The organism is Ferrovum sp. JA12, from assembly GCF_001431705.1.
Lineage (GTDB): Bacteria > Pseudomonadota > Gammaproteobacteria > Burkholderiales > Ferrovaceae > PN-J185.
In genome coordinates this window covers 1-115343 of the sequence record NZ_LJWX01000002.1, presented here as the reverse complement: position 1 = coordinate 115343, position 115343 = coordinate 1, and the positions used below count along the sequence as shown (strand labels likewise).

The window sequence follows — 115343 nt, the reverse complement described above, 5'->3', positions numbered from 1 at the left end:
ATGAATATAACGATACCGTTTTCTACTCCGACTCTCTTAATGACCTGCCTTTACTCGAAAAAGTCAGTTGCCCTATAGCCGTAGATCCTGACGAAACGCTGTTAGCTCATGCGCAATATCGAGGATGGCAGATTATTTCATTACGTTAAATTATGATAAAAAAGTTTATTGCCAAAGTATTTAAACGTCCTAAGACTCACTCTTCCGTGACAGCAACGGTTATTCATGCTGGCACCCACCAAATAGATAAATCACACATTAGTCAGTGTGCTCTGTCTGTGATTAAACAATTACAAGAGTCGGGACATCAGGCTTACATAGTGGGTGGGGCGGTTCGTGATTTACTGCTGCAACAAACGCCAAAAGACTTTGATGTGGCCACTAGCGCAACCCCAGAGCAAGTTAAAAAATTAATACGCCGCTCTCGGATTATTGGCCGCCGCTTTCAAATTGTTCATGTTCAATGTGGCCAAGAAATCGTCGAAGTATCCACCTTCCGAGCAAAGGCCGACCTCAATTCACAACATCAACAAGCCGATGAGCATGGGCGCCTCACACGAGATAACGTATTCGGAAGTCTTGAGGAGGATGCAGAGCGACGCGACTTTACTATTAACGCCTTATTTTATGATCCCCAAAAAAATATAGTGTTAGATTACTTTAATGGCGTAAAACATCTTAAACACAAACACATCACCATGATCGGGGATCCCACTCAGCGCTACCGTGAGGATCCTGTCCGAATGTTAAGGGCTGCGCGCTTTTGTGCCAAACTTAATTTCACTCTTGATCCATCCTGTAAAGCGCCCATTAGCGAGCTTAGCGAATTATTACTTAATGTTCCCGAGTCACGCTTATTTGATGAGCTATTAAAAATTCTATTGTCAGGGCACGCCACCAAAAGCCTTGAGCAGTTAAGTTCGCTTAACCTTCTTAACTATTTGATTCCTTCTCTGGATAAGTCTCTCCTTAATGAGAAAAACAAACTCTTTGTGCAACAGGCACTGAGTAATACGGACTTACGTATTAAAGAAGATATGGGGGTATCCCCTAGCTTTTTAATGGCTACTTTATTGTGGCCTAGCCTTCACGAACGCTGGCAAAATTATCTGAACAAAGGGGAAAAAAACTTACCCGCCTTGTTTGCCGCCACACAGGATGTGCTAACCACGCAAGACGAAGTGTTGATGATTCCAAAACGCTTTGAAGGCACCATGAAAGAAATCTGGGGATTACAACCCCGTTTTGAACAGCGCTCAGGACAACGTCCCTTTAGATTATTGCAACACCCCCGTTTTCGTGCAGGGTATGACTTTTTAGTACTGCGCAGCCAATCAGGTGAGGTGGATGCCTCGCTAGCACAATGGTGGACAGCCTTTCAACAGGCCCCAACTGAGGGGCGTGAAGCGCTATTAATCAAAAGCGATAAACCCCACTCCCGTCAACGCAGGAAGCCCAAGGCATGAGTCAGGTTTTTATTGGCCTTGGCAGTAACCAATGCCTACCAATGGACCAGCTAAAAAGAGCGATTCACAGTTTAAGTGCTCTACCACATAGTCAATTGGTCCATGTTTCTCCATTTTATGTCACCAAACCAGTAGGTTACTTACATCAACCTGATTTTATTAATGCCGTCATTGAAGTAAACACCACCCTCGAGCCCAAAGAATTACTTAAACATATGCAACATATTGAAGAGCAGCATGGGCGTGTCAGAACATTTGCCAATGCTCCACGCACCTTAGATTTAGATATTTTAGCCTATGATCAGTTAAGTTATCACGATGACGAGCTCACCATTCCTCATCCAAGAATGTTTAATAGGGCTTTTGTATTGGTGCCTTTCAACGATATTGCCAAGGACTTCATGATTCCAGGACTCGGTAAAGTGAGAGAGCTTGCTCTGCAATGTGAAAAAAATGAGATGGTGAAATTAGAGGGCTGTCACCTATGAATACCCTTGGTGAACGTTACCGCTATATTGCAATTGAAGGGCCCATTGCTGTGGGAAAAACAACACTGGCCAAGCTATTGGCCACCACACTCAATGCTGAGATTATGCTTGAGGATGCTGAATCAAATCCTTTTTTAGAGCGTTTTTATCGACAACCAGAGCGCTACGCCTTTACCACCCAAATGTTTTTTTTATTACAAAGATCTTTGCAGGCTTCCACCATTAAACAACGAGATTTATTTGAGTCTCCTACGGTGTCTGATTTCTTACTGGACAAAGATTTATTGTTTGCCAAACTCAATCTGGCTAATGATGAGTTTGAGTTATATCAGCACATGTATCAGCACTTAAGGCCGGCCACCCCAACTCCAGACTTGGTTATTTATCTTCAAGCTTCAGCGGATGTGTTAATCGAACGCCTTGATCGCCGCGGATGGTTTGTTGAAAAACCGATTTCAGAAAAATACATACGATCAGTAGCAAGTAGTTATGCACAATTTTTTCATGATTACGAGGCGTCACCATTATTAATCGTCAACAGTGATAATCTCAATTTTGCAGACGAACCTCAAGACTATCAACTGTTGTTATCACGCATACAGCAAATAAGAAGTCGTCGAGAATTCTTTAATCGTGGTTAAAGGCATGAGACAATATGACAAATTATGTCAATTGAAAAGCTATGGATGTTATTACTACTGTTAAACAATTACGTGAAAGACTAGCCCATGAAAAAAATGTTGCCCTGGTCCCCACCATGGGTAACCTTCATGCAGGTCATATTCAACTTATCAAAGAAGTCAAACCTCATACTCATTGTTTGGTAACCAGTATTTTTGTTAACCGTTTACAATTTGGACCAAGTGAAGATTTTAATCGTTATCCCCGCACTTTAGAGAATGATTGTAAATATTTATTGGATGCAGGTTGCGATGTAGTCTTCGCTCCAGATGAAAAGGAAATCTATCCTACCGTTCAAGAATACACGGTGGATCCTTCAGGATTACAGCATCTCTTAGAGGGAGCATTTCGTCCCGGACATTTCCGGGGTGTGGCCACGGTAGTCCTCAAACTATTTAATATGGTACAACCCCAAATCGCTATTTTTGGTAAAAAAGACTACCAACAGTATTTGGTTCTAAAAGACATGGTGACACAATTAGCGCTTCCCATTGAAATAGTACCGGCGGAAACGGTAAGAGCTCCTGATGGGCTTGCCTTAAGTTCTCGCAACAGTTATCTCAATCCCACAGAAAGAGAAGAAGCCGTGCAACTCTATGGGCAGTTAATGGCCATTAAAAAAGCCATTCTTGCAGGCTACAAGGATTATACTACTTTAGAAAAAGTAGCCACTGCTTATCTCAACTCACGGGGATGGCATACAGACTACATCGCCATTCGTGCTCAAGATCATTTACGTCTCACTACCCCCGATGAGACACAACTGGTAGTGCTAGGTGCGTCTAGGCTAGGAAAAACTCGACTCATTGATAATCTAGAAATTGCATTAAATTAAAAAAGGAGTGTGATGATGCTAACCACTGACTATATAAAATCACTAAGAGATCAGCATCTTCACCTTGACCAACAAATCCATGTCCTTATGCAACATTCTAATAATGAGTTAGAAATCCGACGGTTAAAAAAATTAAAATTGAAATTAAAAGACCACATTGATCAGTTAGAGCGTTCACAAACCCCTGATATTCCAGCATAAGGTCCTTACAATGTTAGTCAGCACATTCATGGTAGGTATTCACCATCTTAATGACGCCAAATTAGCTCGGCAACACGGGGCCCAATTAATCGAGGCCATTCATCCCACTGATAGCCAATCCTGCATGTCCTTAAGTGAATTACGTTTAATCACTAAAGAGTTTGAGGACGTGTGTCCTGTGGGAGCTTTTTGTGGTGAAATCCCCTTAGAGAGCGCGCGCTGGATTGAGGCCATTGAAACTCTGTCAGCGGCGGCCGTTGACATCATCATGCTCCCTATTCGCCCACCAGGAAACCTGGTCAGTGTGTTGGCTGACACGAGTCATCTCACCGATCTGTATCCTACCTGCGCTGTAATCAATCCCGATCATCTGCCCACAGAGTTGAGTATGGAAACATTGATAGCTGCCATTGGCGGTTGTCACTGGATGGGAATATGTATTGAGCTTGATCACACACTGAATGAGGCTGAGTTAAGGGCATTGCAAGGTTGGATTGAGTTAATCCATGAATCAGACTTAATGGCAGGCTTATCAGTTAAACAGCGTGATGAAGAACTTAATACGCTAGAGGCAGACTTTATTCGCCTGCCTTTAGCACAACTGATCAGTTAAAGCTGGCCTTCACACCAAGCGTAGACAGATTCTAAAGCGGTATTCAACCCTTCAGGTTGGGTCCCGCCTGCCTGAGCCATATCAGCCCGCCCCCCTCCTTTACCACCCACCTGCATCGCAACACTGTTAACCAACTCGCCAGCCTTTACTTGATGAACCAAATCAGCCGTTACGCCGGCAATCAGAGAGACTTTACCCTGCGCTCTTGAGCCGAGCACTATAATGGCAGGGGATAAACGGGATTTCAACACGTCCAACGTCTCTCTCAGGGTTTTAACATCGGCATCAGGAATCTCAGCACTTAACACCTGAACACCTTTGATCAACCTCACTTGATTAACCAGTTCAACACCCTCAGAGTGGGCAAGTTTGGCTTTTAACTTTTCTAATTCACGTTCAAGCTGTTTTACGTTATCTAATAGGTGTGATAGTTTTTGAACTAATTCTTGCGGTGGAGCTTTAAGTTTCAATGCTGCTTCAATTAATTCATCTTGCTCTTGATGAGTATATTCAAGTGCCAAGCGACCTGTCACAGCTTCAATGCGACGAATCCCTGAAGCCACACCCGATTCACTTACAATTCTAAATAAACCAATATCTCCTGTTCTTTGTACGTGAGTGCCACCACATAATTCAGTGGAAAACTCAGCCATCCCCACGACTCTGACTTCATCACCATATTTTTCATCAAACAAGGCCATTGCCCCTTTATTGATGGCGTCATCATAGGACATGATACTCACTGATACCAAATGATTATTGCGAACTTGTTGATTCACTAATTCTTCAATACGCCGCTTTTGTTCTGGTGAGAGAGGTTTGTCATGGGAGAAATCAAAACGTGTTTTCATGGGGTCCACCAGCGAACCTCGTTGATGCACATGCTCACCCAGAACCTGACGCAACGCTGCATGCAATAAATGGGTAGCCGAGTGATTCAATTGGGCAGCGTGGCGTAAGGGCATATCGACCTCAGCGCGCAGTGTATCTCCCACCTGAATTTTACCAGTGAGGACATGGCCACTGTGACCAGATACCCGCGCCTGAATTTTACGTGTATCACTGACCTTAAAGGTACCGTGGGAGCTGATCAGTTGACCTTGATCACCTACCTGCCCCCCGGATTCCGCATAAAAAGGGGTTTGATCTAACACCACCAAACCTTGTTCACCATGGTGTAACTCTCTGACAGCCACTCCCTCATGGTAGAGTGCTATAATTTCCGCTTCACAGTTGAGCTGTTCATAACCCACAAACTCCGTTCCAGATCCTTGGTAATCAATGTGATGTTGGCTGGTAAATTTGGAAGCTGCCCTAGCCCGCTCACGCTGGGCCTCCATAGCCTGTTCAAAACCCGCTATATCCAAATTAATGCCTCTTTCACGAGCGATGTCAGCGGTTAAATCCATAGGAAAACCAAAGGTATCATAGAGCTTAAACACCGTTTCACCATTGAGCATTTTATCCTCTTGGTGAAGAGCTTCCTCAAGAACGGCCATACCATTTTCTAGAGTTTCAGCAAAACGTTCCTCTTCTTGCAAAAGAACTGCCTTCACTTGCTCTTGCTTCACTAACAATTCAGGATAAGCCACACCCATAATACGAGCTAAATCAGCCACTATGAGATGAAAGAAAGGTTGGTTTTGTCCTAATTTATAACCATGACGAATAGCGCGACGAATAATACGGCGCAAAACATAACCACGCCCTTCATTACTCGGAATCACTCCATCTACAATTAAAAACGAACAAGCGCGAATGTGATCAGCAATCACCTTAAGTGAGTTATGGGTTAAGTCCGTTGCGTGTGTTTCACGGGCTGCCGCTTGAATTAATTCTTGAAAGAGGTCAATGTCATAGTTACTGTGCACATGCTGCATAATCGCTGAAATTCTCTCTAACCCCATGCCCGTATCCACTGAAGGTTTAGGTAAGGGGTGTAATACTCCTTTTTCATCACGATTAAACTGCATAAAAACCAAGTTCCAGATCTCTATATAGCGGTCTCCATCCGCATCAGCAGTCCCGGGTGGACCGCCCGCCACTTCAGGTCCGTGGTCATAAAAAATCTCACTGCATGGCCCACAGGGCCCCGTATCGCCCATCTGCCAAAAGTTATCAGAGGTACTGATTCGGGTGAAACGGGCTTCAGGTACGCCAATCTCCTTTAGCCAAATATGAGCAGCCTCTTCATCGTCATGAAAAACAGTGACCCACAATTTGTCTTGAGGTAGCTTTAACTCTTCAGTTAAGAATTGCCAAGCAAAATGTATGGCATCATGTTTAAAATAATCACCAAAACTAAAGTTACCCAGCATTTCAAAAAAAGTATGATGGCGTGCTGTATAACCGACATTCTCAAGATCGTTATGTTTTCCACCTGCGCGAACACTTCTCTGGCTGCTAGTGGCCCTCGTGTAAGTTCGCTTGTCAGTACCGAGGAAAACATCTTTAAACTGAACCATGCCAGAGTTGGTAAAAAGTAAGGTTGGGTCATTAGCAGGCACAAGAGGACTGGAGGGTACGATGGTGTGCCCATGGCGCTCAAAAAACCTTAAAAAACGATCTCGAATCTCAGCAGATTTCATGATGATTATCTAGTCTTTATAAATAAAATTGAATAAACTATTCTACCAAAAACCAAGCTCATCAAAGAGACAGAATCACGGGGAAGTATTCATTGAATGATCCGATTGGTCATTCTTTTAAACTGTACTGACTAATCCTCTCCTCTAAAAAGAGCTTGGATCACTGCCATACTAAAGCCTCTGTTTTGCAAATATCTCCCTTGCTTAGCCCTCTCCTGGGCATTAACCGGTAACTGATCAAAGCGTTTTGCCCAGACTTCTTTCACCTGTGAGAGCTCATCCTCCTTTACTTCAATAAGGAGCGATTGAATAATCGTGTCGGGAATGCCGTGCTGTTGTAAATCTTGCCTGATGCGTAAGGCGCCATGCTTTCCTTGTCTTGCACGAACAATAGTCTCAGCAGTTCTTCTATCAGACTGTAATCCCTCCTGTTCAAGTTCATCTAATAGAGTATAAACCTCATCATCAGATACGGCTAAAGGCAACAGTTTCCTCAACAACTCACGCCGAGAATGCTCTCGGCGTGCTAGATATTGAAGCGCTTTATGTCTTAAGGAGACCTCAGCCACAATAATTAGTCTTCATCGACTACAGGGACTGCAACAGCTAACTTAACCCTATTGGATTCACGGATTTTATTTTCTATCTCATTGGCAATTTCAGGACGTTCTTTTAAATATTCTCGAGCATTGTCTTTACCTTGGCCAATTTTTTCACCTTGATAGGAGTACCAAGCCCCCGCCTTTTCTACGATTTTTCCCAACACTCCTAATTCGATGATTTCACCTTCACGGGAAATACCTTCACCATACATAATATCGAAATCGGCCACCTTAAATGGAGGGGAAACTTTATTTTTCACAACCTTGACACGTGTTTCACTTCCTACCACCTCATCACCGCGTTTAATTGAGCCCACACGACGAATATCAAGACGAACGGAGGCGTAGAATTTCAAAGCATTACCACCTGTGGTGGTTTCTGGGTTACCAAACATTACCCCGATTTTCAAACGAATTTGATTAATAAATATAACCAGACAATTTGAGCGCTTAATGTTACCCGTCAACTTTCTTAAGGCTTGAGACATTAACCTGGCGTGGAGCCCCACGTGAGAATCTCCCATTTCACCTTCAATTTCTGCACGGGGTGTTAAAGCCGCTACAGAATCTACCACCACTATATCCACCGATCCAGAACGTACCAACATGTCTGCAATCTCAAGGGCTTGTTCACCAGTATCAGGCTGGGAAATCAATAGATCGCTAACATTCACTCCTAACTTTTGTGCGTAAACAGGGTCCAGGGCATGTTCTGCATCAATGAATGCAGCAATGCCTCCTTTTTTTTGCATTTCCGCAATCACTTGTAAAGTTAAAGTGGTTTTTCCTGATGACTCTGGGCCATATATTTCAACAATCCTTCCCCGTGGTAACCCCCCTACACCGAGCGCTAAATCTAGCCCCAAAGAACCTGTTGACACCACATCAAAGTCACGCTCAATCTCGGTTTCACCAAGACGCATAACGGCCCCTTTACCAAATTGCTTTTCAATCTGAGAGAGTGCCGCCGACAAGGCTTTACTTTTATTATCGTCCATAATCAATATCCTGAAATATCTATGCATTGAGGGCGCCAGGTCATCCCAAGAAGTGGGGTTGTTGGCGGACTTAGTCTAAGCCGACCAAGTACTGTAATTATATCCAGTTATCATTCTTTTGCAATAACTAAATCAGCGATTGCCAATTATTCGACAATATACCCGTCTGTCAGATTTTTATTAAGCAGTAAAAGGACAATTTTAGGCATTAAACCGCTTCCCCCTCCTCAGTAATAAGGAAGGGGAACAAGGATAGATTAATCTTGTTTTTCTAATCGATGGTTTAATATCAAGGCCAATAAGGTGGTGACAACCCCAGACAAAAGATATAACCCCACAAAGGCCAATCCATAATGACTGGTTAGCCACAAGACAATTAAGGGAGAGAAAGCGGCACCCAATAACCAGGATAAATCTGCGCTCAACGCCGCACCCATGTAACGGTATACCGCAGGAAAGTTGTTTGCAGTAGCCCCTGATGCCTGACCATAGGAGAGCCCTAGTAAAATAAACCCGACAAAAATATACAAGTTTTGTCCCCATTGCCCACTACCAATTAAAAGCGGAGTGGAAACACTAAATACTCCAATTAATATGGCCACAGCAGCCAAGGTATGGCGGCGCCCAAAGTGATCGGCAATCACTCCAGAGGCAATCATGCCAAGTACCGCAAAACCCGCACCGATCATTTGAATCAAAAGAAAATCATTAATTGAGCGGTCTGTGTTTAACACAATATAGGACAGCGGGAAAACGGTGACCACATGAAAAAGGGCGTAACTTGCTAGCGCTGAAAGAGCGCCCAAAAGAATATTGCGCTTTTGACTCACCACTAATTCAGAAAACTGAGGTGGGGGAACTAATGCAGACGTATCCAGAAGACGCGTATATTTCGCTGAAGTCACCAATCTAAAACGTAAAAAAAGTGCCATCATATTCAGAACAAAAGCAACAAAGAATGGATAACGCCAACCCCATTCAAGAAAATCCTGCGCTGACAGCTGTGAATGAAGATACCAAAACACTCCTGTGGCAATAGCAAAGCCAAAAGGCGAGCCTAACTGTCCGAGCATGGCATACCAGCCCCGTTGCTTAGCTGGAGCATTCAACGCCAAGAGCGAGGGAAAACCATCCCAAGATCCGCCCACAGCGATACCTTGTCCAATACGCAAAATAGCTAAAAGAACGATAGCCATCACGCCTAAAAATGAGTAACTAGGAACAAAAGCCATGCCCGCCGTTGAAAAACCCAATAGGAACAACGCCACAATTAATTTCGTTGTTCGATTGGAGCGCTTTTGGACATACATCAATAATGTTGTTCCAATGGGACGCGCGATAAAGGCCAAGGAAAACATAGCAAAAGAGGCTAAGGTCCCTTCCAGCTGCGATAAGAACGGGAAAAAAAGTGAAGGGAAAACCAACACCGACGCTATGGCGTACACAAAAAAGTCAAAATGCTCTGAACAGCGTCCCATAAAGACTGCCGCTGAAACCTCACCGAGATCGATTTTCTGTACATCTTGATTAATACGTCCACGGGAATCTAATCCGCCAACGTTTAATTGCTTTAAGTCCCCTGTCACCATACTCTCCTCCTCCTAAATCTGATCATTTTCTATGTTTTTATGGTTTATTCTTATTATTATTATTTGTTTTAGTCTATCAGAAAAAAATCTACTGACAACTTTATTACTTAGTCGTGGTCTTTTTTTAAGGAAAGTCTCGCTTGGGGTTAGTTTAAGTTATTGGCTTAATCCACCCTTCATGGGGGTCAATGATCTAGACGAGTGATCAATCCTTGTAGAGCGTAACGGGTTGTTTGAGCTCTAACTTGTTGACGGTCTCCGTCGAAATGGTAGGTTTGTACTTCGCAGGGGCCACCCTGATGGGCCCAAGCAACACATACCGTCCCCACGGGTTTTTGCGAGCTCCCGCCAGTGGGGCCTGCCACACCACTCACAGCAACGGCCCAATGGGCGACGCTATGTAGCAGCGCTCCTTCGGCCATCGCCTTAACCACCTCTTCGCTGACAGCACCATATTGGCTAAGCGTGGCAGCGGGAACACCCAATACCTGCTCCTTACTTAAATTACTATAGGTGACAAACCCTCGCTCAAACCATTGGGCCGAGCCTGAAATTTCGGTTATCAGTGCTGCGATCCCACCACCGGTGCAGGATTCGGCAAGCGCCAAGAGTTGTCCTTGGTTTAATAACAATAAGCCCACACGCTGGGCTAACTCAATATCTTTAGAATCCAACTATTAGTCCCTCCAAGCTATACCAAACACCCACTGCAAAAAACATGGCCAACAGATCATCTAACATAATTCCTAAACCACCTTTAATGTGTCGATCTGCCCAACATATGGGATAGGGTTTCCAAATATCAAATAAACGAAATAACAAAAAGGCCCACAACAATCCGATTCCTTGAGGTTTCACCCACAATAACATCATTAAAAACGCAACAATCTCATCCCATACCACTGCGCTAGGATCCTCCACGTCTAACTTTGATGCCGTGAAGTGACAAATATAAATCCCTACTAATAACGATAATCCGGTAATGAACCAGCCAAGGGGAGCGTTGAACTGACGTATTAAAAAATAAAACGGCAAAGCCACCAGCGTGCCCATTGTTCCGGGAGCTTTAGGTGACAAGCCTGACCCTAAGCCTAGGGATAAAAAATGGCGCCAATCACTGAACAAAAGCTCTCTTAAATTGGGTGTCATGACAGTGTTCTAAAATGATCAAATCCTTGCCAAGAGGGCTGACCTACCCCTTGCTCTGGATAGTTTAATAATGTTCTTTGTTCAGCATCGCTGACAATCTTACCAATCCGCGTAACTGATAAATTCATTTTTCTTGATAGCTCTATAATGGTGTGATCATGATGGGGAGGGGCTGTAAAACACAGTTCATAATCATCACCGCCTCTTAAGACTGCTTGCCAAAATGAGGGGTCAAGTTGATGCTCAGACAATAACTTTGAGACGGGAATCTGGTCCGCCTTCAAGATTGCCCCCACCTGTGAAGCCACTAAAATATGATTTAAATCTGCCAACAATCCATCAGAAATATCAATAGCACTATGGGCTAGCGATAACAGGCTACGCCCCAACTCAACTCGCGCAGTGGGATTGTCTAAACGAGCACGAAAATACTGCTGAGCCTCCATCCCAAGCTCCACTTGCCCTTGGAGAAAAGCCAGCCCCCAGGCCGCATCGCCCACGCTCCCTGACACCCAAATGTCATCATCCACCTTAGCTCCAGACCTTTTTAGTCCTTTACCTGAAAGCACTTCACCCATGATAGTTACAGCAAGGTTAAGGGGACCTCGAGTCGTATCCCCCCCTACCCAATCCACCCCGTGTTCAGAGAGGGCCTGATAAAAGCCATCGCAAAAATCTTTTAGCCATCCCTCATTCATCCCTGGGATACTCAATCCCAGAGTAGCCCAACGAGGAGTGGCGCCCATGGCAGCCATATCAGACAAATTCACGCTGGCAGCTTTTCTACCCAAAGAAAAAGGAGAAACATCAACAAAAAAATGATTCCCTGCCACCAACACATCAGTGGAGACGGCCAATTGGTGGCCGGGGCGAACAGTCATCAGCGCTGCATCATCACCCACCCCAAGATCAGTATGAGCGGTTAAACGTTGACAATATTGCTGTATCAAATCGAACTCAGAGGGCACTCAAGAGCTCCTTATCTTTGGGCTAACTTGACTTCCTTAGAGCGGACATCCAACGCCATCTTATCTACCACACCATTAATATATTTATGGCCATCGGTGGCACCGAAGGATTTTGCAATCTCTACAGCCTCGTTAATGATTACACGAAATGGCGTGTCTAATGCGTAGCGCAGTTCATAGGCCGCCAGCCAAAGAATAGCCTTTTCAACGGGACTAACATTCATCAAATCACGATCAAGATAAGGCGCAATAAAAGTATTTAATTCATCGACAGCGCCATAAATGCCTTGTAAATAATGATTTAGTAAGGCGGCATCCGCACGGCCCATGTGATGTTGTGCTAAAACATGTTGGCTAATGTGCGTCAAGGTATCGCCGTTCATCTGCCAAGCGTAGAGTCCTTGTACTACCCCTTCACGTGCTAGTCTTCTGGCTGATTTCACATTTCACCTGATCTGATTTCTGCTAATAATCGTGCCATTTCTATGGCCGCCATGGCACAGTCTAGGCCCTTTTGTTCAACCCGTGCAAAGGCTTGAGCATCGTTCTCTGTGGTTAAAATACCATTGGCAATGGGGACCCCCGTATCCAACTGCACAGCAGTAATTCCTGCTGCACTCTCGTTGGCTACAATCTCAAAGTGATAAGTTTCACCTCGCACAATTGAGCCCAGTGCAATTAAAGCATCAAAGCGCTTGGTTACAGCCAGCGTCTTAAGTGCTAAAGGAATCTCCAAGGCTCCTGGTACACGAATCACCGGAATATTCTTCTCCAGTACCCCATGCTCAATTAAAGCTTTGCCTGTGGCGGCTAACAAATGCTCACCAATCGCCTCATTAAACCGTGAAATAACAATAGCAATACGCAACCCTTTCCCGTTACTTGAAATATCAGCCATACTGGTATTTCGCGGACTACTCGTTGGGTGTAACATAACCTACAACCTCCAATCCAAAACCTGCCATACTCGGAATTTTACGTAATCGAGATAATACTCTCATTTTAGTGACTCCTAGGTCTCTGAGAATCTGTGCACCGACTCCATATAACCTTGAGTCCCATTTTCTTTGCGGTAATTCTTGATTAGGGCTTGCCCAAGCGATGAGATCTTCAGCGCTTTCCTCCCCTTGCAATAATACCAACACTCCCTGCGGTGCTTGGGTAATACGTCTTAGGGCGCTTTGAATTCCAAAAGAATGCTGATAGGCCTCCTCGTCAAAAATATCTACCAAAGAAAAAGGTTCATGAACCCGTACCAACGTCTCCTGTTGCGAATCAATGTGGCCATGAATTAATGCTAAATGAGTTTTATTGGCAATGGCGTCATAATAAGCAGCCACTTTAAATGTCCCGTAGGGAGTAATTAATTCACGCTCTCCTGCCCTTTCAACCAGTTTTTCATGTTGATTGCGATAATGAATGAGATCAGCAATAGTGCCCACTTTCAGATGATGTTGTTGAGCAAATTCTATTAAATCTGGGAGTCGAGCCATCTCCCCGTCATCCTTGAGAATTTCACAAATCACAGAGCAAGGTTCGAGATTAGCCAGCATGGCAAGATCACACCCTGCTTCAGTGTGGCCAGCACGAATTAACACTCCGCCACGACGAGCCATTAAAGGAAAGACATGCCCTGGTTGCACAAGATCCTCAGGACGGGCAAAGCGGGCCACCGCCGCTTTCACCGTTTGCGCTCGGTCTGCGGCAGAAATGCCTGTTGTGACGCCCTTAGCCGCTTCAATTGAAACGGTAAAGTTAGTCGTCATACTAGAACGGTTGTCAGACACCATTAAAGGTAAGTTCAACTGACGACAACGCTCTTGAGTTAAAGTTAAACAGATAAGACCGCGACCATATCGCGCCATGAAGTTGATGGCTTCAGGGGTAACAAATTCAGCCGCTAAGACCAAGTCGCCTTCGTTTTCTCGGTCTTCATCATCAACCAAGACCACCATTCGGCCCGCTTGAATTTCTTCAATAATCTCTGCAGTAGGAGAAATACCAGGTAGCACTGACCGTGACGTACTAGTGGGGATCATGGACTATTCCTTAGGATCAAATTACTATTTTAACTTATTTCTCACTCACTCTCCCATAATCGAGAGCGTTCAATGTAACGAGCGATTAAATCAATTTCTAAATTTACAGAGTCTCCCACAGACAATTCTTTAAAGTTAGTCACCTCACGAGTATGCGGGATGACATTAATGGTGAAGAGATCTGCGTCAACGGTATTGGTGGTCAAGGAAATCCCGTTGACGGTAATAGAGCCTTTTTTAGCGATATAACGTGATAACTCATGGGGCGCTTTAATTTCTAAAAACCAGCTCTCCCCTATCGCACGGTAATCCATAATCTCACCTATCCCATCCACATGTCCTGACACCAAATGCCCTCCTAAGCGGTCTGACAACCTCAATGCCTTTTCTAAGTTGACGATACGCCCCAACTCCAGACCTACTGTAACATCCAGGGTGTGTCGTGAAACATCCATTAAGAACCCTAAATTAACCAACTTGACTACCGTCAAACACACGCCGTTGACGGCAATGGAGTCCCCCACGGCCACATCAGACAAATCCATTGACGTGTCAATGTGTAATCGTTGCCCTTGCTCCAGTTTTTCACTACCAGCGATTTTACCGGTAGCTGCAATGATACCTGTAAACATATTCATACCCTATTTAACCATTCTAAAGAATGGGGTTGTCTCAAAATAATACGTAAGTCTTCCTTGAAAGGCTTAACTTCCACAAACTTTAAATCTATGCGCTGCGTCAAGTCTGCTAAGGGCCCAAATTGCGCTAAGCCTGCACCGCCTAGACCAAGAAAACTCGGAGCCACATAACATATCCATTCATCAACCAAGCCTGACTGCAAGAACACCCCATTAAGTCGCTGACCTGTCTCAATCAATACTTCATTTAACTGCAATGAATGTAAGGCTTTGGTCACCGCCGGCATGGAGACGCGACCATTGAGATCAGGCTCTAACAGCATTACTCTGACGCCACGCTCTAAAAAAGGTTGGGCCAGCTGCCGAGAGGGATTCACCGTAAAAATCACTGCATGGCCCTCTTCATACACCTGAGCATGAGGGTCAGTGTCAAGCTGGTTGTCAATAACAATTCTTAAGGGTTGGCGCGAGCTATCAATGGAGCGAACCGTTAAACGTGGATTATCCACTCTCACCGTTCCCGCCCCCGTTAACATGGCACAGCTTCTGGCACGCCACAAATGACCATCAGCGCGAGCCAAATCATGGGTTATCCACTGACTTTGACCGGTGGCGAGCGCACTCACCGCATCCATACTGATGGCCACTTTCGAGCGGATCCAAGGGCGCTGGCGCTCCATACGGGAGACAAAGCCAATATTCAATTCTCTGGCTTCACGCTCTTCGAGTCCCACCGTCACGCTGATTCCATGGCTCTTTAATTGTGCAATACCTTGGCCCGCCACCAATGGATTAGGGTCTTGCATGGCGATGACGACCCGTTTTATCCCAGCGTCAATCACACTCTTCACACAAGGGGGGGTGCGGCCAAAATGACTACAAGGCTCAAGGGTCACATACAAGGTAGCCCCTTGAGTGAAGCCCTCTGCCTGCCGCAGAGCCAATACCTCCGCGTGGGCCTCCCCTGCCCGACAATGAAAACCCTGCCCCACCTTTTGTCCTGCATTGACCACCACAGCCCCTACTCTAGGGTTGGGCATGGTGGTATGTAAGCCCCGCTGTGCTAAGCCTAGCGCTTGACGCATCCATACGCCATCTTCCGGAAGATTAGTACTATAAGTCACGAATGACATCCCTAAAGTCATCCACATCTTGGAAACTTCGGTACACTGAAGCAAATCGAATATAAGCGACTTTATCCAAGCGTCTTAACTCCTCCATCACCATCTCCCCCACGCGCAGCGATTGAACTTCTCTATCCCCTTGGGCGAGAAGTTTTTGATTAATCCTATTCACTGCCTCATCTACAAGCTCTGCTGAGACAGGACGCTTATGTAAAGCGCGTAGGAAACTTGAACGAATTTTATCAATAGAGAAATCTTCACGTTTTCCGTTTTGCTTGACTATTTGCGGGTAACGAACATCTGCCATTTCATAGGTAGTAAAGCGTTTGTTGCAACCCACACAACGACGTCGACGGCGGACGCTATCGCCCAATTCATTTACCCTTGAGTCAATCACTTGTGAATCGAGCGTACCGCAGAAGGGACATTTCATCTCTATATCCTTAGCTATTCTCCAGCAATAGTCATATGGTCAATCAAAATAGAGCCAGTAATTTTAGACCCTCGAATTAATACATCATTACCCACTCCAACAATTTGCTTAAACATCTCTTTTAAATTACCCGCTATCGTAATTTCCTGAACCGGAAACTGAATTTGCCCATGTTCCACCCAGAAACCAGCAGCGCCTCGGGAGTAGTCTCCGGTCACAGAATTAACACCATGTCCTAGTAACTCAGTGACCCATAAACCCGTACCCATTTGTTGTAGTAAGTCCTCAAAAGACCCACCAAAGGGCTGAATGATCAAGTTATGACTTCCTCCCGAGTTACCGGTGGTTTGCATGCCCAGTTTTCGAGCAGAATAACTGCTCAAGAAATAACCTTGCAGAACGCCATTTTCTACCACCTGTCGTCGACGTGTGGCCACTCCCTCATCATCAAAGGGGGTGCTAGCCAACCCCCTAATTATAAAAGGATCTTCAATAATATTGACTTGCGAAGCAAATATTGTTTGCTCAAGCGAATTGAGTAAAAATGAGGATTGACGGTATTGCGCCCCACCACTCACCGCCCCCACAAAATGTCCCAGTAGCCCTGAAGCGAGGGTTGCATCAAAGAGTACGGGAGCTTTACATGTTTTAACCCGTCGAGCATTAAGACGTCTAACCGTTCTGCTACCGGCCTCATAACCCACTTTCTCGGGACTATCCATATCTTTAGCGTTGCGCGCGGTGGTATACCAATAATCCCTTTGCATACCATCATCTATTCCAGCAATGACAGAACAACTGATACCGTGGTTAGAGCCGCTAAAGCCCCCTAAGAAACCCGCCGAATTACCGTAAACAAATTGGGACTCTTGCGTATATACGGTAGCGCCTTCAGAATTTTGAATCGCCTTATCCACCTTTAGCGCTTCTTTTTCACAGGAGGTAGCCAGAACCACTGCTTCTTCAACGGGTAAATGCCAGGGATGATATAAATCCAGTTCAGGAAAAGGATGATGGGCGAATAACTGCGCATCCGCCAGTCCCGCAAATTCATCAGCCGCTGTATATTTGGCAATGGTGGCAGCTTTCTGAACAGTGTCTTTCAATGCCTGTAAAGATAAATCAGAGGTACTGGCATGACCCTTTTTTTGCCCAAAATACACCGTGACACTCAAATCCTTATCGCGATTATATTCAATGGTTTCAACTTCATTAAGTCGTACTGTCACAGAGTAACCAAATCCCTCACTCACTTCTGCCTCAGCAGCTGATGCGCCATTGATCTTCGCTTGCTTTAACGCTTCCTCGACAAGTTGAGACAAATGCTCCGGACTATTAGAAAAACTTGTATTGTTCATGACTGATCCCAATGGTGACTCGATTGTCTATTAATTACCTAGTCTAACGGCTTACTCTCTAAGCCTCAATCCGGTATCATATCAAGATTAGCACTAGCTGGGAAAAACCGTGTCTTTAGAAGAACCAATTAGTAAAAGTCAACGTAAGCGTGACATGCATGAACTGCAAGCTTTAGGAGAAGCCTTATCCGAACTCAGCAATGATAAAATCAGGCATCTTTCTTTGCCCGAGAGTTTGGAAAAAGCACTGCTAGATATCAAAACTTTCAAGGCACATGGCGCCATTCGTCGACAACTTCAATACATCGGAAAACTCATGCGCGAGGTGGATCCAGAGCCCTTGCAAGCCTATCTCGATCAGCTCAAAGGGGTATCTAAGGAAGTGGTAGCGCTGCAGCATCTTGCCGAACAATGGCGTTTAAAAATCATGGATGACATTCGTTTGCTGGACGAATTCTGCCAAAGCTACGCCATGGCTGATCGCGCTCAATTGAGGCAGCTTGCAACCAATGCTCTGAAGGAACAGCAAATGCAAAAACCACCCCGAGCTTTTCGACAATTATATCGACTCATATTTGAATATATCACTGCTAAAACCTTACCCATTAACCCAGATTATTCTGAACATGACTAATACAGAACTCTTACGTATAGGTATCCTCTCTATCAGCGACCGTGCCTCAATGGGGGTGTATGAAGACAAAGGCCTTCCTGCACTCAAAGAATGGTTTGATAACACACTTGAAAATCCCCTTCACTTTGAGAGTTGTTTAATTGCTGATGAACAGGAGTTAATTGAAAAAAACTTAATTCATCTCGCCGACCACTTACATTGCTCACTCATCGTGACCACCGGCGGAACGGGGCCTGCTAAACGTGACGTTACTCCGGAAGCCACTTTAAATGTAGCAGAAAAGGTGCTCGACGGTTTTGGTGAACAGATGCGCCGCACTAGTCTACAATATGTTCCCACCGCTATTTTGTCTCGACAAGTAGCCGTCATCCGCGGTCACTCATTAATCATTAATCTGCCCGGTCAACCCAAGGCTATTAAAGAAACCCTAGATGGAATTTTTGCAGCAGTACCCTACTGTATAGACATTATTAGTGGACCTTATATCACTACCAAGCCTGATACCGTTACTATTTTTCGTCCAAAATCTGCCCTGCGTCCTGGGAGTAACCAATGAGTATTAATCTCTCCTGTCATATTGTTGAGCCTCCTCTGACGGCGCAATGGAGCGTCATATGGCTGCATGGTTTGGGTGCTGACGGTTATGATTTTGCTCCCATTGTCAAAGAGCTCGGTCTCCCTGAAAACCACTCTATTCGCTTTGTTTTCCCTCACGCCCCTCAGCGTCCTGTCACAATTAATAACGGCATGGTCATGCGTGCATGGTACGACATTGCCTTTGATGGCTTAAACCGACAAATTGATATGCAAGGGGTAGAGGAATCTGTCAAGGCCATTACCTCTTTGATTGACGGACAAATAGAACAAGGCATAGGAAGCGAGAAAATAATTATCGCTGGTTTTTCTCAAGGTGGGGCCATCACTCTCACTCTGGCCACACAAGCGCGTTATCCCCTGGCGGGCTTCATGGCTCTCTCCACTTATCTGCCACAAGTGGATAGTCAACCTCTGGTCAAGGATGTGAACAAACATTCCCCCATTTTGATGGTTCACGGCACTTTAGATAATGTTGTTCCCTTGACTCTTGGTAAACAGGCTGCTGAGTATTTATCCTCTTCAGGCTGTCAGCTTGAATGGCGCCAGTACGCCATGGGACACTCTGTCTGTTGGGAGGAGATTCAACTAATTGGGCAATGGCTGAAAAAACGTATTACCTCTACTGCCGATAAACCTGAGTGACCCCTTTAACAGCGGAGACTATTTTAAGAGCACGCCCCAATTGTTCTAGTGCATAGATTTGAACGGTAAATTTCATATGTGCCTGAACCCCCCTAGATAGCGTATTCACTGCCGTAACATTGATATGCTCTCTGGTGAACGACTCGGAAATATCTCTTAATAATCCCTGTCGGTCTTGAGCTTCTACCACTACATCCACACTATAAAGACCCTCTGTTGATTGCCCCCACTGGGCCGGCATCATTCGCTGCCATTGAGTGCCAGTTAACGCTGCCAAGCTGCGACAATTAGCCCGATGAATGCTGACTCCGCGCCCTCTGGTTACAAAACCCACAATAGGTTCTGGCGGGACTGGCTTACAGCATTTGGCAAAAAATGTTGCAATATTGGTAACGCCTAGCACCAATACCCCACCTGAGCCTTGGTCCAGAGCCGGATGAATCATTTGCTCTGGCGTGACAGAATCATGTTGGGTCTCAGGAATCAGTTGCAATTCAATTTGATGTTGAGAAATATCTCCTCTAGCGAGCCCAATTAAAAAATCTTCTACGCGGGAGTAGCCTACCTGTTGCGCTAAACGTTCAATATTAACTGGAGTTTTACCGATACGTTGCGTCAGTTTTTCAAAGATGATTTTGCCTTGGGCAATATCTTCTTCCTGATGTTGCTGTTTAAACCACTGGCGAACCTTGGCTAAGGCCCGAGAGCTTTTTAGGTAGCCATACTCAGGATTCAGCCAATCACGACTTGGCCCTCCTTGCCGTACCGTGATAATCTCAACCCGCTGAGCATTATCAAGGGGATGGTTTAAATTTACGATCTGCCCATCCACTTTAGCCCCCCGGCAATGGTGACCCAGATCCGTATGAACGTGATAAGCAAAATCAATAGGCGTAGCGCCTCGAGGCAAATCAATGACGCGTCCCTGCGGAGTAAAAACATAAATCACATCGTCTAACACTGGGACAGCAGTGCGTGCAGAGTTGGTCATGGTCACTTCATACTGCCAGGCCAGCATCTGGCGCAACCAAGCCACTCTCTCATCAAAATGTTTATCGGTTTTCGTAGCTCCCTCTTTATATCGCCAGTGAGAGGCGACTCCTAACTCAGAATCGCGATGCATTTCCTGGGTTCGAATCTGTATTTCTAGTGCCTTATCCTCCGGGCCAATCACTGCCGTGTGTAAGGAGCGATAAAAATTACCCTTGGGTCTTGCAATATAATCATCAAATTCACCCGCAATGGGGATCCATAGGTGGTGAACAACACCTAGCACGCTGTAACAGTCACGAATTTCTTTGACCACCACTCGAACTGCTCTAACATCATACAAATGCTCAAAATCGAGATTTTTAGAACGCATTTTTTTGACAATGCTATAAATATGTTTGGGTCTTCCATGAAGCATGGCTTCAATGCCAGCAGTCTGGAGCTCTTTGTCAAGTGCTTTAATGACGTTATTAATGTAATGTTCGCGATCAACTAATTTTTCATCAAGTCGCTGGGCAATTAATTTATAGGTATCCGGCTCTAGAATACGAAAGGATAAGTCCTCCAGCTCCCATTTCAAATGCCACACGCCTAAACGGTTAGCAAGAGGGGCATAAAGATCCATCGTTTGATGAGCGAGGCGTAATTGATCTGACCGGTCTAGCTCACTGGCAAAGCGCATTAACCAGACTTGTTCAGCGAGGGCCACAATCACTACGCGTATGTCTTGCGCCATAGCCAGTAATAGTTTTCTGATCCCCTCTAAGCGCTGCTGATCATGTTGTTTGGCTTGCGGGACAGCCTCGATAGCATTGATGGTTTGGTCAATACGATGTAAATCATGAATAATAGTGACCACCTCACCACCAAACTCTTCCCTGAGCGCCATTTTTTCTAGTCTTGACCAAGGTAATGAACGGAGTAACGCGGCGACAATACAATGAGGATGAGCTTCGATATCGCTCAGTAAACGAGCAATACTGAGGGCTTTTTGTGTTGAGGTAGTGGTAAGCTCTTCCTCTTGATCCGACTCAATAGCTAACTGGAAAGCTTTTTCAATAAGTTGAGTTTCACTTTGACCATAACGCCCACCTAAGGCAAGCAGGGAAATACCCTCTGCATAGTCAAAATGCTTAGGTGTACGAGTGCGTGAAACCATACTTAAATCCTTATTTAAACATCTTTAGTATAACTCAAAGAAACACCTCATTAAGCACCACTTAGGTGCATTCCTGATGCCTACAAATTGTGCGAACTCGCACCAAAATGGCTATTATCCTCATGAGATACCGATACTACTTGATCTTTCAACCCCTATCGGGGTGGCATGGATATTGCGTGCTTTAGAACAACATACATAAGGATGCATTATGACTATCCATGATGAAATGTACGAAAAAAATGGCGTCATTACTCCGCTATATCAGAATTATCAAAAATGGCTTGCAAAACAAGATCCTGATTTGCTAAATAAAAAGCATCGGGAAGCTCAGCTACTTTTTGCACGGCTCGGTATCACTTTTGCGGTGTATGGAGATGGCATGGGCAATGAACGCTCCATTCCCTTTGATGTTATTCCTAGGTTACTTAGCCAATCTTCATGGAATACGGTAGCGCTGGGTTGTATTCAGCGTATTAGGGCACTCAATCTTTTCCTCAAAGACATTTATCACCAACAAGAAATCATTCAGGCAGGCATTATTCCTGCTGAGCAAATCATAAATAATAGTCAGTTTAGACCAGAAATGAAGCATATTTATGTGGCTCACGATATTTACGCACACATCGCGGGTATAGATATTGTCAAAGTTAATGACAATGAATTTTATGTTCTTGAGGACAATTTAAGAACTCCTTCCGGTTCCTCTTATATGATCGAGAACCGACGAATGATGATGCGTCTGTTTCCAGAGCTTTTCTCAAAACTCAATATTGCCCCTGTTGATCATTATCCGGAAATTTTAGTGGAAGGATTAAGAGCGGTGAGTCCTCAGCAAGTAAAGCAACCCACGGTGGTGTTATTAACACCAGGCTCCTATAACAGTGCTTACTTTGAACATGCTTTTCTAGCACAAGAAATGGGCATCGAATTAGTTGAAGGAGCCGATTTATTTGTTAAAAACGATCAAGTATTCATGAAAACCACAGAAGGGCCTCAACAAGTTGATGTGATCTATCGCCGCATTGATGATGACTTCATCGACCCAGAGGCATTCAGAGCAGACTCTATGTTGGGGGTACCAGGGCTATTAAGACCTATCCGAGCAGGATCGGTGACCCTTGCCAACGCCATCGGCACTGGGGTCGCGGATGACAAATCCACCTATGTCTTTGTCCCTGAAATGATACGTTTTTACTTAGGGGAAAAACCTATTCTTAATAATGTACCGACTTTTCGGCTCACTATCGCCGATGACTTTATGTATGTGCTAGCCAACTTAGAGAACTTGGTAGTGAAAGAAGTTCAGGGATCTGGAGGTTATGGCATGTTAATTGGGCCGCAAGCCAGTCGAGATGAAATTGATACCTTCCGTAAAAAAATCATGGCCCATCCTGAAAAGTATATTGCTCAACCCACGCTTTCACTATCCACATGTCCCACGCTAGTGGAAAAGGGCATCGCACCACGCCATGTAGACTTAAGGCCATATATTGTGAGTGGTAGAGAGGTTAAAATTACCCCTGGAGGATTGACTCGTGTTGCACTCAATGAGGGCTCGCTCATTGTCAACTCCTCACAGGGTGGTGGCACCAAAGATACCTGGATAGTGGGAGAATAAACATGTTAAGCCGAACCGCAGAGAATCTTTATTGGATGGCACGGCATATAGAACGCGCAGAAAATACTGCACGACTTTTGGATGCGACCTATCACAGTCTATTAATGCCAGGTCATAATCAAGAGAGTCCTAATGCCCCCTCTTGGGAGGTCCCTCTCATTTCCATGGGTTTGATTGAACATTTTTATGAACTCTTCACACAACTAACACCAGAAAATATCCTACAATATTTAGTCACCTCCAGTGACAATCAATCAAGTATTTTCAGTAGCCTCGCCGCTGCCAGAGAAAACGCAAGGACAGTTCGTGGAGCGATCACTTCAGAAATGTGGGAGAGTATTAACAGTACTTGGTTAGAGTTTAAAGACATGAGTGATCTTCAACTAAATCCGTCTCAGGTTGGTAAGCTGTTTGACCGAGTAAAGCGACGCTCACATGTTTTTCGTGGAGTAACAGTTGGCACCGCCCTGCATGATGAAGCCTATCACTTTATTAGACTGGGCAGTTTTATGGAACGAGCTGACAACACGGCACGCATTCTTGATGTGAAATACCATATCCTCTTACCTACAATTGATGATATTGGGGGTGCTGTTGACTATTATCAGTGGGGAGCATTATTAAAGTCTGTTAGCGCTTTTGAGGCTTATCGAAAGATTTATCGCGATGTCATTGACGCTCAGAAGGTGGCTGAATTATTGATTTTAAGAATGAATATGCCCCGCTCTCTTCATGCCTGCTTAGATGAAATTGATGGTATTTTAAATATTATGATTACCCTCAATAATTACGAGGCGAGACGTCTCTCAGGAGAGATTCATGCGAAATTACACTACGGACAAATAAAAACCATTATTAAAAGAGGATTACATGAATATTTAAGTGAATTCATTAATGATATGGCCCTATTAAGTACAGAAATCAATCGTAGCTTCTTCGCTATTAATCATGATTGGTTTAGTGACCGCCCGTATTTTTCTTAAGTATGGTATGTTTTATATATAAATTTCAGGAAATCTTTAAATGACCTATTGTGTGGCCACGAATTTATTACAAGGAATGATTTTTGCCTCGGATTCGCGAACCAATGCAGGAGTCGATAATATCGCCAAATTCTGTAAATGTCGTATTCTTGAGAAACAAGGCGAAAGAGTTATTGTTACCTTAAGTTCAGGCAATCTAGCTATCAGTCAAGGAACCATCAGTTTATTATTGCAAAGAGGGCGAGATAACGACCAAAAAAATGTGTGGAATTGCCATTCCATGTATGACGTAGCTATTTTAATTGGTGATTGTTTACGTGATATTCAAGAACGTGACGGAGAGTATTTAAAACAACGAAATATTGATACCGCAGCTAATTTTATTGTGGGCGGGCAAATCAAAGGAGAAGGTCCGCGTTTATTTCTTATCTACAGCGAAGGAAACTTTATCGAAGCCTCTGAGGGTACTTTGTTTTTCCAAATTGGCGAAACCAAATATGGCAAACCCATTCTTGACCGCGTATTAACTCCCGCCACCTCGCTTCCTGTGGCCACTAAATCAATCATTGTTTCATTTGATTCAACCATGCGTAGCAACATATCGGTGGGACCGCCCATTGATTTAGTGATCATTGAAAAAGACACATTTAAAATAGCCGTTCATCAGCGCCTAGAGGAAGGAGACCCTTACCTGAACCTTGTTCATCATCAATGGGGGGAAGGTCTTAAGAAAGCCTTTACTGAACTGGCTGATATGCCATGGGAGACTAACGGCAACTCTGTTTATCCGTTAGTTCAAACGCCAGACAATTAAACTGCTAAGGAGTCTATTTGATGTAGTTCTCCATCCCGTAATTGATACTGAATATCCGCTCGCGCTGCTAACTCCAAATCATGGGTCACCATAATTAAAGCAGCGCCTTTTTTCCGGTTTAATTGCATCATCAAATCAAAGACATGTTGAGCGGTGAGTCGATCTAAGTTCCCCGTGGGTTCATCAGCGAGCACAATCCGTGGTTGATTGACGAGTGCGCGGGCCACAGCAGCTCTTTGTCGTTCTCCACCCGAGAGCTCCGCTGGACGGTGACCTAAGCGATGACCGAGGCCCACAGCCTCGAGCATGAGACTCGCTTGTTGCTCACTGGACTCCCTGTCCTGTCGGCCAATCCATAAAGGCATGGCAACATTTTCCAGCGCACTAAATTCTGCTAACAAATGATGAAACTGATAAACAAAGCCCAATTTCTGGTTGCGTAGGAGACCCACCTGTTTATCGTGGAGTTGACTTAACACCTGCCCATCGAGGATCACCTCCCCTTCAGTGGGACGATCAAGCCCGCCTAACAAATGTAATAAAGTACTTTTACCACTGCCTGAGGCACCAATAATGGCCACATGTTGCCCAGCGTGGACGGTTAAGTTGATTTTTTTTAGTACCACAATAGAGCTTTGCCCTTGAGTAAATACCTTACTGAGGTTACGCACCTCCAAAATCACCTGACTATTCATAGCGTAAGGCCTCCGCAGGTTGAATACGTGATGCACTATAGCTAGGATAAAGAGTTGCGAGGAGCGTTAGAAAAAAGGATGTCACGGCGATAGTCCATACATCTGACCATTCTAATTTAGAGGGTAGTTCAGAAATAAAATAAATCTGAGGGGATAGAAAATGGACACCAAAAAGATGCTCAATAAAGGGAACAATAGAATGAATATTTAAGGCTATCAACACGCCAAATATCATGCCTCCCAGAGTACCCACCAGACCTATTAACGCTCCTTGAATAATAAAAATTTGCATAATGCTTTGTGAAGAAGCGCCCAGTGTTCTCAGGATAGCAACGTCCGCTTGTTTATCAGTCACCGCCATCACTAAAGTAGAAACAATATTAAAAGCTGCAACGGCCACGATTAATAAGAGAATGATAAACATAACATTTTTCTCAAGGGCCACCGCGCGAAACAAGTTAGCGTGCTCCCTTGTCCAGTCGCTGACCCACGCATCAATGGGTAAAGACTTAACTAGCTGATCCGCAACATGTGGCGCCAACATCAGGTCATCCAGTTTTAAACGAATCCCTGTGACGTCTTGCCCCAAGCGGAACAGCTTTTGTGCATCATGAAGCTCAATCAAGGCTAAACCACTATCATATTCGTACATCCCAACACTGAAGATCCCCACCACGGTGAATTGTTTTAAGCGGGGTAACATGCCGGCAGGAGTCACCTGTCCTTGTGGCGTGATTAAAACAACCTTATCCCCCATCCCCACATGCAAGTGATCAGCCAGAGCACTGCCTATAACGACCCCAAACTGTCCAGGCTGTAAATTATCCAAACGTCCAAGTTTCATGTGTTGACCTAAATCAGCCACCGTATCTTCCTGTTGTGGAATAATCCCCCGCACAATGGCGCCTTGTGCCCGGTTATCGCTGGTTAACATTCCTTGCCCCATGATATAAGGCGCTGCTGCACTGACATGAGGAACACGGATAGCTTGATCCATAATCTGTTGCCATTGGCTCAGCCCTGTATCCTCATTGGCATAAATCTGTACGTGGGAGGCTACGCCAAGAATGCGCTCACGCATCTCACTTTGAAAACCGTTCATCACGGAAAGCACTATAATAAGAGCAGCGACACCAAGACCGATGCCAGCCATGGAAATCATGGAAATAAAGGAGATAAAGTGATTTTGACGCTGGGCACGCGTATAGCGCAAACCTACGATATGTTCAAAACGTTGCACGATTTAGTCTTTATACTTGATACAAAAATACATTGTAACCTTTAACGCGAAGATTATGAACCATCTTACTTATATTGTGCCAGGCTTAATCCCCGAGAGATTCTCAGGGTCAGTGCCTGAACTACCCTATCTTGAACAGCTATTAGCCCATGCTAAGGTGAATTCTCTAGCCTATCGCCTCACTCGAGAACAATGCTCCACAACCCCCCTTAATACCAGTCAGGCTCGTGAAACTGCCGAGCGAGCAAACCTAACTTCACGCTATCCACACTGGTTACTGTCTACCCCCATTCATTTACATGTAGAGGGCGATGGCTTAGTCTTGATGGATGCCCATACTTTCCCGATCGCTCGTTCAGAGTCCGAGGCGTTGGTGACCACCTTCAATCAACATTTTTTATCAGAGGGGCTTGAGTTTTTTATACTCTCAGAATCTCTGTGGTTGATTGGGAGTCATCATCCGCTGACAACCAATATCCCCCATCCCTTGAGCCGCGCTGGGCGGAGTATAGCGCCTTATCTCCCGCAAGGAGAGCAAGACAAATTCTGGCGCCAATTATTTAATGAATTACAGATGCTCTGTCATGAACACAGCGTAAACCTTAAACGTGAACAAGACCGTCTTCGTCTTATCCATGGGGTTTGGTTTTGGGACAGTCTCACACAACTCTCATTGCCTACCATAGAGGTCATCACCCATTTAGAGGCTCATGCCGCTTATGGAGATTGGGAGAGGTGGAGTGAGGAGTTAATTAATTTGGATAACAGTTTGTTCAAACAAATATACGAACAACTCAAGCTCTCTCAAGGAGAGATCCGGTTATTTGCAACGGATCATCCCAACAGCCGAGAAATTATTTTTAATCCAGTGAATAAATGGAAATTTTGGCGCCGCCCTATCTCTTTATCAACTTTAATTTAACTCTATGAGCTATATTCGTCCAGAACAACTCAAACAAAGAGTATTTGATCAATCTGTGGTCAATCAACTAGTGAACCAAGGATTATCTCCTCTTCACGCTCAACTTTTAGCGCAAAGAGGAATTCACTCAACGACTGATCTGAAACAATCTTTAAAAGAATTACCTCACTGGTCGCAACTCAAAGGGATACATGAAGCAAGTCAGGCTTTAGTGACAGCCATTCTTGAACAAAAAAAAATTGTTATTATTGCAGACTACGATGCTGATGGCGCCACAGCCTGTGCTGTCGCTGTGAGAGCGTTACGCCAGCTAGGGGCCAGAGTGGATTACGTGGTCCCCAATCGCATGACCATGGGCTATGGACTGACGCCGGAGGTGGTGAATCTTGCTGTTCAGAAGCAAGGGCAAGTACTTGTTACCGTTGACAACGGGATTGCCAGTATCAAGGGCGTAGAGTACGCCAATCAGTTAGGTTTAACTGTGATTATTACCGATCACCACTTGCCTGGCGACACCTTACCCAAGGCCAGCGCCATTGTGAATCCCAACCAACCCTTTTGTCCTTTTCCAGCGAAAGCCTTAGCCGGTGTTGGAGTTATCTTTTACGTCATGTTGGCAGTGAGACATGCCTTAAAAGCTCATGGCGTCATAACGGAAGAAACCCAGCCTCATCTTGCTAAGCTTCTTGATTTAGTGGCCCTTGGGACGATAGCGGACTTGGCCTCACTGGACGCGGATAATCGACTCTTAGTTCAAGAGGGCTTGAACCGTATACGGCAAGGAAGCATGCAGCCTGGAATCAAAGCCTTGTTGCAATTGGCGGGCAAGGACTTTCGTCGTATTCAAAGTAATGATTTAGGGTTTGCTTTGGGTCCTAGGATTAATGCGGCGGGAAGAATGGATGATATGACCGTTGGGATTGAGTGCCTAATCACCGAGCGGGCAGACCATGCTTTGCTGTTAGCAGAACAATTAAATAACTTTAATCAGGATAGAAAGTTTGTTGAAGAGAGCATGCAGCAAAATGCTCTAGAACAACTCGATACGCTCGATATTAAAGATCAATTAACCCTCTCTTTATATAATGAAGCGTGGCATCCTGGGGTAGTAGGTTTAGTGGCATCACGTCTCAAGGAGAAATATCACCGCCCTGTCTTTGCTTTTGCTAACAATATTGAGAACTCAACCATCCGCGGCTCAGGGCGCAGTATTCCAGGCTTTCACTTACGCGATGCCCTAGACATCATTAGTAAACGCTACCCCAATGTGATTGAGCGCTTTGGGGGGCATGCTGCGGCAGCTGGCGCCAGTATTTATAAAGATCAATGGACTGTATTTTCAGAGGCATTTGAAGAGGTTGCAAAAGTATATTTAAACGAGGAGGCTATGACGCAAACAGTGTTTTATGACTCAACACTTAACGTCGACGATATTACACTTGATCTCGCCGAACTGTGCGTGCAAGAAGTATGGGGGCAAAACTTCCCTAACCCGTTATTTATGGGTGAATTCCTGATTCAAGAACAGCGTTTAGTGGGAGAAAAACATTCCAAGTTGGTGTTAACTATGGGAGAGAAAAAATTCCAAGGTATTTATTTTAAATACTCAGATCCGCTACCCAAACAAATCAGGCTATTGTTTCGCGTCACGAATAATGAATGGAATGGTCGCCATCAATTACAACTCGAAATCAACCATTGGTGTCATGTATAATACAAATTTTTGAATTAAGACAGGCTATGGAAGCAGAACAACTCAATACTCTTATCCATTTACAACAGGATCTTGAAACTCGGATTGCTGCGCTTCGGGGGTATCTTTGACTACGATAATAAAATCGTACGTCTCGAGCAAATAATCTCTCTCTCTGAAGACCCTCTTGTATGGCAAGACAGTAAAAAAAGCCAAGAACTCGGCAAAGAAAGGAAGCTACTTGAGGAAACCATTGATCAAATCGATCGTTCTACCATAGCTCTTAAGGACGCCAAAGAGCTTAGCGAATTAGCCTTATCTGAACAAGATGATGAATCGCTGGAAGCTGTTTTTTCGGATATTCGGCAATTAGAAAAAGATGTCGTGCAGATGGAATTCAGAAGAATGTTTTCTCATCCCATGGACGCCGCCAACTGTTTTGTGGATATTCAATCGGGCTCGGGTGGGACTGAGGCACAGGATTGGGCTTCTATGCTATTGCGAATGTATTTGCGCTATACGGAAAGAAAAGGATTTGGTGTTGAGATTTTAGAAGAGTCTCCTGGTGAGGTAGCTGGCATAAAAAGTGCCACACTAAAAATCAATGGATCCTATGCCTACGGGCATTTGAGAACAGAAACTGGGGTTCATCGTTTAGTACGTAAATCTCCCTTTGACTCTGGTAACCGCCGCCACACCTCCTTTGCCTCAGTCTTCGTTTATCCTGAGGTGGATGAAACCATAGAAGTGGAAATTAATCCTGCTGACTTACGTATTGATACCTTCCGTGCATCAGGAGCTGGTGGCCAGCATATCAATAAAACCGATTCTGCCGTTCGCATTACTCACCTGCCCTCAAATATTGCCGTGCAGTGTCAAAGCGATCGTTCTCAGCACAGAAACCGGGCTGAGGCCATGGCAATGCTTAAATCTCGTTTATATGAAGTGGAACTTCGTAAACGCAATGAAGAAAAGCAAGCGATGGAAGAGAGTAAAACTGATATTGGATGGGGACATCAAATTCGTTCCTATGTTCTCGACCAATCGCGTATTAAAGATCTTAGAACACAAGTTGAAATGGGTAATACACAGGCTGTATTAGATGGCGATTTAGATATTTTTATCGAAGCCAGTTTGAAACAAGGGGTTTAACCTACGTTAAGGATGAATTATGTCTGAAGAAAGTAACCAAATCATTGAGGAACGTCGCCAAAAACTGAAAGCCCTTCGCGAAAAAGGCGTTGCCTTTCCCAACGACTTTAACCGACAACATGAGGCAGGGCCACTGCATGCTCAATTTGGACAAAGCAGCGCTGAACAACTGGCAGAACCCCGCCAACAGGTGGCTATGGCAGGACGCATGGTACTCAAGCGCGTCATGGGTAAAGCCAGCTTCGCTACCCTACAAGATGGCACAGGGCGCATGCAAATCTATGCGCAACGTGATGAAGTGGGTGAAGAGATTTACCAAGATTTCAAACATTGGGATTTAGGCGACATTATGGCGGTGGAGGGCTATCTCTTTATCACCAAAACTGGGGAACTGACTATCCACGCCACAGCTATTCGTTTGTTAACTAAAGCCTTGCGTCCTTTGCCTGAAAAGTTTCATGGACTCAACGATCAAGAACAAAAATATCGTCAACGTTATCTGGATTTAATCACCAATGAACACTCACGGCATGTTTTTGTAACACGCAGCCGTATTATTCAAAAAATTCGTGAGTTTTTAGTGAACCGCCATTATCTTGAAGTGGAAACCCCCATGATGCATCCAATTCCAGGTGGGGCTGCTGCTAAACCTTTTGTTACCCATCACAATGCCTTGGATATGCCTCTTTATTTAAGAATCGCTCCAGAGCTCTACTTAAAACGGCTCGTGGTTGGTGGGATGGAGCGTGTCTTTGAGATTAATAGAAACTTCCGTAATGAAGGCATTTCCACGCGACACAACCCTGAATTCACCATGATTGAATTTTATGAAGCCTATCGTGACTATCGTTATTTAATGACTTTAACCGAGGAAATGTTCCGTTTTGTTGCCGAATCGGTGTTAGGGACGACACTCATTACCTATGATGAAAAAACCATCGATTTGGCACAACCCTTCCACCGCCTCACCATTATAGAGGCGATTCAAAAATACCATCCTCATTATAGCGATCAACAATTAAAGGATAAGACGTTTCTAACCGAAGAAGTGAAACGTCTAGGGGGACACATTCGTCCCAATGAGGGGTTAGGGGGATTACAACTTCTGTTGTTCGAAGAAACCACTGAATCTTTATTGTTTGAACCTACCTTTATTATTGACTACCCCGCTGAGGTGTCTCCTTTAGCAAGACGCAGCGATCAATTCCCAGAGATTACCGAACGCTTTGAATTATTTATTACCGGTCGTGAGATTGCTAACGGGTTCTCTGAGCTGAACGATCCGGAAGATCAGGCGCAACGCTTCCTGGATCAAGTGAAACAAAAAGAGGCTGGGGATCAAGAAGCAATGCATTATGATGGGGATTATATCCGTGCGTTAGAACATGGACTGCCCCCCACGGCCGGAGAAGGGATAGGTATTGACCGCTTAGTCATGTTACTCACTAACAGTCCAACCATTCGAGATGTACTGCTGTTCCCACAAATGCGGCCTGAATAATCTGGGGTGATGAGAGATAGCAAAAATTGTTAAATAATAGCCACATTGCTATTGATGGGTAGGCCCTAAATCTCGATTTTGAGTATGATAGAATCTGTTTTATTTAAGAAAGGTTTTTTATGCAAACTCGACTCTCTCTAGAACTCAATGATGCAAAACGTATTGCCGAGGCAGCTCGCCTCACTGCAGAGTCTAATCAATGGAATGTGGTCATTTCTATTTTAGATGAGGGTGGCCATTTGATTTATTTGGAGCGCATGGATGGAACCCAAAAAGGCTCTGTGGTCGTGTCTCAAGAAAAAGCCAAAACCGCCTATTTATTTAACCGTCCCACTAAAAAACTCGAAGAAGTGGTAGCTGGTGGTCGCACAGTCATGCTCAAGCTGACTGGTTCCACTCCCATTGAAGGAGGGTTACCGCTGGTATATCAAGGCCAATTAGTGGGAGCCATTGGTATTTCAGGTGTCCAATCTTCGCAAGATGGCATTATCGCGCAAGCGGGAGCTGATTACCTCGCACAGCTTTAGATGGATGTAAAAACGCCATACTGGCATTGCTTTTGTCAAGTCATCGATAATTTTGGTGATGCCGGAGTGGCGTTGCGTCTTTGTCGCGAGTTATCCCTCAGGCAAGAGTATTTGGTCACATTGTTTATAGATGATCTGCCTCTCATCCTCAGCCTAATGGATGAACAAGATCGGCAGTTGTTTACTGTTCGGGCATGGTCGGCTGTAGATACTCTTGAGGAGACTGCGCCAAGAATCGTGAGTTTATTTGGTTGTTCTCTTCCCCTTGGGTACATAAAACTCATCGACCCTAATACGCCAATTCCCCTATGGGTAAATATAGAACATCTCAGCGCAGAAAAGTGGATTGAGTCATTTCATCTCAAACCCTCACCGCATCCACCACTCACGGAGTTTTTTTTCTATCCAGGCTTCACAAGAGGGAGTGGGGGACTGATTCACGGTGATAACAATGATTCTAAAGAACTTGAGGCTCCTCCTCCTTCAATCAGAGACTGGCAACAGCAACCTTTTAAAATACTGTTATTTTATTATCACAACCCTTCAGTCTTAAGCCTGCTTAATAGCCTTAAGACTCTATCTATCCCTTGTCTACTCTATATCCCTACGGCTTTGAGGCAAGCCGAAGAAATCAGAGCCTGGCAGAAACAATATCTCAGGCATACAGCTCTTAAAATTATTTGGTTGGAGCGTATGGTTCAGAGTGCCTTTGATGACATGATGAGGCAATGCGATCTTCTCTTTGTCCGTGGTGAAGACACTTGGGCACGGGCTCAATTGATGGGGAAGCCCCTTCTCTGGCAGATTTACCCCCAGGAAAAAAACGCTCACTGGCCCAAGCTTGAAGCTTTTTTAGAACGTTACACTGAAAACATTCCTCAACCAAAGATAAAACAAATGATTATCACCCTTCACCATCAGTGGAACCAAGGCGTTCCCATTACTCCTATGGAATGTGAGGAGTTGGTGACCCACTGGCAGAATTTAATAGAACATGCTGACCGTTGGCAAAAAGAGTTACTGCGGCAAAATGATCTGATCCATCAACTTATCCAATTTATAGAAAACCACCGTGAAATTTGAGTATAATATGCGGTTTATTGAATCACATTGAGACCCATTATGAAACAAGCTCAAGAATTACGTCCCGGTAACGTCATCATGGTAGGCAAAGACCCTATGGTGATCCAAAAAGCCGAATACAACAAAGGCGGCCGTAGTTCCGCTGTTGTGAAAATGAAATTAAAGAATCTACTCACAGGCGCCGCAAGCGAAGTGGTTTACAAAGCAGATGATAAATTAGATCAAGTGATTTTAGAGCATAATGAAGTGACCTACTCTTATTTTGCAGATCCTTCATATGTCTTTATGGATAGTGAATACAATCAATTTGAAGTGGATCAGGAAAACATGGGGGAGGCACTCAACTATCTAGAAGATGGGATGGCCTGTGAAATTACACTCTATGATGGTCGTCCTATTTCGGTACAGTTACCTAACTCTGTGGTCCGTGAAATTGAATACACAGAGCCTGCTGTACGCGGAGACACCTCTGGTAAGGTATTAAAACCTGCCAAACTTAAAAATGGTTACGAAATTGCTGTACCGCTTTTTGTGAACCCGGTGACAAGATTGAAATTGACACCACGACGGGTGAATATCGTCGTCGCGTTAACTCTTAAGCGAGACACTTAGTGCTTATCTCACGTCCAGATATTCAACCTGGACGTGTATTTTTTCTTGAACATCATTCACAGGTCTTGCACAATAATCCTCTGCAAGATAGCGCCACCCGACTTCACCCTGTTTGGGTTCCCCCAGGCTTTTCAGAAAAACAACAACAGGGGCAACGTTTCTCCTTAGTATTTGAATTAGCAGGTTTCCTTGGCTCAGGACTGGGACGCATTGCTTGGCGACCCTTTGATGAGAGTATTGTAGAGAGACTAAACCGTCTGTATCATGAGCAACGAATTCCTGACCTGATTGTAGTGTTTCCAGATGCTTTTACGCGTCTTGGAGGTAATCAATATATCAATTCAAGCGCTGTAGGTAATTATGGCGACTATATTAATCAGGAGTTACTCTCCTTCGTAGACAGATCCTTGCCCACTATTAGCCATCCCGACAAACGCATTATTTATGGAAAATCCTCAGGCGGTTATGGTGCTTTCATGGCAGCCCTACTCTACCCTGACACCTGGGGCAATGTGGGAATGCTCTCTGGGGATTGTTTCTTTGATGCGCTCTACCGTCATGATTGGCACAATACCCTAACCACTCTTTCTCAATATGCGCCACAACCCCTGCTGGCAGAAAGCTCTAACCTGCCAAACGAGCAGTCACAAGCGCTGCTATGCCAAGGAATAGATGATGGTCGGATTAGCGCTTTCCTTAGTGCCATGGGCCATAAGGAGCGCCCCAGCCAGCAAGAAAGTCATGCCTTAATGAACCTTTGCATGGCGGCGACCTATGACCCCGATCCTGACGTAGCGAATGGGTTTCGTATTCCTTTTGATGCTTATACAGGGGAACCACTTCATCAACGATGGCAACACTGGCTATCTTGGGATCCTATTCACCGTATGACAGCTCATGGCGAGGCCCTACAAAAACTAAATCATTTATATTTAGATTGTGGCTGGTCGGATCAATACCACATTCACTATGGGATGAGACAACTTTCAAAACAATTAACAGCTATCCATGTTACTCATTCCTACCATGAGTTTTCGGGGACTCACTCAGGTATTGATCACCGCATCGATAAAGCTCTTGCCGTGTTAACTTCTTAAGCGCAAACAACGGTTAAAAATCCTGTCATATGAAAAACCCCAACAGTTAGGACAGATGTCCCACTGTTGGGGTGACGTTTATACAATAAAAGCTTGGTTGTTTAACTTAAGCAGGAATGTGCGACAAAATTGCATCCACACTCTTTTTCGCGTCACCGAACAACATGCGCGTATTGTCTTTAAAGAATAAGGGATTCTCTACACCAGCGTAGCCAGTTGCCATACTGCGTTTAAAGACCACAACTGTTTTAGCTTTCCATACCTCCAGCACGGGCATCCCAGCAATAGGACTACCTGGATCTTCTTGGGCAGAGGGATTAACAATATCATTGGCTCCCACTACCAGAACCGTATCTGTTTCCATGAAGTCGGCGTTGATTTCATCCATTTCAAGGACAATATCATAGGGTACCTTCGCCTCAGCTAGGAGTACGTTCATGTGGCCAGGCAGGCGTCCTGCCACAGGGTGAATGGCAAAGCGAACCTTCACTCCTTTAGCACGTAATCGCTTGGTAATCTCACTGATCACTCCCTGTGCTTGAGCCACAGCCATGCCATAACCTGGAACAATAATCACTTCCTTAGCGTCCATCAACGATTGGGCGGTCTCCTCTGCACTGATTGATACAGCCTCACCTTCTACGGCCGCGGCGCTGGAAGTTCCACCTCCTGTTCCAAAACCTCCCAAAATCACACTGATAAAACTGCGATTCATGGCACGACACATAATATAAGAGAGAATGGCACCGCTGCTACCCACTAAGGCACCGGTCACGATCAAGAGATCATTTGATAACATAAATCCGGTGGCTGCGGCAGCCCATCCTGAATAGCTGTTGAGCATTGACACCACTACGGGCATATCCGCTCCACCAATAGCCATAACAAGATGAATACCTAACAATAGAGCAATCCCTGTCATGATTAGTAAGGGAATAATGCCCGTTGTCGCTGACGCATTTAAAAAGACGTGACCCAAGTAAACGGTCACAATAATACCGAAGAGGTTAAGCCAGTGGCGTAATGGCAGAGTTAACGGTTTACCAGAGATCATGCCACGCAATTTACCAAAGGCAATGATGGATCCGGTAAAGGTCACAGAGCCAATGAACACCCCAATGTAAATCTCTAACTCATGAATGGTGTGTTCAGCGCCCACATAGTGGGCATTGGGATCTAAAAAGCTAGCGTATCCCACCAGCGTTGCAGCCAGACCGACAAAGGAGTGGAGGACGGCAACGAGTTCTGGCATTTGCGTCATCTCCACTCTGACTGCCAGCATCCAACCCACCGCCCCGCCCACTAGAATGGCAGGGATGAGAAGCCATTGACTAATACCTGTCCCAAGAACCGTGGCCAAAATGGCGATGGCCATTCCCGCTGCACCATAGAAGTTTCCTCTACGCGCGGTATCCTGACGTGACAGACCACCTAAACTTAAAATAAACAATATCGCAGAGGCGATATAGCAAACAGTGATTAATCCTGAGTTCATGGGTCAATCCTCAATCTTTACGAAACATATTAAGCATGCGCTGAGTCACTCTAAAGCCACCAGCAATATTTATGGTTGCAATCAACACTGAAAACAGTGCGAGGATCATCACCACGCCATCGGAAGAACCCACCTCAAGCAGGGCACCAATCACGATAATACCGCTAATGGCATTGGTGACACTCATCAAGGGAGTATGAAGGGCTGGAGAAACATTCCAGACCACCATATAGCCCACAAAACAGGCCAATACGAATACCGTAAAATGCGGCAAGAAAGCAGCCGGGGCATAGAGTCCGATGAAGGCAAATAAAACAGCGCCAATCAACAACACACTAGCCAAGGTAGAGACCTTCATAGGTCCTGAGGCGTCACCGTGTTTTGGGGGGGGCGCTGGCATAGCGGCTTGTGCCTTAGCAGGGGCGATGGCAGGCACCTTAAGAGGCGGGGCTGGCCACATTAACTGACCATCATGCACAATGGTAGCGCCGCGAATGACATCATCCTCAAGATTAAGAGTTATTTGCCCATCTTTACTTGGGGTTAAATCCGTTAACAAATGTCTTAAATTGGTCGCGTAGAGTTGACTGGATTGCTGAGAGAGCCGTGACGGAAGATCGGTATAACCGATGATTGTGACGCCCTCTACATGAGCGACTTGCCCCGGTATGGTCCCTTCACAATTGCCACCTTGCTCTGCAGCCAAATCAACAATCACACTACCTCGTTTCATGGAGGCCACCATTTCTTTGGTGATTAATTTGGGGGCTGGTTTACCAGGAATCAAAGCAGTGGTCACAATAATATCCACTTCTTTAGCTTGATTAGCAAAGAGCTCCATTTCCGCTTTAATAAATTCAGGGCTCATTTGTTTAGCATAACCCCCGGTACCAGAGCCTTCCTCCTCAAAGTTAAGCTCTAAAAACTCAGCGCCCATACTTTCGATTTGTTGTTTCACCTCTGGGCGCGTATCAAAAGCGCGAACAATGGCGCCAAGGCCCCTGGCCGTTCCAATAGCAGCTAAGCCTGCCACTCCCGCGCCAATGACCATCACTTTGGCTGGAGGCACTTTACCTGCTGCAGTAATTTGTCCGGTAAAAAAACGTCCAAAATAGTTGGAGGCTTCAACAATGGCACGATATCCTGCGATATTAGCCATGGAACTCAACGCGTCCATTTTTTGTGCCCGTGAAATACGTGGAATGGTATCCACAGCCAGAGCCGTGACACCCTGCTGAATAAAGAGCTCTAATAATGCACTATTTTGGGCTGGCCAGACAAAACCAATGATGACAGTTTTAGGACGTGCGAGGGTCACCTCATTGATACCCGTGTTGGGATCAATTTGTGGCGCGCGAACTTTAAGAATAATGTCAGCTTTTTGCCAAAGGCTATCTCGATCAACCACTTCCACGCCCACAGCGCGGTAATCTTCATCCTGTAGGGATGCCAATTCACCGGCACCACTTTCAATCATGACAGAATAACCCAACTTCATCAGTTGAGAAGCAGATTCAGGGGTGGCAGCTACGCGTCGCTCACCTGGGTGGATTTCCCGAGGAACTCCAATCATCATGGCCATGTACTACTCCTATAAATCGTTTTACGAGACAGTATTCTTTCCAAATTGAGGCATTGTATCCTAGGATCGCGCTTTTATATAGTGACCTTGGTCAAGAGAGCGCTTTAATAATCCTCTCGCAATTTATTTACTCGCTGCCAATCAAAGAAGGGACCAGGATCCTCCTTTCTACCAGGTGCCACATGTTCGTGACCCACAATGTCTTTAATTGGATAATGTTTTTTAAGTAATTCTATAAGCTCTATCAATGTTGTATATTGCTCCTCAGCAAAGGAAGTATCGATGGCTCCTTCTAATTCAATACCAATTGAGTAGTCATTACAATTGGTTCGATTCCGCCATAGGGATTCCCCCGCATGCCAAGCACGATCTTTGGACGAGACATACTGAATCAACGTACCATTACGACGAATCAAAAAATGTGCTGAAACCTCTAACCCCTTTAAAGACTGATAGTAAGGATGAAGAGAGTAATCCAGCTGGTTTAAAAAAAGTTGGGTGATGGCTTCTCCGCCAAACTCCCCCGGAGGCAGGCTAATTGCATGAATAATTAACAGCGACACATCGCAATCTTGTGGTCTCGCATTAAAGTTAGGGGAGTGCATTCTCTGCGCACCCCACACCCAACCTTGGTGATCCATCTTGAAACTCATTTACTGACCCGATTGATCCTGTTGTTTATGGGCAAGGGAGCAGTAGTATCTGCCTCTTACTGCAACCGCCTCTTGGCGCACCACAAAAACGCCACATTTAGCACAACGAACCATTTCTTGAGTATCCTCCAGAGGAGGCTCTTGCGCCTTATTGAGGCTATTTTTCTGTCTTTGCCAGAGTGGATAAACGTACTTAACGCCGAGGTAGAGAATAATCAGCCAGAGCAACAATTTCATCTTACTAGGTGCCCTTTTATTAAAGTTGAAAAAAAGTTCATTAACTCTACAGGAATAAAGTCTTTTACAGTATTATAAAACATTTGCTTCCTAATCATGTCTATTAACCCAACAACTCCGCGCTGGCAAGGTTATCTTGCCGCTTTTACCGTTGTCTGCTGCTGGACAGGATTCAACGTTGTCTCTCGCCTTGGCGGTAAAAGTGTTCTTACCCCCTTTGATGTGGCGGCCCTGAGGTTTTTAGTGTCCGGCATAGTGATGGTACCGGTTTTCTTTATCTTTGGTAACCAACTTAAACGACGACAACTGTTGACGATTGGAACCGTAGGAGGCTTTGGCTATGCCCTATGCGCTTATTCAGGCTTTATGTTCGCTCCCGCCGCTCACGCCGGAATCATTATTAATGGCGGCATCCCTCTTGCCACCGCTGGAATCGCCTGGTTGTTTTTAAAAGATCGACCAAAACCCTTATCGCTGTTAGCTCTTTGCCTCGCCGCCCTAGGCGTTGCCATTATCAGTTTACACAGTTTACATCATCATAATAACGACACGCCCCATGTGATTTGGGGTGACATTTTCTTTATACTGGCCGCCTTAGCCTGGTCAACTTTTGGTATTCTGGTACGTATTTGGCGCATTAGACCTGTAGATGCCATGAGCGGTATTGGAGTGACCTCATTACTGATTTATATTCCTATTTATTTGCTTTTTCTTCCTAAGGGTATCCACGAAGCTTCTCTGTCGACTATCGTATTGCAAGGCTTTTATCAAGGCATTATTGCCGCCTTGGTAGCAGGCTTTTGTTATACCTTCGCCACCTTGGTATTAGGAAGTGGAGCAGCCTCATTAACCTTAGCCATTGTGCCGGGGACTTCAGCGCTTCTTGCTGTTCCTTTTTTAAATGAGGCAATCACTTGGACTACGGGGGCTGGAGTCTTGTTGGTCAGTATTGGCGCCTTGTTAGGCGTTCGAGCGAAAAAAGAAAAAGGCTGAGGAAACAAATCAATAAAACATGATTAATAACCAAATCACTGCCACATTAATTAAACTAATTAACACCGCCGCACTGCCAATATCCTTAGCCCGTTTAGATAAACGATGATTTTCTAAAGAAACCCGATCCACGGCAGCCTCCACCGCAGAATTCAATAATTCTACTAACAGTACCAATAAGACACTGCCTACCATGAGGGCATGACCGACACCGGAGGTTTTTAAAAACAGAGAAATAGGTATCAGTAAAACCGATAACATCACCTCCTGACGAAAAGCACTTTCATGATGATAAGCGTCTTTTAACCCTTGTATAGAGTAGCCCAAAGCATTAATAATTCTGCGCAGCCCTGATTTGCCCTTATGCGGGCTTTCATTAAGATGCTCTGGTGATGGCTTCATTAGCTGCATTGACCTTTATGGACTCGGGAAGAGGTTTTAAGTAACTCACAAACTGTTCGGTGGCCTTAGCCCAGGAAAAGAGTTCGGCATGGGCGCGGGCTTTTTCACGGGAGATGAGTAGCGCATCAAGACAGGCTTGACGAAGATCATGGTTTAATGCACCGGACCCCGATCCACCGATCACATCAAGCGGTCCTGTAACGGGATAGGCCGCCACAGGACAGCCACAGGCCATCGCCTCCAGAAGAACCAATCCAAAGGTATCCGTTTTACTCGGAAAGACAAAGACATCCGCAGAGCCATACACGTTAGCTAACTGCGCCTGACTTAATACACCCAAATAATTTACATGGGGATATTTTTTACGAATCTCAGCCATAGCAGGACCATCTCCCGCAACCCATTTAGAGCCAGGAAGATCTAATTCCAAAAACGCCTCAACGTTCTTCTCAACAGCCACCCGTCCCACATATAAAAACACTGGTGGGGTGGTGGGTAGCTCAGTTCCCTTTACTTTTTGAAACTTAAAAATGTCCAAATCCACACCACGGGTCCACAGCACTACATTAGTCATACCAAAGCGTTGTAGGTCATTAATCACAACAGGGGTTGGCGCCATGACTGCATGGGATGGGCCATGAAACCAGCGTAAAAACGCATAGGTCCAGGATAAGGGAACAGCAAATCGGGCCCTCACATACTCGGGAAAACGGGTGTGATAGGCAGTAGTAAAAGCCAATTGCCTCTTGACGGCAAAGGCTCGAGCCGCAAGCCCCAAAGGTCCCTCCGTAGCAATATGAAGTGCATCAGGATTAAACTCTTGTATTCTCTGCCTAACCTTGCCCCCTGGAAAAAGAGATAAACGAATGTCAGGATAAGTTGGACATGGAATGGTGCTGAACTCCTGAGGCGTCAACATCTCCACTTGGTGACCTAGTAACTCTAATTCTTTACGGGTATTTTTAAGTGTTCTCACCACACCATTAACCTGTGGATCCCAAGCATCAGTGACAATCATTATTTTCATGAAACAATCCCCTCTGTAAATAGTTCTTCTTGATGAACAGGGCCAAGATTCAAGGGCGACTCTACGCGTGTGCGCCACTCTATAATTTTTAATTGCCCTTCATGGGTTTCAACTAAGGCAGTCAATGATTCAACCCAGTCTCCGTCATTGCAATACAATAAACCGTCTATTTCGCGCATTTCAGCACGATGAATATGACCACACACTACGCCCTGGCAGCCACGACGTTTAGCCTCTGCCACCATGACCTCCTCAAAGGAAGCGATGTAATTAATAGCGTTTTTAACTTGATGTTTGAGATACTGAGATAAAGACCAATAGGGCAAACCCATTCGTACACGAACAGCATTAAACCATTGGTTAAACTTTAAGATCATCGTGTATAGGGTATCGCCAAGATGGGATAACCATTTGGCATGTTCAGTGATACCGTCAAAGAGATCACCATGAACAATCCACAATTTTCTACCATCCCGAAGGGTATGAATAGCCTCGTCACAGACCTTGATTTCACCAAAAGCTAAACCGATAAATTGGCGCGCCAATTCATCATGGTTACCAGGAATATAGACAACATGAGTTCCTTTTCTGGCCTTTCTGAGTAACTTTTGTATCACATCATTATGAGTTTGTGGCCAATACCAGCCTTTTTTAAGCTGCCAGCCATCAATAATGTCTCCAACCAAGTAGATTGTATCCGCTTCATGGGTTCTGAGAAATTCGAGAAGATAATCCGCCTGACAACCGGGAGTTCCAAGATGAGTATCTGAAATCCAAATTGTTCTATAGTGGTAATGGGTTTCTAAGTCGTTTGTTTTCACGTAAATCATTAAGCCATGTGGTCATTAATGATACGTGACATATTTATTAAATTTTTATGACTGTCAATGGGAAAAATCCATCAACAACTCGAAGATAGCTGTTAATGATAGATACCTTACTAACGGAATTAGGGATGAAAACCGCTTTGGAATGCCAGGGCATTCATACTCCCTTCTTAGTGATTTCTGTCCACAGACAAATTCGCCAAACTTTCCAACGCCTGCCGATAAGGGCTATCAGGCAATTGTTGAATAGCATCTATGGCTTTATCAACTTCAAGTTGTGCGCATTGCTTCGTGTAAGTTAAAGCATCCGTAGTATTGATAATGGACATCACTCGGTCAATCTGAGCAGTCCCTCCCTCAATGATCACCGAACGCAAAAAATCCCGGTCTTCATCACTGGCCACTTTCATTGCCTGAATGAGTGGTAAGGTGGCTTTCCCCTCAGCCAAATCATCACCAAGGTTTTTGCCCATTTCGCTGCTGTTACCCGAGTAATCCAAAGCATCATCGATGATTTGGAATGCATTACCTAAATATGTACCATAGTCTCTTGCGAGAATTTGTTGCTGGATATCCTGATCAGCAATCAGGGCTCCCAGTTGCCCTGCTGCGGAAAAGAGTTGCGCGGTTTTATACTGTATCACTTGACGATAACGCGCTTCATCCACCTCTGGATCATGACAATTGAGAAGTTGTAACACCTCACCCTCAGCGATAATATTGGTGGCGTTAGCGAGTATTTCCATCACCGACATCCTCTCAATACTTACCATCATCTGAAAAGCTCTAGAATAAAGAAAATCTCCTACTAACACACTGGCCGCATTACCAAACAATTCATTAGCTGTTTTTTTACCGCGCCTCATGTCTGACTTGTCCACCACATCATCATGCAAAAGAGTGGCGGTATGAATGAACTCCACCACTGCAGCCAAAACATGATGGTCATTTCCCTGATAACCAAAGGCCTTGGCCATTAATACTGTAATCAACGGTCTGAGACGTTTGCCTCCACTATGAATAATGTATTCTGCAACTTGGCGAACCAATACCACGTCAGAGTATAACTGCTTGCGAATCACTTCATCCACCGCAGCCATATCCCCTAGGGATAAGGTTTTTATATCTTCAAATTTCATGCAAAATCATCACTGGTTAATAGTTGAACAAACGATAATAGAGTTAGGTTTATCTAATAGTCAACAGTAACAATTAGATTTATCTCTTACTCACTTGTCAGCCGCGTTAAATAAATGACTTCCTGAGCTCATCAAATCAGTAAAATTCATTGTGACTATTAAACTAAAGCATCAAGGGACAATGTTTTACGCTGTCAACCCATGGATAACCCTTACCCTATACCTATAATTATATCTAAATTTTCTTTATTTTATGTTACAGGGACTCTACCCCTACAAAGTTTTGACAAAAACCACAAAAGGCACCTATAATTGCAGATTATGTTTTATTGATCTATTTACAGGAGCGTCACATGTACGCTGTGATTAAGACAGGTGGCAAGCAATACCGCGTGCAATCTGGTGAAAAATTAAAAGTTGAGTTACTTGCTGTGGAAGTTGGTTCAACCGTTGACCTTGACCAAGTGCTATTAGTTGCAGATGGGGAAGAGATTACGTTTGGGCGTCCTCTCGTGGCGGGTGCTAAAGTTACTGCTAAAGTATTGTCCCACGGCCGTCATGATAAAGTGAAAATCTTTAAAATGCGTCGCCGTAAGCATTATCAAAAACATCAGGGGCACCGCCAAGGTTTCACTGAAGTCCAAATTGATAGTATTGTTAAAGGCTAAGGAGTAAAGACACATGGCACATAAAAAAGCCGGTGGTAGTTCACGCAACGGTCGTGATTCAGAATCAAAACGCTTAGGGGTCAAGGCTTACGGTGGTGAATTAGTTAGCGCTGGAAGCATCATTGTTCGTCAACGTGGAACACGCATTCATCCTGGTGCAAACGTAGGGATGGGGAAAGACCATACTTTATTTGCTAAGGTTGATGGCCACGTGGCTTTTCGCACTAAAGGACCTCTTAAAGACAAGTTTGCAGTGATTGAACCCATTGAAGCCTCTGCTTAAGGGCTTGAATTACTTTTTAAGGAAAGCCCTATCTAACGATAGGGCTTTTTTGTTATGAAATTTATAGATGAAGCAACAATTCAGGTACTTGCCGGTAAAGGAGGCGACGGCTCAGCGAGTTTTCGTCGCGAGAAGTATATCCCCAAGGGCGGACCAGATGGTGGGGATGGAGGTCGCGGGGGCAGTATCTGGGCACGAGCTGATCGCAATGTGAATACTCTGATAGATTACCGCTACGCCCGTATTCACCGTGCTAAGAATGGTGAACCAGGGCGTGGTTCCGATTGTAATGGAAAAAGTGCTGAGGATATAGAATTAAGGGTTCCCGTTGGGACCTTAATTAAAGAAAAAGAAACCGGTGCTACCCTCGCTGACCTCACCCATCATGATGAGCGAGTATTAATTGCTCAAGGTGGCAAGGGTGGGCTGGGTAACTTACATTTCAAATCCAGCACCAACCGAACCCCACGCCAATTTACACGGGGCGAAGAAGGAGAAGAAAAAGAGTTGCAATTAGAGCTTAAAGTGCTGGCTGACATTGGTTTACTGGGTTATCCCAATGCTGGCAAATCTACTTTTATTCGTTCAGTGTCGGCAGCGCGACCCAAGGTTGCAGATTACCCTTTCACCACATTACACCCAAATCTAGGTGTGGTTCGTGTGGATGAGAATAAAAGTTTTGTTATTGCCGATATCCCTGGCTTAATCGAGGGCGCCGCTGAGGGGGCAGGTTTAGGCCACCAATTCTTACGTCACTTAACTCGTACACGGTTAATATTGCATCTGATTGATTGCGCTCCTCTTGACGAGTCGATTAATCTTGTTGAACAGGCAGAAGCGCTCATTACCGAGCTTAAAAAATATGATGAAGAACTATTTCAAAAGCCACGTTGGATTCTACTCAATAAAATCGATCTCTTAGATAATGATGCACAACAGGCCATTCAACACATTATTAAAGAGCATTTTCAAGATATGCCTATTTTCTCCATCTCAGCGCTAACAGGAGATGGCACTAAAGCCGTCACCTACGCAGTCATGAACTATTTGGATACGCTCACTCCCCGGGAGGAAGAGCATTTAACAACCCCAAGACGATGACATAGAAGAAACCAATCACAATAACAATGAGTAACTCTTTTGTACAACACGGCTCACCGCTAGTCATAAAAATTGGTAGTAGTTTATTGACCAACGATGGCCAAGGGCTTGATCGCTCTGCAATCGGTCAATGGGTTAAACAGATGGTGCAGTTGCACCAACAATTAGGAAAGACGGTGCTCTTAGTCTCATCAGGAGCCGTTGCTCAGGGTATGAAACGGTTAGGGTTAAGTGATCGCCCCCGTGAACTTCCACTCCTTCAAGCTGCTGCTGCCGTAGGCCAAATGGGGCTTGCCCAAATGTGGGAGAGCTGCTTTTCGGAGTATGGTCTTACCACAGCCCAAGTTTTACTGACTCACGAAGATTTTTCAGATCGCACACGCTATCTTAACGCCCGCTCCACTCTCCTGACGTTAATGAGTATGAAGGTGATTCCTATCATTAACGAAAATGATACGGTAGCCACTGAAGAAATTCGTCTTGGCGACAACGACACCTTAGGCGCCTTGGTGGCGGGTCTTGTGGACGCCGAAGGGTTAATCATTCTAACCGACCAACTGGGGCTTTTTAATAAAGACCCTAGACACCATATTGATGCGCAATTAATCAGGGAAGCTGAGGCGGGGGACCCCCAGTTAGAATCGATGGCGGGGGGAGCTGGCTCATCTCTGGGCAGAGGGGGAATGTTAACAAAAGTGTTAGCAGCCAAACGGGCCGCCATGCGGGGGGTACATACTGCTATTGTGAGCGGTCGCGAACAGAATGTATTAACTCGTCTTGCAACAGGCGAATTATTGGGCACTCAATTAATGGCAAGAACCCAAAAACTCAATGCTAAGCAACATTGGTTAGCTAGTCAGTTACAGGTAAAGGGCCAACTCACTCTCGATCAAGGTGCGGCGTATGCGGTGAGTCAAGATGGAAAAAGTGTCCTACCCATAGGAGTACAATCCATCACAGGACAATTTAATCGGGGTGAACTGGTTTCCTGTGTCAATGAACAGGGTCTTGAAATTGCTCGTGGATTAATTAATTACAATTATCAAGAAGTCCAGAAGATCATTGGTAAGGCCAGTGATCAGATTGAAGTCATCTTAGGCTTTGTGAGTGACGAGGAACTCATTCATCGAGATAACCTATTGCTCGTTTAGGCTCTCACCCTTAACTTGACACCCTCATCATGCTGTCTGTTTTTCTATGGGCATCTAATACCTCTTTGTACAACCAAACTAAAGTTAATGAAGCCCTTAGGATAGAGTAAAATACTGTTTTACTTTTTTTGAGCTACCCATGCGCGCTACACAATTTTTCATCTCAACACTTAAAGAAGCTCCTCAGGAAGCAGAACTCATTTCTCATCAACTCATGCTGCGTGCGGGGTATATAAGACGACTGGGTAGCGGTTTATACACTTGGATGCCATTGGGTTTGAGAGTGCTTAGAAAAATCGAAGCCATTGTCCGGGAGGAAATGAATAAAGCTCAGGCACTTGAACTGTTAATGCCCTCAATTATTCCCGCTGAGCTGTGGCAGGAAACTGGTCGCTGGGATAAATTTGGCCCACAAATGCTAAAAATAAAAGACCGTCACGAACGAGAGTTTTGCTACGGGCCTACTCATGAAGAAGTCATTACGGATATAGCCCGTCGTGAAATCAAAAGTTATCGTCAATTACCGGTTAATTTTTATCAAATCCAAACTAAATTTCGTGATGAGATTCGTCCTCGTTTTGGGGTGATGCGTGCCAGAGAATTCTTGATGAAAGATGCCTACTCCTTCCATGCGGACTTTGAGAGCCTTGAACAAACCTACGCATTAATGAAGGATACTTATCAGCGTATCTTCAGCCGTCTTGGAATTAACTTTCGAGCAGTAGCCGCGGATACCGGAGCCATTGGAGGGTCTGGCTCACATGAATTCCATGTCTTAGCAGATTCTGGCGAAGATGCTCTGGCTTACAGTGATCAATCAGAGTATGCCGCCAATGTGGAACTCGCCCAAGCGCTGCCCCCACAAGGACAACGCCCCACCGCTAGCGCCGCAGTCACTGAGGTGGAGACTCCCTCCGTTAGCTCCTGTGAGGAAGTGGCTCAGTTCCTGAATATCCCTACTCAAAATATCCTTAAGTCACTCCTGTTGATTGATCAAGATCATCAACCTCACCTTTTATTACTGAGAGCAGATCACGAACTCAATTGGGTAAAAACTGAAAAAGTCATTCCAGGCGCTCGTTTAGCTACAGCTGAAGAAGCTGCCCAGTTAGGACTTATTCCTGGATTTATGGGACCGGTTAATCTTCCTGAGACCATCAGTGTGATAGCCGATCATAGCGTATCAGTCATGGCTAACTTTGTGTGTGGCGCTAACCAGACAGACAAACATCTGAAGCACGTGAATTTTGGTCGTGATTGTCCAGAGCCCTCAGAGTATATTGACCTGAGAAATGTGGTAGACGGTGACCCATCCCCTGATGGACAGGGCACTTTAAAATTGTGTCGGGGTATTGAAGTGGGACATATCTTTCAATTAAGAACCCAATACGCACAAGCTATGAATTTAACCTACCTGGATGAAGAAGGTAAAAGCCAAGTGGTGGAAATGGGTTGTTATGGTATAGGGGTCAGTCGTATTGTGGCAGCGGCTATTGAACAGCACCATGATAAAAACGGTATCACTTTGCCCTTAGCCATGGCTCCCTTTTCAGTGAGTTTAATTTCTATTGGTCTAAAAAAGAGTCCCTTAGTTGAAGAAACCTCCAGTCAAATTTATGATTTATTAACCCATCAAGGTATTGATGTGTTGTGGGACGATCGCGATGAGCGTCTTGGGGTCATGCTCGCTGATCAAGAATTAATGGGTATTCCCTTTAGAATTATTGTGGGCGAGAAAGGCCTTCAAGAAGGAACCGTTGAAGTGAGGGGTCGCCATGATAATGAATCAAGGAAGATATCATTTACCGATCTTGCGCATACTTTACGCCAATGGATTATGCCTAACGCATTAACCTAGAGTTTCATTTTCCATTGTGGCAGACTGGCCGTTAATACAGCACAAAAAAGTACTACTGCCCACGATAACTGAATCCATAACAAAAATATGGGCAATGCTGTAAAAGCACCATAAATCATTTTGTACGCTGAAAAATGAATAATAAACCACGTTAACCCATTTTTTAGCGCCTCAAAGGCACCGGCTGCCACAACCCCTCCTATTAGGGCATGACTTTTTTTAACGGCTTTACCTGGAATCACATAATAGGCGGTGCTGAGAATTAGGACGAGAATACACAATGAACTCCATTGCACTGCGTGATTAATTAAATGATGACTCTCCCCTGCCCAACCAAGGGATCTTTTAATTAGGGTAGTAAACGCCCATAAAGTAACTCCCAACATAATGGGACCGCCCACTACCACAATTAAATACATCATTAAACGGGCATACCATTGATGCCGTGGGGTCGTTCCCCATACTGCATTAAATGCATGATCCACAGTAATCACTAAAGAAAGTACCGTCAACAACAGTACTCCCAAGCCCACTAAGGTTAATTGCTCTGCATGTTGAGAAAACTGTAAAGTGTAAACACTGATCATTCGTGAGGCCACATCAGGCAACAGATTCGCCATGAGAAAACCACGGACACTTTTACTTAAATACGCCGACCCCGGCAACAGAGAGTACACACTCAAAGATAACGTGACAACAGGAATAATTGAAAAAAGGGTGGTAGTGGTTAAACTAGAGGCTGTTTGAAGACAACGGTCACGATGAAACTTCTTGAGCACAAACCATAAAAACCCCAGTGTGGTGATCACTGGGGTCAACGGATACAACCAAAGACGAAAACCCTTCACACCGCCTCGTGGGACTGAGGACTCATCCGTTGTGCTTTACTATCCAACTTATTTAAGGCACTTAAATAAGCTTTAGCAGAGGCCACAACAATATCCGTGTCGGCACCCAAACCATTCACAATTCGTCCACCACGACCCAGACGCACAGTGACTTCTCCTTGCGACTCAGTACCGCTCGTGATGTTGTTAACTGAATAGAGTTGTAATTCAGCACCACTGTTAATTACTGCTTCAATAGCTTTAAACGTTGCATCAACAGGACCGCTTCCAGTGGCTTGGGTTTGACTCTCTTGACCATGATGAGTAATCACCAACTTAGCGAAAGGAGACTCTCCCGTCTCGCAGTGGGCAGTCAGAGAGATGAGTCCATACAATTCGGCTTCAGGTTCCGTTAACTCTTCACTGACTATGGCATGAATATCTTCATCAAAAATATCATGTTTTTTATCAGCTAAATCTTTAAAACGTTGAAATGCCGTATTCAAAGCAATTTCCGAACCCAACTCAATACCCAATTCAGTTAAACGTGCTTTAAAAGCTGAACGTCCTGAATGCTTGCCTAAAACTAATTTATTAGCGTTCCAACCCACGTCTTCAGCACGCATGATTTCATAGGTTTCTCGGTGTTTTAATACCCCATCTTGATGAATCCCTGATTCATGGGCAAAGGCGTTAGCCCCCACCACCGCTTTGTTAGGTTGAACTGGAAAGCCGGTAATGGTTGACACGAGACGGCTGGCAGGAACAATTTGCGTTGTATCAATTCTTGTCTCCACCGCAAAGACATCATGGCGAGTTTTAATGGCCATCACGATTTCTTCTAAAGCGGCATTACCAGCTCGCTCACCCAAACCATTAATCGTACACTCTACTTGACGCGCGCCGGCCAATACTGCAGATAAGGAATTTGACACAGCCAACCCCAAATCATTATGACAGTGCACTGAAAAAACTGCTTGATCTGAGTTAGGAATACGTCCAATTAAAGTCTGAATTAATTCACCATACTGAAAAGGAATAGCATAACCCACCGTATCAGGAATATTGATGGTCTTGGCTCCTGCACGAATCACCGCTTCAATCACACGACACATAAAATCCGTTTCAGAACGTACCGCATCTTCACAGGAAAACTCCACATCATCAGTAAATTGTCTCGCCAAAGTCACTGCTTTCACGGCAGCCTCTAACACTTGCTCTGGTGACATACGTAATTTTTTTTCCATATGAATAGGTGAGGTGGCGATAAACGTATGAATGCGACCCCGTTGGGCAAGTTTGATCGCTTCTGCTGTACGCCGAATATCCCCTTCCTGTGCTCTAGCGAGACCACATACCGTACTGTCTTTAATCACCGAGGCAACGGCTTTTACTGATTCAAAATCTCCTTGACTGGCGGCCGGGAACCCTGCCTCAATCACATCCACCCTTAACTTTTCCAGTTGACGGCCAATGCGGATTTTTTCCTCGCGGGTCATAGAGGCCCCGGGACTTTGTTCACCATCCCGCATGGTGGTATCAAAAATAATCAATTGTTGTTTCACGATCAGCTCCTAACTATCTGATTTAAATAACAGAAGTGCCTCCATTATATAGAGACAAGAATACATCGAATTGTGGGGATTGAATAGTTTTAGCGCGCAGAGCGCAGTAGTGGAAGACGTAGATTTCCACCGACAGAAAAGAAAAATAAAACAAATTGTTTAATATGGCTCATGAATTTAATATAAAAGTTTTTCTCCTTTTTAGCAAGTAGTTTGTACTGCAGCCATGAAGCCCTGAGCTCTCTTGCTCTGGTCATCAGCTATCCTCCTATTACACAGGACCTATGCATATCTCAAGACTCACTCATTCACTTGAGCATGAGTTGTTTCAAGTACATTCGGTTATTAAGATTCAGTTAAGAATGATGTGTTGCAATACATAAAGACAGATGCAGGTCATGAATAAATATGATTATGGCTGTCTCCCCCCTTTAGGTGGTCTTCTTAGACCACCTTTTTTTATGGTCTTAAGAGTTAAGGTGGCATTAAGATTAAAAGGCTATGATAAGTTATCAATAACTGGAGAAAAGTCATGGAACACTACCAATACGAAAGACGTAAAGTGTTTGATCCTTTGTTACGTCTAACTCATATGTGGTTGGGGAGTTTAATTGTCATTCAAATCTTTACAGCCTTAATTTCAGACTATATAGAAAAAGGGGTACCCCGAGACACACTCTGGCATATTCATGTATGGATTGGCTACGGTATTACAGGAGCTCTGACCCTTCGAATTCTATTGGGCTTTCTCGGCAGTACTACGGCTAAATTCAGTGATCTCTGGTATCCTGGAGCCTGGCTTAATGTACTCAAAACCAGACGCTGGATTGATCCCCCTCGCTGGGGTCACGCCACGTTAGCGAGTGCCGCCTATCTGCTATTTTACCTACTGTTGGTTGTCATGGTACTAACAGGCTTAAGTCTGGCAGCCATTAAACTTAATATGGGTCCCTTCGAGTCTTGGCTAGGTGGTAATAAAGCGTTGAAAGGTTTATTTCATGAACCTCACGAATTGCTTTATAACTTTTTCTGGGCCTTTATCATCGTTCATATCAGTGCTTTAATTTGGCATGAAATAAAAGACAAAACACCCCTAGCGCAAGCCATGGTCAGTGGTTATCTCTACCGATTAGTTAGCAAGAATAAACAAGATTAAACTCTCTTGTGGATTGTCCATGATTAGAAGATACTCACTGAAATAATTAACAATATCTGTTTACCTCGAAGAGGCTATTGTTTTCATTATGCGAATATTACTGGTTGAAGATGATTCTATTCTGGGTGATGGTATCCGCGCTGGTCTGAAGCAAGTAGGATATGTGGTGGACTGGGTCATGGATGGAATGGCGGCTGATCATGCCTTGAAAACAGGAGATTATGGCGCCATGATTCTTGATCTTAATCTACCCAAAAAATCGGGCTTAGAGGTTCTCTCGGATTGCCGTAAACAAAATAACCCGATCCCTGTTTTAATTTTAACAGCACGCGATACCTTAACCGATAAGATTAAAGGATTGGATACTGGCGCCGATGATTATTTAATTAAACCGTTTGATCTTGATGAGTTACTGGCTCGGCTTCGAGCCTTGGTCAGACGCAGTAACGGACAAAGCTCTCCCATCCTAAAACGAGGAGAACTTATGCTAGATCCAGCCGCCCATAGTGTGACGCTTAACCATCAAGTTATCGCCATCTCGGCCAAGGAATTTAATATTCTGGAACAACTATTACTTAATCAAGGGCGAGTCTTTTCCCGGGAACACTTAGAGGAAAAACTCTACGGCTGGGACGATGAAATAGACAGTAATTCTGTAGAGGTACATATTCATCATTTACGAAAAAAACTCGGTAATGAGTTAATTCGGACCATTCGCGGCATTGGCTATGTGATTGACAAACTATGACCTCTATTCGTAGACGTTTGATTTTTTTACTGATCGCGCTCTTATCCAGCGCATGGTTAGTCACTGCACTGTTAACCCGTTATGAAACGGGAGATGAAATTGATACTATCTTTGATGCAGAAATTACTCAAGCAGCCCACATACTCCTTGGCATGGCAAGGCATGCGAAAGAGGAAATCATTGAGCATGGTATAAACAACAATGACGGTAGCCAACCCTATGCCCAAACCATGCTCTATCAAGTTTGGGACAGTCATGGCATTGTCATGCGCTCCCTTCACGCTCCAGAGCAACCTCTTAATCAAGGTCATCAACTTGGTTTCCAAGAAATTAATTACTTGAATCAGAAATGGCGCCTACTTAACCTGTGGGATGAAAACCATGTATTTCATATTGTTATCGCCGAACCCCTTGTGACCCGCGCTAAATTAGCGCGTCATATTACTTATCAAATTTTATTGCCCACCCTGACCTTTTTTCCTTTTTTAGGTTTTCTGATTTGGTTCACTGTACGTATGGGCCTCACTCCCCTACAAAAACTTCGCCAAGCCATTTTACAAAGAAATGCCTCACGCCTGGAGGCCATACCCTTGGCCGCTGTTCCCGAAGAAGTACTGCCACTCGCCGTCTCGATTAATGATCTGTTAAATCGTTTAAAACGATCCTTAGACAGTGAAAAACAATTTACTGGTAATGCTGCGCATGAGCTCAGAACGCCCCTGGCTGCCATCAAAACTCAGGCCCAAGTAGCCATGAGAGCTGATAACCTTGAAGATCGAATGCATGCCCTGCAACAGGTCATACAAGGGACTGAACGCTCCACCCACCTTATTGAGCAACTGTTAATCCTCGCCCGCGTAGATCCTGACAATGCTCACAACGAAATGACTCAGGTTGATCTGAGCCAAATAGCTCACAAAGTCACTGCAGAGCTGATGAATTATGCCCATCAGCGCCGCATTCATGTAGAAAGCGATCTGGATCATCACTTAACGGTCATTGGTAATCCTTGGCAACTAGAGATTGTTTTACGTAATCTTATTGATAATGCTTTGCGGTATGCTCCTCAACCTTCCACTATTCAAGTTCTCCTCCGCACAGTTAAGGGGAAGATTGAATTATCGGTTATTGACCAAGGAAAAGGGATAGGAATAGCGGAACAGGAAAAAATATTTAACCGTTTTTACCGACTGGATGGTACCGTTGAACAAGGTAGCGGTTTGGGCTTATCTATTGTCAAGCGTATCCTTGAATTACATCAAGCCACCATTTCCCTCACGCAATTAGCTGATGAGAGCGGATTTAAAGTGAGTATTTTCTTTCCCAAATAATACTATTTTTCCCTCCAAGCGGATTAAGGCTATGCAATCCAACACCTTTACCCATACTGCCTTGACCGCTTCCGAGTTCGCCTCCATTCAGCGCGCCATTGATATTAGCGGTTTACCTGCCCCGGTATGGGTAAAACATACATTACTTTCCCAACAACCCTCCACTTTGAACGTTGAATGTTTTTTATTTGAGTTACATCATATAAAACTACTCTTAAGCCAATGGCACCAACAACGCTTAACAACCCATTCTACTGCTCTAATGTTCAATGATTTGTATATGAAACTCAATACATTACTGGAGGAAATTCATTACTTTTATCAATGTCAAGGATAAACCTCTGGATTTTATCTGGCGAGAGTTTAAACACTCATTACTCTTTTGAGAATATTCTCCTCTATCTCACACGTGACTATTATGAAGACGACAAGTGGGCTATTAGTCAAGGGCTAATGGGTATAAACACCTTAGATTTTCCACTGTATCAAAAAAGTGATTTATTAAGTTTGGCTCAGGTACTCAGGCGTTCCTACTTGCTTTCTGATAAGCCATTCACTCTGCATCATGCGGTACTCAGCTGGCAGGCATCTACCGTTAGCTATTACAGTATTAAACAAGAAATCAATTCCTTCTTAGCACGCCATCCACATAGCTACCAAGAAGCACTGTGGTTTATTCATACCGATACCAACCACCCGCATGTGCATCTTTTGCTGATATCTAAGACTGCAGAGTTGGCGCTTAAAAAACAGCTGAAAAAAGAAATCTTGCAATATAATCAAAAAGATACCAACGTCAGAAATGTATCGCAGACTCCCTTTCATTCAGAATTACTTCATACCCAACCCTTATCCTTTTATCAATGGATACGTTTTTACTTAAAAAAAAACTTAATGAAAGTGATTGAAGAGGAGGGAAGTCAATGGCGCTCTTTATTGCAAACACTTAACTTTTGTCAGATAAGCATCCACCCGCGCCATCAATCATTTGTCTGGTCAACTCAATTAAATGGTAGACCCATCTATATCAAACCCTCGGTGATTGATAAACAGCTCAGTGCCACCTCACTGATTAAAAAATGGGGACCAGTGACGCCAGATAACTCCATCAACAGGCAAAGCTTAGTGAGTTATCAACAATATTACTCATTATTCTCCCCTAAGAAAATAGCTGATCTAAACGCAACACAACACAGCTTTAATCATTATTCCTTGCTGCAACTTCAACAAAACTATCTGTACTCCACTACCACAACTATTTCTTTAATACAGAGAAAAAGTAAAGATGTTGTCAAGCAACAGTCCATTATTGAACAACTACACAGGGATTTTTTATTAACTGAAAAAGAGGTCAAACAGCTACATCAACTACTACACAATCGCCCTAATACCTTAAAAGCATTACGCAATAAGGTCATTAAAAAGAAACCCTCTTGGACACAATTTCTCATTAATGAAACTTATTTAAACAATACCTTGGCCAAGCAATTACTCCATCATATGTGGCAGAGCCAGTTAAAGCAAACGCAACGTCTCAGTGAGTACGTCAATAGTGTTCATGCCGTTGCTGTCAGACAATTGGCTCACGTTAATCATAACTTTACTCATGATATCAGCGTGACAGATAACACTAAAAACAAAAGTATTAATAGATGATCACATGTACACGGTAAGGCCCATGTGCACCGATGATGATGGTTTGTTCGATGTCAGCAGTTCGCGATGGACCAGATATAAAGTTAACGGCTCTAGGTAGTGTTTTGTGTTCAGAGAAATAAAGAGTCCAGGCATCTTCCATATAATTGACTACTCTTCTTTTATCTAACAGAGCAATATGTGTCTCAGGGAGAAGACTGACGGTGGAAGGTGTATGGCTTCCAGAGGGCATCATTAATGTTGCGGTTTCTGCAATGGCACAGTAGGCACCCGTTACCCCTACTAAATCCCCTTCTTTAGCGCTGCCCGTACGAATATTTAATCCAGCGCTTTGCCATGAAAGATACTCCAACTCAGGCCAGATGACCATGTCATGAGGCAACTGATGCTCTGTTAAATAGTTGGCCACAGCCTGTGGAATAGCGCTCTTATCACTCACTTGATCTGTGGTGGTAGATAATTGTTCACATCGCTCAATGAATCGCTCTATAGGGTCTTGCCATACTTGACTGGGGTGAGGTCCACGAGGTTTATCTCGTAGTACCTGTAAGGCTTCCTCACGCTCTTCTGGTTCAGGAGTGCCTGGTAAACCTAAGCCACGGCGAATACGAGCAAAAATATTATCTCTTGCGCTCATTGCGTTGTGCCTTATATTGATCGCGGAAAGTGGTTCCGGCGGGGGCTGGCATATCTCGTCCTTCAGTCCATCCGTCAAGACCTGGTAACCAATGAATTTGCCCTGATTTGCCTCCTAGCCATTGTAATAATTTAACCACTAGACGAGTAAGAAAACCGTACAACTTAGGATGGTTGGCCGTATATCGCCATACATGCACAGAGACTCTTTCATACCAAGGACGAAGACCCTGTGAAAAAGAGTCCTCGCGTAATACACGCATCAACTCAGGTAAGGGAATTTTTACGGGGCACACTACTTGGCAAGCCCCACAAAGCGTTGAAGCTTGTGGTAGGTCAAGAGCTTCTTTTAATCCCACATAAGATGGGGTGAGCACAGCACCAATGGGACCTGGGTAAACCCAGCCATAGGCGTGACCACCAATATTTTGATAAACAGGGCAGTGATTCATGCATGCCCCACAGCGAATACAACGCAAAGCCTCTTGTAGGCGACTGCCTAATAAACGTGATCGTCCGCTATCCACCAATATGACATGGGATTGCTCAGGACCCTCTGCATCAGGTCCATCTTTAATACCCGTTAAAACAGAAACATAATTGGTAATAGATTGCCCAGTAGCGGAACGTGTTAATAATCTTAAAATGGTAGAGAAATCATTTAAGGTACCCAATACTTTCTCAATACCTGTTATGGCAACATGAATACGCGGCATGGTGGTGACCATACGCCCATTCCCCTCGTTGGTCACAATGGCGACCGAACCTGTTTCAGCAATTAAAAAATTGCCTCCCGAAATCCCCATGTCAGCTGATAGGAAATGGGGGCGAAGCTGTTCTCGGGCCTCGCGACACAAAGCCGGAATATTAGTACTTTTAGGCGTATGGTGATGCGCTGAAAAAAGTTCAGCCACTTCCTCTACGCTTTTATGAATAGCTGGAGCGATAATGTGTGAGGGAGGTTCCTGGGACAACTGTAAAATATATTCTCCCAAATCCGTCTCAATGGCCTCAATCCCCGCCTTGATCACAGCATCATTAAGACCAGACTCTTCGCTGACCATGGATTTTGATTTAACAATCTTTTTAACTTGATTGGCTTTGGCGATCTCAATAACAATGCGGTTCACATCATGGGCTGTCTCGGCAAAGTGAACAATAGTTCCTCTTTGTCGAGCTTGCTCTTCGAAGAGGATCAGGTAGGTATCCAAATGTGCCAGAGATCGATCACGTATGGCGGCAGCGGCCACTCGAATATCCTCAAGGTTATCCACCTCCTGCATTACTTTTGCACGCGCCTCAACAAAACGTCCTCCAAAACGACGCATATTGTTTTGTAATGACGCATCTGCGAGTTTATTTTTAACGTTTTTCTTAAACGTAAAAGAGGTGAGTTCCATGATTATTTGGCTTTAACAGTCAGAATTTCCGCGATATGCTTAACTTGAGTAGTATTATCTCCTCTCCGTCTTAACCGCCCCTCGATATTAAGTAAACAACCCAGGTCTCCACCCGCAATCACCTCAGCACCACTTTGTTGTGCGTAATGACATTTATTGTCAGACATACGTGTAGCAATATCTCCTAACTTAACCGAAAAGGTTCCACCGAAGCCACAACATAATTCGGCTTGGTCCATCTCCTTTAGTGTGAGAGTCTCTATGGAGTTGAGAAGCTTTCTGGGTTGCTCTTTAATATTGAGTTCTCTTAATCCAGAGCAAGAGTCGTGATAAGTGACCGAACCTTTAAAACCACTCTCCACACGATCAACTTTGAGTATATTGACCAAAAAGTCGGTTAACTCAAAGGTACGCTGAGCTAACAAATGAATTCGTTCCTGCAGTGCAGGGTCTTCGGGGAACAAATCCTGATAATGGAACCGAATCATACCCGTACAAGATCCACTGGGGGCCACCACATAGTCACAGTGATCAAAGAGTTCAATAAAACGTTTAGCGAGGGTTCTACCCGATTCACGGTCCCCGGAGTTAAAACCAGGTTGTCCGCAACAGGTTTGATTATCAGGAACCACCACTTCACAACCTGCTTGACTTAATAACTCTATGGTAGAAAAACCCACTGCAGGACGCATCATGTCAACAAGACAGGTGACGAATAGACCAACCTTCATACTTCTTTCCTGATTTAAAGCTGTCCGACGGTGGTATTGGTTGTTCTTGAGCGATACTCTAACCACTGCCTAACTCGGCGTGCGTCATTAATACGCGCCTGGTGTCCGTGGGAATCCAGTAAAACGATCACCATAGGGCGCCCTGTAATAGTGGCTTCCATTACCAAACATTGACCTGACTCATTAATATAGCCCGTTTTTGATAATCCTATTTCCCAATCCTGCTTTGCCACTAAAGGATTGGTATTTTTAAAGCGTACCATCTGATGGTGGTAACCTACTGGCAAAGTCACCTCTGCAGTGGTGGTGATTTTATGGATAAGAGGAATTGTTCTGGCCTTTTCCACTAAACGGACCAAGTCCTCAGCTGAAGAGACATTCTTGCCATTCAGCCCCGACGAATCAGCAAAATGACTATGCACCATCCCTAATTTCTTAGCTTCTTCATTCATTTTGAGGACGAAAGCGCTAAGACCGCCAGGATAGCTTCTTCCTAGTGCACTAGCTGCCCGGTTCTCTGAAGCAATTAAAGCCATTTTCAAAAACTCTAGTCTTGATGCTTGAGCACCAACTCGAAGATGTGAGCTACTAAAGCGCAGCATATCCACATCATCTTTTGTAACCGTCAGTTTTTCGTCGAGATTTTGCTGTGACTCTAGCACCACCACCGCCGTCATCAATTTAGTAATTGAGGCGATAGGCTGGATGGGGTCTGGATTTTTGGAAAAAACCACATGATGATCTAACTCATCAATCACTAAAGCAGAACGTGACAATAAATTAATTTGTGACGGATTAAAGGAAAGACGATGCAAGTGACGGTGATGTTTATGCTTGTTTTTATGTTGTGCATCAGCGGCAAAAACTGAAGAGGAAACACAGCCAGTAACAAGAAACAAGACAGCGGAAGCGCAACTTAAAAGGCTTTTTGTCAGCACGTTCAAGACCCTTTTATTGTAATGATCTTACAATACAAAAAAAAGGCCTTGAACGCAAGTGAAATTTACAAACATTCTTCAAATCCGTCAATTGTTTAGCGCATTTTTATAAGGTAATTTGCTTCATGCTTCTATTTTTGTTTGTTCCTTTTGTTGCAACACCCACATTCTTCGGTAAGCACCATGTTCTGCCAACAGATCTTCATGGCGACCACGTTCTATGATTCGGCCTTGATCCATCACAATAATTTCATCGGCATGAACCACTGTAGAGAGGCGGTGAGCAATAATGAGGGTGGTATGGGACTTAGCCAAAGCAGTAATTTCCTGTTGAATCTCTTTCTCTGAATGTGAATCCAGTGCTGAAGTAGCCTCATCAAAAATAAGCACATGAGGACGTTTGAGTAATGTTCTGGCAATCGCTACACGTTGTTTTTCTCCACCGGAGAGTTTTAGTCCACGCTCGCCAACAATGGATTCGTAACCCTCAGGTAGACTCTCAATAAATCCATCAATATGGGCAGCTTTAGCCGCCGCAATAACTTCTTCGCGACTGGCGTCAGGGCGACCATAGGCAATATTGTAGAACACCGTGTCATTAAACAGCACCGTATCTTGTGGAACAATACCTATGGCAGCACGCAAACTTTGTTGCGTCACATCACGAATATCTTGGTGATTAATGAATATTGATCCACTTTGAATATCATAAAAACGAAACAATAAGCGCGAGAGAGTCGATTTACCGGCACCGCTATGGCCCACTACCGCAATGGTTTTACCTGGATCAATAGTAAAACTCACTTGGTGAAGGATGGGACGTCTTTCGTCATAGGCAAAATTAACCTCTTGAAAAGTGACTTGAGGAGCTTCATTTAAGGTTAACTCGGTGGCACTGTCTTTATCTTTCACCTCTGCATTGACAGATAATAAACGAAACATACGATCCATATCAGCCAATGATTGTTTGATTTCTCGATAGATCACACCCAAAAAATTTAAAGGGATATAAAGTTGCAGCAACAACGAGTTAATTAAGACCAAATCGCCGATGGATAGATGACCTTGATAAACCCCTTGCGCCGCACGATACATTAGAATGGTGGCACCAAGACCAATAATTAAACTTTGTGATGCATTAAGGAGCGTCAAAGAAGTCTGACTTTTAACGGAGGCACTCTCCCATTTTTCTAAATTTTCGTCATAGCGCTTAGTCTCCCAAGCTTCATTACCGAAATATTTGACGGTTTCGTAATTAATTAAACTATCAATTGCCCGCGCATTTGCTCTAGAGTCCAATTCATTCATGCGCCGTCTAAAATGAGTTCGCCACTCTGTGATCACAACCGTAATACCAATATAAACCACTAAGGTAATTAAAGTGATTAAAGCAAACCAAACATCATACTTCCAGGCCAAGATACTTGCCACCAGAAGAATTTCCACCAGAGTAGGCATAATACTAAAGAGGGTGAAACGCATTAATGACTCGATGCCTCTCGTTCCTCGTTCAATATCACGTGACATTCCGCCTGTTTGACGCTCTAAATGGAAACGCAAATTCAGCGAATGTAAATGTTTAAAAACTGTTAAAGCAATACGACGAATAGCACTCTGCGTTACTTTAGCAAATACCCCATCCCTTAACTCATTAAACAAAGTGGTAGAAAAACGCAGTAACCCATAGGCCACAATCCAGGCTATCGGAAACATGATGATTTGATGCTTGGGATCAAGACCATCAATAATCGATTTTAATGCCAAAGGAACAGCCACATTAGTGACCTTAGCTATGATCAAACATAAGAGGGCAATGAATACCCGCCCTTTAAAGGCCAATAAATATGGAGCTAAGGACTTGATCGCTTTAAAGTCGTTGGCGTTAAATAAATTAGGTGATGGTTGGGTCCCGCCTGGCGCGTGATGCCGCATAATAAACTCTCTTTTAAGAAGCCGTTGCCATTAATCGAATGGGTCGTAAAACATGCTCTTGAGTTAATTCACATAACCCTAGAAATTGATTCAGTGTTGTATAAATACGATATAGCCCTGCACTCCCACCAGTAGATTGTGCTAGACGGGCACTACGGCCGTGCGTGATGTCCTGTGCCATTTTATCCTCTACAACTAAGCTTGGTAGACCAGACAACAAAGAGTCCACGGGTAATAAACAGGCTCGTCTTTGTACTTCATCTAACTCCATTAAATCTTCTAATCCGATTGAGTTGTCGAGGCTATAAGGGCCCGTACTCACCCGCTCCAAAGCCATTAAATAACCACCGCAACCCAATTTCATCCCTATATCTGAGGCCAATACGCGAATATAAGTTCCTTTACTAACCAAGCATTCAATAGTCAATACCTCTTCAACCAGTGAGAGGATAGTGCAGGAAAATATCTCAATATTGCGCGCTTCCCGGTGCACCGTCTGCCCTGATCGCGCATAACTATAAAGTGGCTTACCATGCAGTTTTATGGCCGCATGCATCGGTGGCGTTTGTTGCTGAGGCCCCACAAAAGTGAGCAATACTCTATCTATTAACTCACGGTCGGAGGGGGGAGCAGCTTGCTGCACAATATGTCCCTCGCCATCCAAAGTGTCGCTCACATAACCCAGTTTAATGGTTGCAATATATCCTTTTGGCGCATCCAGTATCCATTGGGAAAACTTCGTCGCCTCCCCCAAACAAAGGGGTAACAAACCTGTAGCATGGGGATCAAGAGTACCGGTGTGCCCCGCTTTTTTAGCCCGTAATAAATGTCGCGCTCGTTGTAAGGCCGTATTAGAACTCAAGCCAAAGGGTTTGTTGAACAGTAGCACCCCTGAAACCTCTTCAAGGGGAGCTTTGATGTGGGGAGTAGAATTAGTCTTTGGGGTGTTTACTGTCATCAGCGATAGCTTGATCAATCAATGAACTTAAACTGATAGCTCGATCTAGCGTGGTATCTGCAACAAAATGCAATTGTGGCAGGACACGTATGGACAGTCTTTTGCCCAACAGGGAGCGTAAGTAACCCGCTCCGTCTGTGAGGGCTGACACAGAGTCGGTCAACACCTCATTGCCTTGTAGTGAGCTAATGTAGATGGTGGCATGTGAAAAATCACGGGAGACATCCACATCGGTGATAGTGACCATGCCCAGACGGGGGTCACGGAACTCTCGTCTCAGAATGTCAGACAGGTCACGTTGTATTTGATCACCAATTCGTCTTGAACGCGGAAAATTCGCCATAGTCGTTAAAGTGAACGAGCCACTTCGACTACTTCAAAAACCTCTAATCGGTCACCCACATGAATGTCGTTATAGTTTTTCAAGGACAGGCCGCATTCAAAACCAGACTTCACTTCACGCACGTCATCTTTAAAGCGTTTGAGTGAGTCAAGTTCACCGGAATGAATCACCACGTTATCACGTAACAAACGCACTCCTGAACCACGTTTAACAATCCCCTCCAGCACGTAACAACCGGCCACTGCACCCACTTTAGAAATACGGAATACTTCACGAATTTCCACTAAACCAATAATATTTTCCTTCCTATCAGGCGAGAGCATACCCGATAACGCCAGTTTCACATCATCCACTGCAGCATAGATAATGTCGTAATAACGAACATCCACACCACTGCTAGCAATCAATTTTCTGGCTGTTGCATCAGCGCGCGTATTAAAGCCAATGACCACAGCTCTTGAGGCTAAAGCCAAATTCACATCGGACTCTGTAATTCCACCCACCGCAGCATGAACCACATTGACCCTCACCTCATCGGTGGAGAGTTTCTGTAAGGATTGCGAAAGAGCCTCATAGGAGCCTTGAACATCTGCCTTGATAATGACGGACAGTACCTTTGTACCTGCTTCGCCCATTTGTTCAAACATGTTCTCTAATTTCGCCGCCTGTTGCTTAGCGAGTTTCACGTCGCGGAATTTACCTTGCCTAAAGAGTGCAATTTCACGGGCTTTTCTTTCATCATTTAAGACAATCAACTCTTCACCTGCCACGGGAACCTCAGTTAACCCCTGAATTTCAACGGGAATGGAGGGGCCGGCCTGATCAATGGGGTGACCCGTCTCATCTAACATGGCACGTACACGACCAAAGGATGATCCTGCTAACACCATATCGCCACGAATTAAGGTTCCTGATTGAATTAATACTGTGGCCACCGGGCCGCGACCTTTGTCTAATTGCGCTTCAATCACAATTCCCTTAGCTGGGGTATTGCGCGGAGCGGTTAACTCCAACACCTCAGCTTGTAATAATATAGCATCCAGTAAATCATCAATACCCTGACCTGTCTTCGCAGACACCGGAACAAACTGGGCATCGCCACCATATTCTTCAGGAAGAATTTCATGAGTCACTAACTCTGATTTGATTCTGTCATAATTCGCTTCTGGTTTATCAATTTTGTTTACCGCTACCACAACCGGCACTTTAGCAGCCTTGATATGATGGATAGCCTCAATGGTTTGCGGCATCACGCCGTCATCTGCTGCTACCACTAAGATAACTATGTCAGTGACCTGTGCACCCCGTGCACGCATGGCAGTAAAAGCTTCATGGCCAGGAGTATCTAAGAAGGTAACAATACCTTTAGCCGTATTCACATGATAGGCGCCAATGTGTTGGGTAATCCCCCCCGCTTCACCGCTAGCAACTCGAGTTCGTCTGATGTAGTCCAAGAGCGATGTTTTACCATGATCAACGTGACCCATCACGGTCACAACAGGAGCCCTAGGTTCTAATATTGCGTTGTCGAGCTCTGTCCCTGTTTCGGCTAATAAGGCTTCAGGATCATCTAATTTGGCAGGTTTTGCCACATGGCCCAGATCTTCTACCACAATCATTGCCGTCTCTTGATCTAGCACTTGGTTAATGGTCACCATCATACCCATCTTCATCAGTGCTTTAATCACTTCCGCAGCCTTGACTGCCATTTTTTGAGCTAAGACAGCAACAGTGATCGTTTCAGGAATCAATACCTCATGGATCATAGGTTCCGTGGGAGCTGAAAAGGCATGTTGGTTATTATCATGATGTTTTTTGGCATGACGAGCCTTGGGATCACGCCAACCTGATGTGCCGGACAATACATCCCCGCGGGTTTTAATTGTACGTTTTTTAACCCCCTCGTCCATCCATTGAGCAGGCTTATCTGATACTCCTTTTTTTCCCTTTTTAGGAACTGGCTTTTCAGTCTCCGAGATAACGGGACGATGTAATGTTCCAGTTTTATCTTCTTTTGCTTTTTCAGGTTTAGGAGCGGGTTTATTCTTTTTCTCGGCCGCAGCTAATAATGCTGCCTTGGCGTCAGCCTGAGCCTTTTCTTCCGCTTCACGTTTGGCTCTCAAACGCTCTTGTTTTGCTTGCTGATCCGCCGTTTGTAACGCACGAAGTTCAGCTTGTCGCTTGGCTTCCGCTTCACGAATAGCTAACTGGTCGTCATCAACTGCTGAAAAGACTTTCTTAATCATCTTACCTTTAGCCGGAGCAAGGGGAACAGAAGCAGCAGGAACAGGAGCAGCAACCACTTCTTCCACAACTGTCTCAACGCTCTCTGGCATGAATTCCACAGATGGGGCGGGCTCTTCAACAGGCGTCTCCGCGACTACTTGGACTTCAGCGATAGGCTCAACCACAGGAGGATCCTCTTGCATCATTGGAGCCTCCACCACCTCAGGGATTGCCGCAGCACTCTCAAGAGGAGCAACAACTGTTTCAGCAGGAGTCTCAGCAACTAACGAGCTGTCTTCGTCAGTATTAATGTCTTTGACATCGCGTTTAACTAAAACACGCTTTTTTCTGACCTCAACCTGGATAGTCCTCGCCCTACCAGTGGTAGCGTCAGATTTTTTAATCTCAGTGGTTTGTTTTCGCGTCAGAGTGATTCTCGTTTTAGGTTCACTGCGTCCGTGTTGCTCACGCAAATATTCCAACAATTGAGTTTTATCTTTTTCAGTTAAAGGGTCCTCTGCAGAAGTTTTCTCAACCCCTGCAGCTTTCAACTGTTCGATCAACGTCTCAGGTGTGACTTTAAGTTCATTTGCAAAATCCAGAACATTTGTTTTTGCCATTCAAGGTCTCCATGGCCTTACTCAAATAAAGGAGCACGCGCCGCGATAATTAATTCTCGGGCACGTTCTTCATTTAGTCCAGTTAATTCAGATAATTCATCAGTAGCAAGATCTGCCAACTCTTGAATCGTGGTAATACCATTATTTGCAAGAAGAAGAACAGTTTCACTATCCATTCCCTTCATGTTTTGCAAATCCTCTGCCGCATGCTCTACTTTCTCCTCTGACGCAATAGCCTCTGTGAGTAACGCATTGCGAGCTCGCGCACGTAACTCATTAACAGTGTCTTCATCAAAAGCTTCTATTTCAAGCATTTCATTAAGCGGTACATACGCTACTTCCTCAAGAGAACTAAATCCCTCTTGAATCAAAATATCAGCCACTTCCTCATCCACATCTAGGCGAGAGACAAACAAATCCCTCAAGTGGGAGGATTCTATATCATCTTTTTCTCTGGCTTGATCTTCAGTCATGATGTTCAATTCCCAACCAGTGAGCTCGGAGGCGAGGCGCACATTTTGCCCGCTACGACCGATAGCTAAAGCTAGCTGTTCTTCGTCTACCACTACGTCCATGCTATGCTTTTCTTCATCCACACGAATGGAATTGACTTCTGCAGGAGCTAGGGCATTAATCACAAATTGTGCAGGGTCCTCTGACCACAGCACTATATCAACCCGCTCACCACCAAGCTCACCGGTCACCGCTTGTACCCGTGAACCCCTCATGCCTACACAGGTGCCAATTGGGTCAAGACGGCGATCATTAGATTTCACAGCAATTTTTGCACGAATACCAGGATCGCGAGCTGCTGATTTAATCTCTAAAAGACCCTCTTCAATTTCAGGGACTTCCAACTCAAAAAGTTTCACAATAAATTCGGGAGCAATTCTAGATAAAATCAGTTGCGGTCCTCGCCCACCTCGGTCTACCCGCATCAAATAACCACGGACGCGATCACCGATACGTAAGTTTTCTTTTTGAATCATTTGATCACGAGGTAATATCGCTTCAATTCGTCCCGACTCCACAATGGCGCTACCACGATCCATACGCTTAACGGTACCGGTCACTAAAAAGTCTTTGCGCTCAAGAAAATCATTTAAGATTTGTTCACGTTCAGCATCACGGATTTTTTGGAAAATAACTTGTTTTGCAGCCTGCGCACCAATACGACCAAAATCAATCGACTCCAAGGGTTCTTCGATGACATCTCCCGCTTCAATATCGGGATACTGCAGTTTTGCCTGCGAGATGGGCATTTCTTGGAACTCAGATAACCAGTCAGCATCATTCACCACACGCCATACCCGAAACGAGGAGAAATTACCTGTTTGTCGATCCACACTTACTCGGACGTCAAAGTCTTCTTCGCCGAATCTTTTTCTTGTGGCGGAAGCCAATGCCAATTCAAGCGCAGTAAAAACAATATCGGGCTCAACATTTTTTTCTCGAGCCAGAGCATCAACTAGTAATAGTACATCTTTGCTCATATTTCCCTCACTAAAATTCCGGTACTAAATTGGCACGCTCAATATCAGCATACTCAATGACTATTGGCTCTAAGGAACCCTCAACCAGCAGACCAATGGATGATCCATCGGCGCTCACTAATTGACCCATAAAATTTCGTTGACCATTACGTGGCACACGAACTTTCAACTTCACTTCACATTCTAAAAAACGTTGGAAGTCACTGGGTTTTTTTAACGGCCGATCCATGCCCGGTGAAGACACCTCTAACCGATCGAAATCCACCCCTTCCACCGCAAAGGTGCGCGTTAGTTGATTACTAACAAGAGCGCAGTCCTCCACCGTAATACCTTGGGGAGCATCTATAAACACTCGCAATAACCCCCTGCCTGAGTGTTCAATATCTACACATTCAAAGGCCATTCCGGTCACAATTTTTTCAATCAAACTGTCCACTGCGGAGAGTTGCACTGTATTGTCCTCATGGGTGAATGAACCACCAATAAAAAATGGGCTCTTGGCCCACTTTTATTGCTATTACTTATTTAAGATGCTGATTATAGCTCTTTTTTACCCCAACTGTCTATAAATTGTGCGCCCCACAATACACCAAAGCCCGTGACATCCGACAACACCGCCCCAAGCCCTCCTTCATGGCGAGAGGCAGACAAATCCATATGAATCCATGGAGTATGATTGACAAACTTGGATAAAAAACGCACAGCTAATATATGATCGGCCTCTCCCGTCAGAGTACATTGCTTCACATCAGCCACTTGACTGACCAAGGCCTCGTCATAATCACTGGGCGCTGGAAAACAAACCACCCTCTCCCCAATTAATTGACCAATCTCGGTGGCCAACGCTGCCATATCGGGGCGATTCACAAAAACACCACTCATCCGTGCTCCAAGAGCCACATGCATACTACCAGTTAACGTCGCAAAATCAATGATTAAATTTGGTTTTGCCCGCTCCGCCAAGGTCAATGTATCGGCAAGAACCATGCGCCCCTCCGCATCCGTATGCACCACCTCAATACTGACTCCATTTAAGGCAGTCACCACGTCATTTTGCTTGTAGGCCTGTGGACTAATATGGTTTTCAGCAATGGCGAACCAAGCATCGATGGCTACATCCAAGGATAAATCTACGGCTGCCTGAAGAATACCTAATACCACAGCAGAACCGTTCATATCCTCATGCATGTTATGCATGTAACGGGCAGGTTTTAAATTATGACCACCGGTATCAAAACAAATGCCTTTTCCCACCAAGGCGATTTTATTTTTCGCCAGCTTCGGCTGATAACTGAGCTTAACGATAGCCGCCTCGTGGTGATCACTGCCTTGGGACACCGACAAAAAAGCGCCCGCACCCATCTTTTGTAGACGCTCTTCATTCCACTCCTGATATTGCAACTTGTGCGTTTTTGCAAAGTCTTTCAAATAGTGTCGATATAAGCTTGGGTTTAGCTGATTTGGGGCTTTGATGGTTAAGTAACGTGTGAGCGTATTAGCCCGGGCTAACACTGCGGCTTTTTGACAGTGCTCTTTGGTGGCCGCTGGGGCCTTAAAATAAATATGTTGCCATATCTTTTTAGCTTCCGCTTTACGCTGCACCAAATGTACGTTATTGACCAGACAAACATAAAGCGTGGTGGCAGCAATACGCTTAGCGTTTTCTCCTAATACCTCCACCATGGCTTCTTGAAGTGACAAAGGGTGTAACTGTTTAACGATTTTGGCTAAGGTAACATGCAGACCAAAAGTATCCTGTACTTGATCAACACTCACCCAATAATAAGTGACCCCCTCTGAGTTGGTCGCCAACACCCCTTCTTTTAGCGCCACATTTTGTTCGGTTTTCCTCTGCCGACACACTTTGCTCAGAAGATCTTGCTGTGGCACAGGTAATTGTTTTGGTAAATCAGCGAGTACATAAATAACCAGAGGGCAAGATTTTTGCTGGCCTTGTATCCAGTGCCACTCGGGCATTGTAAAGTGATCATTTTTCATAAAGATGATGTTATCATGATGTAATGAGAGCGTATTTAGATTTTTTACAACATATTTTAGACAACGGTACAAGCAAAACTGATCGTACCGGAACAGGCACCCTTAGCACCTTCGGCTATCAGATGCGCTTTAATTTAAGCCAGGGCTTCCCCCTCGTGACCACAAAAAAACTCCACTTACGCTCTATCATTCATGAATTAGTCTGGTTTTTATCCGGAGATACCAACATCCGATACCTCAAAGAAAATGGTGTCAGCATTTGGGATGAATGGGCTGATGAGAAAGGGAATCTTGGCCCCGTATATGGTAAACAATGGCGTCAATGGCAATGCGCTGACGGGAGAGTCATAGATCAGATCAGCCAAGTGGTTGAACAAATCAATACCAACCCCGACTCTCGGCGCCTCATCGTATCAGCTTGGAACGTAGGTGAGGTAGGAAATATGGCTCTTCCTCCCTGCCATTTACTGTTTCAATTTTATGTGGCCGATGGAAAACTCTCTTGCCAACTCTATCAGCGCTCAGCCGATGCAGGCTTAGGCGTCCCCTTTAATATTGCCTCCTACGCTTTACTTACGCATATGATGGCACAACAATGTCATTTAGAGGTAGGTGAGTTTGTCTGGACGGGGGGGGATTGCCACATCTATACCAATCATGTGAGCGCTATTAAAGAACAATTGAAACGAGAGCCTTACCCTCTCCCAACTTTAGAAATCAAGCGTCGTCCAGAGTCAATTTTTGATTACCGATTTGAGGACTTTGTTATACACAACTACCACTGCCATCCGCATATAGCCATGGCAGTGGCTGTTTAAGATAAATCGCCTATCAATTTACCCCTACTTCCTCAGTTTCATCAAAACGCAGCTGAACTTGTCCTTCTTGATCAATATCAATAGTGACTTTCCCACCACCAGACAAACGACCAAACAGTAGCTCATCGGCCAGAGCGCGACGAATAGTGTCTTGAATTAAGCGTGCCATAGGTCTTGCTCCCATCAGAGGATCAAAGCCCTTCTCTGACAAATGCTCGCACAGCTTATCGGTAAAATTCACTTCTACGCGTTTTTCCTGCAGTTGACTTTCTAATTGCATTAAGAACTTATCCACCACACGCAAAATGACATGCTTATCTAAGGGAGCAAAGGAGATAATGGCATCAATACGATTTCTGAACTCAGGAGTAAAGAGACGTTTAATATCAGCCATCTCATCACCCTGACTTTTATTTTCCACAAAACCAAGAGTGTTTTTCGTTAATATTTGAGCTCCTGCATTAGTGGTCATGATAATCACAGTATTTCTAAAATCAGCACGTCGGCCATTATTATCAGTGAGGGTCCCATGATCCATTACCTGGAGCAAGATGTTATATATATCCGGGTGAGCTTTCTCAATCTCATCTAACAATAACACTGAATAAGGATGTTTGGTAATCGCCTCCGTTAACTGACCTCCTTGATCAAAGCCCACATATCCTGGAGGCGCACCAATTAATCGGGATACCGCATGAGGCTCCATGTACTCAGACATATCAAAGCGTATCAACTCTACGCCAAGGGTATAGGCCAATTGTCTTGCTACTTCAGTTTTACCCACTCCTGTGGGTCCTGAGAACAAGAAGGAGCCAATCGGTTTTTGTGGGTTTCCCAGGCCGCTTCTGGCCATTTTGATGGCAGCTGCTAAGGCTTCAATGGCTCGATCTTGGCCAAAGACCACGGATTTTAAATCACGATCTAAGGTTTTCAAAGCACTGCGATCATCGTTGGAAATATTACGGGGCGGAATACGAGCAATTTTCGCCACAATATCCTCAATTTCTGATTTGCCAATGACTTTTCGTTGTTTTGACTTAGGGAGTATACGTTGAGCAGCACCCGCCTCATCGATCACATCAATGGCTTTGTCGGGCAAATGACGATCATTAATAAACCTTGCTGACAATTCAGCGGCAGAGGACAGGGCTGTTTCTGAGTAACGGATACCATGGTGTTTCTCAAAACGCGTTTTCAGCCCTTTTAGAATTTGTACCGTTTCTTCAATGGAAGGTTCCACCACATCAATTTTCTGGAAACGTCTTGATAGTGCGTGATCCTTCTCAAAAATACCTCGATATTCTGTGTAGGTGGTGGCTCCTATGCATCTTAAGCTACCCTTCGAGAGAGCCGGCTTAAGAAGATTGGATGCATCCAAAGTCCCCCCAGAGGCTGCTCCTGCACCAATTAGCGTATGAATTTCATCGATAAATAAAATACTGTTAGGATCCTCTTGCAGTTGTTTTAATACTGCCTTGAGGCGTTGTTCAAAATCACCACGGTATTTAGTTCCCGCCAACAGGGCTCCCATATCCAAGGAGTAAACCGTTGCCTGGGAGAGAATCTCTGGAATATCCCCCGAAACGATACGTGATGCCAAACCCTCAGCAATGGCCGTTTTACCAACCCCCGCCTCACCCACCAACAGAGGATTGTTTTTACGGCGACGGCAAAGAATTTGAATGACTCGTTCCACTTCTTTGTCACGACCAATCAGAGGATCAATTTTACCTGCCCCCACTTGCGCGTTCAGATTTAAAGCAAAATTACTTAAGGCCCCAGGACTCTGTCCTTCAGCTTCCCCTTCAGTACCTATTTCTTCTTTAGGGGTGGCGCCCTCAACTTTTGCGATACCGTGCGCAACAAAATTCACCGCATCAAGACGGGTCACTCCTTGTTGTTGAAGGTAATACACCGCATGGGAGTCTTTTTCACCAAAGATAGCCACCAATACATTGGCTCCCGTTACTTCCTTCTTACCCGATGACTGAACATGAAGAATAGCCCGTTGAATCACTCGTTGAAAGCCTAGGGTTGGCTGCGTGTCCACTTCGTCGTCGCCCTCCACAATTGGAGTATGTTCTTGTACAAAGCCATCCAGGTCCTTCCTTAGCGCCTCAATGCTTGCTCCGCAAGCACGTAACACCTCTGTGGCAGAGGGGTTATCCATCAAGGCCAGCAATAGATGCTCGACAGTAATAAATTCATGCCGCTTTTGTCTTGCCTCCACAAAAGCCATATGCAGACTAACTTCTAACTCTTGAGCAATCATGATCCTATTTCCTCCATGACACATTGCAATGGGTGTTGATGCTGCTTCGCATAATCAAGCACGCGTTTAACTTTGGTGGCAGCTAAATCTCTCGGATAGGTCCCGCAAATACCTTTCCCCTCAGTATGAACTTTGAGCATAATCCGGGTAGCGCTGTCCATATCCAATGAAAAAAATTTTTGTAACACTTGAATGACGAATTCCATGGGTGTGTAATCATCATTCAATAATACGACATTAAATAACGAAGGTGGTTTCGTTTTATTTTTTTGTTGATCGGCTAATAATTGATCTTGATATTTAGTTACCATAGTATGACATTCGCTACATTACCTGATTTATTTAAGTTTGTTGGTCTAGTCTAAACCATTTTAAGCTTTTATAAAAAGTTGTGGCCAAGAAGCCTCATTTCAAGAGGCGTAACACTTTTTTGATAAAAAATTACGTTCAAGTATTGACATTTTCGCTAAAACGCGTAAAAAGAAACTTGGAAGTTTGGTAACAAGTTGTCTGCATCACCGGTATTGCCGTTTGCTGGCCTTGATAATCAAACTATGTTCAAGGCTCTTGAGAGCGTTTTTTGAAGGAAAGCAAAGATGGCAACAGGTACAGTGAAGTGGTTCAATGATTCTAAAGGTTATGGTTTTATTACTCCTGATGATGGCAGCGAAGATCTTTTCGCTCATTTTTCCGCCATTCAAATGGGTGGATTTAAAACATTAAAAGAAGGTCAGAAAGTGTCTTTTGAAGTTACCCAAGGACCAAAAGGAAAACAAGCTTCTAACATTCAAGCGGCCTAATAATCCTAGATGTATTGAAAAGTCGTTTTCGCCTTTAAAGCGGCATTAATCTCAAGCCGTATCTTTAAAGTGTTGAAGAAATTGAGCCTACAAGGTAAATTTACCTCGTAGGCTTATTTTTTCAGGATATCTTTTTGATGAAGAAATCTTTGCCAGCCTTTTTTGGTGATTTTCGGAAAACTCAACTCCGCGTGAGGCGCGCACGCGATCAACAGTAGTCGATCGACAACCGCAATGGCAGGTTTAAAATCTAGTTTTTGAGTGCCCTCTACCATGTGACCGGTATGAACTGAAGAGATGTATCGCAAAGATCAGGCTTTGACACGGCTGAGTTTGCTGCAACTGGTCGCATATACATGGCAAGCCTTCACGGAAGAAAAATCAACTTTCCCAATGCCGCCTCAGTCTAATTGACGCAATTCATCTTAACGTTTGATGTAGAATTCTCCCCGCGTAACCCTTCGAACAGCGATTCTGCTCCATGATTGACCTTCAGCCAAGAAAGCCGTGTGGTTTAACTCGATTTGAACACAGCTACGCCTATCGCCGTCTTGGTTGAATGGCAGCTTTCTGTATCGAGCGTTGAAAGTGGGGTCATTGTTACCCTTGTGGGCGTAGCAGCCACCTGCAAACATAGAATATCAACGTCCTATGTTTGCATAAAGGCCTTATGTGTACAAAAACTTTTTAGTTATTGGACGCCACCCGCGAAAGCCGCTCCGCCGAAGAGACCCAATCATGTTGATCTGTCGAATCCCTAAAATTTCAATACCTTAAGGATACGGTTCGCGTTACACGCCGGTTTTTTTACTTTTTTCTCATTGACTACATGTGCGATATCATTGCCTGACCAAAGCCGGAGCAGGATAACTGCGTGGCCCCCGCCATCTGACGGGCAAAGTCATAGGTGACGGTTTTCGCAGCAATGGTTTTCTCCATAGAATGAATAATCAAATCAGCCGCCTCAACCCATCCCATATGACGTAGCATCATCTCTGCGGACAAAATGAGAGAACCTGGGTTAACGTAGTCTTTGCCGGCATACTTAGGAGCAGTGCCATGGGTCGCCTCAAACATGGCAACGGTGTCAGACAAATTAGCACCGGGGGCAATCCCAATTCCTCCCACCTGCGCTGCAAGGGCATCGGATATATAATCCCCATTCAGATTCATGGTGGTAATCACATCATATTCATCAGGACGCAATAAAATTTGTTGTAAAAACGCATCAGCAATCACATCTTTAATCACTACACCGTTAGGTAACTTCATCCAAGGACCGCCGTCTAGTAACTCAGCACCAAACTCTCTTTGACAAAGAGCATAGGCCCAGTTTTTAAAGGCGCCTTCAGTATATTTCATGATATTACCCTTATGCACGATCGTGACCGAACGACGATGGTTATCAATGGCATACTGAACCGCTTTACGCATAATGCGTTCTGTTCCCTCTTGCGAGATAGGTTTAATCCCAATCCCTGAAGTCACGGGGAAACGGATCGCTGAGACCTTCATTTCTTTTTGTAGAAACTCAATCAATTTAATGGCTTCAGGTGATTTCGCTTCCCACTCAATCCCCGCGTAAATATCCTCAGAGTTTTCCCTAAAAATTACCATATCCGTTTTATGGGGCTCTTTAACCGGGCTTGGAACCCCTGTAAACCAGCGCACAGGACGTAAGCAAATATATAAATCCAACTGTTGCCTGAGGGCTACATTAATAGAACGAATTCCTCCGCCCACTGGCGTGGTTAAAGGACCTTTAATAGAGACCACATAATCCCTGACCACCTCTAAAGTTTCTTCGGGGAGCCATACATTATCGCCATAGATACGAACAGACTTCTCGCCAGCATAAACTTCCATCCAGGCTATCTTTCTTTTGTCACCGTAACTCTTCTCAACCGCCGCATCAACCACCGCTTTCATCACAGGGGTAATATCGACGCCGGTGCCATCACCTTCTAAGAAAGAAATAATAGGGTGATCGGGTACATTTAAGGAACCATCTGATTTAACAGTGATTTTTTCGCCAACGCTTGGGATTTTAATATGCTGATACATGACAGATAATCCTCCAAAATAAAAAAACTTGTGTCCTATGTCTTATATATGATATATATTACAAACCACTTCGGGAAGGAAAAATTTAACATTTTTTCCTTCCCTATTGTACAAGGATAGTGAAATGATCAGTACCGCTGATTTATGCGACGAATTAGGTGAAAGGGCTTTAGTGGCTGAACCTATGTTTTATAACTACGGTGGCTCAACATCGTTTCACGGTCAAATTGCGACAGTAAAAGTGTTCGAAGACAATACCCTCGTACGCGCCACCTTGGAAACCCCAGGCCATGGCCGTGTACTAGTGGTTGACGGAGGCGGATCCCTTCGTTGTGCCTTGGTGGGTGATCAATTGGCAGAACTTGCCATCACTCAGGGCTGGGCAGGCATTATTGTGTATGGCTGTATACGAGATTCTGAAGCCATTGCCAATATGCCCATTGGTTTGCAAGCAATTGGGACGCACCCACGCAAATCTATAAAAAAAGGGGAAGGCACTGCCGCCATTCCAGTTAACTTTGCCGGCGTCATATTTACTCCAGGCAATTGGGTAGTAGCCGATGAAGATGGCATTGTGGCATGTAGCATCTCTCCACTTGAACAACCGTCAATCTAAATACTTTGGGAGCAATAAACATGAGCGTTGAAGCAGAAATTCAAAAACTGAAAAAAGATTGGGCCGAGAACCCACGTTGGCAAGGCGTTAAACGCCCTTATAGCGCAGAGGATGTAGTTCGTCTACGGGGTAGCCTCGTGATTGAGCACACTCTAGCACGCCGTGGTGCAGAAAAACTTTGGCAAATGTGTACCACCGAACCCTATATCAACTCCTTGGGCGCCCTCACAGGCAATCAAGCTATGCAACAAGTTAAGGCAGGGCTTAAGGCTATTTACTTATCTGGCTGGCAAGTGGCAGGGGATGCCAATGATTCCTTACAAATGTATCCTGATCAGAGCCTTTACGCAGTGAGCTCAGTACCCACCGTAGTGAAAAGAATTAACAATACTCTGCGTCGCGCCGACCAACTGCACTTTGCTGAAGGCAATAACAATATTGATTGGTATGTTCCCATCGTGGCTGACGCCGAAGCAGGGTTTGGTGGCGTCTTAAATGCACATGAATTAATGAAAGCCATGATTGAAGCGGGGGCAGCAGGTGTTCACTTTGAGGACCAACTGGCAGCGGCTAAAAAATGTGGTCACTTAGGAGGTAAAGTACTGGTACCCACTCAAGAGGCAGTGCAAAAACTGGTAGCTGCCAGATTAGCAGCCGATATTATGGGAGTTCCCACAGTACTCTTAGCCAGAACCGATGCTGAGGCAGCTAACTTGTTAACTTCCGATGTGGATCCAAGAGACAAACCCTTTTGTACCGGAGAGAGAACGGCAGAGGGCTTTTACCGAGTTCGTAACGGTCTTGAAGCGTCCATTGCCCGCGGACTAGCTTATGCAGAAGTTGCTGACATGGTATGGTGTGAAACCGGCAAACCTGATTTAGAGTTTGCCCGCCAGTTCGCCGAAGCCATTCGCAAAGTCTACCCCAATAAAATGTTAGCCTATAACTGTTCACCGTCCTTTAATTGGAAAAAACACTTGGATGACGCAACGATCGCTAAATTCCAACGTGAATTAGGCGCTATGGGTTACAAATTCCAATTTATCACCTTGGCGGGTTTCCATTCGTTAAATTATGGCATGTATGATTTAGCACATGGCTATGCCCGTGACGGCATGACCTCTTACGTCAAACTCCAAGAAGCCGAGTTTGCTGCAGAGAAAATTGGTTATACCGCAACCCGTCACCAACGTGAAGTGGGAACCGGTTACTTTGACGAAGTAACGCAAGTAATACAGGGGGGGGGAGTCTTCTACTACAGCGCTAAGCGGTTCTACCGAAGAAGAACAATTCCATTAATTTAATGCGCTGAGTAGATGTGTGTAGGAGGAAATCCTGCCTTGGTGATCCTGAGGTAGGATTTTTTTCGCTTCTTTCCTGTCTTATCACTTTACCTTATACTTATTTGTTATTTGATCTTATCGTTCTTAAATGAGGCTATTATGAACACATCCCTTTGGCCACAAGGCCTGAGTATTACCGCACCGATACATCCTGATTTCGAGTCTATTCTCAGCGCTGAAGCGTTAGCTTTTTTGGCTAACCTAAGCCGCCAATTTGAACCACGTCGTCAAGAACTACTCGCTCAACGAGAAAAACGTCAACAGGAGTTTGACCGTGGTATACGCCCTGATTTTAATCCTGATACCGCTCATATTCGGGCAGGGGATTGGAAAGTAGCCCCCTGTCCTGCTGATATCCAAGATCGTCGAGTAGAAATCACGGGGCCTACCGACAGAAAAATGGTGATCAATGCGTTAAATTGTGGCGCTAAAGTATTTATGGCGGATTTCGAAGATTCCACTACTCCCACTTGGGATAACTCTGTACGCGGACAAATTAATATCCGTGATGCCATTAACCGAACTATTGAATTCACGAGTCCAGAGGGAAAACAATATAAGCTCAATGACCAGCCAGCGGTTCTCTTCGTGCGCCCCCGTGGCTGGCATTTAAATGAAAAACATATTTTAATCGATGGCAAACCCATTTCAGGGGGGATCTTTGATTTTGCTTTGTATTTTTTCCATAACGCAAAAAATCTGTTGTCCCGTGGTAGCGGCCCCTATTTTTACCTACCTAAGATGGAAAGCCATCTTGAGGCTCGTTTGTGGAACGATATTTTTGTGGCAGCACAACATGCCTTGGGTTTACCAATTGGTACCATTAAAGCCACGGTACTCATAGAAACCGTTCTAGCAACCTTTGAAATGGATGAAATTCTTTACGAATTAAAAGATCATAGTGCCGGATTAAACTCAGGTCGTTGGGACTATATCTTCAGTTGTATTAAAAAATTCCGTAAGGATCCCAACTTTATTTTAGCGGATCGTAATTTGGTCACCATGACCTCCCCTTTCATGCGTGCCTATGCCTTGCTATTAGTTAAAACCTGCCATAAACGCGGTGCTTTTGCAATGGGTGGTATGGCAGCACAAATTCCCATTAAAAATAATGAAGCCGCAAATGAAGCTGCTCTCACCAAGGTTCGTGAAGATAAAACTCGGGAAGCAACGGATGGTTATGATGGTACCTGGGTAGCACACCCTGGATTGGTTCCGGTTGCCATGGAAGTCTTTAATCAACACATGACAACTCCTAACCAAATCTCACGTCAACGCGAGGATGTGAACAGTACTGCCGAGGATTTGTTGAACTTTGCACCCCGCGGCCCAATTACGGAAGAGGGTTTACGTATGAATATCAACATTGGCCTACAGTATTTAGGGTCATGGTTGGCTGGTATGGGATGCGTTCCGATTCATAACCTGATGGAGGACGCTGCCACAGCAGAGATTTCTCGGGCACAAATTTGGCAATGGATTCGCTCTCCCCATGGCGTCTTAGCTGATGGTCGTAAAGTCACCAATGAACTATTCCGCGATTTACTTCCTTTAGAACTCACCAAAATCAAGGAAGAGTTGGGTGACGCACAATATGCCAAGGGTAAGTATGATGATGCCGCCAAAATGTTTGACGAGTTAACCACCTCTGATCATTTTGTAGAGTTCTTAACCCTACCAGGTTATGACTATATCGACTAAATGCATTCCTGTTTTGGTTCACTTTGCGTTAACATAGTATGGGGTGTCTTTGTGACACCCCAATCTTTTAATTAAGTTAAAAAAGGAGAATACATGAGAACCTGTTCACTCATCGCCATCATAATTAGCGGATTATCATTTACTGCCCTAGCCGCTGAGCCTACCAGTGTTCAACCGAGCGCTCCCATGCAACAAATGCCCCTGGCCTCTCCTGCGCCACAACCTGCCAACAGTCCTATGGACAACCCTTCTGCCTCAACAAAAAAACATCATAAGGCTAAGAAAGTCCATCATCATGCTAAGAAAGCCACCAAAAAGCATCATAAACATCACACACATCACGCTCAATAAGCGTTGTTGCTAACATCATGACCAAACGGGTTGTAGTAGGCATGTCAGGTGGCGTGGATTCCTCCGTCACTGCTCTGCTATTAAAAGAACAGGGCTATGAAGTGGTCGGGCTTTTCATGAAAAATTGGGAAGACGATGAACAGTGTAATGCCCGTGAAGACCTCGTTGATGCCGCCTCTGTGGCTGACCTATTAGGCATTGACATTGAGGCGGTAAATTTTTCTCAAGAATACCGTGAGCGAGTCTTTCACAACTTCTTAACAGAGTACCGTGCTGGACGAACGCCTAATCCCGACATTTTATGTAACTCGGAAATCAAATTTAAAGCCTTTTTAGATCATGCTTACTCCCTGGGCGCTCAATATATCGCGACAGGTCACTATGCAAGAGTGAGAGAAATGAATGGACATTTCCAGCTTCTCAAGGGTCTTGATGCCAGCAAAGATCAGAGTTATTTTTTATATCGCCTCAATCAAGCTCAATTAAAAAACACGCTCTTTCCTGTGGGAGAGCTACATAAAAGTGAAGTGCGGCTCATCGCTAAAAAAGCAGGATTACCTACTGCGACCAAAAAAGATTCAACGGGTATTTGCTTTATTGGTGAGCGCCCTTTTCGTGAATTTTTGCAACGTTATTTACCGAAAGAACCTGGCCCCATGATGACCCCAGAGGGGAAAATAGTCGGAGAACATCAAGGCTTAATGTACTACACCCTCGGCCAACGACAAGGCTTAGGGATCGGCGGCGCAGGAGAGCCTTGGTTCGTGGCAGATAAGATCATGAATCACAATACCCTTATCGTAGTGCAAGGCCATGAGCACCCCTTATTGCTTAAAGGATCTCTGAATGCAGCAGATGTCTCATGGGTTAGCGGTACCCCACCTAACAATGATACCCTTTTCAGCGCTAAAACCCGCTATCGACAGCAGGATGCTAACTGTCGCTTCACGGCCTCGCAAGAGGGTTTTACCCTTACTTTTAGTGATCCCCAATGGGCCATTACCCCAGGACAATCTGCTGTACTCTACGAGCAGGAAATCTGTTTGGGTGGCGGCATCATTAACTAAGTTTATTGTTATGTCAAAAAATTCAGAGGATACCTGGGTATCCCTCTTTCAGAAATAGCGCAGAAAAGTGGGGGATCCCCCACTTTTTTTTCATTAACCAGGTGGCAGAGTCTCTTGAAATGATTCACGTTGCATTAATTTATGCGCAAGGCGATCTAAGTTAGGATAGCGCTGACGCCAGTCATTGCTGGGAAAACGAAACTCGATCCACAGTAGAGCAGTACCCACCGCAATATCAGCCAAAGTGAAACCATCACCATGACACCAATTGTGATCAGCAAGTTGCTGAGCAAGATACGCCATCGTGCGATCCACTTTACCTTGTTGCTTATCAATCCAAGCTTGTGAGCGCTCCACAGGGTTCTCCCGACGGCTCTCCAATAACACTAATACTGCCGCATCTAACATGCCATCAGCCAGTGACTCCCAGCGTTTGACTAACATACGTTGATGACGGTCATCAGGAATTAAATGACCCACAGGATTTAATCCCTCAAGGTAATCCACAATCACTGCAGAATCAAAAATCAGTGTTCCATCAACCAGTTCTAAAGCGGGCACTTTACCTAAGGGATTCACTCCGTCAATCATAGGAGGAGTTCCAGTGAGATAACTTTGCTCAAGTTGAAAGTCGATTTTCTTTTCAATTAAGGTAATTCGTACCTTTCGAACGTAAGGGCTTGTTATTGAACCATATAATTTCATAGTCATTGCTCTAGTCAATCCTTTTAATCATTAAATTTGTTGTGCTAACTCTACCGCTTTACCTAAATAGTTTAAAGGAGTCATCGCTAACAGATGTGCTTTATCTTCGCTTGAGAGAGGTAAGTCTTGAATAAAGTTCTGAATAATTTGTGCGTCAATGCTTCGCCCACGGGTTAACTCTTTTAACCTGTCATAAGCATTGTCGACGCCAGCCTTACGCATAACCGTTTGAATGGGTTCTGCGAGCACTTCCCAGGCTTTTAACAGATCATCCTGAAGGCGTTGAGGATCGAGCTCCACTTTGTTTAAACCACGCAATAGCGCTTCATAGGCAAGCAGTGAGTGACCCATTCCCACCCCTAGGTTTCTGAGCACCGTGGAATCCGTGAGATCCCTTTGCCAACGAGAAATAGGAAGCTTTTCAGCGAGGTGTCCCATGAGAGCATTGGCTATCCCTAAATTTCCCTCTGAATTCTCAAAGTCAATGGGATTCACTTTATGAGGCATGGTGGAGGACCCCACTTCTCCTTCTTTAGGTTTTTGCTTGAAATATCCCAAGGAAATATAACCCCACATATCGCGATCAAAATCGATCAAGATGGTATTAATACGCATCAGAGTATGCATCCACTCAGCCAAATTATCGTGGGGTTCAATTTGCGTGGTGTAAGGATTAAATGTCAGTTGATGACTGGTGACAAATTGCTCACTAAATTTAGGCCAATCAAAATGCGGGTAAGCAGAATAATGGGCACTATAATTACCCACTGCGCCATTAATTTTTGCCAAAATAGGTAACTGTTTTAATTGCTGCACCTGTCTGTTGAGTCGATAGGCCACATTAGCCAGCTCTTTACCCACTGAAGTGGGAGTAGCGGTCTGCCCATGAGTACGTGAGAGCATCGGCTGATTGGCATAGTCGTGAGCGCGCTGGATCAATACATCTAATATTGCGTTAAGTTTGGGCAGCAACACCTGCTCCCTCACCCCTTGCAACATGAGTGCATGGGAGAGATTATTAATATCCTCTGAGGTACAAGCAAAGTGAATAAACTCCATGGCCAAGAGTACCTCAGGGTTACTGGCTAAGCGCTCACGGAGCCAATATTCCATGGCTTTCACATCATGGTTGGTTCTCGCTTCAATGGCTTTAATCTGCTCCGCATCTGCCACAGAAAAGTTTTTCACTATAGCCTCTAAGGCTAAGAGTGTGTCCTCTGAAAAAGGGCTTAATTCTTTAATGGCAGGCTCCATGGACAGCGCCACAAGCCAATCAATTTCAATTTGAACGCGAAAACGAATTAAGCCAAACTCACTAAAAAAGGGACGTAATGGATCGCATTGTGTTGCATAACGTCCATCAAGAGGAGAGAGTGCTGTCAGAGTTGTTTGTGCCATAACCAAAGCCTAAAAAAATGAATACAAAAAATCTACACCTTATTTTTAATGTGTAATCGTGCCTTTAATCCTGCCCAAATAATTGGCAATAAAGTAATTGCCACAATGGCTAGTATAACCAATGTTAGGTGTCCTTTGATAAAAGGGATATTGCCAAAATAATAACCAGCCAGCAACAATGAGCTCACCCACATTACTGCTCCTATCGCATTAAATAAATAAAAATGTCTATGGGTCATGTCTCCTACTCCTGCCACAAAAGGAGCGAAGGTTCGCAGTAAAGGAATGAAGCGAGAGATCACCACGGTTTTGCCACCATGTTTTTCATAAAAAGCATGGGCTGTAACAATATGGTGGGGATTAAACCAACGGGATTTTTCCCAATGAAACACTCTGGGGCCAATAAAACGACCAATTTGAAAGTTAATAGCGTTGCCTAAAAAAGCCGCCATGGATAGTACAAGCCAAAGGTCTGGCAGGCGCAGTCCATGAGCGTGACTCTCGCCCATGGCGGTCACGGCTCCAGCAACAAACAGAAGAGAGTCGCCCGGTAGAAAAGGGAAAATCACGAGACCTGTTTCACAAAAAATAATCAGAAACAATATGCCATAGACAGCTGCGCCATAGGTTGAGCTAGCGTCGATCAGATGGCTATCAAGATGAGTGATAAAAGAAAATAGCTGAGTAATCACTCAAGAACCATCATCATTGAGCGAGTTCACGTTCAGCTTTTTTAGTGGTTTGGACAAAATCATCACGATTCATACCCAACCACATAGCAATGGGACTTGCTACCAATACTGAAGAATAAATACCAAAAATAATCCCAATGGTTAATGCCAAGGCAAAATAATGTAATGCTTCCCCGCCAAAGAAAAGCATTGAGGTCACCATCAATTGTGTACAGCCATGGGTAATGATCGTTCTGCTCATGGTACGAGTAATGGCATTATCGATAATGGTCGCCACACTCACCCCACGCATCTTACGAAAATTCTCTCGCACTCGATCGAATACCACCACAGACTCATTAACTGAATAGCCTAATATAGCAAGAACCGCCGCTAACACTGGGAGCGAGAACTCCCACTGAAAGAAGGAGAAAAAACCGAGGATAATCACCACATCATGTAAGTTGGCCACAATGGTGGCTACAGCAGGACGCCACTTAAAGCGAATGGACAAATAAATTACGATACCTAATACGACAAATAATAAGGCTGAAGCGCCATCTTTGACTAATTCATCACCTACTTGCGGACCCACAAACTCCACTCGCCTCATACTCACTTGGGGATCCACTTCCTTTAAGGCCTGTAATACCTGATCAGAGAGTTTGGCACTGGTTAAACCTTTTTTCAAAGGCAAGCGAATCAACACTTCGCTTGAGTTACCAAAGTTTTCCACATTAGCATCACGAAAACCTAGCGTCCCCAAAGCTGATCGGTAACGATTCACATCCGCCACATGGGTGGTGGACACTTCCATCACCGTCCCACCGGTAAAATCAACAGAGAAATTAAGTCCTCGCGTCACCAAAAAAAACGCACTGATTAAAAAAGTCACTAAGGATATGGTAGTAGTTATCTTTCCCCAACTCATGAAGGGGATATCTTTCTTAATTCTAAAAAATTCCATGAAGATCAGCCCTTACTTGTGGTGTTGTTATCTTTACTACTATGCCATTTCACATTACCAATGGAGAGCTGTGAAATTTTACGGCGCGAACCATAAATGAGATTCACAAAAGCCCTTGAGACCAGCACACTACTAAACATAGAAGTAATAATGCCTAACACTAATACCACAGCAAAACCCTTAACAGGTCCTGAGCCAAAGGCAAACAAAGCTATCCCAGCAATACCTGTGGTGACATTAGAATCTAATATAGTAGCAAAGGCCCGCTCGTAGCCTGCCGCAATGGCAGCACCCGGCGAGTTACCATTTCTTATCTCTTCTCGAATACGCTCATTAATTAATACGTTAGCATCAATGGCCATACCCACTGTTAAAGCAATACCTGCCATTCCAGGCAGTGTTAGTGTTGCTTGTAGTAAAGACAACATAGCAATCAGAAGGAGTACGTTACAAGCCAAAGCAAACACTGATATAAAACCAAAAAGAAGGTAATAGGCCACCATAAATAAAGAAATAGCGGTAAAACCAATCCATGTGGAATGAAAGCCTCGTGCAATATTTTCCGCACCAAGGCTAGGGCCCACCGTCCTCTCTTCAATAAAGTCCATTGGCGCAGCCAGAGCCCCTGAGCGCAGTAATAAAGCCAGGTCGTTGGCTTCTTTAGGAGAAGTTAAACCAGTGATTTGGAAACGAGCCCCTAATTCGTCCTGAATCGTAGCGACGCTAATGGCCTCGGTTTTATTTTTTTCAATTAACAAAATCGCCATGCGTTTCTTTAAGTTATCCCGGGACACCTGACGAATAATCCTCGCCCCTTTACTGTCCATACTGATGTTCACGGATGGACGATTGGTTTGTGAATCAAAACCAGCTCCAGCATCGGTAATCACATCCCCTGTCAGGACCACTGATTTTTTTACAAAAACAGGATATCCGTTTCGCTCTACCACCAATTCATCACCATAAGGAGGAATATCTTGCAAGCTAGTAGGATTTGCATGATCCTCGTCCACTAAACGAATCTCGAGGGAGGCAGTCCTACCGATAATTTCTTTCGCTTTTGCAGTGTCCTGTACCCCAGGCAATTCCACGATGATACGATCCAAACCCTGTTGCTGAATAATAGGCTCCTTAGCGCCTAATTCATTCACTCGGTTTTTTAGCGCCAAGATATTTTGTTTAATTGCTTGCTCTTGAATTCTGGTAAAAGAGTCTTGTTTAAGCACCGCTACAATTTCGTTGTCCCCAGCTGACCCTTGATCACTGACCGCGAAATCTTGCAACAGATTATCAATGGCTTTGTGTGCCTGCTGACGACTTTGGGCGTCATGGAACACCAACACTAAACGCACTCCCTCTCTTTTAATTGCATCGTAGTAAATGCGTTGATCGCGCAGTTCAGTGCGTATTTCAGAGAGGATACTGTCCAAGCGCTTATCCACAGCCACTTTCATATCAACCTGTAACAGAAAGTGCACCCCCCCTGACAAATCCAATCCCAAATACATAGGCAGAGCACCCAAATCTCTCATCCATTTGGGCGCATTGGCCACTAAGTTTAAGGCCACCACATAATTTGCATTACGGGGATCAGGATTCAAAGCGCGATCAAGAATATCCTTGGCTTTTAACTGAGTATCCGCATCAGGGAAACGCACCTTGAGGCCGTCACTTTCTAAGCTGATCTGTGTGGCTTGTATATGGTTTGATTGAAGTACTCCCTCAACCTGAGCCATGAGTTGGCTATCAACCCTAACGCCTAATCCCTGTCCTGAGATTTGTACGGCAGGAGATTGACCATAAAAATTGGGCAGCGTATAAAAAAAACCTACCAACAACACTGCCACTATGAGAAGATTTTTCCAGAGTGGGAACTTATTCATAATAGAAATTATTAACTTTTAAAAGTCCCCTTGGGGAGAAGAATAGATACTGCTGCACGTTGAACCTGTACCACAACACCCTTGGCAATCTCAAGACGGACATAGTTGTCATCAATCTCGGTAATTTTCCCCACTAGACCGGAGACCATCACTTCGTCGCCTTTAGCTAGGGCACTTAACATGGCTTTAAGTTCTTTTTGACGTTTCATCTGTGGACGAATCATCATGAAATAAAGAACGGCAAACATTACAAAAATAAAAATGACATTCATGCCAAGATCTGGTGCCACAGCGTATCCCCTTAAATTAAACAATTACATAATGTTAAAAGCAATTTTTATATTTTACCATGGAGTTGCCGATTACCATGAAATTCCTCTTTAAAGGACTGGAAACGCTGATCAGCAATAGCATCACGCATTTGAGCCATAATTTGTTGATAGTAAAAGAGGTTATGAATGGTGTTCAGCCTTGCTCCCAATATCTCTTTAGCCTGCTGCAGATGATGAAGATAACTTCTAGAAAAATGCTGGCACGTATAACAACCGCATGTCTCATCAAGAGGACGATGATCATGTTTATAACGGGCATTACGTATTTTAATGTTCCCAAAACGGGTAAATAACCAACCGTTTCTGGCATTACGTGTTGGCATTACACAATCCAACATATCTATCCCTGACTCCACGGCCAGCACCAAGTCCTCGGGCGTTCCCATGCCCATTAAGTAGCGGGGCTTATGCTTGGGTAGTAATGTCGGAGTATGCGCCAGAATACGTTCTCGATCAGCCTGAGGTTCGCCCACGGATAACCCGCCCATGGCATAGCCAGGAAAATCCATGGCTATCATTGCTCTAACGGATACCTCACGCAAATCCTCATACATACCCCCTTGGACTATACCAAACAACGCATTGTGATTTCCCTCATGGGCCCTAAGAGAGCGCTCTGCCCACCTGAGGGATAACTCCATGGATTGTTTAGCTTGTTCATGGGTCGCGGGATAGGGAGTGCACTCATCAAAGGCCATGACGATATCTGAATTTAATATGCGCTGAATGCGCATCGATTCCTCAGGCGTTAACAACAACCGATCACCATTGATGGGCGAGCGAAAGGTCACTCCCTCCTCAGAAATTTTGCGCAGAGCCCCTAGACTAAAAACCTGAAAACCTCCTGAGTCCGTTAAAATAGGTTTATGCCAAGCCATCAACCCATGCAATCCGCCCACCTCTTCAAATACCTCTAAGCCTGGCCGTAACCATAAATGAAAGGTATTCCCCAGAATAATTTGCGCTCCCAAATCCACTAACTCATGAGGAGACAATCCCTTTACCGAACCATAGGTTCCAACGGGCATGAATACAGGTGTCTCGACCACGCCATGAACGAGCTCTAGACGCCCTCGACGAGCTAAACCCTCTTCGCTGAGTAAGGTAAATTTCATTGATCCTGACCTCGCGTTAACAGCATGGCATCACCATAACTAAAAAAACGATACTTTTGATCAATGGCATGCTGATAAGCTCGGCGCATACGTTTTAATCCTGAAAAAGCAGACACCAACATCAACAATGTTGATCTCGGTAAATGAAAATTAGTCACCAACATATCAATCACTTTGAATTCAAAACCTGGCGTAATGAAAATATCTGTTTCTTGGGAACCAGCTTGTAGCTCTTTATTCAACGCCCCTGATTCTAATGCACGCATACTTGTTGTTCCTACAGCAATGACTCGTCCGCCTCTCTCTTGACAATGTTTGATGGCTTGAATGGTGTCTTCAGGGATGAAGTACCACTCTTTATGCATCACATGCTGCTCAACAAAGTCGACCTTAACCGGAGCAAAGGTACCCGCCCCCACATGCAACGTCACGTGAGCCACAGCAACACCCTTTTCTCTGAGGCGCTCAAATAACTCCTCATCAAAATGCAATCCTGCGGTGGGCGCCGCGATGGCTCCTGGAACTTGAGCGTAAACTGTTTGATAGCGCTCAATATCTTGTAGATCCTGTGAGCGATCAATGTAGGGAGGCAAGGGCAGTACCCCATCTTGCTCCATCCAAACAAAAAAATCTTGAGGACTGTTTTGACTGAGGCGAACAAACTCCACTTCAAATAAATCTTCCACCCGTTGCGTCACTGTTAAGGCGACATCATGGTCAAAGTACACTAAAGACCCGGGTTTTGGTGCATGACTAGCGCGAAAGTGGACCAAGGCCCGATGAGGGCTACTCACTCGCTCCACCAGGCATTCCACTTTACCACCGCTGTCTTTTTTGCCAAAAAGCCGCGCCTTTAACACCTGTGTATTGTTAAGGATTAACAAGTCGTGGGGACGCAACCATTGATCCAGATGATAGAAATAACTATCCTCTATGGTGCTCTCCCCCACCACCATTAAGCGACTATGGGTCCTTTGTGGAACAGGGGTTTGGGCGATCAACGACTCGGGTAAAAAATAATCAAAATCATCTGTGCGTAGTTTCATAATCGTAATATAATAGCCGATTACTGCCCGGGTGGCGAAATTGGTAGACGCATCAGACTCAAAATCTGACGCTGGCAACAGTGTGCCGGTTCGAGTCCGGCCCCGGGCACCATTCAAAATCAGCTCTTCATCCTGACCGGGGGACGAGCATTGATCAAATGCAATTAATTATTCCACGCCAACCACTCAGAGCTAAAACACTGATTCAGTAGTTTGAAACTCCCTGAAAGCCAAAAGCTCTTCTAGAAATTTTTTTTAGAGAAATCCTTCGCCCATGTCATTAAATTTGGAAAGTCGTCACACTCTAAATTATGTATTCTAAGTAAGATCGAATTGTCAGATTGCCTTTAGGGTTTTGGTATAAATTGACTTATTAACAAGACAGGGGAAGCATAATGACTTGTTAATGAGACATTGTCATGGTTAAGCCAATCTACCGTCCCTTCTCTTAAGTACAGCCAGGATACGCTGGTCTTGTTGGGGCGACTTGTGCGCGAAGCGCGCTTGGGCAAGGCCATGCCCACGACGGATCTGGCGTCTCGCGCAAGCATTTCTGGCCACGTCAGTTTTTAAATCCCTTTGCCTTTCTCAACGCACCCAATGACATGTACATGCCGCTATCTCTGAGTTCAAACAGGAAGTCATCTTGTGGGCTATCAGGGCATAAATGTGTTGCAGTAGAATTCCCTTACACACATTAATTGACAGAAAAAAGGTATGGCATGATAGAGTCATATTTTTGAATGACTAGATTTAAACTAACCGTTACTTCCACTCATCAGGTAACTGTCAAATCAAATCGGAATGGGTACAGTTAATCACAGTCAATCCCTCTTCGCTTTATTTGTTTTAGGTATTCGACACAACCTGACGCCAAACCATGAAATCCTCTCTCTTAAACAATGCTTATTTTCTTTTGGTATTAACCGCTCTTTTTTGGGCCAGCAATATGGTTCTTGGGCGCGCCTTGGGACATGATATTCCTCCCTTTACTATGGCCATGGGCCGCTGGCTAGTGGCTTCCCTATTTATTGTGCCAAAAACCTTAGGGGCTATACGACAACACCATCCTGAACTTCGTCGTCACTGGAGAATCCTCTGCGCTCTAGGTATTTTGGGTATAGGCGGCTATAACACTTTTGCCTACTTGGGCTTACAAACCACCACGGCCACAAACGGGGCACTACTCAACTCTTTTATTCCCATCGCCACCATGCCCTTATCCTGGGTGTTACTGAAAAAACATTTAAGCCTAGGTGAATACATAGGGATAGTCATTTCTCTGTTAGGAGTCCTCACTATTGTTGCCAAGGGACAACCTGCAGAACTTCTCAGTATGCATGTCACCATTGGTGATTTCTGGGTCCTGGTGGCTGTTCTTGATTGGGCTTTATACACCGTATTACTACATTGGCGACCAGCTTCAATATCACCCAGCTTATTGCTATCGGCCATGGTGCTAATTGGTATAGTGGTATTAATGCCTGCCGTTATTTGGGAACTGGGCCATTTACAGCACCCCTTACACCTCTCTGTAACAGATTTGTTAGGTTTGCTGTATATGGGTATTTTTCCAGGTTATTTAAGTTATGTCTTTTATAACCGTGGAGTCAGTGAAATCGGCCCCAGTAAAGCAAGCTTGTTTATTCATTTAATGCCCGTATTTGGTACTCTTTTGGCCTACCTTTTTCTGAACGAAACCATTCACACATATCACTTGTTGGGTATTGCTTTCATCATGTCAGGGATTCTGATCACCATGTGGATTAAAAAAAATGCGACTTAAGACCCTAGATTTCACTCACCGACGCTAAAATCGTTTAAAATGATTCGTATACGTACTAATTAATGAGGATCACCATGAGTTTACTCTTCTCCCCCTATCAATTGGGGTCTCTCTCCCTAGCCAACCGTTTAGTGATAGCACCCATGTGCCAGTATTCAGCCGTAGATGGTATAGCTCAAGATTGGCATCTCATGCATTTGGGAAGACTCGCGATTTCAGGAGCGGGGCTTGTGATTGTAGAGGCCACTGGCGTCAACCCTGAGGGACGAATCACGCCCTTTTGTTTGGGATTATATAATGACGAGCAAGAGGCGGCCTTAGGGCGCATTGTGGCGTTTGCGAGGGAGTTTGGGCAAGCTAAAATGGCTATTCAATTGGCTCATGCAGGACGCAAAGCCTCTACTCGACGGCCATGGGATCCAGGGAGCCCCTATTCTCCTGAGGAGGGTGGCTGGCAAACGTGGGCTCCCTCAGCCATTAAATTCTATGAGGAGAGTTTAACTCCTCACCCCATGAGTATTGAGGATCTTGAAACAGTTAAACAAGATTTCGTTAACTCCGCCATACGTGCTGAACGTGCTGGTTTTAAAGCTATTGAACTTCATGGCGCTCATGGTTACTTAATTCATCAATTCCTCTCACCGCTATCAAATCAGAGACAAGACCAATATGGCGGCTCTCTGGAGAACAGGATGCGCTATCCCCTAGAAATCTTAAGTGCTGTAAAACATGCTCTCTCTGCGGAGATGGTGGTGGGGATGCGTATTTCTGCCGTAGATTGGGCGCCGGGTGGGTTAACTATCGAAGAGAGTATTACCTTTTCACAGGAATGCGAAAAAAGAGGAGCTGGCTTTATCCATGTTTCAACAGGAGGACTCGTGGCCCATCAACAAATTCCTGTGGGCCCTGGCTATCAAGTAGAACATGCCCAAGCCATTAAACAGAATGTCAACATTCCTACCATGGCAGTGGGCCTTATTACCCATAGCGCACAGGCCGAAACCATTTTGAAATCAGAGCAAGCTGACATGATCGCTATCGCCCGGGCTGCCCTTAAAAATCCACACTGGCCATGGACAGCAGCTCTTGAATTGGGTGACAAACCCTTCGCTCCTCCGCAATACCAAAGAGCAAGATAAGACCGTTTTGCTTGCTAGTCTCTTTACTCTCTTTTGCCTCCAACCTGAGGGATAAGCGCTCCCTCAGGTTGGTTGAGGTTCAGCTATTGATGGATTTCACGGGAGACATGATTGGTATTGTGTGAAAGGGAACAATGAAAGCCGCCCACCGTTACCGTTTAGTCAACCGATTAAACCATTTGAAGGTAAGATAACATCTCATCATCATTCCCGATACATCTTAAGCATCGAATCCATAAGGCTATGTGGAACTGCGCGCAAGTGATGTGGAATAAAGCATCTATTTAATCCTACTGAGCCACATAGTTAGCCCTCTACCCATAACTTATGATCTTTACAATCCTTACAAATCTTTTAATTACATTTACAAACAAACTGGCTATCATGATGTACATATAAAAACAATGATAACTGTACCAATCACTTTTCTTAACTCGGGGGAGAGAACAGTATGGCTGAATCATCACAGATTCGGGTATTTGCATCGAGTCATCATCAAATTGCTATTCTTGGCGTTAAAGCACTGATAGAAAATACTCAGCGCTCTATTCAGTGGGTGGGCAATGAACCACCCAGCTATTCAATTTTATCCACACTAGAAAGAAAAAAACCTAATGTCCTCATCGCGGACGCGAGTTTATTGCAGTTTAATTTCAACTTACCACAGAAATTACAAGACATGAATATTGGCTTGTTAATTATGATTCCTTACCGTGATTTGATCCAACAAGAATCCTTATTAAAAGCCGGGGCTAAGGCCGTGGTAACGTGGAATGAAACACCCGGAACTTTTATGATGGCCTTAGAGCAAGTGGCCCAGCTTAAAATATGGTTTTCCCCGGAATTGGGATTGAAACTTATTCATCGCGTCATCAACGGCGAAACGGATACCAATAGTCCTGCGGGTAAAGTTCATATGAGTCAATTGAGTACCCGTGAGAAGCAAGTCATCGCCCATGTCATTCGTTATCCCAACGCCACTACCCACGATTTAGGCAGATACCTTCATCTTAGCCCATCGACCGTGAGAAACTATTTATCAGATATTTATAAAAAGTTAGAGCTCAAAGGGAAGCCAGCCTTAATCGCTTTCTCCCATGAGCATCAATTGTTTATTCCATCACACAATTGATTGAGTGATGCGAACCGATATGACAGATGTCACTGCAATAACAGGATCACTCTCCTCTTTAAAAGAGGATATTTCTCACTGTTATCTGATGAGCAAAACTCCTATGCTGAATCCACATCGAATGACGATGGATTAATCAGGAGAACTATCATGGAATATTTTCAGTGTTTAATGGATGAGTTAAAGTCCTTTATCAAGCAAGAACAAGGTGTCACCGCAATCGAATATGGATTAATTGCCTCATTAATCGGTCTTGCCATTATTGCTGGAACCACTTTACTAGGGAGCAACCTGAACGCCAAGTTCACCACCATCGCCACTACGATTGCTGCGGCAATTTAACTATCCTACCGCTGGGGGAAATGAATCATGCATTTTCCCCTCGGGAGCGCGCTAATGATAAAACGTCTTGGAATTGTTCTCAGTCACTATAAAACCTGGTGGTGGCTATGGGCTTTATCTCTGGTGAGTGCCATCGTACTGTGGCGCATACTCTTCTTAACTCAGCCACCGGGCAAGCCAATCATTGTCGCCAACCGCGATCTTGTAATAGGTCATGAAATTAGTGGGGGGGATCTCTCATTACAAATATGGCCCAGCACGACGCTACCTAAGGGCTATTTCTCTGATACAAAGCCACTAATACATAGCATTGTTCATGTTCCGGTTTATCAAGGATTACCCGTTTTAGAGAATCACGTATCTGCCCGCGAATCCCTTACGCAATCCTTTAACTCACCAAGATTAATCACTCTTAATATGAATGACAGTGATATCGACATGGATTTACTGAGCACTAAGCTACCCATTGATTTATGGTATCGAGAAACCAATCATCCGCAACATGCAATTCTTATTCAAAATACTGAAATAGAACATATTCATACTGATCTAAATGGCCACCAAAAACTCTTGACCGTCAAACTTACTCATCACCAACTTGAGCAACTGCCCATTTTACGTGACCATTGGCAATTAACCATTCTTTTACATCCAGAGGCTCTTAATCACACCTTAACGAAAAACATAAAACCCATTGAAATTATCCGGGGAACAATTCAATGAGGTATCCATCACTCTTAACACAACAAGGCAGCATAAGCATCATGGCACTGATTATATTGCCCATAACCATATCACTCATCCTCATGATGATTTTTTTAGGTCAACTGGTGGAAGAGCGCATTAACCTAGATCGCGCCTTGGATGATGCAGCACTCGCTGCAGCCTTTGAACTCGATCAAACTCCACAAAGTTTCTCACGTGCTACGACACTCATTAACAACCTATTGCAACGCAGTCAACAGAATTCAGCTATTGATTTATCTGTCATCACCATTAGCTTTGGTCCTTGCCCCCATCTCACCAGCTCATTGAATGGGACCGTAACCCAGCAACAAATAACCTGTCCTTTTGTTTCCGCACAACAGGCTGCCAATCAGCCCCAAGGATTAGTTTATGTGGCCATCGATAGTGGCCGTCAACGGGTCGGAAAACTCCTCACCATGCTCGCCCCATTTCTGCCCGCACCAGCCATCACTACCCGTCATTCTCTTGCCGTTGCCGGCAGATTAAGTCCCTTTAAGCCGAGGCTATGTCAATGAATGACAAACAAAGAGGAACCAGCAGTATAGAACTGCTTTTGATTATTCCGCTACTCTTTATTCCCTTATGGTTTGGCGTCAAGAGCTTTACAACCACTTTCTACAGAATTCAATTAATGGGTGAAGCCGAAACCTTAGCACGTAACCTCTCTTTGAGTTCCAGTCATCAATGGCCAACCAATCTCTCTGCCATCAGTACTCTTCCTGGTTTATCCAATGGCTCTTCTGGGTGGCTAGCTGTCCAGTACACCGTTAATTGCTATAACGCTCTAGGTCAGCGTTTTGCAACCGCTGATTGCACCGTAGCAAACCCTAATCCTCCCACCTTTATTGAAGTGGGTATCACCGCCACACTGAGCAACATGAGTACGCTGAGTGCGCTATCGAATTGGTGTCGGTATGAATAATCGCATTCAACAACAAGGATCCTTGATCGTCGAGTTCGCTCTCCTATTACCCATTTTCTTACTAATGATTATGTTCTATCTTTACAGCGCTCTATTAATGTGGGATGGCTTTAGTAGCCAATGGTTTTTATGGCACGCCACACGCCTTGAGAGCACCACAATTCTGTCCCCCAGTCAGTTAATCAATACATTGACCACTAATCAATTAGGACAAAATATTGGGTTTTTAAATTCCTTAGTCAGCACCAGTGAGCTCACGATTAGCTTAATAAATGCTTTGGGAGAGAACGTCGCTGTGCCCAGTCATTTTTCTGCGAGTAGCAATCAATACTATTGCCAAAATAATATGCTCTCATCGTGTATTACCTCACTACAACTACAATTATGCCAAACGGGGTCCACTCCCTGCCAATCTCCCTCTTGGCTTTTCAGTGACTTTTCTCTCCACTTTTCCATGCCGTTAAATGGTTTATCGTTCACTCGCCCCATTGAGGCTGCTGGGGGTTTTTATTAGGAATATGAATAATGGATTTAATTCAACTACGCCAGCAATTGCATCAACAAATTATTGATCATCCCCGAATGTTGCAACTGATTAAGTTGCCCGAGGAAAACAAAAAACAACTATTAAAGAATTGGATTCAAGACTCACTGACCCCTTATCAATTCACTTTATCCACCACTCAAACCCATGATCTTAGCCATGATCTTGAAAATGAGATATTAGGACTAGGACCCCTTGAGACACTTTTTAGTGATCCTGCCATTAGCGATATTTTAGTGAATGGACCCAAACAAATTTATATAGAAAAAAACTGGCGTATTAGATCTCTACCCTGCCACCTTTGACAATGAGCAACACGTTAAACATACCATTGATAAAATCATTGCACCATTGGGTCGTCGTTTAGATGAAACTCATCCCATGGTGGATGCCCGCCTTAAGGATGGCTCACGTTTAAATGCTATTTTACCGCCCCTTGCCATCAATGGCCCAATTCTCTCTATTCGTCGCTTTAACCCCTCGCAAGGCTTAGGGTTCACACAACTTATTCATCAACAGTCTTTGAGTCATGCCATGGCTGAGCTATGCTTAATGTATGTAAATCAACGAGCCAATATTTTAATTAGTGGTGGAACCGGCTCTGGTAAAACCACTTTTCTGAATGTGTTGGCCTCACACATTCATCATCAGGAGAGGCTCATTACCATAGAGGATGCTGCAGAATTACGTATTCACCATCCTCATATTGTTAGCCTTGAAACACGCCCTGCTAACACTGAGGGAGGAGGAGAAATCACTGGCGAACAACTATTAAAAAATGCGCTACGCATGCGCCCTAACCGAATTATATTTGGCGAATTACGCGCCAAAGAAGCCTGGGACCTGATGCAGGCCATGAATACTGGCCACCCGGGATCAATGACCACTATTCATGCCAATAGCGCAGAACATGCCCTCATTCGTTTAGAGCAACTCATCACCAATCACCAGGAGCATTCACTGGCCAACTTAAGTGCACAACTCAAACAAACTATAGATGTCATCATTCATTTAGAACGAGACTCCCTAGGGCAAAGACGGATTGTCTCTATTCATGAACTTCATCCAAAGAAATACAGCCCACTGGTCTGTTTGTATTCTTATGATGGGCAAGCCTTTACGGCCACTTCACTGTTATCCAAATATCGACAAGCGGCACAACATATTTTTCTATGACACTGCTCACGGTTGTTTTCTTTATTAATCTCATGCTGTCTCTCGTGATGGGTATCATTCTTATCAAAAGTTATTTATCCCATCATTCCTCTTTGTCTCCTTTACTACCAACCCTACCTCTTCATCAGTACTCTCCCACAGAACCTGTGACACGCCCTCAGCGTGGTCTCCTGAGTTTTTTTACGGCTTCCCAGAACCAAGTCAACCTTGAGGAGTGGTGTCGTTTTTTTGATCTGTTATGCTTTTCTCTAAAAAGTGGCTTGACTCTGCGCCAAGCCTTTCAGGCTCTGTTAGAGCATGTTACCGGCCCTCTTCACTCTGGTTTACAGCAGGTACTTCATGAAATTAATTTGGGCTCTTCCACCAGCGACAGCCTCAACCATTGGCTAAACTCCCTTGAGGATCCACTGTTGAAGCGCTTTATCTTTATCGTTGAATTGCATGAACAAACAGGAGGAGATATGGTACGTTTACTCAAACAATGGACGCCACAATTACGTCAACGACAACTGTTACTCACTGAGGTAAAGCATGCCACGAAAGAGGCCCGTGCCTCAGGCGTTATCCTCTCTCTTCTCACTCCCATGATGGCCTGCGTCACCTGGTATTTACATCCCCAACTGTGGCATGAGGCTCTCAATACTCAATTAGGCTTATCCCTGCTCATAGGAACCGTTCTTCTCTGGCTGATCGGGAGTTTGTGGACCCATAAACTGACACAAGGCACGCGCCATTATTAATGACTAATATTCGATTAATTCTCTCTCTTGTGTCACAGTCGCAGCTCACTGGCCATCTATCCTTAATGCTCTATCAACGAGGGTGGGATACGGATATCCGGCAACAACGTCTTCATCACCGGCTCAAACAATTGACCTTCGTTGTGCTCCTGTTCCTTGTTATCGCACTCATTCTTGAGTGCTTTAAGAGGAGTCCATGGGTCCATGCGTTGCTGTGTCTGGATCTGTTTATACCAATACTGGTGATTCATTTTTTTAACCAACGTTTTAAGACCCGACTAAAGCGTATTTCACACTCTCTGCCTTTGGTATTAGAGGGATTGCTGCTGTGTAACGGAGCAGGGTTATCTATCCCACAAAGCCTTGAACGATTGAGTATTTTTTTTGACGCACAACATCCCTTAAAAAGAGAATGGTTAATTGCTTGCCATCAACTGCAATCTGGATTGAATGTCTATCAAGTATTGGATGCACTTCATCAACGCAATCCTCACCCAGCTTTAGAGAGAATTGTGATGCTCTTAAAAAGCCAATACCGTTTTGGTCATGAGCTAGAACAAGGATTAATGAGTGAAATGGGGCTCTATCTTACTGATCAACAACACACTATTCGAGAGAGTCACGCGACGCTTAATTTACAATTACTGATGCCCATGCTCGGCTGTTTTCTTCCTTCGTTGATATTGATGATCCTTATCCCCTCACTCACTCAACTCTCCCATCTCGTCTCTTAGTTTGACCTACAAAACACATCAAAGCGTCAACAACTTATCAATGCCTCCTGGGAGGCGCCGTTGACCAATTCACCCTTAATCAATTGGTAACACTATTGATCAACCGGCAGATCAAGTGATGAACGAGGATCCGTTCCATTGTTATGTAGTGAATGACCACTAGACCTCAGCGCTACGAGTCATTTGCTAGAAGCCCCATCACGAATGGTGCACGCCATGTAAATCCATGTGATGAGGCACTCCCATCCGCCTCTTTTTATGATTTCTGGAAGTTATTCCGGAGGCGCCCAGAAATGTCGACCCCTCACCTTAAAAAGAAGCTACGACGCCATTTGATCTCGGATCACTCGCTCCTTCAAAAACACCATTAGGGTGACGCACTACAGCACCCGCATGCCCCACGGTCTCGTCAAACTCATTGAGTAACTCCACATCATGACCGCGCGCCTTAAGATCCTCAATCAATTCCTTAGGAAAGCGGGATTCCAATTTCAAGGTATCCGAGGTTTGCCCCCATGTGCGCCCCAGCAACCATCTCGGTGCAGTGACCGCTTGCTGTAAGGGCTGCCCATAAATCACATGACGGGTAAAGACTGCGGCTTGGGTTTGTGGTTGACCATCCCCGCCCATGGTGCCATACACCATCACGCGTCCATCCTTAAGTTTCACGGCAGCAGGGTTCAGGGTATGAAAAGGTTTCTTATAGGGTGCTAGGGCCAGCAAGTGCTGAGGATTTAAACTAAAAGAGGCGCCCCTATTTTGCCAATTAATCCCTGTGGTAGGCAATACGCAGCCACTACCATACTCATGATAAATACTTTGGATAAAGGATACTGCCAGGCCATTTTTATCAATGGCTCCAAGCCAAACCGTATCAGCAGGACCCTTACCTTGACCCCAAGCAAGGGCCTTATTCAGCGCTATCTCCTCAGCGCCTTGAGACAAATGCTCATCACTTAAAATATCTTGCGCGGCGATGGGAGCGGTATCAGGATCTGTAACAAAACGGTCTCTTAATTTAAAGGCTTGCTTCGTGGACTCCACCAACAAATGCACATAATCAGCACTTTCTTCTTGAATACTTTGCCAACCAAAACGCTCCGCAATCCCTAAAATAGCCAGCGACACGGCCCCTTGAGTGGGCAGGGTCATGTTGTAGAGCGTACCCCATTGCGAATTTAAATAGAGGGGCGTCACGCGTGGCGCCTCATAACGCTGTAAATCAGAAAGGATTATTGGCGAGCCAATGAGCGCCAAATCCCGTGCAATATCCTCCGCCAAGGGACCACGATAAAAGCTATCTAACCCCTCAGCAACCAGCCGTTGCAGTGTTGTAGCAAGTTTCGGCTGGCAAAATTTTGCGCCCACCGCATAGCTTTGGCGTTCGGTCAAAAAGGTCTCAGCAAAGCCTGGTTGATCAATTAATTCCGTCAGTTTTTTAGCCGTTAAGACTGACTGACTAGGGGTAACCGGAATGCCCTCAAGAGCATAATGAATGGCGTCAGCTAACAGAGTAGAGAGTGGCAACTGCCCACCGCGTTCATGACTAATCTCAAGAGCGGTTTTCCAGCCGCCAATGGTACCGGCAACAGTATTGGCCGCCCAGGGACCACGAAAGGGGATGGTGCTCATGCCCTGGCTGGTATAAGCATCGATGGTGGCTTGTTGTGCAGCCCCGCCGCAGGCACGAATGGCAATCGGCTCACCATCTGGGGGGACAATCACCCAAAAACCATCCCCACCAATACTATTCATATGAGGATAAACCACAGCGATAGTGGCGGCGGCCGCCACCATGGCCTCAATGGCATTTCCCCCCTGCCTTAAAATAGATAATCCTGCCTGTGAAGCGAGGGAATGGGGAGAAGTCACCATCCCCTGTGTACCAACAACCGTATTGAGCATATTTTTTCCTTAACAATAACGTACTTTGCGACGGAGGGGTTTTAAAACAAATAAAGCAAGCAGTGCCGCCACAATATCTAAAGTGATCACCACAGCAAACACCGGCAACCAACTGTGTGTGACCTCATGTAACTGTGCGGCCACCGGTCCGCCCAAGACAGAACCTACCCCTTGCGCCATGTACAACAATCCATAATTACTACTGGCGTATTTTTCGCCAAAAGTATCCGTTAGTGTAGAGGGAAAAAGGGAAAAAATCTCGCCCCAACCAAAAAAAACTACGCCGGTTAATAACACAAAGAGTAAGGGGTCACCTCTGAACTGCAACCATGCTAACATGGCCAAACCTTCCATTAAAAAGGCGATAAACATAGTGTTCTCTCGACCAATCCGATCTGACATCCAGCCAAAGAAAGGACGGGTTAAACCATTGGTAATACGGTCCACAGAGAGAGCTAAGGGTAGCGCTGCCATACCAAACACCAACACACTTGCCACACCGAAATCTCGAGCAATGGCGGCGGTTTGAGAAATCACCATTAAGCCTGAGGTGGAGAGCATGGTCATCATGATAAACATCAACCAAAATAAGGGCGTTTTGAGCATAACCTTGCCACTCACCCCGCGAACCTCAGGTTCTGTCACAGAGGTCGCTGGAGTAGTCGGTGTAAAGGGTTGTTTTAATCCTTGAGCGGCAATGACCCCAATAATGGCAAAGAGGATGCCGTAAACAAATAACGTCATTTGATAACCATAATGAGAAATTCCATAGGCCACTGGGAAAGTGGTCAAGAAAGCACCAAAACCATACCCTGCAGCCACCATCCCCACAGCAAAACCCCGGCGATCTGGAAACCATTTGACCATTTGCGAGATAATACCAATGTAAACAATGCCAGTGCCAACGCCACCGATTAATCCATAGGTCAAATAAAGACCAGTGAGGGTATGAATATAGGAAGCCATCACCCAACTCAACCCACTTAAAAAAGTCCCCACACTAATTAAAAAACGTGGGCCAAAACGGTCAATAAAGTAGCCCTGTATCGGCGAAAAAAATGTTTGGATAACAATCAAAATAGAAAAAGTAATTTGAATTTCCGGCAACTTGGCGCCAATACTGCCCATCAATGGCTTAGTAAAAAGTGTCCAGGTGTACTGAGGACTGGCAATAGCCATCATACACACTAAGCCCAGCACTAATTGAACCCAACGTGTTGGGCCCGTAAAGGGCTCAGTGAGGGAGACTGAAGGTTGAACCACTGATCTACTCATGTGTTATATCTCCTTGTAATTATTAAAACAAAAGCTGATGATGAGATAAAGCAACTACTGTGCCACAACTCGACAACGCCATAAAACGCCCTATTAACGGGCGAACTTGAGATATTTCTAGAGCCCAGAACTTAACTTAGTGCGAAAGATTCAGCTTTGTCTATTTTCTGCGCAATAATAGTGCGTTGGTAACCACCGTCACTGAGGAGACGGCCATGGCAAAACCTGCCAGAATGGGACTCAGATAACCCATGGCGGCTAACGGAATACCAATCACGTTATAGAAAAAAGCCCAAAAGAGATTCTGTTGAATAGTTTTCCAGGTCGCGCGCGATAAATAAATAGCTTCGGCCACCAAACGTAAATCCGCGCGCAGTAGTGTAATAGAGGCTGCAGAATTGGCCACATCGGTTCCAGAGCCCATGGCAATACCCACATTAGCTTGCGCTAAGGCCGGGGCATCATTAATGCCATCGCCCACCATAGCCACCGTCTCTCCCTCTTTTTGCCAGCTGTGTAATCGCTCAAGTTTGGCTGCCGGCGTGAGACTGGCGCTCATTTCATCAATCCCAAGTATCTGTGCCACCCGACGCACCGAGCCCTGGTGGTCCCCTGAAAGTATAGCCACCTTCAAGGATTGCGCTTGTAATTGTTGAATGGCTTCAAGGGCTTCAGGGCGCAGGAGGTCGGCAAAACTCAGCTCGGCTAATAACTCAAGCTCAGTGCCATTCACCTTCACCAATACAGAGTGAGTATCACTGCCCTCCAATTGTTCGGGTGTTGTCTGAGTCAGCTGATCCGCCGCAATCACTCCTCCTTGGGCAATACAACTGGAGCGACTCATTAAGCGGTAACGCTCTCTCACTCCCGCCATGTTGATGACCCCCTCCACGCCTTGACCAGCTAATACTTTAGATTCTTCACACACCAAGGCCGTGACCCCTTCCTCTTGCGCTCTCTTTAACACGGCCAAGGCCAAGGGGTGACTCACTCCCGTCTGCAGTCCCGCTACAATAGCAAGGATCTCTCCTACCTCGTCATGACCCGCCACTCGGATGTGAACGAGTGCGGGCATGCCTTGCGTCAGGGTGCCCGTTTTATCAAATACCACGCGTTGAACGCGATGGGTTTCCTCTAACGCGCTGGCATCACGGATCAAAATACCCCGTTGGGCCGCTAGGCCTGTGCCCACCATAATAGAAACAGGCGTGGCTAAACCTAGGGCACAGGGACAAGCGATTACCAGCACAGATACGGCACGAATCAGCGAGATATCCAGCCCAACACCTAACCAATAGTTAACGGCTAATGTGATCACGGCCACCACCAGTACCACAGGCACAAAAATCTGACTCACTCGATCAACGAGGCGCTGAATAGGGGGTTTGTTCGCTTGTGCCGCCACCACCCGTTCAATGATGTTAGCGAGCGTGCTGCGCTCACTGCTCGCACTGACCTTTATCACGAGGCGACCCATACCATTTAAAGTCCCCGCTAGCACCTTATCGCCAGTTTTTTTAGGCACCGGAACACTCTCGCCGGTGATTAAGGATTCATCCACCTCACTCTCACCCTCCTCCACCACGCCATCGCTGCCAATACGCTCGCCGGCAGGTATCAGAATTCGATCCCCGGGCATTAAATATTGCGTGGCAATTAAGCGGTTAAAGCGGACAGGACGGCCCTTATCAATGATGCGCGACATATCAGGGCGCAAGGATTGTAACTGGCGAATAGCAGAGCTTGCCTCGCGGCGTGCCCGATGCTCTAAATATTTCCCTAAGGAGACGAGTGTAATGACTACAGCGCTGGCTTCAAAATACGTATCATGACTACCTTGCACCAACCATTGATAGAGACTTAAAGAATAAGCCGCAAGAGTCCCTAAGCTCACCAATACATCCATGTTAGCAGAACCATGGCTAACCTGGCGCCAAGCACCTATTAAAAAGCGTCGACCAAAATAAAACTGCACTGGAGTAGCCAGAGCAAAGGCCACGGCATTAGGTAGCATCCATTTAGCATTGATGAGGGTGACTAGCATAGATAATACCAAGGGCGTTGCCAAGAGGAGACTACCTATCAATTGGCGACGTTCAGCATGGATTTCCGCCATGATGCGCAGATCCTCCTGATGAAACACGTCCTTTTGTTGAATCTTAGCACCATAGCCCGCCGCTACCACAGCGCGTACTAGTTGTGCATCAATCCCCTCCGAGAGAGACTTATCATCGAGCTCCACTTCAGCGCTCTCCGTGGCTAAATTCACCAGCGCCGCGCTCACCCCTTCCACCTTGGATAGCGCCCCCTCAACATGGGCGACACAGGAAGCACAGGTCATTCCGGAAACCGCAAGGTTTTTTTTCATGGGAGTTTAAGTGTTTCTTAGGAATACAATTTTTTATTGTAGAATAGGACGATGAATTTGTCAGTGATTAATCTTAGTTGCCAGCGCGGTGAGCGGTTACTCTTTGAAGGAGTTTCTTTTTCATTGAGAACTCATCAATGGTGTCACGTTACCGGTGAAAACGGTGCCGGTAAAACCAGTCTCTTAAGATTGTGTGCCGGTCTTGCCTCGCCCTTGACGGGAGAGGTGCGTTGGCAGGGCACCCGACTCCAAGAGGACCTTGATCGCTTTCATCAAGATTTACTGTACTTAGGCCATGCCAGCGCCCTCAAAGAGGAGCTCACCGCCCTCGAGAATCTCACTCTCATGAGCCGCCTTGACGGTATTCAGGTCAATGAAGAAGCCATTTTACAAGTATTGGATCGCTGGGGCTTATTAGGTCGCGAAGAATTACCCGTTAGGGTATTGTCCGCTGGACAACGTCGGCGCGTATTGCTCTCACGCTTAAGTCTCAAACCGTGCCCTCTATGGGTTCTTGATGAACCCTTTAATGCCCTTGATCGGCGAGCCATCAATACTTTATACGATTTATTAAACCGTCATGTTGAACAAGGTGGATTGTTACTCATGACAAGTCACCAAGAGATAGAAATGAGTCCGGGGATCGTTCTTAGCCTATGAACCTCTTTGCGACACTCTTCACTCTCGTTCGCCGTGACCTGACCCTGGCTTTGCGTCATAAATCAGAACTGTTAACCGCTTTATTTTTCTTTGTAATCGTAGTGAATCTGCTGCCCTTGGGGGTGGGTCCCGACCCTAAGCTATTGAGTAAAATAGCGCCTGGGGTGGTGTGGATTGGCGCGCTACTAGCTACACTTTTAGGTTTACCACGATTATTTGCCCATGACTATCAAGATGGCACCTTAGAGCAACTCTCCCTTTCACCACACTCCTTTACGGTGATTATCTTAGGTAAAATCATGGCGCACTGGCTCGTGGCAGGTCTGCCTGTGGTATTAATTACGCCACTTCTGGGAATTCAATTTAATTTATCCGGTCCTATAATTGGAGTACTTATGTTAACTCTGTTACTGGGTACTCCTATACTGTCGCTGATTGGCTCCATAGGTGCGGCACTGACTTTAGGCGTTCGCGGCGGCGGAGTCCTGTTATCATTATTAATTTTACCGCTTTATATTCCAGTATTGATTTTTGGAGCGGGGGCAACGGAAGCTTATCGCGCTGGCCTTGATATGTCAGGATATTTTTGGTTATTGGCAGCTCTGGATTTGTTGGCGTTATTTTTTGCTCCTTGGGTAAGCGCCATCGCCCTTAAGGTAGCTTTAGAATAGGAACTATTAACGATGAATTGGTTTAAATATGCGGCGCCGGCCAGTTTTTATCCTTTGGCAGGCAAGCTAATTCCTGTTTTCACGGCCATCACTATCCTATTGTTAGCGGTAGGCTTGTGGATTAGTTTTTTTGTGGCCCCCACCGACTTTCAGCAGGGTGAAGGTTATCGCATTATTTTTGTACATGTACCCGCTAGTTGGATGTCCATGTTCATTTATTGCGTGATGGCCTTGTGGTCAATGTTAGGCTTTGTTTTTAATACACGACTCTCTGGCATGATGACCCAAGCCTTGGCTCCCACCGGAGCATTGTTTGCATTATTATCGCTGGTGACCGGCTCTTTGTGGGGCAAACCCATGTGGGGCACTTGGTGGGTATGGGATGCCCGTCTGACCTCACAATTGATTCTATTTTTTCTTTATTTAGGGTTTTTGGCCTTAACCTCAGCCATTGATGACCCTCGGCGCCGTGACAAGGCTGGCGCGATATTATCATTAGTGGGCGTGGTGAACGTTCCCATCATCTATTTTTCAGTGATTTGGTGGAACACTCTACACCAAGGTGCCAGCATTTCTATGACAAAAGCGCCCACTATGGCGCATACCATGCTAATGGGAATGCTTATTATGGCATTGGCCTTTTGGAGTTACACTATTGCTATAGTACTAAAACGTGTGCGCTGTATTATTCTAGAACGAGAAATGACTAGCGAATGGGTTAAAAAAAATGCAGTGGAATAGTTTAGAAGATTTTTTTCATATGGGGGGGTATGGGCTCTATGTGTGGGGCAGCTTTGGTATATGTACCCTAGCCATGATCATCGAGCCATGGATATTAAACTCCCGTAGCCAAAAAATAAAACGTCAAGTGAAACGTCTAGGAGGACAGCCATGAAACCCCGTCAAAAACGCTTATTCTTTATTTTAGGGGCCATGTTGGTGCTGGGTGTTGCCGCCACTTTTGTGGTGAAAGCCTTTCGTAGTAATCTCGTTTTCTTCTATACCCCAACGCAAATTGCTAATGGCGAAGCTCCCCATGATCGCGCCTTTAGAATTGGTGGATTAGTGAAACAAGGCACGCTAAAACACGAGGGTGTGGTGTCTTATTTTGTCGTCACGGATACCCGTAGAGATTTTCCGGTGAGTTACACGGGCATACTGCCTGATCTCTTTAAGGAAGGGCGAGGGGTGGTTGCGGAGGGAAAGCTTGGCAACAATGGCATGTTTGTGGCTTCCGAAGTGCTAGCTAAACACGATTCCAATTACATGCCACCAGAGGCAAAAGCGGCTCTTGATCAAGCCAAGCAAGTGGAACAAACCTCTAAAACCTTAAAAATGAATTGATTAATGATTACTCTATATTCACCCACCAAGTGGCATTTTTAAGGCGTCACTTGGTTAATTAACACTTGGACATCATGGCTACCGGGTTTCACGGCCACACTCTTTCCAATCAAATCTCCCGCAGAGGGGGTAGCCGTTCCTGAACGACTAATTTTTGCTTCAACGGTCACTTCACTCACGGTACTTAAATTAAAGTTAGGACTCATGGCCATATTTTTGGTTAACTCAAAATGATAGGGTAATTGAGTTACGGGAATTCGTAAAACCGCTAGTGGCATACGCGGGCCATTCGTGGCCCGGGCAAAAATAAACACAATTTCTTGACCGCTAACTTTGGACTTTAATTTCTCATCAAGAGTGACGGTTCCACTCACGGCAGTGGCTTTCGTATCTGCACTTGAATTGGCCAAGGACTCGGGGGTACTTACTGGACCTTCCTGCCCCTGAAAGTCATTCATACTCATGGCGGACAAATGCTGTTTAATACGAGCTTGGTTGATACTATCTAACACAAATTTAGCGTCAGAGGAAGAAGGGTCAATCAGAGGAATCAGTTTTTTCCAGCTCTCCTCCGCCCCTTTATAATCGTTTTGAGCAAACAAAAAACCACCATGTAAATAGAGTGCCTTTGGGTTACCAGGCTCAAGCTTTAAGACCTTAGCCACCAACACTTGTGCGTGAACAAACCCCTTATCTACTCCACTGGCTACTAAAGCTTCGGCATAGTCGGCCATCAAAGTGGGATCATCGTTCATCGTATTTTCTATATGAGCGAAGGCATTCACCGCGTCAAGAGGTCGGTTAAGTGTCATATAAGAGTGGGCCAGCATCGACCACCCCTTAGGATCATTGGGATTTTTAGCAAGCTTGGCGGCCAACCCTTCCACCATGGCAGAGATTTGTTGATCAGTGGGTGCCATACTCTCAGGTTGAAACACTTGCCAGTGGCCACGCCAGAGATACATGGAAACAGTTAAGAGTGGGATTAATACCACGGCACCCCAAATCCAGCGCCGATCAGAACTTTTTTCCGTAACGCTATGTTGCTCTACCGTGTCCTCTAACAGACGACGCTGAATTTCACTACTCGCCTGTGTAAAATCCTCTTCTGCCATGGAGCCAGCTTTCAGCTCTTCTTGTAACTCAGTGAGTTGGTCACGGTAAACGGCCACATTAAGGGCCTTTTGGTTATCATTAACCTTATGATGATGGCGTGCCACCCATAGCAATATTGCTGCGATGATAATTAAAAGAAGGCTGGCTGCAATGATAAATGAAATCATAGATTACTCACGGAGAAGTTCGGTAGCTTGTTGTTGTTGTTGCAAAGTTAAGGGAGCTTCCTCTGCCGCAGCGTTACGTTGACGCACCACAGCAATTAATACGCCAAGAGCCCCCAATAAAAGTAAAAAAGGACCAAACCACAGGGCGTAAGTTGTTATATCAACGGGCGGTTTATAACGAATAAAATTACCATAGCGATGTACCATATAATCGATGATTTCTTTATCTGTTTTACCCTGAGCGATGAGCTGGCGAATTTCTTCTCGCAGGTCCTTAGCAAGATCTGCATCAGAGGCAGCCAAGGACTCATTTTGACAAACCAGACAACGCATATCGGTAGCCAAACGAATCAAGCGGGCCTCAGTCACAGGATCACGGGCCACAGGAGTGGCCTCTTTAGCCAGCAAGGGGAGAGACAACAACACGGCACAGATTAGGGTAATTGCTATTTTCATTGCTGTAATTCTTTAATTAAGGGCAATAGGGTACTTTTTAGGACTTCATCGGTAATAGGACCAATTTGTTTATAACGTATCACTCCCTTTTTATCAATAACGTAGGTTTCCGGTACGCCATAAACACCATAATTAATCCCTACTCGACCATCTATATCTTCTGCAATCTTAGTATAGGGGTTGCCATAATTATTAACCCACCCTTCGCCGTCCACAGGACGGTCTTTATAATCCAGACCAATCAAGGGAACATTGTAGTCGCGAGCAAACTTCAGGAGAATGGGATGCTCATCCCGACAGGAGACACACCAAGATGCCCAGACATTAAACAGCCATACCTGACCTAACATATCCCGGTTAGAAAGTGTTTGATTGTTACCTAATTGCGGCAAGGTAAAATCAGGGGCGGGATGGTTAATGAGTGGCGAGGGGACTTCATGGGGATCATGACGTAACCCAAGTCCCATAAAAGTTACTAAACCCACAAACACCAATAAAGGAATCACATACCAAAAGTTAACGGGTTTTTTCATGCTGTCTTCTGCTCTTTTTTAGCCTGAATACGATAACGTTTGTCACTGGCCGCCACAATACCACCAAGAGCCATAAATAGACATCCGCCCCAAATCCAGTTAACAAAGGGTTTCACATAAACACGCATACTCCATGAACCGTCCCCTAAGGGCTGCCCGAGCGAGACATAAATATCGCGCGTCAAACTAGAATGAATTGCCGCCTCGGTAGTGGGCATCGCTGAAGAAAAATAAGAGCGCTTCTCTGGAAAAAGTTGACCGTCTAATAAACCGTGATTAGCATAGGTGACCGTTCCCCTAACCGCTTCGTAGTTAGGTCCTGGAACTTGTTCAACACCCACTAAACTAAAAGTAGTCCCATCCACGGTCAAGGTATCTCCTGGGCCCATTTTTACATCTCGCTCAAGCTCATAGCTTTTGACCATGGTGACCCCAATCACAAAGAGAGCTAAACCAAAATGGGCGAGCTGCATACCCCAAAACCAGGCTGGGATATTAACCATTTTGCGCCACGCCCAAATTTGTTTTACTACCGCCAACATAATCCATGCCGCAACAGCCACCCCTACCGCTGACATCAAATGAAATTGACCCATCAGTAGCGGAGCGCAGCCACCAACAACTAGAGCAATCACAGCATCCCAACGTAATTCCTTAATAGTTTGCCAAACTTTGTCTCTTTTCCAATTGGTGGCTGTACCAATGGGTAATACCAAAAGTAACGGGAGCATCAAGGGCACAAATACCAAATTAAAATAAGGTGGCCCTACGGAAAGCTTACCCATGTTCATGGCATCAATGACCATAGGGTAGATAGTGCCCAGTAACACAGAGGCCGCCGCCACCACTAGAAGGACGTTATTGACCAGTAAAAAGGTTTCTCGCGAAATCAATTTAAAGCTACCACCATCGCCAACCTTTGGTGCACGCCAAGCGAAAAGAGTGAGGGAGCCCCCGATCACAAAAGCCAAGAAGATCAATACAAATATCCCACGTTTAGGGTCTGTGGCAAAGGCATGAACGGAAGTGAGTACCCCTGAACGAACAATAAAAGTCCCCAGCAAAGATAAGGAAAAAGCACTAATGGCCAGCAACACTGTCCAGCGTTTAAAGGCCCCTCTTTTTTCTGTAACTACCAAGGAGTGGATCAAGGCGGTGCCCATTAACCAGGGCATAAAGGAGGCATTTTCCACAGGATCCCAGAACCACCAGCCACCCCAACCCAGCTCGTAATAAGCCCAATGGGAACCAAAACAGATACCCAGCGTTAAAAACACCCAGGCGGCCAAAGTCCAAGGGCGGGACCACCTTGCCCAGGCCGCATCAAGCTTCCCAGAAATTAGGGCCGCTATAGCAAAGGCAAAAGCCACTGAGAAGCCCACATAACCCATGTAGAGCATGGGCGGGTGATAAACCAAGCCAGGATCTTGCAAAAGAGGGTTTAAATCACTCCCTTCAGTGGCCGCCGGAATCAATCGATCAAAAGGATTGGAGGTGAAGAGAATAAATAATAAAAATCCAAAAATCACTAACCCCAAGACACCTAAAACACGCGAAACTACCGGATCAGGTAATCTTTTTGAAAACACGGCCACAGCGGCTGTCCACAGTGTTAAGAGTAATACCCAAAGGAGTAAAGAACCCTCATGCCCCCCCCACACAGCGGAGAACTTGTATTCAATAGGTAGTTGTGAATTAGAGTGTTGCGAGACATACAATACTGAAAAATCACTGGTTAAGAAGGCGTAGGCAAGACACAGAAAAGACAGTCCCACAGACAGGAAAAGCAAAATAGCCATAGGTCGCGACATGGCGATCCATAGAGCGGATCCTCTCTGCGCGCCGGCAAGAGAAAAAAACGATAAAAACAAAGACAAACACAAAGCGATAATCAGTGCAAAGTGACCAAGTTCAGGAATCATTCTTTTATAACCTTTCTAAAATCGTATTACAGTTTACCTTGAGATGAACGCTCACGCTATAATTGATTCATATCGACTCTTTCAGTTCCAGGAGATTACCATGTTTCAACACATTCTTGTTCCAATTGATGGCTCACCTCTGTCTCACAAAGCCCTGTCAGGCGGCATTGCCATGGCCAAAGAGCTGCACGCTAAAATAACTATTTACTCGGCAGTGGTAGAGTTTTTACCCATGACTGAGTTTGCCGTTGAAACACCCCAAAGCATCATGGATGAGTTACAAAAGGAAACTGATAAACACTTACAGACCGCACAAACAGAAGCTGAGGCCGCTGGGGTGAGTTGCAATATTGTAAAAAGTATTGAGTTTTCCCCCTATCAAGGAATCATTAACACAGCTAAAGCTGAGCAATGCGATTTAATACTCATGTCCTCCCATGGCCGTCGTGGATTAACAGGTTTTCTTCTAGGTAGCGAAACGCAAAAAGTTCTTACCCATTCAGAAATACCTGTATTGGTTTATCGTTAATTCAGACTACTGAATCGCACCTGGGGGAACCAAGGGTAAATGCTGCCAAACCCCAGGGCAAGTCTTAATTTGTGGATAAACACCCTTATTATCAGGACAATAAAAATAGCCCGTGTTCCCATTGTTAGGATCCATTGGTAACGCGCCGTTCCCTGAAACCAAAGGAGGAATATAGGTGGTGCCCTGTGGTGACACAGGTGGCGAAGGAGGCTGATTGATGACCACAGTGGGAGCGGGTGGATAATAAAGGGGTGGATAATAAGGATAGGGCGAAAAAAAGGGATCTCCCCAAAAAGGAGAGCCAAAACCCAAGCCAAGGCCATACCCAAAACCAAAGCCCACATAGTTTCGTTCAAACCCATCTCGACCATAGTAGCCACCTCGACCATAGTAGCCACCTCGATTGTAATAACCACCCCGACCTTGGAAAGCTTGACTGGCATGCCCTCCTCCAGCATGACCTCCTCCATGACCTCCACCAGAGAAAGCCAGAGCAATACCTGAAATCGTTAAGAAGAAAAAAGATAAAGCAATTTTAGAAAGGGGGTTGATCATTGTATTTTTCATATCATTACCCAAGGACTATACACTTAATTATGACTTCGATTATAAGCCTAAGTTCTTCTTATTAATGAAGAAAGTGTTAATAAAAGTAAATCATTCTTCTTTATAGCGGATAGAGTAGGAAGCCACGAATACCTCAAATAAAAGACATAATAAAGATAGGACGAAGGATCCAATCCCCACTACAAAAGTATCCAATACAATCTTCGAAAGCTGCACTCTCCCTGATACAGTTTCAGAAAAAAATAATCCAAGTACCGTCAAACCAATAGATAGCCCACAAAACACCACCAATGCCATAGATATATTAATTAGTTTACCGCGCATTGCAAGGTACCCCAATTCTTTTCGATAGTCTTCCTTGTTGTAATGCGGATGTATTTCATCTTTTAACACCCCCTGTAAAAAGCGCGAGCGGTCAACTACTCTTGCTAATCGTGAAGTGAGTGCCGACACGAGAGTTGCCACAGCGGTTAAAAGAAAAACGGGGGCCAAAGCTAGCTGAATTCCTTGACTCAATAAGGGAGGGGCTAAATCATACATAATTAATAGGGAATATATGAAGCAATTAAAGGAATCACTACGGCACCAAGAATACCATGCAAGCCCATGGCAAGACTCGCGTAAGTACCTGCCTCAGGATGCACACTAAAGGCTCTGGAAGTACCGATACCGTGGGCGGCGAGACCGATAGCAAAACCGCGTTGCCACCATACACGCATACCCATAAAATCGAATACATAACGCGCAAAGACCGCTCCCAGAATGCCGGTAATCACAGCAAACACGGCGGTTAAGGTTGGTGAAGTATGAATACGTTCTGCTACCCCCATGGCAATGGGTGCTGTGACAGATTTTGCAATTAAGGCGCCCACAATATCATCACTGGCACCCATGTAACGTGCCACCCACACTGCAGAAGCAATAGAGGTAGTAGCCCCACATAGGAGAGCAATAAGGAGCGGAATGACTCTCCCACGCAAACCACGAAAACCCCGATAAATAGGAATAGCGAGAGCCACCGTTGCGGTTCCTAACAAAAAGTGTACAAACTGCGCTCCTTGGAAATATTTCGCATAGGGCATCCCAATCAATTCTAAGGCACTCGCCACCAAAATCACCGCTATTGCTACGGGATTAGCCAGGGGAGAGCGATTAGTTTTTTGATAAACGGTAAAACCTATTTGATAGGCTGATAAAGTGAGAATCAAGGCCAATAATGGACTCCCCGACAAATACACCCAAATCTCGTGAATTTGTAGAGGTTTATTCATGGCTAGAGTTACCACTTAAAATACGCAACACTATCACTGTGATGGCCACAGTTGCAATGACACTTACAACAAGTGCAGTGACCACGGCTAGAGCATGCTCTTTTAATTGGGGTAAGAATAAAATAACACCAGTGGCCGCGGGAACAAACAATAACCCCAAATGCTGACTTAAGCCATCAGCAACCATGCCCATGGCATCCGGAACGCGATCTCGCCATATCAAAAATAACAGTAATAGAACTAAACCTATTACAGGTCCAGGAATGGTGGTTAACCATTCATGTGAAATTAACTCTCCCAAGCCCTGCCAGAGCAATATTTGAACGAGCCCTGAAATCATGACTCAAGTAGAGATCTCAACATCCACGCTGTCTTTTCATGGATATCCATCCTTTGAGTTAACAAATCAGCCGTCGGTTGGTCATTGGCCTTATCCGCCAGTTCAAAAATACGTCTTGCAGTGGCTGCTACCTTCTCATGACCCTTCACCAGTGTTTCTACCATTGATGTAGCCTTAGGCGGTTTAGCTGGCACATCTGGCAAACTGGTTAATTTTGCAAACTGAGCGTAAGAACCGGGAGCAAAAAAACCCAATGATCTAATTCGCTCAGCAATAGGGTCTACGGCGTTCCAAAGCTCTGTATATTGAGCCATAAACATGGTGTGCAAAGTATTAAACTGTGGCCCAGTGACATTCCAATGAAAGTTATGGGTGGTTAAATACAGCGTATAAGTATCTGCCAACAGCTGACTTAAACCATTAGTAATTTCTAGACGTTGCTTTTCTGTGATACCAATTTGAATTGCATTATTTTTTGCCACTTAAAATGCCCCCTCACTCTCTTAAAAGACATTCAAATCCTCCTATCAGGACCAGTCAGAACCGCCACCTGAGTCAAAACCACCCCCTGCATCGCCACTGTCCCAGGAAGAGCCAGAGGAATCATCCCAAGAGCTGGATCCTGAGACGCCAAAGTCTTGCCCACCCATGTCGCCATTAACGTTTTGCGAACCCGCCATACCATCATTGACCATGCCAGAGCTACCACTGGGCCCATCCACCAAGCGGTGCGCTAACGCTTCACCTGCTACAAGGCCAGCTCCCAGGGCAGCACCCGTTGCCAGAGAACCCATTAAACCAGAACCCATCCCGCCGCCACCGCCGCCTGAAGGATACATTGGCGGTTGACCTCCACCCATGGGCGAGCCATTTGGATAATAGCCACCGCCAGGTGGGGCTTGTGTTATCACCACCGGGTTTTGCTGAGTTAATCGGCGCACCATCCAAATAATAAATAACAAGGCCACTATCCCAATAATTAATATGGTCCCCCAAGAAGTTCCTGACTCACGATGGTTAGACATCCTATTGGGCGACATAGATAGTTGTTGTCTTAATTCAGACACGGAACGCGGATTAGCAAAGGGCAGTCCAGGCTCTAATTTTTCAGCTACAGCAAGCTCTGATCGGGCGCTATCCATATCTCCAGAGCGAGCCAACACTTCCGCATTGACAAAATGAGCCTTACCACTATTTGGGTGAGCCTGTACCACCTCTGCCATCATACTGCGTGCTTCAGACAGATGGCCGGTTTTAGCGGCGTTATAAACTTGATCCATGGTTGGCTCAGCAAATGCGGAGCTGATCAAACCAAAAAACAGTACTATAAAAAAATAATTAATTAAACGCTTCATAACCATCACCTCAAAAAGAGAGCAAAAAACTACATTAATCATGCCATATTTTATTAAATTGGGATAATTTTCGTAAATTCAAGAGCAGACTGAGTTTATTTCAATCTATATCATTTAAAACACTACTTAGAAATTTGAACTGATAGAAGTAAATTTACGCTAGGACCAGTATAGAATATTTCATTTCCATCAAGGATGTTTAACGCGAGAATTAGCCCGACACGGCATACTAGCATGGCGCTACGAACTACTGTCTCACTCCCACTTATTTACCACCCTATACTAGTGAGCTGACTTATCCTGGTATAGCTGAGGATTAGTAACTTTTTGCTGGGATAAAACGATAAGGCCTTGTTGCCCAGTACCGTTGTCATAATATAGACACTAAGGTGACAGTAATATGTCCCATGGATGGTTGTCTGGGTCCCTAACAAAGTAAGCCCCATAAGTCCGCCGTGCTTTCTTGAAAGAGACAAACCTATTAAATAAAGCGGGTCATTAATGTGCCACAAAACCAAACCATTCTATTTGTTACTAACAGTAGCAAAATTAACCGTGTATTTGGTGTGCGTCAAAAGAAATAGTGCACTTTTGTCTGCTTCGCCTTATGTCATAGTGGGCCAGTCATGACTCGAACTCATGCCCAAGGAGTTAAAATTTGCTTTTTGTATTAACAACTCAAATTCAGTACTAGTAACAGCCTTAGAATAGAGGAATCCTTGGGCATAGTCACAATCAAAGGATTTG

The 115343-nt window shown here is 44.8% G+C and carries 117 protein-coding genes, 1 tRNA gene and 3 pseudogenes (1 of these 121 running past the window's edge); 58 read left to right on the top strand and 63 right to left on the bottom strand.

Features of this window, described 5'->3' with window-relative positions; all coding sequences use genetic code 11:
• The 7 genes in view from FERRO_RS05620 to FERRO_RS05590 are tightly spaced (at most 41 nt apart) and all read left to right on the top strand, a layout consistent with a single transcriptional unit that may run on beyond the window.
• Nucleotides 1-149 carry the 3' end of a histidinol-phosphatase gene (locus FERRO_RS05620; RefSeq protein WP_056929920.1) on the top strand. The gene continues 526 nt to the left of window position 1, outside the view, so 149 of the gene's 675 nt are visible here — the last part of the coding sequence; its start codon lies beyond the left edge, outside the window; it ends in the stop codon at nucleotides 147-149.
• A gap of 3 nt (nucleotides 150-152) precedes the next feature.
• Nucleotides 153-1466 (top strand): polynucleotide adenylyltransferase PcnB, encoded by a 1314-nt coding sequence (gene pcnB / locus FERRO_RS05615; protein WP_056929919.1) that lies wholly within the window; start codon nucleotides 153-155, stop codon nucleotides 1464-1466.
• Nucleotides 1463-1954 (top strand): 2-amino-4-hydroxy-6-hydroxymethyldihydropteridine diphosphokinase, encoded by a 492-nt coding sequence (gene folK / locus FERRO_RS05610; protein ID WP_056929918.1) that lies wholly within the window; start codon nucleotides 1463-1465, stop codon nucleotides 1952-1954. The genes pcnB and folK overlap by 4 nt, the downstream gene beginning before the upstream one ends.
• Complete coding sequence (locus tag FERRO_RS05605; RefSeq protein ID WP_056929917.1) at nucleotides 1951-2595, top strand: deoxynucleoside kinase; 645 nt, start codon at nucleotides 1951-1953, stop codon at nucleotides 2593-2595. Before folK ends, FERRO_RS05605 begins: the two co-directional genes overlap by 4 nt.
• 41 nt (nucleotides 2596-2636) lie before the next feature.
• Entirely contained in the window at nucleotides 2637-3470 is an 834-nt protein-coding gene (gene panC / locus FERRO_RS05600) for a pantoate--beta-alanine ligase (RefSeq protein ID WP_056929916.1), read from the top strand.
• A gap of 12 nt (nucleotides 3471-3482) precedes the next feature.
• On the top strand, nucleotides 3483-3671 hold the full coding sequence (locus tag FERRO_RS05595; RefSeq protein ID WP_082601212.1) for a DUF465 domain-containing protein: 189 nt from the start codon (nucleotides 3483-3485) through the stop codon (nucleotides 3669-3671).
• A gap of 10 nt (nucleotides 3672-3681) precedes the next feature.
• Nucleotides 3682-4284: a hypothetical protein gene (locus FERRO_RS05590; protein ID WP_056929914.1), complete on the top strand. Its 603-nt coding sequence runs from the start codon at nucleotides 3682-3684 to the stop codon at nucleotides 4282-4284.
• Here FERRO_RS05590 and alaS read toward each other — a convergent pair.
• The 14 genes from alaS to pmbA form a co-directional block, all read right to left on the bottom strand.
• A complete protein-coding gene (gene alaS / locus FERRO_RS05585; RefSeq protein WP_056929913.1) occupies nucleotides 4281-6872 on the bottom strand; it encodes an alanine--tRNA ligase in 2592 nt (863 codons plus the stop codon). The genes FERRO_RS05590 and alaS overlap by 4 nt on opposite strands.
• Before the next feature lie 131 nt (nucleotides 6873-7003).
• Complete coding sequence (gene recX / locus FERRO_RS05580; protein ID WP_056929912.1) at nucleotides 7004-7441, bottom strand: recombination regulator RecX; 438 nt, start codon at nucleotides 7439-7441, stop codon at nucleotides 7004-7006.
• A 5-nt stretch (nucleotides 7442-7446) separates the two neighbouring features.
• A complete protein-coding gene (recA, locus tag FERRO_RS05575) occupies nucleotides 7447-8472 on the bottom strand; it encodes a recombinase RecA (RefSeq protein ID WP_056929911.1) in 1026 nt (341 codons plus the stop codon).
• A 257-nt stretch (nucleotides 8473-8729) separates the two neighbouring features.
• Complete coding sequence (locus FERRO_RS05570; RefSeq protein WP_056929910.1) at nucleotides 8730-10061, bottom strand: MFS transporter; 1332 nt, start codon at nucleotides 10059-10061, stop codon at nucleotides 8730-8732.
• A 185-nt stretch (nucleotides 10062-10246) separates the two neighbouring features.
• Entirely contained in the window at nucleotides 10247-10735 is a 489-nt protein-coding gene (locus tag FERRO_RS05565) for a CinA family protein (RefSeq protein ID WP_056929909.1), read from the bottom strand.
• A complete protein-coding gene (locus FERRO_RS05560) occupies nucleotides 10725-11210 on the bottom strand; it encodes a phosphatidylglycerophosphatase A family protein (protein ID WP_056929908.1) in 486 nt (161 codons plus the stop codon). Before FERRO_RS05560 ends, FERRO_RS05565 begins: the two co-directional genes overlap by 11 nt.
• Complete coding sequence (gene thiL, locus FERRO_RS05555; RefSeq protein ID WP_056929907.1) at nucleotides 11207-12178, bottom strand: thiamine-phosphate kinase; 972 nt, start codon at nucleotides 12176-12178, stop codon at nucleotides 11207-11209. Before thiL ends, FERRO_RS05560 begins: the two co-directional genes overlap by 4 nt.
• 11 nt (nucleotides 12179-12189) lie before the next feature.
• Nucleotides 12190-12621, bottom strand: a complete 432-nt coding sequence (gene nusB, locus FERRO_RS05550; RefSeq protein WP_056929906.1) for a transcription antitermination factor NusB — start codon at nucleotides 12619-12621, stop codon at nucleotides 12190-12192.
• Nucleotides 12618-13076 carry a 6,7-dimethyl-8-ribityllumazine synthase gene (ribH, locus tag FERRO_RS05545; RefSeq protein ID WP_152975717.1) on the bottom strand — a complete coding sequence of 153 codons (459 nt, stop codon included), beginning with the start codon at nucleotides 13074-13076 and terminating at the stop codon, nucleotides 12618-12620. The genes nusB and ribH overlap by 4 nt, the downstream gene beginning before the upstream one ends.
• 16 nt (nucleotides 13077-13092) lie before the next feature.
• Nucleotides 13093-14217: a bifunctional 3,4-dihydroxy-2-butanone-4-phosphate synthase/GTP cyclohydrolase II gene (gene ribBA / locus FERRO_RS05540; RefSeq protein ID WP_056929904.1), complete on the bottom strand. Its 1125-nt coding sequence runs from the start codon at nucleotides 14215-14217 to the stop codon at nucleotides 13093-13095.
• Nucleotides 14218-14258: 41 nt separating this feature from the next.
• Nucleotides 14259-14849, bottom strand: a complete 591-nt coding sequence (locus FERRO_RS05535; RefSeq protein ID WP_056929903.1) for a riboflavin synthase — start codon at nucleotides 14847-14849, stop codon at nucleotides 14259-14261.
• Nucleotides 14850-14851: 2 nt separating this feature from the next.
• The gene (ribD, locus tag FERRO_RS05530; RefSeq protein ID WP_204374772.1) at nucleotides 14852-15979 is read right to left on the bottom strand and encodes a bifunctional diaminohydroxyphosphoribosylaminopyrimidine deaminase/5-amino-6-(5-phosphoribosylamino)uracil reductase RibD; all 1128 of its coding nucleotides are present in this window, start codon (nucleotides 15977-15979) and stop codon (nucleotides 14852-14854) included.
• Nucleotides 15969-16412 (bottom strand): transcriptional regulator NrdR, encoded by a 444-nt coding sequence (gene nrdR / locus FERRO_RS05525; protein ID WP_056929901.1) that lies wholly within the window; start codon nucleotides 16410-16412, stop codon nucleotides 15969-15971. The genes ribD and nrdR overlap by 11 nt, the downstream gene beginning before the upstream one ends.
• A gap of 14 nt (nucleotides 16413-16426) precedes the next feature.
• Complete coding sequence (gene pmbA / locus FERRO_RS05520; protein ID WP_056929900.1) at nucleotides 16427-17770, bottom strand: metalloprotease PmbA; 1344 nt, start codon at nucleotides 17768-17770, stop codon at nucleotides 16427-16429.
• A 109-nt stretch (nucleotides 17771-17879) separates the two neighbouring features.
• Between pmbA and yjgA the strand changes: the two genes are divergently transcribed.
• From yjgA to FERRO_RS05505, 3 genes are read left to right on the top strand one after another with little or no spacing between them, the layout of a single operon-like run.
• Nucleotides 17880-18404 (top strand): ribosome biogenesis factor YjgA, encoded by a 525-nt coding sequence (gene yjgA / locus FERRO_RS05515; protein ID WP_082601210.1) that lies wholly within the window; start codon nucleotides 17880-17882, stop codon nucleotides 18402-18404.
• Nucleotides 18397-18960, top strand: a complete 564-nt coding sequence (gene mog, locus FERRO_RS05510; protein ID WP_056929898.1) for a molybdopterin adenylyltransferase — start codon at nucleotides 18397-18399, stop codon at nucleotides 18958-18960. The genes yjgA and mog overlap by 8 nt, the downstream gene beginning before the upstream one ends.
• The gene (locus FERRO_RS05505; protein WP_056929897.1) at nucleotides 18957-19643 is read left to right on the top strand and encodes an alpha/beta hydrolase; all 687 of its coding nucleotides are present in this window, start codon (nucleotides 18957-18959) and stop codon (nucleotides 19641-19643) included. The genes mog and FERRO_RS05505 overlap by 4 nt, the downstream gene beginning before the upstream one ends.
• Here FERRO_RS05505 and FERRO_RS05500 read toward each other — a convergent pair.
• The gene (locus FERRO_RS05500; RefSeq protein WP_056929896.1) at nucleotides 19621-21792 is read right to left on the bottom strand and encodes a RelA/SpoT family protein; all 2172 of its coding nucleotides are present in this window, start codon (nucleotides 21790-21792) and stop codon (nucleotides 19621-19623) included. The genes FERRO_RS05505 and FERRO_RS05500 overlap by 23 nt on opposite strands.
• 211 nt (nucleotides 21793-22003) lie before the next feature.
• Between FERRO_RS05500 and FERRO_RS05495 the strand changes: the two genes are divergently transcribed.
• The 3 genes from FERRO_RS05495 to FERRO_RS05485 are packed head-to-tail and all read left to right on the top strand — an operon-like array spanning nucleotide 22004 to nucleotide 25210.
• On the top strand, nucleotides 22004-23413 hold the full coding sequence (locus tag FERRO_RS05495; RefSeq protein ID WP_056929895.1) for a circularly permuted type 2 ATP-grasp protein: 1410 nt from the start codon (nucleotides 22004-22006) through the stop codon (nucleotides 23411-23413).
• 2 nt (nucleotides 23414-23415) lie between these two features.
• Nucleotides 23416-24396 carry an alpha-E domain-containing protein gene (locus FERRO_RS05490; protein ID WP_056929894.1) on the top strand — a complete coding sequence of 327 codons (981 nt, stop codon included), beginning with the start codon at nucleotides 23416-23418 and terminating at the stop codon, nucleotides 24394-24396.
• Between the two features lie 40 nt (nucleotides 24397-24436).
• Nucleotides 24437-25210 (top strand): hypothetical protein, encoded by a 774-nt coding sequence (locus tag FERRO_RS05485; protein ID WP_056929893.1) that lies wholly within the window; start codon nucleotides 24437-24439, stop codon nucleotides 25208-25210.
• Here FERRO_RS05485 and lolD read toward each other — a convergent pair.
• Nucleotides 25207-25905 carry a lipoprotein-releasing ABC transporter ATP-binding protein LolD gene (gene lolD / locus FERRO_RS05480; protein WP_056929892.1) on the bottom strand — a complete coding sequence of 233 codons (699 nt, stop codon included), beginning with the start codon at nucleotides 25903-25905 and terminating at the stop codon, nucleotides 25207-25209. The two genes, FERRO_RS05485 and lolD, sit on opposite strands and share 4 nt — an antisense overlap.
• Nucleotides 25898-27145: a lipoprotein-releasing ABC transporter permease subunit gene (locus FERRO_RS05475; protein ID WP_056929891.1), complete on the bottom strand. Its 1248-nt coding sequence runs from the start codon at nucleotides 27143-27145 to the stop codon at nucleotides 25898-25900. Before FERRO_RS05475 ends, lolD begins: the two co-directional genes overlap by 8 nt.
• A gap of 55 nt (nucleotides 27146-27200) precedes the next feature.
• Here FERRO_RS05475 and FERRO_RS05470 point away from each other — a divergent pair, with 55 nt between their 5' ends.
• From FERRO_RS05470 to FERRO_RS05435, 8 genes and pseudogenes are all read left to right on the top strand, one after another.
• Complete coding sequence (locus tag FERRO_RS05470) at nucleotides 27201-28067, top strand: hypothetical protein (protein WP_056929890.1); 867 nt, start codon at nucleotides 27201-27203, stop codon at nucleotides 28065-28067.
• Nucleotides 28068-28071: 4 nt separating this feature from the next.
• Entirely contained in the window at nucleotides 28072-29781 is a 1710-nt protein-coding gene (gene recJ / locus FERRO_RS05465) for a single-stranded-DNA-specific exonuclease RecJ (protein WP_082601209.1), read from the top strand.
• A gap of 26 nt (nucleotides 29782-29807) precedes the next feature.
• Nucleotides 29808-30912, top strand: a protein-coding gene (gene prfB / locus FERRO_RS05460) for a peptide chain release factor 2 (RefSeq protein ID WP_342586491.1) whose coding sequence is annotated in 2 segments (ribosomal slippage) — nucleotides 29808-29888 and nucleotides 29890-30912 — 1104 coding nt in all. Because the reading frame shifts where the segments join, the coding sequence is not laid out codon by codon here.
• 19 nt (nucleotides 30913-30931) lie between these two features.
• Nucleotides 30932-32413 carry a lysine--tRNA ligase gene (gene lysS / locus FERRO_RS05455; protein ID WP_056929889.1) on the top strand — a complete coding sequence of 494 codons (1482 nt, stop codon included), beginning with the start codon at nucleotides 30932-30934 and terminating at the stop codon, nucleotides 32411-32413.
• Nucleotides 32414-32532: 119 nt separating this feature from the next.
• Complete coding sequence (locus tag FERRO_RS05450) at nucleotides 32533-32940, top strand: GlcG/HbpS family heme-binding protein (RefSeq protein WP_056929888.1); 408 nt, start codon at nucleotides 32533-32535, stop codon at nucleotides 32938-32940.
• A complete protein-coding gene (gene earP / locus FERRO_RS05445; RefSeq protein ID WP_056929887.1) occupies nucleotides 32941-34023 on the top strand; it encodes an elongation factor P maturation arginine rhamnosyltransferase EarP in 1083 nt (360 codons plus the stop codon).
• A 39-nt stretch (nucleotides 34024-34062) separates the two neighbouring features.
• A pseudogene (gene efp / locus FERRO_RS05440) lies at nucleotides 34063-34622 on the top strand (elongation factor P).
• Between the two features lie 12 nt (nucleotides 34623-34634).
• Nucleotides 34635-35732 carry an alpha/beta hydrolase gene (locus tag FERRO_RS05435; protein ID WP_056929886.1) on the top strand — a complete coding sequence of 366 codons (1098 nt, stop codon included), beginning with the start codon at nucleotides 34635-34637 and terminating at the stop codon, nucleotides 35730-35732.
• 106 nt (nucleotides 35733-35838) lie between these two features.
• Here the strand turns inward: FERRO_RS05435 and pntB are convergent, their stop codons facing one another.
• From pntB to FERRO_RS05415, 4 genes are all read right to left on the bottom strand, one after another.
• Nucleotides 35839-37227: a Re/Si-specific NAD(P)(+) transhydrogenase subunit beta gene (gene pntB, locus FERRO_RS05430; RefSeq protein WP_056929885.1), complete on the bottom strand. Its 1389-nt coding sequence runs from the start codon at nucleotides 37225-37227 to the stop codon at nucleotides 35839-35841.
• A gap of 10 nt (nucleotides 37228-37237) precedes the next feature.
• Nucleotides 37238-38809 carry a Re/Si-specific NAD(P)(+) transhydrogenase subunit alpha gene (locus FERRO_RS05425; RefSeq protein WP_056929884.1) on the bottom strand — a complete coding sequence of 524 codons (1572 nt, stop codon included), beginning with the start codon at nucleotides 38807-38809 and terminating at the stop codon, nucleotides 37238-37240.
• 104 nt (nucleotides 38810-38913) lie between these two features.
• On the bottom strand, nucleotides 38914-39462 hold the full coding sequence (gene ampD, locus FERRO_RS05420; RefSeq protein ID WP_056929883.1) for a 1,6-anhydro-N-acetylmuramyl-L-alanine amidase AmpD: 549 nt from the start codon (nucleotides 39460-39462) through the stop codon (nucleotides 38914-38916).
• Entirely contained in the window at nucleotides 39463-39699 is a 237-nt protein-coding gene (locus FERRO_RS05415; RefSeq protein ID WP_056929882.1) for a PP0621 family protein, read from the bottom strand.
• A gap of 96 nt (nucleotides 39700-39795) precedes the next feature.
• Between FERRO_RS05415 and FERRO_RS05410 the strand changes: the two genes are divergently transcribed.
• Nucleotides 39796-40692, top strand: coding sequence for a DMT family transporter (locus FERRO_RS05410; protein WP_056929881.1), 897 nt, complete (start codon nucleotides 39796-39798; stop codon nucleotides 40690-40692).
• 9 nt (nucleotides 40693-40701) lie between these two features.
• Here FERRO_RS05410 and FERRO_RS05405 read toward each other — a convergent pair whose 3' ends face one another.
• From FERRO_RS05405 to ispB, 4 genes and pseudogenes are all read right to left on the bottom strand, one after another.
• Entirely contained in the window at nucleotides 40702-41094 is a 393-nt protein-coding gene (locus FERRO_RS05405) for a diacylglycerol kinase (protein ID WP_056929880.1), read from the bottom strand.
• The gene (locus FERRO_RS05400; RefSeq protein ID WP_056929879.1) at nucleotides 41069-42121 is read right to left on the bottom strand and encodes a glycosyltransferase family 4 protein; all 1053 of its coding nucleotides are present in this window, start codon (nucleotides 42119-42121) and stop codon (nucleotides 41069-41071) included. The genes FERRO_RS05405 and FERRO_RS05400 overlap by 26 nt, the downstream gene beginning before the upstream one ends.
• A pseudogene (locus tag FERRO_RS05395) lies at nucleotides 42118-42915 on the bottom strand (UDP-2,3-diacylglucosamine diphosphatase); the annotation flags it as partial. The pseudogene FERRO_RS05395 and the gene FERRO_RS05400, both read right to left, overlap by 4 nt.
• 203 nt (nucleotides 42916-43118) lie before the next feature.
• Nucleotides 43119-44087: an octaprenyl diphosphate synthase gene (gene ispB / locus FERRO_RS05390; RefSeq protein WP_082601207.1), complete on the bottom strand. Its 969-nt coding sequence runs from the start codon at nucleotides 44085-44087 to the stop codon at nucleotides 43119-43121.
• Between the two features lie 353 nt (nucleotides 44088-44440).
• Between ispB and rplU the strand changes: the two genes are divergently transcribed.
• The 5 genes from rplU to FERRO_RS05365 all read left to right on the top strand — a co-directional run bounded on the left by rplU (nucleotide 44441) and on the right by FERRO_RS05365 (nucleotide 49148).
• A complete protein-coding gene (gene rplU / locus FERRO_RS05385; RefSeq protein WP_056929878.1) occupies nucleotides 44441-44755 on the top strand; it encodes a 50S ribosomal protein L21 in 315 nt (104 codons plus the stop codon).
• A gap of 13 nt (nucleotides 44756-44768) precedes the next feature.
• Nucleotides 44769-45038 carry a 50S ribosomal protein L27 gene (gene rpmA / locus FERRO_RS05380; protein ID WP_056929877.1) on the top strand — a complete coding sequence of 90 codons (270 nt, stop codon included), beginning with the start codon at nucleotides 44769-44771 and terminating at the stop codon, nucleotides 45036-45038.
• Nucleotides 45039-45092: 54 nt separating this feature from the next.
• Nucleotides 45093-46139, top strand: a complete 1047-nt coding sequence (gene cgtA / locus FERRO_RS05375; RefSeq protein ID WP_056929876.1) for an Obg family GTPase CgtA — start codon at nucleotides 45093-45095, stop codon at nucleotides 46137-46139.
• 26 nt (nucleotides 46140-46165) lie between these two features.
• Nucleotides 46166-47290: a glutamate 5-kinase gene (proB, locus tag FERRO_RS05370; RefSeq protein WP_056929875.1), complete on the top strand. Its 1125-nt coding sequence runs from the start codon at nucleotides 46166-46168 to the stop codon at nucleotides 47288-47290.
• 139 nt (nucleotides 47291-47429) lie between these two features.
• Nucleotides 47430-49148: a proline--tRNA ligase gene (locus FERRO_RS05365; protein WP_056929874.1), complete on the top strand. Its 1719-nt coding sequence runs from the start codon at nucleotides 47430-47432 to the stop codon at nucleotides 49146-49148.
• Here the strand turns inward: FERRO_RS05365 and FERRO_RS05360 are convergent.
• From FERRO_RS05360 to FERRO_RS10180, 3 genes are all read right to left on the bottom strand, one after another.
• Nucleotides 49145-49996, bottom strand: a complete 852-nt coding sequence (locus tag FERRO_RS05360; RefSeq protein ID WP_056929873.1) for a YihY family inner membrane protein — start codon at nucleotides 49994-49996, stop codon at nucleotides 49145-49147. The genes FERRO_RS05365 and FERRO_RS05360 overlap by 4 nt on opposite strands.
• Entirely contained in the window at nucleotides 49993-51540 is a 1548-nt protein-coding gene (locus FERRO_RS05355) for a 2-isopropylmalate synthase (protein WP_056929872.1), read from the bottom strand. Before FERRO_RS05355 ends, FERRO_RS05360 begins: the two co-directional genes overlap by 4 nt.
• An 89-nt stretch (nucleotides 51541-51629) precedes the next feature.
• Nucleotides 51630-51797, bottom strand: a complete 168-nt coding sequence (locus FERRO_RS10180; RefSeq protein WP_160318107.1) for a hypothetical protein — start codon at nucleotides 51795-51797, stop codon at nucleotides 51630-51632.
• Nucleotides 51798-52072: 275 nt separating this feature from the next.
• Between FERRO_RS10180 and FERRO_RS05350 the strand changes: the two genes are divergently transcribed.
• From FERRO_RS05350 to FERRO_RS05330, 5 genes are all read left to right on the top strand, one after another.
• Nucleotides 52073-52696: a cytochrome b/b6 domain-containing protein gene (locus FERRO_RS05350; RefSeq protein ID WP_056929871.1), complete on the top strand. Its 624-nt coding sequence runs from the start codon at nucleotides 52073-52075 to the stop codon at nucleotides 52694-52696.
• 88 nt (nucleotides 52697-52784) lie between these two features.
• A complete protein-coding gene (locus FERRO_RS05345) occupies nucleotides 52785-53444 on the top strand; it encodes a response regulator (RefSeq protein WP_056929870.1) in 660 nt (219 codons plus the stop codon).
• On the top strand, nucleotides 53441-54775 hold the full coding sequence (locus FERRO_RS05340) for an ATP-binding protein (RefSeq protein WP_056929869.1): 1335 nt from the start codon (nucleotides 53441-53443) through the stop codon (nucleotides 54773-54775). The genes FERRO_RS05345 and FERRO_RS05340 overlap by 4 nt, the downstream gene beginning before the upstream one ends.
• 31 nt (nucleotides 54776-54806) lie before the next feature.
• Nucleotides 54807-55112, top strand: a complete 306-nt coding sequence (locus FERRO_RS05335) for a hypothetical protein (RefSeq protein ID WP_056929868.1) — start codon at nucleotides 54807-54809, stop codon at nucleotides 55110-55112.
• Complete coding sequence (locus tag FERRO_RS05330; RefSeq protein ID WP_056929867.1) at nucleotides 55100-56431, top strand: relaxase/mobilization nuclease domain-containing protein; 1332 nt, start codon at nucleotides 55100-55102, stop codon at nucleotides 56429-56431. The genes FERRO_RS05335 and FERRO_RS05330 overlap by 13 nt, the downstream gene beginning before the upstream one ends.
• Here the strand turns inward: FERRO_RS05330 and FERRO_RS05325 are convergent.
• From FERRO_RS05325 to FERRO_RS05275, 11 genes are all read right to left on the bottom strand, one after another.
• The gene (locus tag FERRO_RS05325) at nucleotides 56421-57068 is read right to left on the bottom strand and encodes a LutC/YkgG family protein (protein ID WP_056929866.1); all 648 of its coding nucleotides are present in this window, start codon (nucleotides 57066-57068) and stop codon (nucleotides 56421-56423) included. The genes FERRO_RS05330 and FERRO_RS05325 overlap by 11 nt on opposite strands.
• Entirely contained in the window at nucleotides 57052-58467 is a 1416-nt protein-coding gene (locus FERRO_RS05320; RefSeq protein WP_056929865.1) for a LutB/LldF family L-lactate oxidation iron-sulfur protein, read from the bottom strand. Before FERRO_RS05320 ends, FERRO_RS05325 begins: the two co-directional genes overlap by 17 nt.
• A 2-nt stretch (nucleotides 58468-58469) precedes the next feature.
• Complete coding sequence (locus FERRO_RS05315; protein WP_056929864.1) at nucleotides 58470-59198, bottom strand: (Fe-S)-binding protein; 729 nt, start codon at nucleotides 59196-59198, stop codon at nucleotides 58470-58472.
• A gap of 14 nt (nucleotides 59199-59212) precedes the next feature.
• Nucleotides 59213-60136 carry a serine hydrolase gene (locus FERRO_RS05310; protein ID WP_056929863.1) on the bottom strand — a complete coding sequence of 308 codons (924 nt, stop codon included), beginning with the start codon at nucleotides 60134-60136 and terminating at the stop codon, nucleotides 59213-59215.
• A gap of 123 nt (nucleotides 60137-60259) precedes the next feature.
• On the bottom strand, nucleotides 60260-62068 hold the full coding sequence (locus tag FERRO_RS05305) for an ABCB family ABC transporter ATP-binding protein/permease (RefSeq protein WP_056929862.1): 1809 nt from the start codon (nucleotides 62066-62068) through the stop codon (nucleotides 60260-60262).
• 13 nt (nucleotides 62069-62081) lie between these two features.
• Complete coding sequence (gene truB, locus FERRO_RS05300) at nucleotides 62082-63026, bottom strand: tRNA pseudouridine(55) synthase TruB (RefSeq protein ID WP_056929861.1); 945 nt, start codon at nucleotides 63024-63026, stop codon at nucleotides 62082-62084.
• On the bottom strand, nucleotides 63001-63369 hold the full coding sequence (gene rbfA / locus FERRO_RS05295) for a 30S ribosome-binding factor RbfA (protein ID WP_056929860.1): 369 nt from the start codon (nucleotides 63367-63369) through the stop codon (nucleotides 63001-63003). The genes truB and rbfA overlap by 26 nt, the downstream gene beginning before the upstream one ends.
• Before the next feature lie 5 nt (nucleotides 63370-63374).
• On the bottom strand, nucleotides 63375-66215 hold the full coding sequence (gene infB / locus FERRO_RS05290) for a translation initiation factor IF-2 (protein ID WP_056929859.1): 2841 nt from the start codon (nucleotides 66213-66215) through the stop codon (nucleotides 63375-63377).
• A gap of 17 nt (nucleotides 66216-66232) precedes the next feature.
• Entirely contained in the window at nucleotides 66233-67708 is a 1476-nt protein-coding gene (gene nusA, locus FERRO_RS05285) for a transcription termination factor NusA (RefSeq protein ID WP_056929858.1), read from the bottom strand.
• Between the two features lie 10 nt (nucleotides 67709-67718).
• Nucleotides 67719-68111 (bottom strand): ribosome maturation factor RimP, encoded by a 393-nt coding sequence (rimP, locus tag FERRO_RS05280; protein WP_056930613.1) that lies wholly within the window; start codon nucleotides 68109-68111, stop codon nucleotides 67719-67721.
• A gap of 134 nt (nucleotides 68112-68245) precedes the next feature.
• Nucleotides 68246-69706, bottom strand: coding sequence for a M17 family metallopeptidase (locus FERRO_RS05275; RefSeq protein ID WP_056929857.1), 1461 nt, complete (start codon nucleotides 69704-69706; stop codon nucleotides 68246-68248).
• 23 nt (nucleotides 69707-69729) lie between these two features.
• On the opposite strand from FERRO_RS05275, the gene FERRO_RS05270 reads away from it, so the two are divergent.
• Nucleotides 69730-70524: a thymidylate synthase gene (locus FERRO_RS05270; RefSeq protein WP_056929856.1), complete on the top strand. Its 795-nt coding sequence runs from the start codon at nucleotides 69730-69732 to the stop codon at nucleotides 70522-70524.
• Between the two features lie 13 nt (nucleotides 70525-70537).
• Here the strand turns inward: FERRO_RS05270 and clpA are convergent, their stop codons facing one another.
• Nucleotides 70538-72796, bottom strand: coding sequence for an ATP-dependent Clp protease ATP-binding subunit ClpA (gene clpA / locus FERRO_RS05265; protein ID WP_056929855.1), 2259 nt, complete (start codon nucleotides 72794-72796; stop codon nucleotides 70538-70540).
• Nucleotides 72793-73107, bottom strand: a complete 315-nt coding sequence (gene clpS, locus FERRO_RS05260; RefSeq protein ID WP_056929854.1) for an ATP-dependent Clp protease adapter ClpS — start codon at nucleotides 73105-73107, stop codon at nucleotides 72793-72795. Before clpS ends, clpA begins: the two co-directional genes overlap by 4 nt.
• A gap of 285 nt (nucleotides 73108-73392) precedes the next feature.
• On the opposite strand from clpS, the gene cspE reads away from it, so the two are divergent.
• Entirely contained in the window at nucleotides 73393-73596 is a 204-nt protein-coding gene (gene cspE / locus FERRO_RS05255) for a transcription antiterminator/RNA stability regulator CspE (RefSeq protein ID WP_056929853.1), read from the top strand.
• 825 nt (nucleotides 73597-74421) lie between these two features.
• Here cspE and icd read toward each other — a convergent pair.
• Entirely contained in the window at nucleotides 74422-75660 is a 1239-nt protein-coding gene (gene icd, locus FERRO_RS05250; protein WP_056929852.1) for an NADP-dependent isocitrate dehydrogenase, read from the bottom strand.
• Nucleotides 75661-75784: 124 nt separating this feature from the next.
• Here icd and rraA point away from each other — a divergent pair, with 124 nt between their 5' ends.
• The 5 genes and pseudogenes from rraA (at nucleotide 75785) to mnmA (ending at nucleotide 80738) form a co-directional block, all read left to right on the top strand.
• The gene (rraA, locus tag FERRO_RS05245; RefSeq protein WP_056929851.1) at nucleotides 75785-76276 is read left to right on the top strand and encodes a ribonuclease E activity regulator RraA; all 492 of its coding nucleotides are present in this window, start codon (nucleotides 75785-75787) and stop codon (nucleotides 76274-76276) included.
• A 20-nt stretch (nucleotides 76277-76296) separates the two neighbouring features.
• Nucleotides 76297-77575 (top strand): annotated as a pseudogene (aceA, locus tag FERRO_RS05240) (isocitrate lyase).
• 143 nt (nucleotides 77576-77718) lie between these two features.
• Nucleotides 77719-79320 (top strand): malate synthase A, encoded by a 1602-nt coding sequence (gene aceB, locus FERRO_RS05235; RefSeq protein ID WP_056929850.1) that lies wholly within the window; start codon nucleotides 77719-77721, stop codon nucleotides 79318-79320.
• 93 nt (nucleotides 79321-79413) lie between these two features.
• Nucleotides 79414-79671 (top strand): hypothetical protein, encoded by a 258-nt coding sequence (locus FERRO_RS05230; protein ID WP_056929849.1) that lies wholly within the window; start codon nucleotides 79414-79416, stop codon nucleotides 79669-79671.
• Between the two features lie 14 nt (nucleotides 79672-79685).
• Entirely contained in the window at nucleotides 79686-80738 is a 1053-nt protein-coding gene (gene mnmA / locus FERRO_RS05225) for a tRNA 2-thiouridine(34) synthase MnmA (RefSeq protein ID WP_152975714.1), read from the top strand.
• Between the two features lie 93 nt (nucleotides 80739-80831).
• Here the strand turns inward: mnmA and FERRO_RS05220 are convergent, their stop codons facing one another.
• From FERRO_RS05220 to queA, 8 genes are all read right to left on the bottom strand, one after another.
• Nucleotides 80832-81449 carry a glutathione S-transferase family protein gene (locus FERRO_RS05220; RefSeq protein ID WP_204374768.1) on the bottom strand — a complete coding sequence of 206 codons (618 nt, stop codon included), beginning with the start codon at nucleotides 81447-81449 and terminating at the stop codon, nucleotides 80832-80834.
• Between the two features lie 24 nt (nucleotides 81450-81473).
• Entirely contained in the window at nucleotides 81474-82841 is a 1368-nt protein-coding gene (purB, locus tag FERRO_RS05215; RefSeq protein ID WP_056929847.1) for an adenylosuccinate lyase, read from the bottom strand.
• 32 nt (nucleotides 82842-82873) lie between these two features.
• Complete coding sequence (locus FERRO_RS05210) at nucleotides 82874-83533, bottom strand: VTT domain-containing protein (RefSeq protein ID WP_056929846.1); 660 nt, start codon at nucleotides 83531-83533, stop codon at nucleotides 82874-82876.
• Nucleotides 83534-83546: 13 nt separating this feature from the next.
• Nucleotides 83547-84479 carry a protein translocase subunit SecF gene (gene secF, locus FERRO_RS05205; protein WP_056929845.1) on the bottom strand — a complete coding sequence of 311 codons (933 nt, stop codon included), beginning with the start codon at nucleotides 84477-84479 and terminating at the stop codon, nucleotides 83547-83549.
• A gap of 5 nt (nucleotides 84480-84484) precedes the next feature.
• Nucleotides 84485-86362 (bottom strand): protein translocase subunit SecD, encoded by a 1878-nt coding sequence (gene secD, locus FERRO_RS05200; protein ID WP_056929844.1) that lies wholly within the window; start codon nucleotides 86360-86362, stop codon nucleotides 84485-84487.
• Nucleotides 86363-86373: 11 nt separating this feature from the next.
• Complete coding sequence (gene yajC, locus FERRO_RS05195; protein ID WP_056930611.1) at nucleotides 86374-86634, bottom strand: preprotein translocase subunit YajC; 261 nt, start codon at nucleotides 86632-86634, stop codon at nucleotides 86374-86376.
• A gap of 65 nt (nucleotides 86635-86699) precedes the next feature.
• Complete coding sequence (gene tgt, locus FERRO_RS05190; protein ID WP_056929843.1) at nucleotides 86700-87809, bottom strand: tRNA guanosine(34) transglycosylase Tgt; 1110 nt, start codon at nucleotides 87807-87809, stop codon at nucleotides 86700-86702.
• Nucleotides 87806-88855: a tRNA preQ1(34) S-adenosylmethionine ribosyltransferase-isomerase QueA gene (gene queA / locus FERRO_RS05185; protein WP_056929842.1), complete on the bottom strand. Its 1050-nt coding sequence runs from the start codon at nucleotides 88853-88855 to the stop codon at nucleotides 87806-87808. The genes tgt and queA overlap by 4 nt, the downstream gene beginning before the upstream one ends.
• Before the next feature lie 25 nt (nucleotides 88856-88880).
• Here queA and FERRO_RS05180 point away from each other — a divergent pair.
• From FERRO_RS05180 to FERRO_RS05115, 13 genes are all read left to right on the top strand, one after another.
• Nucleotides 88881-88967, top strand: a tRNA-Leu gene (locus FERRO_RS05180).
• A 768-nt stretch (nucleotides 88968-89735) separates the two neighbouring features.
• Nucleotides 89736-90641, top strand: coding sequence for a DMT family transporter (locus tag FERRO_RS05175; RefSeq protein WP_056929841.1), 906 nt, complete (start codon nucleotides 89736-89738; stop codon nucleotides 90639-90641).
• Nucleotides 90642-90715: 74 nt separating this feature from the next.
• Nucleotides 90716-91780: an NADH:flavin oxidoreductase/NADH oxidase gene (locus FERRO_RS05170; RefSeq protein ID WP_056929840.1), complete on the top strand. Its 1065-nt coding sequence runs from the start codon at nucleotides 90716-90718 to the stop codon at nucleotides 91778-91780.
• A gap of 451 nt (nucleotides 91781-92231) precedes the next feature.
• On the top strand, nucleotides 92232-92912 hold the full coding sequence (locus FERRO_RS05165) for a response regulator transcription factor (RefSeq protein WP_056929839.1): 681 nt from the start codon (nucleotides 92232-92234) through the stop codon (nucleotides 92910-92912).
• A 150-nt stretch (nucleotides 92913-93062) separates the two neighbouring features.
• On the top strand, nucleotides 93063-93254 hold the full coding sequence (locus tag FERRO_RS05160) for a Flp family type IVb pilin (protein WP_056929838.1): 192 nt from the start codon (nucleotides 93063-93065) through the stop codon (nucleotides 93252-93254).
• A gap of 54 nt (nucleotides 93255-93308) precedes the next feature.
• Nucleotides 93309-93977, top strand: coding sequence for a hypothetical protein (locus tag FERRO_RS05155; RefSeq protein ID WP_152975713.1), 669 nt, complete (start codon nucleotides 93309-93311; stop codon nucleotides 93975-93977).
• On the top strand, nucleotides 93974-94516 hold the full coding sequence (locus FERRO_RS05150) for a pilus assembly protein TadG-related protein (RefSeq protein WP_082601204.1): 543 nt from the start codon (nucleotides 93974-93976) through the stop codon (nucleotides 94514-94516). Before FERRO_RS05155 ends, FERRO_RS05150 begins: the two co-directional genes overlap by 4 nt.
• Nucleotides 94513-94923: a hypothetical protein gene (locus tag FERRO_RS05145; protein WP_056929835.1), complete on the top strand. Its 411-nt coding sequence runs from the start codon at nucleotides 94513-94515 to the stop codon at nucleotides 94921-94923. Before FERRO_RS05150 ends, FERRO_RS05145 begins: the two co-directional genes overlap by 4 nt.
• A complete protein-coding gene (locus tag FERRO_RS05140) occupies nucleotides 94916-95437 on the top strand; it encodes a TadE family protein (protein ID WP_056929834.1) in 522 nt (173 codons plus the stop codon). The genes FERRO_RS05145 and FERRO_RS05140 overlap by 8 nt, the downstream gene beginning before the upstream one ends.
• A gap of 11 nt (nucleotides 95438-95448) precedes the next feature.
• Nucleotides 95449-95772 (top strand): hypothetical protein, encoded by a 324-nt coding sequence (locus tag FERRO_RS05135; protein WP_056929833.1) that lies wholly within the window; start codon nucleotides 95449-95451, stop codon nucleotides 95770-95772.
• Between the two features lie 46 nt (nucleotides 95773-95818).
• On the top strand, nucleotides 95819-96643 hold the full coding sequence (locus FERRO_RS05130) for a CpaF family protein (protein WP_082601203.1): 825 nt from the start codon (nucleotides 95819-95821) through the stop codon (nucleotides 96641-96643).
• Complete coding sequence (locus FERRO_RS05125) at nucleotides 96640-97383, top strand: type II secretion system F family protein (protein WP_056929831.1); 744 nt, start codon at nucleotides 96640-96642, stop codon at nucleotides 97381-97383. The genes FERRO_RS05130 and FERRO_RS05125 overlap by 4 nt, the downstream gene beginning before the upstream one ends.
• On the top strand, nucleotides 97383-98117 hold the full coding sequence (locus FERRO_RS05115; RefSeq protein ID WP_082601202.1) for a type II secretion system F family protein: 735 nt from the start codon (nucleotides 97383-97385) through the stop codon (nucleotides 98115-98117). The genes FERRO_RS05125 and FERRO_RS05115 overlap by 1 nt, the downstream gene beginning before the upstream one ends.
• Before the next feature lie 309 nt (nucleotides 98118-98426).
• On the opposite strand, the gene FERRO_RS05110 is transcribed toward FERRO_RS05115, so the two are convergent.
• From FERRO_RS05110 to FERRO_RS05100, 3 genes are all read right to left on the bottom strand, one after another.
• Nucleotides 98427-100022: a gamma-glutamyltransferase family protein gene (locus FERRO_RS05110; RefSeq protein WP_056929828.1), complete on the bottom strand. Its 1596-nt coding sequence runs from the start codon at nucleotides 100020-100022 to the stop codon at nucleotides 98427-98429.
• A gap of 9 nt (nucleotides 100023-100031) precedes the next feature.
• Nucleotides 100032-101297: an oxalate/formate MFS antiporter gene (oxlT, locus tag FERRO_RS05105; RefSeq protein ID WP_056929827.1), complete on the bottom strand. Its 1266-nt coding sequence runs from the start codon at nucleotides 101295-101297 to the stop codon at nucleotides 100032-100034.
• A gap of 160 nt (nucleotides 101298-101457) precedes the next feature.
• On the bottom strand, nucleotides 101458-103665 hold the full coding sequence (locus FERRO_RS05100; RefSeq protein ID WP_056929826.1) for a heavy metal translocating P-type ATPase: 2208 nt from the start codon (nucleotides 103663-103665) through the stop codon (nucleotides 101458-101460).
• A 63-nt stretch (nucleotides 103666-103728) separates the two neighbouring features.
• Between FERRO_RS05100 and ccmA the strand changes: the two genes are divergently transcribed.
• From ccmA to ccmE, 5 genes are read left to right on the top strand one after another with little or no spacing between them, the layout of a single operon-like run.
• Nucleotides 103729-104325 carry a cytochrome c biogenesis heme-transporting ATPase CcmA gene (gene ccmA, locus FERRO_RS05095; protein ID WP_239683506.1) on the top strand — a complete coding sequence of 199 codons (597 nt, stop codon included), beginning with the start codon at nucleotides 103729-103731 and terminating at the stop codon, nucleotides 104323-104325.
• Nucleotides 104322-104996 carry a heme exporter protein CcmB gene (gene ccmB, locus FERRO_RS05090; protein WP_056929824.1) on the top strand — a complete coding sequence of 225 codons (675 nt, stop codon included), beginning with the start codon at nucleotides 104322-104324 and terminating at the stop codon, nucleotides 104994-104996. The genes ccmA and ccmB overlap by 4 nt, the downstream gene beginning before the upstream one ends.
• Before the next feature lie 12 nt (nucleotides 104997-105008).
• A complete protein-coding gene (ccmC, locus tag FERRO_RS05085) occupies nucleotides 105009-105737 on the top strand; it encodes a heme ABC transporter permease CcmC (RefSeq protein WP_056929823.1) in 729 nt (242 codons plus the stop codon).
• On the top strand, nucleotides 105724-105891 hold the full coding sequence (gene ccmD / locus FERRO_RS10655) for a heme exporter protein CcmD (protein ID WP_082601201.1): 168 nt from the start codon (nucleotides 105724-105726) through the stop codon (nucleotides 105889-105891). The genes ccmC and ccmD overlap by 14 nt, the downstream gene beginning before the upstream one ends.
• The gene (gene ccmE / locus FERRO_RS05080; protein ID WP_056929822.1) at nucleotides 105888-106340 is read left to right on the top strand and encodes a cytochrome c maturation protein CcmE; all 453 of its coding nucleotides are present in this window, start codon (nucleotides 105888-105890) and stop codon (nucleotides 106338-106340) included. The genes ccmD and ccmE overlap by 4 nt, the downstream gene beginning before the upstream one ends.
• 38 nt (nucleotides 106341-106378) lie before the next feature.
• On the opposite strand, the gene ccmI is transcribed toward ccmE, so the two are convergent.
• Genes ccmI through FERRO_RS05060 form a run of 4 tightly spaced genes read right to left on the bottom strand, consistent with a single transcriptional unit; the run spans nucleotide 106379 to nucleotide 110534 of the window.
• The gene (ccmI, locus tag FERRO_RS05075) at nucleotides 106379-107623 is read right to left on the bottom strand and encodes a c-type cytochrome biogenesis protein CcmI (RefSeq protein WP_056929821.1); all 1245 of its coding nucleotides are present in this window, start codon (nucleotides 107621-107623) and stop codon (nucleotides 106379-106381) included.
• Between the two features lie 3 nt (nucleotides 107624-107626).
• Complete coding sequence (locus FERRO_RS05070) at nucleotides 107627-108079, bottom strand: cytochrome c-type biogenesis protein (RefSeq protein WP_056929820.1); 453 nt, start codon at nucleotides 108077-108079, stop codon at nucleotides 107627-107629.
• Nucleotides 108076-108612, bottom strand: coding sequence for a DsbE family thiol:disulfide interchange protein (locus tag FERRO_RS05065; RefSeq protein WP_056929819.1), 537 nt, complete (start codon nucleotides 108610-108612; stop codon nucleotides 108076-108078). Before FERRO_RS05065 ends, FERRO_RS05070 begins: the two co-directional genes overlap by 4 nt.
• On the bottom strand, nucleotides 108609-110534 hold the full coding sequence (locus FERRO_RS05060) for a heme lyase CcmF/NrfE family subunit (RefSeq protein WP_056929818.1): 1926 nt from the start codon (nucleotides 110532-110534) through the stop codon (nucleotides 108609-108611). Before FERRO_RS05060 ends, FERRO_RS05065 begins: the two co-directional genes overlap by 4 nt.
• Before the next feature lie 100 nt (nucleotides 110535-110634).
• On the opposite strand from FERRO_RS05060, the gene FERRO_RS05055 reads away from it, so the two are divergent.
• On the top strand, nucleotides 110635-111063 hold the full coding sequence (locus FERRO_RS05055; RefSeq protein ID WP_056929817.1) for a universal stress protein: 429 nt from the start codon (nucleotides 110635-110637) through the stop codon (nucleotides 111061-111063).
• A gap of 6 nt (nucleotides 111064-111069) precedes the next feature.
• Here the strand turns inward: FERRO_RS05055 and FERRO_RS05050 are convergent, their stop codons facing one another.
• From FERRO_RS05050 to FERRO_RS05025, 6 genes are all read right to left on the bottom strand, one after another.
• Entirely contained in the window at nucleotides 111070-111630 is a 561-nt protein-coding gene (locus FERRO_RS05050; RefSeq protein WP_152975712.1) for a hypothetical protein, read from the bottom strand.
• Nucleotides 111631-111720: 90 nt separating this feature from the next.
• Nucleotides 111721-112170: a DUF2721 domain-containing protein gene (locus FERRO_RS05045; RefSeq protein ID WP_056929815.1), complete on the bottom strand. Its 450-nt coding sequence runs from the start codon at nucleotides 112168-112170 to the stop codon at nucleotides 111721-111723.
• 2 nt (nucleotides 112171-112172) lie between these two features.
• A complete protein-coding gene (locus tag FERRO_RS05040) occupies nucleotides 112173-112901 on the bottom strand; it encodes an LrgB family protein (protein ID WP_056929814.1) in 729 nt (242 codons plus the stop codon).
• Complete coding sequence (locus tag FERRO_RS05035) at nucleotides 112894-113241, bottom strand: CidA/LrgA family protein (RefSeq protein ID WP_056929813.1); 348 nt, start codon at nucleotides 113239-113241, stop codon at nucleotides 112894-112896. The genes FERRO_RS05040 and FERRO_RS05035 overlap by 8 nt, the downstream gene beginning before the upstream one ends.
• Nucleotides 113238-113723 (bottom strand): Dps family protein, encoded by a 486-nt coding sequence (locus FERRO_RS05030; protein ID WP_056929812.1) that lies wholly within the window; start codon nucleotides 113721-113723, stop codon nucleotides 113238-113240. The genes FERRO_RS05035 and FERRO_RS05030 overlap by 4 nt, the downstream gene beginning before the upstream one ends.
• 45 nt (nucleotides 113724-113768) lie before the next feature.
• Nucleotides 113769-114596 (bottom strand): tetratricopeptide repeat protein, encoded by an 828-nt coding sequence (locus FERRO_RS05025; protein WP_056929811.1) that lies wholly within the window; start codon nucleotides 114594-114596, stop codon nucleotides 113769-113771.
• Between the last annotated feature and the right edge of the window lie 747 nt (nucleotides 114597-115343).

Coding starts and splice junctions, on each gene's coding strand:
- FERRO_RS05230 (WP_056929849.1), top strand. CDS start 79,414: ATGAGAACCTGTTCACTCATCGCCATCATAATTAGCGGATTATCATTT.
- FERRO_RS10180 (WP_160318107.1), bottom strand. CDS start 51,797: ATGACCAGAGCAAGAGAGCTCAGGGCTTCATGGCTGCAGTACAAACTA.
- FERRO_RS05485 (WP_056929893.1), top strand. CDS start 24,437: ATGACCTATTGTGTGGCCACGAATTTATTACAAGGAATGATTTTTGCC.
- nusA (WP_056929858.1), bottom strand. CDS start 67,708: ATGAGCAAAGATGTACTATTACTAGTTGATGCTCTGGCTCGAGAAAAA.
- FERRO_RS05155 (WP_152975713.1), top strand. CDS start 93,309: ATGATAAAACGTCTTGGAATTGTTCTCAGTCACTATAAAACCTGGTGG.
- FERRO_RS05305 (WP_056929862.1), bottom strand. CDS start 62,068: ATGCGGCATCACGCGCCAGGCGGGACCCAACCATCACCTAATTTATTT.
- rimP (WP_056930613.1), bottom strand. CDS start 68,111: ATGGCCTTTGAATGTGTAGATATTGAACACTCAGGCAGGGGGTTATTG.
- infB (WP_056929859.1), bottom strand. CDS start 66,215: ATGGCAAAAACAAATGTTCTGGATTTTGCAAATGAACTTAAAGTCACA.
- folK (WP_056929918.1), top strand. CDS start 1,463: ATGAGTCAGGTTTTTATTGGCCTTGGCAGTAACCAATGCCTACCAATG.
- FERRO_RS05045 (WP_056929815.1), bottom strand. CDS start 112,170: ATGTATGATTTAGCCCCTCCCTTATTGAGTCAAGGAATTCAGCTAGCT.
- pcnB (WP_056929919.1), top strand. CDS start 153: ATGATAAAAAAGTTTATTGCCAAAGTATTTAAACGTCCTAAGACTCAC.
- FERRO_RS05070 (WP_056929820.1), bottom strand. CDS start 108,079: ATGAAAATAGCAATTACCCTAATCTGTGCCGTGTTGTTGTCTCTCCCC.
- earP (WP_056929887.1), top strand. CDS start 32,941: ATGGATGTAAAAACGCCATACTGGCATTGCTTTTGTCAAGTCATCGAT.
- secF (WP_056929845.1), bottom strand. CDS start 84,479: ATGGAATTTTTTAGAATTAAGAAAGATATCCCCTTCATGAGTTGGGGA.
- FERRO_RS05170 (WP_056929840.1), top strand. CDS start 90,716: ATGAGTTTACTCTTCTCCCCCTATCAATTGGGGTCTCTCTCCCTAGCC.
- purB (WP_056929847.1), bottom strand. CDS start 82,841: ATGGCACAAACAACTCTGACAGCACTCTCTCCTCTTGATGGACGTTAT.
- nrdR (WP_056929901.1), bottom strand. CDS start 16,412: ATGAAATGTCCCTTCTGCGGTACGCTCGATTCACAAGTGATTGACTCA.
- FERRO_RS05490 (WP_056929894.1), top strand. CDS start 23,416: ATGTTAAGCCGAACCGCAGAGAATCTTTATTGGATGGCACGGCATATA.
- proB (WP_056929875.1), top strand. CDS start 46,166: ATGAGTAACTCTTTTGTACAACACGGCTCACCGCTAGTCATAAAAATT.
- FERRO_RS05115 (WP_082601202.1), top strand. CDS start 97,383: ATGACTAATATTCGATTAATTCTCTCTCTTGTGTCACAGTCGCAGCTC.
- FERRO_RS05495 (WP_056929895.1), top strand. CDS start 22,004: ATGACTATCCATGATGAAATGTACGAAAAAAATGGCGTCATTACTCCG.
- secD (WP_056929844.1), bottom strand. CDS start 86,362: ATGAATAAGTTCCCACTCTGGAAAAATCTTCTCATAGTGGCAGTGTTG.
- FERRO_RS05135 (WP_056929833.1), top strand. CDS start 95,449: ATGGATTTAATTCAACTACGCCAGCAATTGCATCAACAAATTATTGAT.
- FERRO_RS05050 (WP_152975712.1), bottom strand. CDS start 111,630: ATGAAAAATACAATGATCAACCCCCTTTCTAAAATTGCTTTATCTTTT.
- lolD (WP_056929892.1), bottom strand. CDS start 25,905: ATGAATAGTCAGGTGATTTTGGAGGTGCGTAACCTCAGTAAGGTATTT.
- ccmB (WP_056929824.1), top strand. CDS start 104,322: ATGAACCTCTTTGCGACACTCTTCACTCTCGTTCGCCGTGACCTGACC.
- clpA (WP_056929855.1), bottom strand. CDS start 72,796: ATGATTGCTCAAGAGTTAGAAGTTAGTCTGCATATGGCTTTTGTGGAG.
- truB (WP_056929861.1), bottom strand. CDS start 63,026: ATGACAGTAAACACCCCAAAGACTAATTCTACTCCCCACATCAAAGCT.
- ribBA (WP_056929904.1), bottom strand. CDS start 14,217: ATGATCCCCACTAGTACGTCACGGTCAGTGCTACCTGGTATTTCTCCT.
- FERRO_RS05175 (WP_056929841.1), top strand. CDS start 89,736: ATGAAATCCTCTCTCTTAAACAATGCTTATTTTCTTTTGGTATTAACC.
- recJ (WP_082601209.1), top strand. CDS start 28,072: ATGAGCTATATTCGTCCAGAACAACTCAAACAAAGAGTATTTGATCAA.
- FERRO_RS05315 (WP_056929864.1), bottom strand. CDS start 59,198: ATGAAGGTTGGTCTATTCGTCACCTGTCTTGTTGACATGATGCGTCCT.
- pmbA (WP_056929900.1), bottom strand. CDS start 17,770: ATGAACAATACAAGTTTTTCTAATAGTCCGGAGCATTTGTCTCAACTT.
- FERRO_RS05345 (WP_056929870.1), top strand. CDS start 52,785: ATGCGAATATTACTGGTTGAAGATGATTCTATTCTGGGTGATGGTATC.
- FERRO_RS05100 (WP_056929826.1), bottom strand. CDS start 103,665: ATGAAAAAAAACCTTGCGGTTTCCGGAATGACCTGTGCTTCCTGTGTC.
- FERRO_RS05125 (WP_056929831.1), top strand. CDS start 96,640: ATGACACTGCTCACGGTTGTTTTCTTTATTAATCTCATGCTGTCTCTC.
- FERRO_RS05365 (WP_056929874.1), top strand. CDS start 47,430: ATGCGCGCTACACAATTTTTCATCTCAACACTTAAAGAAGCTCCTCAG.
- FERRO_RS05165 (WP_056929839.1), top strand. CDS start 92,232: ATGGCTGAATCATCACAGATTCGGGTATTTGCATCGAGTCATCATCAA.
- FERRO_RS05025 (WP_056929811.1), bottom strand. CDS start 114,596: ATGAAGCGTTTAATTAATTATTTTTTTATAGTACTGTTTTTTGGTTTG.
- cgtA (WP_056929876.1), top strand. CDS start 45,093: ATGAAATTTATAGATGAAGCAACAATTCAGGTACTTGCCGGTAAAGGA.
- recA (WP_056929911.1), bottom strand. CDS start 8,472: ATGGACGATAATAAAAGTAAAGCCTTGTCGGCGGCACTCTCTCAGATT.
- ccmI (WP_056929821.1), bottom strand. CDS start 107,623: ATGATTTCATTTATCATTGCAGCCAGCCTTCTTTTAATTATCATCGCA.
- ccmE (WP_056929822.1), top strand. CDS start 105,888: ATGAAACCCCGTCAAAAACGCTTATTCTTTATTTTAGGGGCCATGTTG.
- yajC (WP_056930611.1), bottom strand. CDS start 86,634: ATGAATGTCATTTTTATTTTTGTAATGTTTGCCGTTCTTTATTTCATG.
- FERRO_RS05400 (WP_056929879.1), bottom strand. CDS start 42,121: ATGAAAATAATGATTGTCACTGATGCTTGGGATCCACAGGTTAATGGT.
- FERRO_RS05470 (WP_056929890.1), top strand. CDS start 27,201: ATGAACCATCTTACTTATATTGTGCCAGGCTTAATCCCCGAGAGATTC.
- FERRO_RS05330 (WP_056929867.1), top strand. CDS start 55,100: ATGTCAAGGATAAACCTCTGGATTTTATCTGGCGAGAGTTTAAACACT.
- FERRO_RS05055 (WP_056929817.1), top strand. CDS start 110,635: ATGTTTCAACACATTCTTGTTCCAATTGATGGCTCACCTCTGTCTCAC.
- ispB (WP_082601207.1), bottom strand. CDS start 44,087: ATGAAATTTGAAGATATAAAAACCTTATCCCTAGGGGATATGGCTGCG.
- alaS (WP_056929913.1), bottom strand. CDS start 6,872: ATGAAATCTGCTGAGATTCGAGATCGTTTTTTAAGGTTTTTTGAGCGC.
- FERRO_RS05410 (WP_056929881.1), top strand. CDS start 39,796: ATGTCTATTAACCCAACAACTCCGCGCTGGCAAGGTTATCTTGCCGCT.
- FERRO_RS05270 (WP_056929856.1), top strand. CDS start 69,730: ATGAGAGCGTATTTAGATTTTTTACAACATATTTTAGACAACGGTACA.
- FERRO_RS05425 (WP_056929884.1), bottom strand. CDS start 38,809: ATGGCCATGATGATTGGAGTTCCTCGGGAAATCCACCCAGGTGAGCGA.
- FERRO_RS05415 (WP_056929882.1), bottom strand. CDS start 39,699: ATGAAATTGTTGCTCTGGCTGATTATTCTCTACCTCGGCGTTAAGTAC.
- FERRO_RS05110 (WP_056929828.1), bottom strand. CDS start 100,022: ATGCTCAATACGGTTGTTGGTACACAGGGGATGGTGACTTCTCCCCAT.
- FERRO_RS05145 (WP_056929835.1), top strand. CDS start 94,513: ATGAATGACAAACAAAGAGGAACCAGCAGTATAGAACTGCTTTTGATT.
- FERRO_RS05275 (WP_056929857.1), bottom strand. CDS start 69,706: ATGAAAAATGATCACTTTACAATGCCCGAGTGGCACTGGATACAAGGC.
- FERRO_RS05065 (WP_056929819.1), bottom strand. CDS start 108,612: ATGAAAAAACCCGTTAACTTTTGGTATGTGATTCCTTTATTGGTGTTT.
- rplU (WP_056929878.1), top strand. CDS start 44,441: ATGTACGCTGTGATTAAGACAGGTGGCAAGCAATACCGCGTGCAATCT.
- FERRO_RS05595 (WP_082601212.1), top strand. CDS start 3,483: ATGATGCTAACCACTGACTATATAAAATCACTAAGAGATCAGCATCTT.
- FERRO_RS05040 (WP_056929814.1), bottom strand. CDS start 112,901: ATGAATAAACCTCTACAAATTCACGAGATTTGGGTGTATTTGTCGGGG.
- FERRO_RS05405 (WP_056929880.1), bottom strand. CDS start 41,094: ATGAAGCCATCACCAGAGCATCTTAATGAAAGCCCGCATAAGGGCAAA.
- ccmC (WP_056929823.1), top strand. CDS start 105,009: ATGAATTGGTTTAAATATGCGGCGCCGGCCAGTTTTTATCCTTTGGCA.
- FERRO_RS05350 (WP_056929871.1), top strand. CDS start 52,073: ATGGAACACTACCAATACGAAAGACGTAAAGTGTTTGATCCTTTGTTA.
- mog (WP_056929898.1), top strand. CDS start 18,397: ATGACTAATACAGAACTCTTACGTATAGGTATCCTCTCTATCAGCGAC.
- FERRO_RS05160 (WP_056929838.1), top strand. CDS start 93,063: ATGGAATATTTTCAGTGTTTAATGGATGAGTTAAAGTCCTTTATCAAG.
- icd (WP_056929852.1), bottom strand. CDS start 75,660: ATGTATCAGCATATTAAAATCCCAAGCGTTGGCGAAAAAATCACTGTT.
- rbfA (WP_056929860.1), bottom strand. CDS start 63,369: ATGGCGAATTTTCCGCGTTCAAGACGAATTGGTGATCAAATACAACGT.
- oxlT (WP_056929827.1), bottom strand. CDS start 101,297: ATGAGTAGATCAGTGGTTCAACCTTCAGTCTCCCTCACTGAGCCCTTT.
- rpmA (WP_056929877.1), top strand. CDS start 44,769: ATGGCACATAAAAAAGCCGGTGGTAGTTCACGCAACGGTCGTGATTCA.
- FERRO_RS05570 (WP_056929910.1), bottom strand. CDS start 10,061: ATGGTGACAGGGGACTTAAAGCAATTAAACGTTGGCGGATTAGATTCC.
- panC (WP_056929916.1), top strand. CDS start 2,637: ATGGATGTTATTACTACTGTTAAACAATTACGTGAAAGACTAGCCCAT.
- FERRO_RS05320 (WP_056929865.1), bottom strand. CDS start 58,467: ATGGAACTCACCTCTTTTACGTTTAAGAAAAACGTTAAAAATAAACTC.
- FERRO_RS05500 (WP_056929896.1), bottom strand. CDS start 21,792: ATGGTTTCACGCACTCGTACACCTAAGCATTTTGACTATGCAGAGGGT.
- clpS (WP_056929854.1), bottom strand. CDS start 73,107: ATGGTAACTAAATATCAAGATCAATTATTAGCCGATCAACAAAAAAAT.
- FERRO_RS05150 (WP_082601204.1), top strand. CDS start 93,974: ATGAGGTATCCATCACTCTTAACACAACAAGGCAGCATAAGCATCATG.
- ribH (WP_152975717.1), bottom strand. CDS start 13,076: ATGGCTGATATTTCAAGTAACGGGAAAGGGTTGCGTATTGCTATTGTT.
- FERRO_RS05140 (WP_056929834.1), top strand. CDS start 94,916: ATGAATAATCGCATTCAACAACAAGGATCCTTGATCGTCGAGTTCGCT.
- rraA (WP_056929851.1), top strand. CDS start 75,785: ATGATCAGTACCGCTGATTTATGCGACGAATTAGGTGAAAGGGCTTTA.
- cspE (WP_056929853.1), top strand. CDS start 73,393: ATGGCAACAGGTACAGTGAAGTGGTTCAATGATTCTAAAGGTTATGGT.
- FERRO_RS05590 (WP_056929914.1), top strand. CDS start 3,682: ATGTTAGTCAGCACATTCATGGTAGGTATTCACCATCTTAATGACGCC.
- FERRO_RS05340 (WP_056929869.1), top strand. CDS start 53,441: ATGACCTCTATTCGTAGACGTTTGATTTTTTTACTGATCGCGCTCTTA.
- FERRO_RS05560 (WP_056929908.1), bottom strand. CDS start 11,210: ATGACACCCAATTTAAGAGAGCTTTTGTTCAGTGATTGGCGCCATTTT.
- ampD (WP_056929883.1), bottom strand. CDS start 39,462: ATGAGTTTCAAGATGGATCACCAAGGTTGGGTGTGGGGTGCGCAGAGA.
- ccmD (WP_082601201.1), top strand. CDS start 105,724: ATGCAGTGGAATAGTTTAGAAGATTTTTTTCATATGGGGGGGTATGGG.
- FERRO_RS05035 (WP_056929813.1), bottom strand. CDS start 113,241: ATGATTTCAGGGCTCGTTCAAATATTGCTCTGGCAGGGCTTGGGAGAG.
- aceB (WP_056929850.1), top strand. CDS start 77,719: ATGAACACATCCCTTTGGCCACAAGGCCTGAGTATTACCGCACCGATA.
- FERRO_RS05325 (WP_056929866.1), bottom strand. CDS start 57,068: ATGAGCGCAAGAGATAATATTTTTGCTCGTATTCGCCGTGGCTTAGGT.
- FERRO_RS05220 (WP_204374768.1), bottom strand. CDS start 81,449: ATGACTATGAAATTATATGGTTCAATAACAAGCCCTTACGTTCGAAAG.
- tgt (WP_056929843.1), bottom strand. CDS start 87,809: ATGAAATTTACCTTACTCAGCGAAGAGGGTTTAGCTCGTCGAGGGCGT.
- queA (WP_056929842.1), bottom strand. CDS start 88,855: ATGAAACTACGCACAGATGATTTTGATTATTTTTTACCCGAGTCGTTG.
- FERRO_RS05505 (WP_056929897.1), top strand. CDS start 18,957: ATGAGTATTAATCTCTCCTGTCATATTGTTGAGCCTCCTCTGACGGCG.
- FERRO_RS05335 (WP_056929868.1), top strand. CDS start 54,807: ATGCAATCCAACACCTTTACCCATACTGCCTTGACCGCTTCCGAGTTC.
- FERRO_RS05605 (WP_056929917.1), top strand. CDS start 1,951: ATGAATACCCTTGGTGAACGTTACCGCTATATTGCAATTGAAGGGCCC.
- FERRO_RS05450 (WP_056929888.1), top strand. CDS start 32,533: ATGCAAACTCGACTCTCTCTAGAACTCAATGATGCAAAACGTATTGCC.
- FERRO_RS05535 (WP_056929903.1), bottom strand. CDS start 14,849: ATGTTTACAGGTATCATTGCAGCTACCGGTAAAATCGCTGGTAGTGAA.
- lysS (WP_056929889.1), top strand. CDS start 30,932: ATGTCTGAAGAAAGTAACCAAATCATTGAGGAACGTCGCCAAAAACTG.
- pntB (WP_056929885.1), bottom strand. CDS start 37,227: ATGAACTCAGGATTAATCACTGTTTGCTATATCGCCTCTGCGATATTG.
- FERRO_RS05060 (WP_056929818.1), bottom strand. CDS start 110,534: ATGATTCCTGAACTTGGTCACTTTGCACTGATTATCGCTTTGTGTTTG.